This window comes from Pseudomonas sp. SD17-1 (assembly GCF_029201585.1).
GTDB classification, from domain to species: Bacteria; Pseudomonadota; Gammaproteobacteria; order Pseudomonadales; family Pseudomonadaceae; genus Aquipseudomonas; species Aquipseudomonas palmensis.
Map to the genome: position 1 here is coordinate 394,127 of NZ_CP104044.1, position 114,906 is coordinate 509,032.

The window sequence follows — 114,906 nt, forward strand, 5'->3', positions numbered from 1 at the left end:
GGTCACCCGCGTCCAGGACCCGGATGCCCGTGCGCGCCTGGCCGAGATCGCCGAGCTGTTCCAGTTTGTCGCAGGCTCCGTCGACGAGATTCTTGAAACCTCGCCCGAGCTGTTTCGCGTGCGCGAAGCGGCCGGCAGCATCTTCAGCCTGTCGCAGACATTGCTCGACGAAGCCTCGCACCTGGCCAACGGCTTCGAGAACCTGGCCTCCGGCCGCACCCTGGATACCGTCGGCGGCTACGTGCTGGGCCTGCTGGCGCTGGCCTCGATCATCCTGATCGGGCTGGTGATGGTGCGCGAAACCAATCGCCAGCTCAGCGAAACCGCCGAAACCAACGAACGCAACCAGCAGGCGATCATGCGCCTGCTCAACGAGATCCAGGAACTGGCCGACGGCAACCTGACTGTCACCGCTTCGGTCACCGAGGACTTCACCGGGGCCATCGCCGACTCCATCAACTATTCCATCGACCAGTTGCGCGACCTGGTGGCGACCATCAACCTCAGCGCCGAGGAAGTCGCCAGCGCGGTGCAGGAGACCCAGACCACCGCACACCTGCTGGCGAAGGCCTCCGAGCACCAGGCCCAGCAGATCACCGATGCATCGATTGCGGTGGGCGACATGGCCGAGTCCATCGACCGGGTGTCGGGGCACGCCTACGAGTCGGCCAAGGTGGCCGAGCGCTCGGTGGCCATTGCCAACAAGGGCAACGAGGTGGTGCACAACACCATCAACGGCATGGACAACATCCGCGAGCAGATCCAGGACACTGCCAAGCGCATCAAGCGCCTGGGCGAGTCGTCCCAGGAAATCGGCGACATCGTCAGCCTGATCGACGACATTGCCGACCAGACCAACATCCTCGCCCTCAACGCGGCGATCCAGGCGTCGATGGCCGGCGAGGCCGGGCGCGGCTTTGCGGTGGTGGCCGACGAGGTGCAGCGCCTGGCCGAGCGCTCATCCTCGGCCACGCGCCAGATCGAGGCGCTGGTGCGCGCGATCCAGGCCGACACCAACGAGGCGGTCATCTCCATGGAGCAGACCACCGCCGAAGTGGTGCGCGGGGCGCGTCTGGCGCAGGATGCCGGGGTGGCGCTGGCCGAAATCGAGGGTGTATCGCAGACCCTGGCCGAACTGATCCACAGCATTTCCGATGCCGCGCAGTTGCAGACCTCTTCGGCCGGGCAGATCTCCCACACCATGGCGGTGATCCAGCAGATCACCTCGCAGACCTCGTCCGGCTCGACCGCCACCGCCGAGAGCATCGGCAACCTGGCGCGCATGGCCAGCGAGATGCGCCGTTCGGTGTCGGGCTTCACCTTGCCGCCAACCACGGAGCCGCGCTGACCGGCGCGTGGGACTTTATGGCTACTAAAGTGCGTATCGCCGAGCGCCACGACAAGGTGGCCCTGGCCTGGGTCAAGGGCCCCATCGACGACTGCCTGGCCCAGGCCCGCCAGGCGTTGGAGCAGTTTGCCGGCGACGCTGGCGACAGCCAGGTGCTGGAGCGTTTCGACGCGCCGCTGCGCCAGGTGCGCGGCTGCCTGCAGATGCTCGAGCTGGAAGGTGCGGCCTTGCTGACCCGTGAAATGCAGCAGCTGGCCCAGGCCCTGGGCGAAGGCCGCGTGGCCTCTCGCGGTGACGCGCTGGGCGCGTTGTTCAGGGCGCTGGAGCAGTTGCCGCAGTACCTGCAACGCCTGCGCGGCGCCCGGCACGAGCTGCCGTTGCTGGTGCTGCCACTGCTCAACCCGTTGCGTGCCGCGCGTGGCGCGCCGGCGCTGGCCCAGGCCAGCCTGCCGGGCGAGCAGACCGTCGCCGAGCCCGCTGCGGGGCTAGGCCTGAGCCTCGGCGCGCTGCGTGACCCGCTCGAGGCGGTGCCGGGGCGCGATGCGATGCGTTCGGTGGTGCTGGCAGTGCGCGAAGACCTGGTGCGCATCAAGGAGCAACTGGACCTGTTCGTGCGCAGCGACCGCCAGCAGGTCGAGGCGCTGGCCCCGCTGCTGGCGCCGTTGCGCCAGATCGCCGATACCCTGGCGGTGCTCGGCTTCGGCCAGCCGCGCCGGGTGATCATCGACCAGGTGGCGGTGCTTCAGGCCCTGGCCCAGGGCCAGCGGGTGCCCGAGGATGCGCTGCTGATGGATGTTGCCGGGGCGCTGCTGTATGTCGAGGCGACCCTGGGCGGCATGGTGGGCTCGATCGAGTCGGTCAGCCAGGCCAGCGTACCCGGCACCGACCTGGACGACATTCGCCGACTGGTGCTGGACGAGGCCCACGGCGTGCTGCTGCAGGCCAAGGACCTGATCGCCGATTGCCTGGAGGCCGGCTGGGATCGCCTGCGCCTGCAACCGCTACCGGGGCTGTTCACGCAGATCCGCGGGGCGCTGGCGATGCTCATGCTGCCCCGGGCGGCGGCGCTGGTGCGGCGCTGCCATGATTACGTCGAGACCCACCTGCTGTACGCCGAGCGGCTGCCGGACAACGCCGCGCTCGATCACCTGGCCGATGCCCTGTGCAGCCTGGAACTGTACCTGCAATGGCGCGCCATCGACCCCCAGGCCGACCTGGACGAATGGCTCGAGCGCACCCAGCTGGCCCTGACCGCACTGGGGTTCCCGAGCCTGCCGCCGGCCCCGTCGGCACCCGCGCCTGCGCCCGAGATGCACGAGGCACCGCTGGACGACGAGCTGCGCGAGGTGTTCCTGGAGGAAGCCGAGGAGGTGCTGCAGCAGTTGCAACAGCACTGGGCGATATGGCGGGGCAACCCGGCGGCACGTGACGCGCTGGTGGAAATGCGCCGCGCCTTCCACACCCTCAAGGGCAGCGGCCGCATGGTGCGCGCCCAGGTGCTGGCCGAGCTTGCCTGGGCCGCCGAGCACCTGCTCAACCGCATGCTCGAAGGCCGCGTCGAAGCCAGCGGCGATGTGCTGGCCGGGCTCGAGCAGAGCATTGCGCTGCTGACGCCGTTGCTGGATGAATTCGCCCAGGCCCAGGCTCTGCCCCATGCCGAGGTCGAGCGCCTGGCCACGCGCCTGCATGCGCTGGCGATGAACGACCCGCTGGGCGTCACAGCCCCGGAGCCGGCCTTCGACCCGCGCCTGCTGGAGATCTTCCGCAACGAGGCGCAGACCCACCTGGCCAGTGTCGACGAGTTTCTGCAGGCCGCCGAGGCGCAGTTGCCGGTGCCGGTCAGCGACAGCCTGCAACGGGCGCTGCATACCCTCAAGGGCAGCGCCGCGATGGCCGGGGTGGTGCCGATCGCCGAGCTGGCCAGCGCACTGGACCTGCTGGCCCGCGAATTCAAGGCCCACCAGCTGGGCCTGGACCTTGACGAGCTGTACCTGCTGCAGATGGCCGAACCGCTGCTGCGCCGGGGCCTGGCACAGCTCGACAGCACCCCGCTGGCACCCATCGGCGGTGCCCGGACCCTCATCGAACAGATCGACCAGGTGGTTGCTGCGCGCCTGCAGGCACTGCGCGATGCGCCGAGCCAGGGCCTGCGGGTCAAGCGCGACCCGCAACTGATCGCCAGCTTCCTGGCCCAGGGCATGGACATCCTGCTGGACGCCGAAACCCTGTTGCAACGCTGGCAGGAGCACCCCGGCGAGCGCCAGGAGCTGACTGCGCTGCTGGATGAACTGACCACCCTGGGGCAGAGCGCGCACCTGGCCGACCTGTGGCAGGTGGACGAACTGTGCGAGGCGCTGCTGGACCTGTACGGCGCGGTGGAGGAGAGCAGCCTGGCGGTCAGCGAGCGCTTCTTCGGCGAGGCGCAACGGGCCCATGAAGCCCTGATCGACATGCTCGACCAGATTGCCGCCGGCCAGGAAGTGGACCCGCAACCGCAACGCCTGCACGCATTGCGCGAGCTGCTCGAGCAAGGCCTGGCGCCGGATGCCATGGGCCTGGTGCACAGCCAGGGCGAGCAGCCCGGACAGATCGCCGAACTGGGCGATGCCACCCGCGCGCTGCAACGCCAGGCGCACGACAGCGAGGTGGTCGAGCTGTTTCTGGAAGAAGCCCGCGACATCCTCGAAGGGGCCGACCAGGCCCTGGCGCGCTGGGCCGGCGACCCCGACAACGGCTCGGCGCTGTCGTCGCTGCAGCGCGACCTGCAGACCCTCAAGGGTGGCGCACAGCTGGCGCAGGTGGGGGCGGTCGAGGTGCTGGCCCAGGAGCTGGAGTTGCTCTACGAAGGCCTGGTCGATCGCCGTTACCAGCCCGGCAACCTGTTGCCGGGCCTGCTGCGTGAAAGCCATGCGTTGCTCGGGCGTCTGCTCGAGCAGGTGCAGCAGGGACAGGCAACGGAGCTGGTGGTGGAACAGCTGGCAGCCCTGCGCGAGTTCCGTCACACCGCACCGGCACCCGAGCCCCAAGGCAAGCCGGCGGAGCCCCAGCGTCACGAGGGCGACAAGGAACTGCTGGAGATCTTTCTCGAGGAAGGCTTCGACATCGCCGAAAGTGCCGGTGCCGCGCTGCTGCGCTGGCAGGCCGACCCGCGCAACGGGGTGGAGGTGGAGAACCTGCTGCGCGACCTGCACACCCTCAAGGGCGGTGCGCGCATGGTCGAGATCGCGCCCATCGGCGACCTGGCCCATGAACTCGAATTCCTCTATGAACACCTGGCGGCCGGGCAGCTGCAACCCAGCCCGGCGCTGTTCAGCCTGCTGCAGAACTGCCATGACCGCCTGGCGCACATGCTCGATGCGGTGCGCCTGCACCAGCCGCTGCACGCCGCCACGGCGCTGATCGACTATATCCGCAATTTCAGCAGTGCTGCCCTGAGCGACACCGCCGCCGCGACGCCCGGCGCCGAGGTGGCCCCGGTGGAAGTGGCGGCGCCGAGCCCGGAGCGTGCCCCGGCCGACATGGTCAAGGTAACGGCCGAGCTGCTCGACGACCTGGGCAACCTGGCGGGCGAGAACTCGATCATTCGCGGGCGCATCGAACAGCAGGTGAACGATGCACAGGTGGCCCTGGGCGAGATGGAAACCACGCTCGAGCGCATGCGCGACCAGCTGCGCCGGCTCGATACCGAGACCCAGGGGCGCATCCTCAGCCGCCAGCAGAGCGAAGGCGAGGCGCTGGGCTATGACGACTTCGACCCGTTGGAAATGGACCGTCATTCACAGTTGCAGCAGCTGTCGCGGGCCCTGTTCGAGTCGGCCTCCGATCTGCTGGACCTGAAGGAAACCCTGGCCGTGCGTGCCCATGACGCCTACAGCCTGCTGCAACAGCAGGCGCGGGTGAACAGCGAGTTGCAGGAAGGCCTGACGCGCACCCGCATGGTGCCGTTCGAGCGCCTGGTGCCGCGCCTGCAGCGGGTGGTGCGCCAGGTTGCCAGCGAGCTGGGCAAGCAGGTCGAGCTGGTGGTGGGCAATGCCGAGGGCGAGCTGGACCGCAGTGTGCTCGAACGCATGGTGGCGCCGCTGGAACACATGCTGCGCAACGCCGTCGACCACGGCATGGAAAACCGTGCGGCGCGCCTGGCGGCGGGCAAGCCGGAGCAGGGCACCATCGCCCTCAACCTGCTGCACGAAGGCGCCGATATCGTCATCGAAATGACCGACGATGGCGCCGGCGTGCCGCTGGAGGCGGTGCGGCAAAAGGCGATCAAGCGCGGCCTGCTGGACCCGGCCACCGAACTGAGCGACCACGAGGTGATGCAGTTCATCCTGCGGCCCGGGTTCTCCACTGCGGAGAAGATCACCCAGATTTCCGGGCGTGGCCTGGGCATGGACGTGGTGCACGAAGAGGTCAAGCAACTGGGCGGCTCGATGGTGATCAACTCGGTGCCGGGCAAGGGGGCGCGTTTTCTGATTCGCCTGCCGTTCACCGTGTCGGTCAATCGCGCACTGATGGTGAACTACGGCGAAGAACAGTACGCGGTGCCGCTGAACACCATCGAGGGCGTGGTCCGTGTACCGCCGGCCGAGCTCGAGGCCTGCTACCAGCTGGACCCGCCGTGCTACCGCTACGCCGGCCACCGTTATGAGCTGCGCTACCTCGGCGAACTGCTGCAGGGCGAGGTGCAGCCGCGCCTGCTGGGGCAGAGCCTGCCGCTGCCGGTACTGCTGGTGCAGGCCCACGACCAGCAGTTCGCCGTGCAGGTGGACAGCCTGGCGGCCAGCCGTGAAATCGTGGTCAAGAGCCTTGGCCCGCAGTTTGCCGCAGTGCACGGGCTGGCCGGGGCGACCCTGCTGGGCGATGGCCGCGTGGTACTGATTCTCGACCTGCTGGCGCAACTGCGTGCGCTGCACCTGCAGTTGTCCAAGGTGGCCCAGGGCGCCGCACGCCTGCGCCTGGAGCACCCTGGCAATGCCGCCGCACGTCCATTGCTGGTGCTGGTGGTGGACGATTCGGTCACGGTGCGCAAGGTGACCGGGCGCCTGCTGGAGCGCCATGGCATGAACGTGCTGACGGCCAAGGATGGGGTCGATGCCATGAGTGTGCTGGCCGAACACCGTCCCGACATCCTGCTGCTGGACATCGAGATGCCACGCATGGACGGCTTCGAGGTGGCCACCCAGGTGCGCCAGGACCCGCACCTGAAGGACCTGCCTATCATCATGATCACCTCGCGTACCGGCCAGAAGCACCGCGACCGGGCCATGGCCATTGGCGTCAACGACTACCTGGGCAAGCCCTACCAGGAGTCGGTGCTGCTGCAGAGCATTGCCCGCTGGAGTACCCCGCATGCTTGAACAGACCCCTCGCAACAATCGGCGCAACACCCTCACCGGGCTGTTGCTGCCGTTGAGCGACCGCAGCCTGGTGCTGCCCAACGTGGCGGTGGCCGAGCTGATCGGCTACCAGCCGTGCACGCCCTTGCCGCATCAGCCGGCCTGGTTGCTGGGCTGGATCGACTGGCGCAGCCAGCGCCTGCCGCTGCTGAGCTTCGAGGCGGCCTGCGGTGGCCAGACCCAGGTTGGCGAGCGCGCGCGCATCGTGGTGCTCAATGCCCTGGGCGATACGCCGCGGCGTTTCTTCGCCCTGCTGGTGCAGGGCATACCGCGCACGTGCAAGCTCGACAGCCAGCTCAACTACGTCGATGTGCCGCTGGCGCCGCTGGAGCTGGCGGCGGTGCAGGTGGGCGAGCAGGTGGCGCGGGTACCGGACCTGCCCGGGCTGGAACAGCTGTTGCAGACGGCCGGGGCCTAGTACCAACCGCGTAATGCACTTGATGCCGGGCTTGTGTAGGGTAGAGGAGCGAATCATTCTACGGAGGGCATCAATGCATGTACCACGGTGAACGTTTCAATGCCTGGACCCACCTGGTGGGCGCGGTTCTGGCCTGCATCGGCGCGATCTGGCTGCTGGTGGTGGCCGGGATGCAGGGCGACCCCTGGAAGATCGTCAGCCTGGCCATCTACGGCTTCACGCTGATGCTGCTGTACAGCACTTCGACCCTTTATCACAGCGTGCGCGGGCGGGCGAAGGTGATCATGCGCAAGCTCGATCACCTGTCGATCTACCTGCTGATTGCCGGCAGCTATACCCCGTTCTGCCTGGTGAGCCTGCGCGGTCCGTGGGGCTGGAGCCTGTTCGGGGTGGTGTGGGGGCTGGCGGTTATCGGCATGCTGCAGGAGATCAAGCCGCGCTCCGAGGCGCGCGTGCTGTCCATCGTGATCTACGCACTGATGGGCTGGATCGTGCTGGTGGCGGTCAAACCGCTGCTGGCCAGCCTGGGTACGGCGGGGTTCGCCTGGCTGGCGGCGGGGGGCGCGCTGTACACCATCGGCATCATCTTCTTTGCCTATGACAGCCGCTTCCGCCATTGGCATGGCATCTGGCACCTGTTCGTGATTGCCGGCAGCCTGCTGCACTTTATCGCGATATTTTTCTACGTGCTTTAGGGCCCCTTCGCCGGCAAGGCCGGCTCCTGCAGTAGGAGCCGGCCTTGCCGGCGAACGCCGCGACGCGATCTAGAAGTCGCCCCACAGCTGCTGCGCCACCGCCAGCGCCACCACTGGCGCGGTTTCGGTACGCAGCACCCGCGGGCCCAGGCGCGCGGCATGGAACCCCGCCGCCTTGGCCTGCTCCACTTCTACCTCCGACAAGCCGCCTTCCGGCCCGATCAGAAACGCCAGGCTCGCGGGCCTGGCATGGCTGGTCAAGGGTTCGGCCACCGGGTGCAGCACCAGTTTCAGCGCCTCGTCTCGCGCCTTGAGCCAGTCTGCCAGCAGCACCGGCGAATGGATCGTCGGCACTGTCGAGCGCCCGCATTGTTCGCAGGCACTGATCGCCACCTGGCGCCAGTGGGCCAGGCGCTTGTCGGCACGTTCGTCCTTCAGACGCACCTCGCAGCGTTCGCTGACGATCGGGGTGATCACGCTGGCACCCAGTTCGGTGGCCTTCTGGATCGCCCAGTCCATGCGCTCGCCACGGGACAGGCCCTGGCCCAGGTGCACGTGCAGGGGGGATTCGGCCTGGCCGGGGAGGGCCTGGGCGAGCGTGACGCGCACGCTCTTCTTGCCGACCTCGAGCAGTTCGCCCAGGTATTCCTGGCCGCTGCCGTCGAACAGTTGCACCGCATCGCCCGGCGCCATGCGCAGCACGCGGCCGATGTAGTGGGCCTGGGCCTCGGGCAGGTCGTGCTCGCCCAGGCTCAGGGGGGCGTCGATGAAGAAGCGGGACAGTCTCATGGTTCTGCTCTGAATAAGATGGAGGCAGTTCGGGCGCCATCGCGGGTAAAGCCTGCTCCTGCAGGGTTACAGGTGATCCCTGTTGGAGCTGGGACCCGCGATGCTGTTTAGCCCGGATCGCGGAAATCAGGATGGAAATCGGCCGGCACCGCCACGCTCACGCTGCTGCGCGTGGCGATATCGATGCCCTCGCTGGCCACCTCGGCCAGGAAGTCGATCTGTTCGGGGGTGATCACGTACGGCGGCAGAAAGTACACCACGCTGCCCAGCGGGCGCAGCAGCGCACCACGGGTCAGGGCATGCTCGAACACCTTCAGGCCGCGCCGCTCCTGCCACGGGTAGGCGGTCTTGCTGACCTTGTCCTGCACCATCTCGATGGCCAGGGCCATGCCGGTCTGGCGCACTTCGGCCACATGCGGGTGGTCGACCAGGTGCGCGGTGGCCGTGGCCATGCGTGTGGCCAGGGCCTTGTTGGCCTCGATCACGTTGTCCTGCTCGAAGATGTCCAGGGTCGCCAGCGCCGCGGCACAGGCCAGCGGGTTGCCGGTATAGCTGTGCGAGTGCAGGAACGCGCGCAGGGTCGGGTAATCGTCGTAGAACGCGCTGTACACCTCGTCGGTGGTCAGGCACGCGGCCAGCGGCAGGTAGCCGCCGGTGAGGGCCTTGGACAGGCACAGGAAGTCGGGGCGGATGCCGGCCTGCTCGCAGGCGAACATCGTGCCGGTGCGCCCGAAGCCTACGGCGATCTCGTCGTGGATCAGGTGCACGCCGTAGCGGTCGCACGCCTCGCGCAGCAGCCTGAGGTACACCGGGTGGTACATGCGCATGCCGCCGGCGCCCTGGATCAGCGGTTCGACGATCACGGCGGCGATGCTCTGGTGGTGTTCGGCCAGGGTCTGTTCCATGGCGGCGAACATCGTGCGCGAATGGTCTTCCCAGCTCACGCCCTCGGGGCGCAGGTAGCAGTCGGGGCTGGGCACCTTGAGGGTGTCGAGCAGCAGTGCCTTGTAGGTCTCGGTGAACAGCGGAACGTCGCCCACCGACATCGCCGCGATGGTCTCGCCGTGGTAGCTGTTGCTCAGGGTGACGAAGCGCTTCTTGTCCGGCTGGCCCTTGTTGAGCCAGTAATGGAAGCTCATCTTCAGCGCCACTTCGATGCACGAGGAGCCATTGTCGGCGTAGAAGCAGCGGTTCAGGCCCTCGGGGGTGAGCTTGACCAGGCGCTCGGACAGCTCGATCACCGGCTGGTGGCTGAAGCCTGCGAGGATCACGTGTTCGAGCTGGTCGACCTGGTCCTTGATGCGCTGGTTGATCTTCGGGTTGGCGTGGCCGAACACGTTGACCCACCAGGAACTCACCGCGTCGAGGTAGCGCTTGCCTTCGAAGTCTTCGAGCCATACGCCTTCGCCACGCTTGATCGGGATCAGCGGCAGGTGCTCGTGGTCTTTCATCTGGGTGCAGGGATGCCACAGGACCTTGAGGTCACGTTCCATCCACTGTTGATTCAGGCCCATGGGCTCTCTCCTGGCGACGCGGGTTCGGGTAACCGCGCAAGCCTATGCAAAGCGCCGGGGCAGGACAACCCATAAGGCGCAAACGGTGCGGGCATTAGTGGCAGGCCCGGGCGGCCTGACGTATCCTTCACCGACGTTTTTCCCGGGGGGTTCACCCCGCATTTTCCGCCTTTGATCCGGAGTTCGCCGAATGTCTGCTGGTTGGCTGCGCGCCTGCGCGCTGGTAATGATAGGGCTGTTCAGCGCGGGCGCCCTCGCGGCTGCCAAGCAGCCGACGGCCATCGTGGTCGGTGGCGGCCTGGCAGGCCTCACCGCCGCCTACGAACTGCAAAACAAGGGCTGGCAGGTGACCCTGCTGGAAGCCAAGCCGGGCATGGGCGGGCGTTCGGGCCTGGCCACCAGCGAGTGGATCGGCAACAGCAAGGCCCAGCCGACCCTCAACCGCTACCTCGACACCTTCAAGCTGGCCACCCTGCCGGCGCCGGAGTTCGTGCGCGTACCGAGCTACCTGATCGATGGCGAGTACTTCAGCGCCGCAGACCTGGCCACCAAGCAGCCGGCCACCGCCGAGGCACTCAAGCGCTACGAGAAGACCCTCGACGACCTGGCGCGCTCGATCAGCGACCCTGAAAACCCGGCGGCCAACAGCACCCTGTTCGCCCTCGACCAGCTCAACGTTTCCGGCTGGCTGGACAAGCTGCAACTGCCACCGACCGCGCGCCAGTTGGTCAACCAGCAGATCCGTACCCGCTATGACGAGCCTTCGCGCCTGTCATTGCTGTATTTCGCGCAGCAGACCCGCGTGTACCGCGATGTGAGCGATCGCGACCTGCGCGCCGCCCGTCTGCCCGGCGGCAGCCCGGTGCTGGCGCAGGCTTTCGTCAAGCAACTGAAGACCATCAAGACCAGCGCACCGGTCAGCGCGATCATCCAGGACAAGGACGGCGTCACGGTCAAGGTCGGCGCGGTGGGCTACAGCGCCGACTACGTGGTGCTGGCGGTACCGTTGCGCGCCCTGGCCAAGATCCAGATGACCCCGGGCCTGGACAACCAGCACCTGGCGGCGCTCAAGGGCACCAACTACGGCTGGCGCGACCAGCTGCTGCTCAAGTTCAAGACCCCGGTCTGGGAAAGCCGTGCGCGCATGTCGGGCGAAATCTACAGCAACACCGGCCTGGGCATGCTGTGGATCGAACCGGCGCTCAAGGGTGGCGCCAACGTGGTGATCAACCTGTCCGGTGACAACGCGCGCCTGCTGCAGGCGTTCGGCGACAAGCAGATGGTCGACCAGGTGCTGATTCGCCTGCATGCGTTCTACCCGCAGGCGCGTGGCGCGTTCACCGGCTATGAAGTGCGTCGCTACAGCACCGATGCCGGCACGGGCGGTGCGTACCTCGCCTACGGGCCGGGGCAGATCAGCAAGTTCTGGCGCCTGTGGGAGCGTCCGGTGCAGCGCGTGGCGTTTGCCGGCGAACACACCGATGCGCTGTACCCCGGCACCCTGGAAGGCGCTCTGCGCAGCGGCCAGCGCGCGGCGGGCCAGGTGGTGGACATGTCCAATGGCAAGTCGTTCGACCCGGCCAAGCTGGCGCCGGTGGCGGCCGGGGCCGCAGCGGCAGCGGTGGCGGCCAAGGACAGCAAGCCTGGCTTCTTCTCGCGGTTGTTCGGTGGCGGTGACAAGCCGGTAGACAAAGCGCCGGCCAAGCCGGTTGATGCGGCGCCAGCTCCTGCGCTAGCCCCAGCCCCAGCCCCAGCCGCTGCACCTGCGCCGGCGCCAACGCCCGCTGCGGCTGCGCCAGTAGCCAGGCAGGCGCCGGCAAAGCCTGCGCCTGCTGCCAAGAAGGCCCCGGCGAAAGCCGCGCCAGCCAAGAAGCCTGCGGCCAAGGCCCAGCCGGTCAAAAAGCCTGCGGCCAAGCCGGTGGCGAAGAAGCCGGCCACAGCGACCCAGGCCAAGGCGCAGTGATGCGTTGAACCCTTCGCCGGCAAGGCCGGCTCCTACAGGTGCAGCACAAGCCCGTAGGAACCGGCCTTGCCGGCGAAGGGGCCACCTCAATTCCTTCCTGCCGAGTTAATGTTTCCTTAACCTGTTCGTCTCACACTAAAGATCATGTTTCTCGATCGTTCAAAGCAAAATTTTCCGCTTTAATTCGATAGATAACCGGTTAGTCTTGGGCACAGTTCTTACAGGGAAACACGGCAATGCAACTGCGCAATTCTCCTTCTCGCTATGGCGTGGTCAGTATCGTCCTGCACTGGGGCGTGGCCCTGGCGGTCTTCGGCCTGTTCGGCCTGGGGCTGTGGATGGTCGGCCTGGACTACTACAGTGCGTGGCGCAAAACGGCACCCGACCTGCACAAGAGTATCGGCCTGACCCTGCTGGCGATCATGCTCGGTCGCGTGCTGTGGCGCTTCATCAGCCCGCCACCACCGGCCCCGGCCAACCACGGCCCGCTTACCCGCTTCGCCGCCAAGGCCGGCCACGGCCTGCTGTACGTGGGCCTGTTCGGGGTGATGATCACCGGCTACCTGATCTCCACCGCCGACGGCGTGGGCATTCCGGTGTTCGGCCTGTTCGAGGTGCCGGCACTGGTCAGCGACCTGCCCAACCAGGCGGATGTCGCCGGGGAAATCCATTTCTACCTGGCCTGGGGGTTGGTGATCTTCGCCGGCCTGCATGGCCTGGCCGCCCTCAAGCACCACTTTATCGACCGTGACGCGACCCTCACCCGCATGCTGGGCCGCAAAGCTTGATGTTCAACCTCAACTCCAAAGGAATAGAAGTAATGTTGAAAAAGACTTTTGCCGCTCTGGCGCTCGGTACCGCCCTGTTCACCGCTGGCCAGGCCATGGCTGCCGACTACAAGATCGACAAGGAAGGCCAGCACGCCTTCATCGACTGGAAAGTCAGCCACCTGGGCTACAGCTTCATCCACGGCACCTTCAAGGACTGGGACGGTACCTTCAGCTGGGATTCCGCCAAGCCGCAGGACAGCAAGATCTCGGTAGACGTGAAGACCGCCAGCCTGTGGTCCAACCACGCCGAGCGTGACAAGCACATCGCCAGCAAGGACTTCCTGGACGTTTCGAAATTCGCCGACGCCAAGTTCGTCTCCACCGCCGTCAAGCCCACTGGCGACAAGACTGCCGACGTGACCGGCGACCTGACCTTCCACGGCGTGACCAAGCCAGTGACCTTCAAGGCCACCTTCAACGGTGAAGGCAAGGACCCATGGGGCGGCGAGCGCGCCGGTTTCAACGCCACCACCACCCTGGACCTGAAAGACTTCGGCATCAAGCTGCCTGGCGACGTGGCACAGACCGCCCAGCTGGACATCTCGCTGGAAGGCGTCAAGCAGAAGTAATTGCCTGGCCTGTAAACAAGAACGCCGCCCCTAGGGGCGGCGTTTTTGTGTGCGCAGTGGCGGGATCAGCGGTTGCGCGTCAGCAGCGCAGGCTTCTCGCCACGTGGGCGGCTTGGCAGCTGCTCGAGCTGTTCGGCGGTCGGAAACCGGTCGATCTTGGATTCCTTGTGCACGATCTTGGGCTGCGACTGGCCGTCACGCGGGTTGCGCACTGCCGGTTCCTGCGACGACTGGTCGTCACGGGCCGGGCGACGGTTGCGGTTGTTGCTGCCGTCGCGGCGCGCCTGGCCATCGCGACCACCGCCACCGCTGCGTGCACCACCGCGCTTCTCGCCATTGCTGCCGGCGCCACCGCTACGTGCACCACCACCGGTGTTGCTGCGTGGCTGGCCACCGCGGGGTGCGCCGGTGCCGGTACCGGCGGCTGCCGGTGCGCCCGGGCGACGGTTGCGGCCCTGGCCGCCCTTGTTCTGGTACGGGCTGACGTAGTCGGCACGGTTGCCGAAGTTGTCCACTTCGTCGTCCAGGAAGGCTTCAGGGTCACGGTCGGCCGGGATTTTCGGAACTACTGCTGCCTGACCCGAGGGTGCCTGGCGGGTTTTGCTGTTTTCACGGGGCTTGCGCTCTTGGCGCCCGCCGGCGGCCTTCTCAGTGGCTCTGTCGCCTGCGGGCTTATCCTTTTCCTGGCCTTTGTCCTTGCCCTTGTCCTTGCGCCCGCCGGCATTGCTGCCGTCGGCACGCTGGCCACGGCCACCGCGCGGGTTCATCTGCGGACGTTCACGGGCTTCGGGTTTTTCGGCTTCGACCGTCGAGGCATCGAAGCCCATCAGGTCGCCGTCCTGGATTTTCTGGCGGGTGACGCGCTCGATGCTCTTGAGCAGCTTCTCTTCGTCCGGCGCCACCAGCGAGATGGCCTCGCCGGAACGGCCCGCACGGCCGGTACGGCCGATACGGTGCACGTAGTCTTCCTCGACGTTGGGCAGCTCGAAGTTGACCACGTGGGGCAACTGGTCGATGTCCAGGCCGCGGGCGGCGATGTCGGTGGCGACCATGATGCGCACGGTGCCGGCCTTGAAGTCGGCCAGGGCCTTGGTGCGCGCATTCTGGCTCTTGTTGCCGTGAATCGCCGCGGCAGTCAGGCCGTGCTTCTCGAGGTACTCGGCCAGGCGGTTGGCGCCGTGCTTGGTACGTGTGAAGACCAGCACCTGCTCCCAGGCACCCTGGGTGATCAGGTGGGCCAGCAGGGCACGCTTGTGGCTGGCGGGCAGACGGTACACACGCTGCTCGATACGCTCGACCGTGGTATTGGGCGGCGTGACCTCGATGCGCTCGGGGTTGTGCAGCAGCTTGTCGGCCAGGTTGGTGATGTCTTTGGAGAAGGTCGCCGAGAACAGCAGGTTCTGGCGCTTGGCAGGCAAGCGTGCGAGGACCTTCTTCACGTCATGGATGAAGCCCATGTCGAGCATGCGGTCGGCTTCGTCGAGCACCAGGATCTCAACGTGGCTCAGGTCGACGCTGCCCTGGCCGGCGAGGTCCAGCAGACGGCCGGGGCAGGCCACCAGCACGTCGACGCCGCGGGACATGGCCTGCACCTGCGGGTTCATGCCGACACCGCCGAAGATGCAGGCGCTGACGAACTTGAGGTCGCGGGCGTAGATCTTGAAGCTGTCGTGGACCTGGGCGGCGAGTTCGCGGGTGGGGGTCAGCACCAGTACCCGCGGCTGGCGTGGGCCATGGCGCTGGGACTTGTCGGGGTGGCCACCTGGAAACAGGCGTTCGAGAATCGGCAGTGCAAAGCCACCGGTTTTACCAGTACCTGTCTGCGCCGCGACCATCAGGTCGCGACCTTGCAACACGGCGGGAATGGCCCGCTGTTGCACCGGCGTAGGCTGGGTATAGCCCGCTGCCTCGATAGCGCGGACTAGAGCCTCGGAGAGACCGAGGGAAGCAAAGGACATGAGTAATCCTGTTCTAGTGGGGGCTAAGCCCTATGGGAAGTTCGTGCCTGGCGCGACGGGCATCAGGTGATGCTATCGCGTCCGGTCCTGCTGGGCCTTCAATGCGCATCCGGGGTGCGGCGGGCGGGCTCTGGGCGCGCTGTCCTGCCGATCGGGATGCCTTTTGCAAGGCCGAGCGTCCGGGCGTAAGCCTGGCGGGGTTGGCGGAGTATAACAGAGCAATCAGTGCGTGCTGCGTTCCTGCTGCTCAACGGTTTGCGGAATATTCACCTCGGCGCCTGCGTAGCGTGCGTTCAGCTCGGCATAGGCCGGCTCCTGCTTGAAGCGGCGCAGCTCGGCGGCGAAGCGTTGCGCCAGCAGGTCCATGCCGGCATTGCGGCGTACTGCCAGGAACTGGGGCTGGCGGTCGATCACCAGCCCCAGTTCACTGACCTGTTGCTCCAGGCCCAGGCTCTTGATCACATGCCGGCCAACCCGGCGATCGGTGACCAGCAGGTCGATGCGACCCAGTTGCAGCTTGCCCAGGTTGGCTTCCAGGGTAGGTGCCGGCTCGCGCTTGAAGTCGGGTGAATCGGCAAACGCCGGGCCGTAGGTATAGCCGGGCGCGGTGCCCACGGTCAGCCCCTTGAGGTCTTCCAGGTGCCTGATGGCGTGGGGCCGGGCGTTGGCCTGGAACAGCACGAACTCCACGTGCGACAGCGGTTCGCTGGGGTAGAACAGCTGGGCGTCGCGCTGCTCGGTCTTGAAGATGTCGAGCACGCCGTCGGCCAGCCCCTGTTCGACCATCGCCAGGCAGCGCTTCCATGGCAGGAACTGCCATTGCACCTCGATGCCCAGGCGCTTGAACACCTCGGCGGTGACCTCGTAGTCGATGCCCTTGGCCTCTCCGTTTTCCTGGTACACATAGGGCGGCCAGGGGTCGGTGACGATGCGCAGCCTCTCGCCATGAGCCAGGGTACTCAGGCAGGCGAGAAACAGGGCGGCGAACAGTCGGTAAAGATCGGGCATGGCTGGAGAGTACGATGGCTGCTCGAGAATGGCCAGCGCGCCCAGGCTTCAGCCCTCGCGGCGCTGCTCCAGGTGAGCTTTCACGATCGGCAGCTGACGACCCAGGGCCAGGCGCATGCCTGGATGCCTGAACCACTGCCCGAGCTGGTTGGCGCAGGCGGGCTTGCCCTGGCGCCTCTCGACGTTCTCCAGGGCTTTTTCCCACCAGGCCTGGGCGCAGGCGCGATCGAATTCGTTGGCATAGGGATGACAGCCGTAGGCCAGTTCACGCATGAACTGACGTTGCCTTGCCGGCAGCAACAGCCCCAGCAGCTTGCAGTGCAGGCGTTGCAGCAGCGGCGGGCGTGGCAGCTGTGTGTTGACCTGGGCGATATCGGCCATGGCCTGTGTCGAGAGCGGGTCGCTACCGTGCTTGTTCAGCCAGGCCTGGATCTTGGCTCGGAACAGTTGCTTGCGGCTCCAGTAGTGGTGGATCAGGTCGGGGCATTCCTGCACGTTCAAGGTGTCATGGGCGGCGACCGCCAGGCAGAACTCTTCGAGGGTATAGGCGCGCGGGGCCAGCGGATAGAACTCGTCCATCAAGGCGATGGACTGGTCGAGCAGGCCCGCGTCCTGCCGGTACAGGCCGATGACGCCCGAATTGAGCAATGGCATGCCGTCTTTGGCCAGGCCGCGTGCCTGCAGTGGGCCTGCAAGGTTTTGGTACAGTGCGCATTGCTGATTTACGCCGTATTTGCCGCCGACCGCATTGCACAGCAGCGTGCCGGGCTGCATGCGCCGGAACAGCTCGATGGGTGACTGATGGAAAAACGTGTCGGTGTCGATCAGCAGGGCGTGTTCGTGGTCCTGCAGCACCTGGCGCAGCAGCACGTGCTTGGTGCGAAAGTGATAACCGTGCGGCTCGCTCCATGCCTTGCGGGTGTCGGCATCGAGTGCATGCACCGTTACCGGCAAGTGGCGATAGGGGTGCGGGTCGTCGCTGAACACCTGGATATCGAGGGGTTGCCCCGGCGTCTTGTGCAGGTTGGCCAAGGCGCTGGAGATGCTGAACTGCGCTTCCTGATGGTAAGTCTGGGCACCGAAGACAAGATAGATCAGTTGGGGACGTGCGGAAGGGGAAGCGAGGGGCATAGAAACGCGAAGATCCGTATCTGTAAGGGAAAATGGAAAGGGCCTTAGCGTACGCTAAAGCCCTTACCGTTTTCGCAACTATTTATTACCGTGTTTGACAGTAATCAGCGTGGCAGCTTGAGGTTGTTCCACACTGCCAGGCTGGGTTCGGCCTGGTTCAGGGTATAGAAGTGCAGCCCCGGTGCGCCGCCTTGCAGCAGTTTTTCGCACATTTCGGTGATGACCTGTTCGCCGAAGGCCTGGATGCTTTGCACATCGTCGCCATAGGCTTCCAGCTGCTTGCGGACCCAGCGCGGGATCTCGGCGCCGCACGCATCGGAGAAGCGCGCCAGCTTGCTGTAGTTGGTGATCGGCATGATGCCGGGTACCACCGGGATGTCCACGCCCAGCTTCTGCACGCGCTCGACGAAGTGGAAGTAGCAGTCGGCGTTGAAGAAGTACTGGGTGATGGCGCTGTCGGCGCCGGCCTTGGCCTTGCGCACGAAATTGATCAGGTCGTCTTCGAAGTGACGGGCCTGGGGGTGCATTTCCGGGTAGGCGGCCACTTCGATGTGAAAGTGATCACCGCTTTCCTGGCGAATGAACTCGACCAGCTCGTTGGCGTAGCGCAGCTCGCCACTGGCCATGCCCATGCCCGACGGCAGATCGCCGCGCAGGGCCACGATACGCTTGATGCCGGCGGCCTTGTACTGGGCCAGCAGGCTGCGCAGGTCGTCCTTGCTGTCGCCCACGCACGACAGGTGCGGCGCGGCCGGTACCTTCACTTCGCTTTCCAGCTGCAGCACGGTGTTGAGCGTGCGGTCGCGGGTCGAGCCACCGGCACCATAGGTGCAGGAGAAGAAGTCCGGGTTGTAGCTGGCCAGGGTGCGAGCCGTGGCGAGCAGTTTTTCATGTCCAGCGTCGGTCTTGGTCGGGAAGAACTCGAAGCTGTAACGGCGTTCCTGAGACATGGCGAAATCCTGGTAAACCGATCGTGCTGGCCAGCCGTGAGGCTGGCCACAGAAAAAAGCCGGTGACGCTGTGGCAGCGTCACCGGCTTTGGCCCATCAGTAGCGGTAGGCGTCTGGTTTGAACGGGCCTTCAACAGTCACGCCGATGTAGTCGGCCTGCTGTTTGGTCAGTTGGGTTACCACGCCGCCGAAACCGCGGACCATTTCCAGGGCCACTTCTTCGTCGAGTTTTTTCGGCAGTACTTCAACGGTCAGGCGCTCGGCTTTCTGGGCCGGCGACAGGTCGGCGTACTTCTGGCCGAACAGGAAGATCTGTGCCAGTACCTGGTTGGCGAACGAACCGTCCATGATGCGGCTCGGGTGGCCAGTGGCGTTGCCCAGGTTCACCAGGCGGCCTTCGGCCAGCAGGATCAGGTAGTCGTCGTTCTGCGCGTCGAAATCGCCAGGGCCGGTACGGTGGATCTTGTGAACCTGTGGCTTGACCTCTTCCCATGCCCAGTTCTTGCGCATGAAGGCGGTGTCGATTTCGTTGTCGAAGTGACCGATGTTGCATACCACGGCGCGCTTTTTCAGGGCCTTGAGCATGTTGGCATCGCACACGTTGACGTTACCGGTGGTGGTAACGATCAGGTCGATCTTGCCCAGCAGGGCCTTGTCGACGCTGGCTTCGGTGCCGTTGTTGATACCGTCGATGAACGGCGAAACCAGCTCGAAGCCGTCCATGCAGGCTTGCATGGCGCAGATCGGGTCGACTTCCGAGACCTTGACGATCATGCCTTCCTGACGCAGCGACTGGGCCGAACCCTTGCCAACGTCACCGTAGCCGATAACCAGCGCCTGCTTGCCCGACAGCAGGTGGTCGGTGCCGCGCTTGATGGCGTCGTTGAGGCTGTGACGGCAGCCGTACTTGTTGTCGTTCTTGCTCTTGGTGACCGAGTCGTTGACGTTGATCGCCGGGATCTTCAGCTCGCCCTTGGCCAGCATGTCGAGCAGACGGTGCACACCGGTGGTGGTCTCTTCGGTCACGCCGTGAACGCGGTCCAGTACCTGCGGGTACTTCTTGTGCAGCAGCTCGGTGAGGTCGCCGCCGTCGTCGAGGATCATGTTGGCATCCCATGGCGCGCCATCCTTGAGGATGGTCTGCTCCAGGCACCACTCGTATTCCTGCTCGGTCTCGCCCTTCCAGGCGAATACCGGGATGCCGGCGGCGGCAATGGAGGCAGCGGCCTGATCCTGGGTGGAGAAGATGTTGCACGACGACCAGCGCACTTCGGCGCCCAGCGCGACCAGGGTCTCGATCAGCACGGCGGTCTGGATGGTCATGTGGATGCAGCCGAGGATTTTTGCACCCTTGAGCGGCTGTTCAGCGGCGTACTTGCGGCGCAGACCCATCAGGGCCGGCATTTCGGACTCGGCGATGATGGTTTCGCGGCGGCCCCAGGCAGCCAGGGACATGTCGGCGACTTTGTAGTCGGTAAAATCTGCAGGCGTGTTTACAGCGCTCATCAAGAGCCTCCATTCGTAGTGTGCGAATGGGCGCCGTTGTGCGTTTAGTGCCCGTGCGGGGAACCCCGTGCAGGCAACGCCCCATCCGAGCCTGACAGGAGAACCTGCTGCAGCGCCCCTCGGACAGGTGGCGGGAACGGCATCGAGTGGTGATGACCGTCTGTGAAGCGTTGGCGATTATAGCTGCGCCCGCGCATCGGCCCAAGGCTTTCTGTCAATTAATCGAGACGATAGTCGATGTTCAATGGAGGCCGCCGGCAGGCTCTGCCATCATTGTCGGCATCGATTGGCAAGACGGTCAGGAGTACGCATGAACTTTCACACCCGCAAATGGGTAAAACCCGAAGACCTCAACCCCAACGGCACCCTGTTCGGTGGCAGCCTGTTGCGCTGGATCGACGAAGAGGCGGCGATCTACGCGATCGTGCAACTGGGCAACCAGCGTGTGGTGACCAAGTACATCTCGGAGATCAACTTCGTCAGCGCCTCGCGCCAGGGCGACATCATCGAGCTGGGCATCACCGCCACCGAATTCGGCCGCACCTCCATCACCCTCAAATGCGAAGTGCGCAACAAGATCACCCGCAAGAGCATCCTCACCGTCGACAAGATGGTCTTCGTCAACCTGGGTGAGGACGGCTTGCCTGCACCCCATGGGCGTACCGAGATCAAGTTCATCAAGGATCAGTTCGATACCTCGGTGGAATGACGGCGGTAGCTGCACAGTTCAAGCTTCAAGCTTCAAGTCAGGGGCAGCGGGGCTGGCGGGGGCGGTTTGGCCAGGTGCCTTGAGCTGGCCCTCCCAGCGTGCGATCACCAGTGGCGCCAGCGCGTTACCCAGCACGTTGAGTGCAGTGACCGGCATGTCCATCAGCCGATACACCCCGGCGATGATCGCCACGCCCTCGACCGGCAGCCCTGCCGCGGTCAGCGTGGCGGTGAGGATGATGAACATGAAGCCCGGCACCCCCGCCGCACCCTTGGAGGTCAGTACCATGATCAGCACCAGCATCGCCTGGTCAGCCAGGCCCAGGTCGATGCCATAGGCCTGGGCGATGAACAGCGTGCCAAGCGCTGCGAACAGCGACGCGCCATCGAGGTTGAATGAATACCCCAACGGAATGACCATGCTGGTGATCGGGCGTGGCGCGCCGTAGCGCTCCATCTTCTCGATCAGTTGCGGCATCACCGTGGCCGAGGCGGCGCTGCTGTAGGCCAGCAGCAACTCGCTGCGTATCTCGCGCAACAGGTGGAAGAACCGCACCCCCGCCAGCCTGGCCACCGCCCCCAGCACGCACAGCGCAAACAGCAGCACCGCCACGTAGGTAATGCCGATCAGCTTGGCCAGTGGCAGCAGTGCGCTCAGGCCGAAGCTGGCAACGGTGACGCCGATCAGCCCGAAGATGCCGATGGGTGAGTAGTGCATCACCAGGTGGGTGACCTTGAACATGGTGTCCGATACGCCCTGCATCACGCTGATCAACGGTGCCTTCTGCTGCTGGGGCAGCATCGACAGGGCGCAGCCGAACAGGATGGCGAAGAACAGCACCGACAGCAGCTTGCCCTCGGCCATGGCCAGCACGATGTTGTCCGGCACGATGGCCACCAGGGTGCGCCCCAGGTTCTGCGTTTCGGTGCTGGATGCCAGCGTGGTGACCGGTGCCTGCAGCGTGCTGCTGAAGTCCGCGCCGGCGCCGGGCTGGAACACGTTGCCGACCACCAGCCCGAACAGGATCGCGATGCTGGTGATGGTGAAGAAGTACACGAACGTCTTCATCCCGACCCGGCCCAGGGCGCGCGTGCTGCCGGCGCCGGCGATGCCGACGGTCATGCAGGCGAACACCAGCGGTACCACGATCATCTTCATCAGCTTGATGAACAGGTCGCCGGCCGGCTGCAGCAGGTTGTCGATGAACCAGGCCTTATGCTCGGGGAACTGGTTGAGAAGGATGCCGACGATCACGCCGGCGACCAGGCCGATCATGATGCGCGTGACCAGGCTGGAAGGTGTGCGAATGCCCATGGGGTGCCCCTTGTTGTTGTGGTTGTGGGGAGTGCGAAGGGTGCGTTACTGCGCGAACAGGCCGGCGAAATCCTTGAAGCCCTTGACCTCGATCGGATTGCCGCTGGGGTCGAGGAAGAACATCGTGCGTTGTTCGCCCGGCTCGCCCACAAAGCGCACCACCGGCGGGATCTCGAATGCCAGGCCACGCCGGGTGAGGCGCACGGCCAGGGTCATCCACTCGTCCAGAGGCAGTACCACGCCGATATGCGGCATCAGTACCTTGTGCTCGCCAACCTGCCCGGTACGGGTGGTGGCGAACGGCGTGCCCAGGTGCAACGAGAGCTGGTTGCCGAAGAAGTCGAAGTCGACCCAGGTCGCGGTGCTGCGCCCTTCGGTGCAGCCCAGAACATCTCGATAAAAAATACGCGCCTGTTCCAGGTCGCAAACGTGGTATGCAGCGTGAAAGGGTCTGTTCATGGCGTATCCCCCGTGTGGTTGAGCGTTGAGGGTAAGTAGGCCGTGTGACGGGGTAAAACGGCTTTGCCTTGCTCTGAGCGAAAGAAAAACTTATGGATGTGCGCTTTCTGAAAAGCCTGGTGGCAGTGGTGGAAACCGGCTCGATTGCCGCGGCCGCGCGTCGCGAGAACCGCACGGCAGCGGCGATCAGCCAGCGCGTGCAGGCGCTGGAACGCACACTGGGCTGCACCTTGCTGCTGCGTACTGCGCATGCCATCCGCCCCTCGGACCAGTGCCTGCTGCTGTTGCCCAGGATCCAGGCGATCATCGAGCAGGCGCGTGAACTGCAGCACGACCTGAGCCAGGACGGATTGACGGGGGACGTCAGGGTGGGCGCGGTGTCGACGGCGTTGACCGGGGTATTGCCGGGGCTTATCGAGCGTCTGGCGCGATCGGCGCCGGGGCTCAAGCTGCAGATCACCCCGGGTGATTCGCGCAGCCTGTACGAGAAGGTGCTCGGCGGCGAACTGGATGCCGCGATTCTGGTGCGCCCGCCCTTCACGCTGCCCAAGGCACTGGCGCTGCAGGTGCTCAAGGTCGAGCCGCTGATTCTGATAGCGCCGGCTGCACAGGCCGCGCTGACCCCCGATACGCTGCTGCGCGAGCACCCGTTCATTCGCTATGACGCACAGTCGTGGGGCGGGCAGATCGCCCAGCGCTACCTGGATGAGCAGCTGATCACGCCACAGTTGCTGTGCGAGCTGGATGCGCTGGAAACCATCGTGATGCTGGTGGCCCAGGGCATGGGGGTATCGTTGGTGCCGCAATGGGCCGGCATGCCCCATGAGGGCATCTGTGCCTGGCCGCTGGGCGATGACCCGCGCCATGCGCGGGCACTGGTGGTGCTGCACGGCTCGACGCCGCGCCGGCCAGTGGCGATGCGGCATCTGCTGGGGCTGCTGGGCAGCCCCTCGCCGGTCAAGGCTGCTCGGTAACCCCGCGCACCACGCGACCGATGCTCAGGCCCTGCAGCAGGATCGACGACAGCACCACGATGTAGGTGATGCTCAGCAGCAGGTCACGTTCGGGACCCGATGGCAGCGACAGCGCCAGGGCCACGGACACACCGCCGCGCAGGCCGCCCCAGGTGAGCACGCGGATGGTGCCGCGCGGCACCGTTCTCCAGCGGCGCAGCATGACGATCGCCGGCGCCACGGTCAGCAGGCGCGACAGCAGGATCGCCACTGCCAGCACCCCGGCCGCAGCCAGGTGCATCCACGAGAACGGCAGCAGCAACAGCTCCAGGCCGATCAGCGCGAACAGCAGCGCGTTGAGCATGTCGTCGATCAGCTCCCAGAAGCCGTCCATGTAGCGCCGGGTCATGTCGTTCATAGCCAGGTTGCGACCCAGGTTGCCGATGATCAGTCCCGCTACCACCATCGCGATGGGCGCCGAGACGTGCAGTTCGTAGGCTGCGGCCGAGCCGCCGATCACCAGCGCCAGGGTCAGCATGACCTCCACCTGGTACTGCTCGATGCTCTTGATCATGCGGTAGGTGACGTAGCCGATCACCGCGCCGAACAGCGCGCCGCCGATGGCCTCGCGGGCGAACAGGATCGCGGTGTCGCTCACGCTCGGGGTCTCGCCCAGTTGTGCGATGCCCAGCAGCACGGTGAACACCACGACCGCGGTGCCGTCGTTGAACAGCGACTCGCCGACGATGGTGGTCTTCAGCGGCTTGGACGCATTGGCGGTACGCAGGGCGCCGAGCACCGCGATCGGGTCGGTGGGCGAGATCAGTGCGCCGAACAGCAGGCAGTACAGCAGGTTCACGTGCCAGCCGAACAGGGCGAAGATCCAGTGCGCCAGGTAGCCGATCACCACGGTGGCGATCAGCACGCCGACGGTGGCCAGGAGGCCGATCGGCCAGCGGTAGTCGCGCAGGTCGGCCAGGTTCACGTGCAGCGCCCCGGCGAACAGCAGGAACGCCAGCATCCAGTGCATCAGCAGGTCGTTGAAGTCGATCTGGCTCATCAGGCCCTGCACCCGTTCTTCCAGGCCCGGGTAGCCGATGACGCTCAGGCCCTGGAGGATCAGGGAAAACAGCAGTGCAGTGACCATCACGCCAATGGTCGGCGGCAGGCCGATAAAGCGGTAGTTCACATAGGTGAGGAGGGTGGTGAGGCAAATAAACGCGGCAACTAGCTCAAGCATCCTAGGTCCTGTAATGGCTTCCAAGTCAGTGCCCGAATGGCTCGGGCAGGGCTTGGATGCGCCGGCGCGAGGTTCAGGACACACTTTTTCGATCAAAGTTGACCGCAGGCTGGCTGTTTTGTTGCGCCTGGTTGAAACTGCGCAGCCGTGCACTACCCAGGAACTCAACCGTGCTCGCCACTTCGCTGGTGCTGATCGCCGCCCTGCTGCATGCCACCTGGAACACCCTGATCAAGTTCAGCGGCGAGCGTCTGCTGGTGATTGCCAGCATGGACGTGGTGGCGCTGCTGTTCGCCCTGGCGATGGTGGCGTTCGTGCAGGTACCGCCGCCCGAGATCTGGCCGTGGATGCTGGCTTCGGCGGCGTTCGAGCTGTTGTACCGCTACCTGCTGATCAAGGCCTACCGGGTCGGCGACCTGGGCCTGGTCTACCCCCTGATGCGCGGGCTGTCGCCGCTGGTGGTGCTGGCGCTGACCCTGACCTTTGCCGGCGAGACGCTGAGCACCCAGCAGATCTTCGGCATTCTGCTGATCCCGTGCGGCATGGCCTGCCTGCTGTGGCAGGGCGGTGGTGGCGAACGTCTGCCCTGGTCGATGCTGCCGGTGGTGGCGCTGATCGGCCTGTGCATCGGCTGCTACACCTGGCTCGACGGCAGCGCGATCCGGCTGTGGTCGCAGCCGCTGGACTACCTGGTGTGGCTGACGCTGATCAGCGCCTGGCCGTTCCCGTTGCTGGCGACGGTGGCCCGGCGCGCGCCGTTTGCGCAGTTCTGGCGCAGCCAGTGGAGGCTGGGCCTGGCCGTGGGGTTGTGCGTGCTGTCCAGCTACGCGCTGGTACTGTGGGCCATGCAACTGGGCTCGGTGGCCGAGGCTGCGGCGCTGCGCGAGGTGAGCGTGATCCTGGTGGTGCTGATGGGCATGCGCTACCTCAAAGAACCTTTCGGCGGGCCGAGGCTCTTAGCTTGTGCACTGGTACTGATCGGCATGCTGATCATGAAACTCTGACCCCAACAACAAGGACCCCTGCCATGACCGTCGCCTTCTGGTGTGTATTGATCGCGTTGCTGCTGCCGTTCGTGTGCACCAGCATCGCCAAGTTCGGCAGTGGTCGCTTCAGCCTGCGACAGAACCATGACCCGCGCGGTTTTCTGGACAAGCTCGAAGGCCTGCCGCGCCGCGCCCATGCGGCGCAGCTCAACAGTTTCGAGTCGATTCCGGCGTTCGTCGCGGCGGTGGTGATCGCCGACATCGTCGGCAATGCCGAGCAGGTCACCCAGGACGTGCTGGCGGTGCTCTACATCACCAGCCGCCTGCTCTACATCATCTGCTACCTGGCCGACTGGGCAGCGCTGCGCTCGGTGGTGTGGTTCGCGGGCATCGGCCTGATCGTCAGCTTCTTCGTGGTCTCGGCCTGAGCTACTTGCCTTCCACCTGCGGCACCACCGGCAGTGCCGCGCCCTTGGGCCACAGCAGCCAGATCTGACCCTGCTGCTTCATGTCCCCGGCCAGAGCGCCGGCCTCGCTGCCGGTACCCCAGAACAGATCGGCGCGCACTTCGCCGGTGATGGCCCCGCCGGTGTCCTGCGCGGCCACCGGGCGTACCACCGGCGCGCCGTCCGGGCGGGTGGTCGACAGCCACAGCAGGCTGCCCAGCGGGATCACCTTGCGGTCGATGGCCACGCTGTAGCCGGCGGTCAGCGGCACGTTCAGCGAACCGCGCGGGCCTTCGTTGCTGTCCGGGCGAGTACTGAAGAACACGTAGCTGGGGTTGCTGGCCAGCAGCTCGGGCACGCGGCTCGGGTTGGCCTGGGCCCAGGCGTGGATGCTGCCCATGGTCACGTCTTCCTTCTTGAGCTGGCCCTGCTCGACCAGCCAGCGGCCCACCGGGCGATACGGGTGGCCGTTCTGGTCGGCATAGCCCACGCGCAGCTGCTGCCCACTTTCGAGCTGGATGCGCCCGGAGCCCTGGATCTGCAGAAACTGCAGGTCCATCGGGTCGGTCAGCCAGGCCAGCACCGGCGCCTTGACGCCTTGCTGCTGGATCACCCCGGCGGTGTCGTAGGGCTTGAGCACGCGCCCGTCCAGGCGACCGCGCAGGCGCTTGCCCTTGAGTTCGGGGTAGATGCTGTCGAGCGCCACCACCACCAGGTCATCGGGGATGCCATACACCGGCACGTTGGCCGTGGCGGTACGGGTCATGCTGCCGGGGTACACCGGTTCGTAGTAGCCGGTGATCAGGCCGTTGGCGTTGTTTTCGGCCGAGCGCAGGCCGTACACCTCGAGCTGCGTCTGCAAAAAGCCACGCACCTGGGTGGCGTCGTCGGGCACCTGCACCGCAGCAGCGCAGGGGGTGGCCCAGACCGGATCGTTCTTGAGGCGCTCGCACGCGCTGCGCCAGGCATTGAAGCCGGCCAGCAGGTCGCTGTCGGAGACCTTGGGCAGGTCTTTCCAGGTGGCGGGGCTGTAGGTGGCGAGCGGGTGCGGTGCGGACTTATCCGGGGCGCTGCCGTTGCAGCCGACCAGCAGGGCCAGCAACGCGGCGGTCAGGCCAAGGCGGCTCAGGGCGGTTTTCATGCGGGGTAGTCCTCTACGGTGTGCCTGGCGTTCAGGGCGGCCAGGCAACCCTTGTTTTTGGTAGGGGTATTGGTGTTTGCCGGCAAGGCGGGGATACTGGCCGCCTTTTTCCGTGTGCCGAGCCAAGCATGATGTTCAAGCGAATGACTGTGATCCTGGTGGCCTGCCTGGCCCTGAGCGCCTGTGGCGGTGTCGACCCCAACTCGCCGTTGGGCCAGCGCAAGGCGATTTTCAAGCAGATGCTCAAGACCAGCGAAGACCTCGGCGGCATGCTGCGTGGCCGGCTGGCGTTCGACGGGCAGAAATTTGCCGATGGTGCGGTGAAGCTCGACGCGTTGTCGCACCAGCCGTGGCAGCATTTCCCGCAGGTGCGCGAGGAGGACAGCAGCGCCACGCCCGATGTGTGGCAAAAGCAGGCGCGCTTCCAGGAGCTGGCGCGGCAGATGGAGCAGGTGACCGGCGAGCTGGTCGCCCAGACCCGTACCCAGCCATTGGAGCCTGCGGCGGTCGCGGCCCCGATGGGCAAGGTGGAAGCGGCGTGCAAGGCCTGTCATACCGAGTTTCGCAATCATTGATGGGGTGAGCTGGCCGGCCTTTTCGCCGCAGGGCCGGCTCCTACAGGTGGCGCGCTGTACGTAGGAGCCGGCCTTGCCGGCGAAGGGTTCAACGCGGACTACTTCTCCAGCTCATCCAGCGCCTGTTGCAGTTCCTTCTTCGACTCGGCCAGTTTGTCCTTGCGCTTGTTGATCTTGTCGGCGTCGCCTTTCTTCATGGCCTTGTCCAGGTCCTTGGTGCGCTGCGTCACTTCATGACGGGCATCCAGCACCTTCTGTTCACGCTGTTTCTTCAGGCCGGCATCGGTGCAGTGCTCGGTCACTTCGCTCAGGGCCTTCTCGAGGCCGGCCTGCTGGGCGCTGTTGCCGTGGGCGCGGGCCTGTTCGATCTGTTCGCTGATCGCCTGCTTCTTGGCAGCGCAGCCGGTCAGGCCGGGTTGTTCCTCGGCAGCCATCAGCGAAGTGGCGAGCAGCGAGCAGGCGGCGAACAGGGCAAGCGGGGAAAGCAGTTTCATAGTGGCTCCGTGGTCGCGGGCTTGGCAGAAACCCATGATGCTGCCCTGATCCGACAAATTTAGAAACCCTCGATTGTATGTTCACGTAACCGCGCCGCCAGGGCCTGCACCTGCGGGTGAGCGAAAAAGGCCAGCAACTGGCCGGCACGGTGGGCACCCACGCCGGGCTCGGCCTGCCATTGCGCCGCATCGCGGGCAGCCAGCGCGGCCCAGGTGTCCCCCGCTGCCAACGCACGCGGGGCCGGCATACCCAGGGCCCGCGCCCAGGTGGCAAAGGGTCGCTGACGGGTCTGTTCGATGGCGGGGTACAACGGATGTTCGGCGGGCAGTTCCAGCACATCGGCCAGTGTGCGCAACTGGCCGGCGTCGACCAGGCGCTCCCAGCTGGCCGGCCCGGCACCTGGGAGTGCCAGGCCCTGCTTGCCGCCCAGCCACTGCAACCTGGCCAGGAACTGCTGACGACACCCGGCGCTCAGCTCCCAGCAGCTCAACGGATGAAACGCATCGGCTGCCGGTACCTCCATCTCGCGCCGTTCGAGGGCGCGGTGCACCACGCCGTCCAGGCGGGGAATGGTCAGGCCTGCCAGGCTGATCGCCACCTGATCGCCCGGGCGAATGTCCAGTTGCTGCCAGCGTCTTAGCGAGCCCACGCTGACCTGGCGCACCGTGCGGTCATCCAACTGCACCGGTGCCAGTTGCAGCACCGGGGTGATGCGACCGGTGCGCCCCACGTTGAACTGCACGCGTCGCACCTCGGCCAGCACCTGGGCGAAGGGGTATTTCCATGCCGCTATCCAGTACGGCGCCCGGGCCTGCCAGCGCTCGCCGGGCGGACGCCGGCCCTGGCGCAGCACCACGCCGTCGCTGGCGAATGGCAGTGGCGTGCGGTACCAGTGCTGGCGCCAGTGGGCGGCCTGGTCGAAGGTCTGCACCGGCTGGCTGAACGCCTCGCTGTAGGCAAAGCCCAGGGCGCTCAGGCGTGCCAGGCGCTCGCGCTGGTCCAGTGGGCCCTGCGGCCAGGCCCAGGCGAACAGCTCGACCACCGCGCCCTGCGCGGGGGTGAGCTGCTTGCGCGCCAGCAACCCGGCGACGTTGCCGCGGGCATTCCGGCTGCCCGCTGCGGCCTGCACATGCCCGTCCAGGCGCCAGAACAGCTCGCCTTGCAGTATCAGGTCCAGAGGTTCGGGCAACGTGTGGGGGAGGGCGCCCAGTGCCGGCAGGTGGCGGCTCCAGTCATGCCCGTAGGCGCCGTCGCCGCGGCTGATCAGGCGCACCAGCCGGCCCTTTGCATAGACCAGCGTGGCGGCCACGCCATCCACCTTGGGTTGTACCCAGAGGTCCTGCTTGCCGTGCATCCAGGCGCGCACGGCGGCTTCGTCGGGCAACTTGTTCAGGCCGGTGTGGGGGATGGGGTGGCGCAACGGGCCGGTGGCGGTTCCGAGCGGGTCTGCCGGGGGCGCACCGGTGCCGGGGAAGCAGGCTTGCAAGTGTTGCAGGCGCGCCCGGCTCTGGTCGTACAGCTCGTCGCTGATCAACGCGACGCCCAGGCGATGGTAATGATCGTCCCAGTCGGCCAGGCGCTCGCCCAGCTGCTTGAGTTCGCTTTGCGCCACTGCCGGTGGCCAGTCGGGGCAGGGCCGGGCGAGGGCGGTGGTTGGGGTACAGACGAGCGTGCTGGCGAACAGCAGGCCGGACAACAGCTTGAAGGGCATGGCGAGCGTCCTTGCTCGGCGGGTGGAACTTCAAGCCTAGGCAAGAAAAAGCCCCTGCCAGTCGCCTGGCAGGGGCTCTTGTTTACCGGGTGTTGCTTGTACCGGGTGTTGCTTACAGCCCGGCGGCCGCGCGCAGCGCGTCGACACGGTCGGTGCGTTCCCAGGTGAACGTGGTGAAGGTGTCGTCGCCCACGGTCTTGACCTGCGGGGTGCGGCCGAAGTGACCGTAGGCCGCGGTTTCCTGGTACATCGGGTGCAGCAGGTCGAGCATGGTGGTGATCGCATATGGACGCAGGTCGAAACACTCGCGCACGATCTGGATGATCTTCTCGTCGGCAACCTTGCCGGTGCCGAAGGTGTTCAGCGAGATCGAGGTCGGCTGGGCCACGCCGATGGCGTACGACACCTGGATTTCGCAGCGCTCGGCCAGGCCAGCGGCAACGATGTTCTTGGCCACGTAGCGACCGGCGTAGGCGGCCGAACGGTCAACCTTGGACGGGTCCTTGCCGGAGAAAGCGCCCCCCCCGTGACGGGCCATGCCGCCGTAGGTGTCGACGATGATCTTGCGGCCGGTCAGGCCGCAGTCGCCCACCGGACCACCGATGATGAAGTTGCCGGTGGGGTTGATGTGAAACTGGGTGTCCTTGTGCAGCAGCTCGGCCGGCAGCACGTGCTTGACGATCAGCTCCATCACGCCTTCGCGCAGGTCGGCGTAGGACACGTCCGGGTTGTGCTGGGTCGACAGCACGATGGCGTCGATGCCCACCACCTTGCCGCCTTCGTAGCGGCAGGTGACCTGGGACTTGGCGTCCGGGCGCAGCCACGGCAGCAGGCCGGACTTGCGCGCTTCGGCCTGACGCTGCACCAGCTGGTGCGAGAAGCTGATCGGGGCTGGCATCAGCTCCGGGGTTTCGTTGCTGGCGTAGCCGAACATCAGGCCCTGGTCGCCCGCGCCCTGGTCTTCAGGCTTGCTGCGGTCAACGCCCTGGGCGATGTCTACCGACTGCTTGCCGATGATGTTCATCACCGCGCAGGTGGCGCCGTCGAAACCGACGTCGGAGCTGTTGTAGCCGATGTCGACGATCACGTTGCGCACGATGTCTTCGAGGTCGACCCAGGCCGAAGTGGTCACTTCGCCGGCGATGATGGCCACACCGGTTTTCACCAGGGTCTCGCACGCCACGCGGGCGAACTTGTCTTCGGCGATGATGGCGTCGAGCACCGCATCCGAAATCTGGTCGGCGATTTTATCCGGATGCCCTTCAGACACGGACTCGGAGGTGAAAAGGGAGTATTCGCTCATCTCGACGGGTTCCTAAAATTTACCGATGGTGAGTGTCGCCAGGTGGTCGCTGAAAGTGGCGAACCTGAATCTGGAAACCATTACGTAAGCCCACATAGAGGCTGTCCTCGGGAACCAGCCCCGCGGCGCTGGCCCAACGGGCCAAATCATCCTGTTCAAAGCCCAGCCAGAGATCGCCGCACGCCTGGCGCGCCCAGCTCTGGTCGTGGCTGCACAGTTCTGTTACCAACAGGCTTCCGCCTGGTCTGACACGCTTGGCCAGGTGCCCGAGGGCCTGGGCAGGCTCGCTGAAATGGTGCAGCACCATGTTCAGCACCACGCAGTCGGCCTGTACATCCGTTGCATGCAGGGCATCGGCCAACAGCAGGGTTACGTTAGCCAGGCGCTCGCGCTGGCACACCTGGCGCGCCAGCTCGAGCATGGTCGGGCTGTTGTCCAGGGCGGTGACGTGGGTGAAGCGCCGCGCCAGTTCGGGCAGAAACTCGCCATCGCCGGGGCCGACCTCCAGGGCGCTGGCCAGCGGATCGAAGCTGAGCTTGTCGAGCAGCGCCAGCAGGCTTTCGCGGTACTGCGCCAGGCCGGCGATCAGGTCCTGCTGGGCGCGGAACTTCTCTTCCACACGCAGGAAGAAGTCCTGGCTGGTGGCGGCCCGGCGCACCTGCACCTGGCCGATGCGCGCCTGCACCTCGGCCGGCAGCTCAAGCGCGTCGACCTCCTCCAGCAGCGCCCCGTGCAGCTTGCCGCCCAGGCGCTGGCTGTCGGGCAGTGCGCGGCGATAGAAGATCGCGTTGCCTTCGCGCCGGGTGGCCACCAGGTCGGCCTGGGCCAGTACCTTGAGATGGTGGCTCATGCCCGACTGGCCGATGGCGAAGATCTGCGCCAGCTCCAGCACCCCGAACGAATCGCTGGCCAGCGCGCGCAGCACGTTCAGCCGCAGCGGGTCGCCGCCGGCCTTGCACAGGGCAGCCAGCGCGTCGCTTTGCTCGGGGTCGATGGAGGGGGCGTGAAGGTTCATGGGCGGCAGTCTAGTCAGCGTGCAGCGGCCTCGCAAGTTCTATATCAAAAAGTTTTGATATTGCTCGATGGGCGGGCCCGGCCCGGCATGGCAGGCGACAATTTCTGCCGTTTTGTCGGCGCAACACGGGATTAGTCGCTCAATCGCACTAAAAACGTCCCTCATCGACCATCCGTGATTGCCCCCGGGCACGTGCCTGGGCGAAAATGGCCGCCTTTTTCCGTTCGTTAATATTCAAGCCCCCCAGGAGACAAGCGATGCCCAGCCGTCGTGAGCGTGCCAACGCCATTCGTGCCCTCAGCATGGATGCCGTGCAAAAAGCCAACAGCGGCCATCCCGGTGCCCCGATGGGCATGGCGGATATCGCCGAGGTTCTTTGGCGTGACTTCTTGAAGCACAACCCGAGCAACCCGCACTTCGCCGACCGTGACCGCTTCGTGCTGTCCAACGGCCACGGCTCGATGCTGATCTACTCGCTGCTGCACCTGACCGGCTACGACCTGTCGATCGACGACCTCAAGGCGTTCCGTCAACTGCACAGCCGCACCCCGGGCCACCCGGAATTCGGCTACACCCCAGGCGTCGAGACCACCACCGGCCCGCTGGGCCAGGGTCTGGCCAACGCCGTGGGCTTTGCCCTGGCCGAAAAAGTGCTGGGCGCCCAGTTCAACCGTCCAGGCCACGACGTCGTCGACCACCACACCTATGTGTTCCTGGGTGATGGCTGCATGATGGAAGGCATTTCCCACGAAGTCGCTGCACTGGCCGGTACCCTGGGCCTGGGCAAGCTGATCGCCTTCTACGACGACAACGGTATCTCCATCGACGGCGAAGTCGAAGGCTGGTTCACCGACGACACGCCGAAGCGTTTCGAAGCCTACCACTGGCAGGTGATCCGCAATGTCGACGGTCACGACCCAGAAGAGATCAAGACCGCCATCGAGACCGCGCGCAAGAGCGCGCAGCCGACCCTGATCTGCTGCAAGACCACCATCGGCTTCGGTTCGCCGAACAAGGGCGGCAAGGAAGACTGCCACGGCGCGCCACTGGGCGATGCCGAAATCGCCCTGACCCGCCAGGCCCTGAACTGGAACCACGGCCCGTTCGAAATCCCGGCCGACATCTATGCCGAGTGGGATGCCAAGCAGGCCGGCGCCGCCGCCGAAGCCGCCTGGGACCAGCGCTTTGCTGCCTACGCCGCAGCCTTCCCTGAACTGGCCAGCGAACTCAAGCGTCGCCTGAGCGGCGAACTGCCAGCCGACTTCGCCGAGAAGGCTGCCGCCTACATCGCCGAAGTGGACGCCAAGGGCGAAAGCATCGCCAGCCGCAAGGCCAGCCAGAACACCCTGAACGCCTTCGGCCCGCTGCTGCCGGAGTTCCTCGGTGGCTCGGCGGACCTCGCCGGCTCCAACCTGACCCTGTGGAAGGGTTGCAAGGGCGTCAGCGCCGAAGATGCCAGCGGCAACTACATGTACTACGGCGTGCGCGAGTTCGGCATGACCGCCATCATGAACGGCGTTGCCCTGCACGGCGGCCTGGTGCCTTACGGCGCGACCTTCCTGATGTTCATGGAATACGCCCGCAATGCCGTGCGCATGTCGGCCCTGATGAAACAGCGCGTGATCCACGTCTACACCCACGACTCCATCGGCCTGGGCGAAGACGGCCCGACTCACCAGCCGATCGAGCAGCTGACCAGCCTGCGTACCACGCCGAACCTGGACACCTGGCGTCCGGCCGACGCGGTCGAATCGGCCGTGAGCTGGAAGCACGCCCTGGAGCGCAAGGACGGCCCTTCGGCGCTGATCTTCTCGCGTCAGAACCTGCAGCACCAAACCCGCGACGCCGGCCAGATCGCCGACATCAGCCGTGGTGGCTACGTGCTCAAGGACTGCGCAGGCGAGCCTGAGCTGATCCTGATCGCCACCGGTTCCGAAGTGGGCCTGGCAGTGCAGGCGTTCGACAAGCTGACCGAGCAGGGCCGCAAGGTGCGCGTGGTATCGATGCCATGCACCAGCGTGTTCGATGCCCAGGACGCCAGCTACAAGCAGTCGGTTCTGCCACTGCAGGTGGGCGCGCGGATTGCCATCGAAGCTGCCCACGCCGACTTCTGGTACAAGTACGTGGGCCTGGAAGGCCGCGTCATCGGCATGACCACCTACGGTGAGTCGGCGCCGGCTTCGGCACTGTTCGAAGAGTTCGGCTTCACCCTGGAAAACATCCTGGGTACGGCTGAAGAGCTGCTGGAAGACTGATGTAGAACGCCTGTAGGGGCGGCGCTGTCTGCTTCGCCGGCAAGGCCGGCTCCTACGGGTGGTCTGTGTAGGAGCCGGCCTTGCCGGCGAATGCTGCACCGCAGATCCCCAGGCTACAGATGATTTTCTGTTCCGTGAGCATCCCATGCCCCAACCGCGTCCCTACAAAGTTGCACTCAACGGCTACGGCCGCATCGGTCGTTGCGTCCTGCGCGCACTCTTTGAACGGGGGGCCAGCGCGGGCTTCGAGATCGTTGCACTGAATGACCTGGCCGATCAGGCCAGCCTCGAATACCTGACACGCTTCGACTCCACCCACGGGCGCTTTCCCGGTGAGGTCAGGGTCGACGGCGATTGTCTGCATATCAATGGCGACTGCGTCAAAGTACTGCGCAGCGCCACCCCCGAAGGCATCGACTGGGCCGCGCTCGACGTCGACCTGGTGCTCGAATGCTCCGGGGCCTACAACACCCGCGCCGACGGCCAGCGTTTCCTCGACGCCGGCGCACCACGGGTGCTGTTTTCCCAGCCGATGGCCAGCGAGGCGGATGTCGACGCCACCGTTGTCTACGGCATCAACCAGGATTGCCTTGAAGGCGGCGAACGGCTGGTATCCAACGCCTCCTGCACCACCAACTGCGGCGTGCCGCTGCTGCGTGTGCTCGACCAGGCCTTCGGCATCGAGTACGTGCAGATCACCACCATCCACTCGGCAATGAACGACCAGCCGGTGATCGATGCCTACCACCACGAAGACCTGCGCCGCACCCGTTCGGCGTTCCAGTCGGTGATTCCGGTGTCTACCGGGCTCGCGCGGGGTATCGAACGCCTGCTGCCGGAACTTGCCGGGCGAATCCAGGCCAAAGCGGTACGCGTGCCGACGGTGAACGTGTCGTGCCTGGACATCACCCTGCAGACCGCCCGTGATACCACCGCGGCCGAAGTCAACCAGGTGCTGCGTGAAGCGGCCCTGAGTGGCCCGCTCAAGGGGTTGCTGGCCTACACCGAACTGCCCCACGCCAGCTGTGATTTCAACCATGACCCACATTCGGCCATCGTCGATGCCAGCCAGACCCGCGTTTGCGGCCCACGCCTGGTGAACCTGCTGGCCTGGTTCGACAACGAATGGGGGTTCGCCAACCGCATGCTCGACGTCGCCGAACATTTTCTGCGCGTCGTGGACTCAACCAGCACCACTCGCAAACAGCCCTGAAGGACTGCATTCATGACCGTTTTGAAGATGACCGACCTCGATCTGCAAGGTAAGCGCGTACTGATCCGCGAAGACCTCAACGTGCCTGTGAAGGACGGTGTGGTCAGCAGCGACGCGCGCATCCTGGCCTCGCTGCCGACCATCAAGCTGGCCCTGGAGAAGGGCGCGGCCGTGATGGTCTGCTCGCACCTGGGGCGCCCGACCGAAGGCGAGTTCTCGGCCGAGAACAGCCTCAAGCCGGTGGCCGACTACCTGAGCAAGGCGCTGGGCCGTGAGGTGCCGCTGGTGGCCGACTACCTGGGCGGCGTGGACGTGAAGGCCGGCGACATCGTGCTGTTCGAGAACGTGCGCTTCAACAAGGGCGAGAAAAAGAACGCCGACGAACTGGCCCAGCAATACGCCGCCCTGTGCGACGTGTTCGTGATGGACGCCTTCGGTACCGCCCACCGTGCCGAGGGCTCGACCCACGGCGTGGCCAAGTTCGCCAAGGTCGCCGCTGCCGGTCCGCTGCTGGCCGCCGAGCTGGATGCACTGGGCAAGGCGCTGAAGGCCCCGGCCAAGCCGATGGCCGCCATCGTCGCCGGTTCCAAGGTATCGACCAAGCTGGACGTGCTCAACAGCCTGAGCCAGGTGTGCGACCTGCTGATCGTCGGTGGCGGCATTGCCAACACTTTCCTGGCCGCTGCCGGCCACCCGGTGGGCAAGTCGCTGTACGAAGCCGACCTGATCGACACCGCCAAGGCCATCGCGGCCAAGGTCAACGTGCCGCTGCCGGTGGACGTGGTGGTGGCCAAGGAATTTGCCGAAAGCGCCACGGCTACCGTCAAGCTGGTGGGCGAGGTGGCCGAGGACGACATGATCCTGGACATCGGCCCGCAGACCGCCGAACAGTTCGCCGAGCTGCTGAAGTCGTCCAAGACCATCCTGTGGAACGGCCCGGTGGGCGTGTTCGAGTTCGACCAGTTCGGCAACGGCACCAGGACCCTGGCCAAGGCCATCGCCGACAGCGCCGCGTTCTCGATTGCCGGCGGTGGCGACACCCTGGCGGCCATCGACAAATATGGCGTGGCCAGCCAGATCTCCTACATTTCTACCGGTGGCGGTGCATTCCTCGAGTTCGTCGAGGGCAAGGTGCTGCCGGCGGTGGACGTGCTGGAACAACGGGCCAAGGCCTGACTCGCTCAGCCTGGCAAAGGGAGTGTGGCCTGATGGTCAAGCGGTTGCCTGTGTTTATCCTGGCCGGTCTGCTCAGCGCCTGCGCTGGCAGCCCGGAGCCTGCGGCGGATGCCCCCGGCAAGCCGAAGGGCGGTTGCTACCAGTCGCAGTGGCAGGCAGAGACCGTGCCGGTGATCAACAAGAGGCTCGGCCCGGACGGGCTGGAGAAGTATGACGAGGAACACCAGCGCCAGGCCCCGGGTTGCCCTTGATCGGTTCGAGGCAACCTGTTGGCCGGTTCGTGGTCTTCTAGAGGATATTCGATGAAAAGCGTTGTAGCCCTGATGGCCCTGGTTCTGATGGCAGGTTGCGCAAGCCTCAAGCCAACCCCGGCCCCGACCGACAACTGGACCCGCTGGGTCTGTGACAGTCAGGCCGAGGTGCTGTGGCGGTTTGCCGATGCCAGCCAGGAAGAGGTGGATGTACGCCTTGGTGGCGGCGATCAGGTCTACCGGCTCAAGCCGGAGCCCGGTGCGTCGGGTGCGCTGTACAGCGATGGCGTGCTGGCCCTGCACACCAAGGGCGATGAAGGCCTGGTGTACTGGGTAGCGACCAACGATTTGATAGGGCGGGGCTGCAAGGCACCGTGACTGGCCGGGCCGACCGCTGTCGGCCCACACTACTTGAATAGCAACCGCCGCTGCGGCAGGCTTGCACGAAAAACGACGCTTGTCGGGAGAGAGATACACAATGGCACTCATTAGCATGCGCCAGATGCTGGACCACGCCGCCGAATTCGGCTACGGCGTTCCGGCTTTCAACGTCAACAACCTCGAGCAAATGCGCGCCATCATGGAAGCCGCCGACAAGACCGACTCCCCGGTGATTGTCCAGGCCTCGGCCGGTGCCCGCAAATACGCCGGTGCGCCGTTCCTGCGCCACCTGATCCTGGCGGCGATCGAAGAATTCCCGCACATCCCGGTGTGCATGCACCAGGACCACGGCACCAGCCCTGACGTGTGCCAGCGTTCGATCCAGCTGGGCTTCAGCTCGGTGATGATGGACGGCTCGCTGGGCGAAGACGGCAAGACCCCGACCGACTACGACTACAACGTGCGTGTCACCCAGCAGACCGTGGCCATGGCCCACGCCTGCGGCGTTTCGGTAGAGGGCGAGCTGGGCTGCCTGGGTTCGCTGGAAACCGGCATGGCCGGTGAAGAAGACGGCATCGGCGCCGAAGGCGTGCTGGATCACAGCCAGATGCTGACCGACCCTGAAGAAGCTGCCGATTTCGTCAAGCGTACCCAGGTCGATGCCCTGGCCATCGCCATCGGCACCAGCCACGGCGCCTACAAGTTCACCAAGCCGCCTACCGGCGACGTGCTGGCGATCGACCGCATCAAGGAGATCCACAAGCGCATCCCCAACACTCACCTGGTGATGCACGGTTCGTCTTCGGTGCCGCAGGAGTGGCTGGCGATCATCAACCAGTACGGTGGCGACATCAAGGAAACCTACGGCGTACCGGTTGAAGAAATCGTCGAAGGCATCAAGTACGGCGTGCGCAAGGTCAACATCGACACCGACCTGCGTCTGGCGTCCACCGGTGCCATGCGCCGCCTGATGGCCACCAACCCGAGCGAGTTCGACCCGCGCAAGTTCTTCGGTGAAACCGTCAAGGCCATGCGCGACGTGTGCATCGCTCGCTACGAAGCCTTCGGCACCGCCGGCAACGCCTCGAAGATCAAGCCGATCTCCCTCGAAGCGATGTTCCAGCGCTATGCCAAGGGCGAGCTGGCCGCCAAGGTCAACTAAGCCTGGTTGGTTGTACGAAAAACCCGCAGCGATGCGGGTTTTTTTGTGCCCGTGCGGCCTGCTTCACCGGCCGGAACCGGGGGGTTTCGGCTGCGGGGCCGCCACGGACACCGGATCTGGCCCAACGCGACAGACCGTTAGTCGGGCAACACTTTGTTTATACCGATGATGCCAATGTGCTGACTTCAGATTTGTTTCAGCCAGGTCTAGAGTAAAGCCTCAAGTTCCATCCGGAATCTGGCGTCGTTACACAAGAGAAGCAGCATGGATTGCGCGCACCCTCACACTCACGACAGCGGTTCGGTTTTACTGATCGTCGATGACTACCCGGAAAACCTGATCAGCCTGCAAGCCTTGCTTGCACGTGAGGACTGGCGTGTGCTGACCGCAAGCTCCGGTACCGAAGCCCTGAGCACGCTGCTCGAGCATGAGGTGGACCTGGTGCTGCTGGATGTGCAGATGCCCGGTATGGACGGCTTCGAAGTCGCGCGCCTGATGCGCGGCAGCCAGCGCACCTGCCTGACCCCGATCATCTTCCTGACCGCCAACGAACAGTCCCAGGCGGCCGTGCTCAAGGGCTATGCCAGTGGCGCGGTGGACTATCTGTTCAAGCCATTCGACCCGCACATTCTCAAGCCCAAGGTCCAGGCCCTGCTCGACCAGCAGCGCAACCGGCGTGCCTTGCAGCGCCTGAGCCGCGACCTGGAGGCCGAGCGCGCATTCAACGCCTCGGTGCTGGATAACGCCGCCGAAGGCATCCTCGTGGTGGCCGAGGACGGTCGCATCCGCTTTGCCAACCCGGCCATCTCGCGCCTGCTCCAGGCCCCGGTGGAGCAATTGCAGGGCGCAGACCTGCTGGGCTTCGTGCAGTCGCCCGTGCCAACCCGGTGGTGTGACTCGGCGTTCTACCAGGCCTACCAGGAGCGCGATATCTACCGCCTGCACGACGCCGTGCTGCTCACCGCCTCCGGGTTGCCGCTGCCGGTGGCGTTGTCGTGCGCGGCGCTGCCCGGCGAGCAGCGGGCGATGGTGGTGACGGTGCTGGACATGTCGGTGGTGCGCAACCTGCACCAGCAGTTGGAGTTCCAGGCCGTGACCGACCCGCTGACCGGGCTGCTCAACCGCCGCGGGTTCTGCCAGGCCGCCGAAGCTGCGCTGCTGCGCAGCGAGCATTCCGACAAGGCCCAGGCCCTGATGTACATGGACCTTGACGGTTTCAAACGGATCAACGACTCGCTCGGCCATGCAGCCGGCGACCGCGTGCTGCACTGGGTGGGCGAACAGCTCAAGGAATGCCTGGGCGCCTACGCGATCCTCGGGCGTATGGGCGGCGACGAGTTCACGGCCTTGCTCGATACCCTGGAATACCCGGAGCAGGCGGCGCGCTTTGCCGAAAAGCTGATCGAGCGCATGTCCATCTGCCAGCAGATCGATGGCCTGGAGGTGACGCTTGGCGTGAGCATCGGCATCGCCACCTACTCCGACTGCGGGCCGCACCTGGACGGCCTGCTGCGTGCGGCGGACGCGGCCATGTATGCCGCCAAGCAGGCCGGCCGACAGCAGTACCGCTACTACGACCAGGAGCTCAACGGTCGTGCTCGCTCGCGCCTGATGCTCGAAGACAGTGTGCGCGACGCGATCGAGCGGCACGACTTCAGCCTGGTGTATCAGCCGCAGGTGGCGTTTGCCGATGGTCGCCTGCGCGGGTTCGAGGCGTTGTTGCGCTGGCAGCACCCCAGTGTCGGCGATGTGCCGCCGGGGTTGTTCCTGCCGTTGCTGGAGGAGGCCAGGCTGGTCTCGCGGCTGGCCAGCTGGATCTACACCCAGGGTGCGGCGCAGCGGCGCGCCTGGGAGGCTCGGTTCGAGCCGGACCTGGTGCTGAGCATCAGCCTCAGCCGCGTGCAGTTCGCCATGCCCAACCTGGTCGAGGAACTGGGGCGGGTGATCGCCAGCCATGGCCTGCGCCCGGCCCAGCTTGAGGTGGAGGTGGCGGAAACCTCGCTGGCCGCCAACCTCGACATCGCGCTGCGTCAGTTGCGCAGGCTGCGCGAGCTGGGCGTGCGAGTGGCGCTGGACGATTTCGGCGCCGGAGAGTGCTCGCTGCGCCTGCTGCGCGACCTGCCCATCGACACGCTCAAGCTCGACCGGCACCTGGTGGCGCGCCTGCCCGGTTCGGCGGCGGACGCGGCGCTGGTCCGCAGTGTCATCGGCCTGTGCCGCGACTATGGCGTGTGTGTGGTGGCCGAGGGCGTCGAGACGCGGGAGCAGGCGCAGTGGCTGCTGGCAAACGGTTGCGCCTATGCCCAGGGCTTCCTGGTGGCACGGCCCCTGACGGCGCAGCGCGCCGGTGATTTTCCGGCTTTTTTCGACTGGCGCAACGAGGCGGCCGGGGAATTGAGTACACTGACGCCTTTGCCTGCAATGCCCCGTGCCCATGACCGTACTCAAGTACCTGCAAGCCTATCCGCCTGCCCTGCAAGACCAGGTGCGCCAGATGATTGCCCAGAACCGTCTGGGTGACTACCTGCGCCAGCGCTACCCCGAGCGCCATGCGGTACAGAGCGACAAGGCGCTGTATGCCTATGCCCAGGCCCTGAAGCAGGAGCACCTGCGCAATGCGCCGAACCTGGACAAGGTGCTGTTCGACAATCGCCTTGATCTCACCCACCGTGCGCTGGGCCTGCACACCGCGGTATCGCGCGTGCAGGGCGGCAAGCTCAAGGCCAAGAAGGAAATCCGCATCGCCTCGCTGTTCAAGGACGCGGCGCCGCAGTTTCTGAAGATGATCGTGGTGCACGAACTGGCGCACCTCAAGGAGAGCGACCACAACAAGGCGTTCTACCAACTCTGCGAATACATGCAGCCGGGCTACCATCAACTGGAGTTCGACCTGCGCATCTACCTGACCTGGCGCGACCTGTCCGGCGCCCAGTGAGCGAAAGGGAATTGCCAATGGAAGTGAGCAAGACCAAGACCAGTTTCTATCGTCGCCTGTACGTGGCGTGGCTGATCGACAGCCGTACCGCCAGCAGCGTGCCGGCGCTGATGGAGGCCACCGGCATGCCGCGGCGCACGGCGCAGGACACCATCGCGGCGCTGGCCGACCTGGACATCGTGTGCGAGTTCGAGCAGCAGGAAGGCGCGCGCAACCATGCCGGGCATTACCGGATACGTGACTGGGGCGCGATCGACAAGCAGTGGATCACCCAGCATCTGCGCAGTATCCGCCAGGTGCTGGGCTACCCCTGAAGCCCCTCCGCCGGCAAGCCCGGCCCCTGCACCTACCCCTGTAGGAGCCGGCCTTGCCGGCGAAGCGTCTAGCCCCGGCGCATGCCGATGTGCGGGATGCCATCCTCCAGATACGCCTCCCCGGCCACCTCGAACCCGTGCCGCGCATAGTAGGCCTGCAGGTGCGCCTGTGCGGACAGGTACACCGGCACCCCTGGCCAGTGCTTCTCGGCCTGCGCCAGCCCCTGCACCATCAGTGCATGCCCCAGCCCCTCGCCCCGCGCCGACGGCGCAATCACCACCCGCCCGATCACCACGTCGCCGCCCTGTGACTCGGGGTCCAGCAGGCGCAGGTACGCCACCAGCTCGCCATCGCGCCAGGCCATCAGGTGGCAGGTGTCGCCCTCCAGGTCCTGGCCATCGGTTTCCAGGTACGGGCATTTCTGCTCCACCACGAACACCTCGATGCGCAGCGTCAGCAGCGCGTACAGCTGTTGCTTGCCAAGGTCGGTGTGATGCTTGCAGATCCAGTCGATGCTCATCGCGTTTCTCTCCTGTGTAATGCCCCGATCATAACCACGCCGAGCACCTCAGGGCGAAGGTCGCGAATTGCCATGGATCAAGTCGGCGCGGAATCGGCAAAAATAGAGGCAATTAGCTATCACCCGGCACTGCCCGATACCGGAATCTTTGTGTAATCTGGCCGTGCAGCCTAGCTTTGCGCCAACAGAAATCTCATGCCACTCAACAAGAACGCGGACCCGATCCGCTAAGGGATTTGAGCATGCGGCCACTGCTTCGAGCCTTGGGTTTGCTTGGATTGCTGCTCTGTGCCCAGTCGGCCCAGGCCGAAAAACTGCGGCTGGTGGCCGATGCCTGGCCCCCCTTCACCGACGCCCGCCTACCCAGGGGCGGGCTGGCCACCGCCCTTGTCACCACCGCCCTGGAGCGTGCCGGGTTTGCCAGCGAGTTCGAGCAGGCGCCGTGGGCGCGCGCGCTGCTGGGCATCGGCGAGGGCCGCTACGATGTGCTGATCAACGCCTGGCAGAGCGATGCGCGTACCCGCATCGGGGCCTTCTCCCAGGGCTACCTGAGCAACCGCGTGCGGCTGCTCAAGCGCAAGGGCGACGTGCTGCGTTTCGATACCCTGAGCGATCTCTACCCGCACGCCATCGCGGTGGTGCGCGACTATGCCTATGCGGCCGAATTCGACAATGACGGGCGTCTGCAGAAGGTGCCGGTGCGCGACTTTTCGGTGGCGGTGGGCATGCTGGCTGCCGGGCGGGTGCGCCTGACCCTGGAGGACGAATACGTGGCGCGCTACTACCTGCAGCGTGAAAGCGCGGACGTGCGCAACCGCGTGCAGTTCTTCGGCAAGCCGGTGAGCGAGAACAGCCTGCACATCCTGGTCAGCCTCAGGCATCCGCAGCATGCCCAGATCGTGGCCGGCTTCGACAAGGCCATCGCCGCCATGAAGGCCGATGGCAGCTATGCCCGGTTGCTCAAGGACTACGGCCTGTAGTCAGGCCGGGGTGTCCTTGATCAGGTGCGCGGCCAGGGTGCGCAGCGGGCCCAGCTGGCGGCAGATCAGTGCCAGCTGGGTCTGCACCAGGCGCTGGTTCTCGTCCATTTCCTCGGGCATCTGCTCAAGGCTCGCCGCCAGGGCTTCCTCGGCGTCGCTGTGGATCGCCACCGGGGTCTTGCTGGCAAGGCCAGTGGCGATTTCGTCGAGGCTGGCGGCCAGGCTGGCACCCGCGCCGTCGATCAACTGCTCGTGGGCCTCGGGTGCCAGTGCGCTGTCACGGTGTGCACCCAGCCCGGAGAGGTAGCTGAGCAGGGTGTGCGAGAGCACCAGGAAGCGAAAGCCCACGTCGGCCTCTTTGCGAAAATGCCCCGGCTCCATGAGCATGTTGGCCAGCGTGGTCGACAGCGCCGCGTCGGCGTTGTGCGCGTTGCGCCGGGCCAGGCGGTAGGCCAGGTCGTCGCTCTTGCCCTGGGCGTACTGCTGCATGATCTGGCGCAGGTAGGTGCTGTTGCAGCTCAGGGTGTTGGCCAGCACCTTGTTCAACCGACGGCCCTGCCAGTCGGGCAGGAACAGGAACACCGCCAGGATCGCGATCAGGCTGCCCACCAGGGTGTCGAACAGGCGCGGCAGGAACAGGCCGTAGCCGTCGCCGATCTGGTTGAAGCAGAACAGCACCATCAGCGTGATCGCCGCCGTGGCCAGAGTGTAGCGGGTGGTGCGGTTGACGAAGAACACCACCCCGGCGGCCACCGCGAACAGCGACTGGATGATCGCGCTGGGGAACAGGTCGAACAGTGCCCAGCCCACGGTCAGGCCGATGGCGGTGCCGATGATCCGCTGCACCAGCTTGCGCCGGGTGGCGCCATAGCTGGGCTGGCACACGAACAGCGTGGTGAGGATGATCCAGTAGCCCTGGGTGGGGTGGATCAGGTGCACCATGCCGTAGCCGATCGACAGCGCCAGCGGCAGGCGCAGGGCGTGGCGAAAGATCAGCGAGGTCGGCGTGAGGTGCTGGCGCAGCCGGCTCCACACATCCTTGAGGCTGCGCGGCGAGCGGTCGAGCAGGCTCGAGTCGCTGTTGTCGGCCAGGTTGTCGGGGTTGCTGGCATCGCCGAGCAGGCGGTCGAGGGTTGCCAGGTTCGCCGCCAGCGCCCGCAGCGAGCGCAGCAGGCCACGCCAGGCCGGGTTGCTCTGGATGCGCAGGTGCTCGAGCGAGGCGTGCAGGTCTTCCAGTGCGGCGGCAAAGCTGGTGTCGTAGACGAACGGCTGGCGCAGCTGGATCGACTCGGACAATTGCACGCACGCCTTGCCCTGCTGGCGCAGCAGGCGTTGGCAGCGAAACAGCACGTCGCTGTGGAAGAACGCCTCGGTGAGAGCGTTGTAGGGGTAGTGCGAGGAACTGGCGCGCTCGTGGATGTCCTGGGCCAGAAAGTACAGCTTCAGGTAGCGGCTCACCTTGGAGCCGGGGCGGCCATTGCCCACGCGGTGCAGGATGATTTCCTTGGCGGCGTTGAGGGCGGCCACCACCTTGCCGTTCTGCTGGGCCAGTTCCAGGCGGCGGGCCTCCACGTCCAGCTGGCGGATGGGCTCGAACAGGGTGGCCTTGAGCTTGAGGTAGCGGCCCAGTTCGCGAAACAGCCGCGCCAGGCTCTGCTGCACCGGCTGGTTGGAGAACAGCGCCTGCCACAGCACCGACAGCAATCCGTACCAGGCGGCGCCTGCCACCAGCAGCAAGGGCTCGTGCCAGAAGTCGGTGACCTGGCCGCCGCGCTGGTCCACGCCGATCATGGTGTACACCGACAGGATCAGTGTGGCCGAGGCGATGGCGCCGTAGCGCTCGCCCAGCGCGCCGAGCATGGTCAGCGCGAACGCCGCCAGCGCCAGGGCGCAGCCGAAGAGGATCGGGTAGGGGAACAGCAGCTCCACCGACAGCGCAGCGACGGTGAAGCACACCAGGGTCACGGCCAGGGCGTTGAGCCGGCCCTGCCAGCTGTCGTCGGTCTCGGCCAGGGCGCTGGCGATGATGCCCAGGAACAGCGGGATCAGCAGCCCCATCTCGTCCTGGTACCAGCACAGCGCCATGCTGCCGGTCAGCGCGATCAATACCCGGATGCTGTAGCTGAACTTGTCCAGGGCCCACAAACGACGCAGCGAGTGACGCAAGGAAGACGATGACATGATAGGGCGGCAGGCCTGCTTGGCGATGATCGAAATTGAGCCGGTCACGGTGGCAGCGAACTGTCACCGTGGTCACGTACCAGCAAAATTTGTTCCGTGATGCGCGATTCTAACGCGAAGGTTAGACGAACTGCGCGGCCGCGTAGGCCGATGCCCAGGCCCACTGGAAATTGAACCCGCCCAGGTGCCCGCTGACGTCCAGCACTTCGCCCACGAAATACAGGCCGGGGCTTTTCAGCGACTCCAGGGTCTTGGACGACACTTCGCGGGTGTCGACCCCGCCCAGGGTGACTTCGGCGGTGCGGTAGCCCTCGGTGCCGGCCGGCACCACCTGCCAGGCCGCCAGTTTGTCGGCGACCTCGGCCAGTTCGGCCGGGGTGTACTGCTTCATCGGCCGGGACACGAACCAGTGCTCGGCCAGCAGGTTGGCCATCTTCTTGGTGAAGACCTCGCCAAGCAGGGTCTTGAGTTCGCTGTTGGGGCGTTCGGCCTGTTGCTGTTGCAGCCAGGCGAGGGCGTCATGCTCGGGCAGCAGGTTGATCTCGACGCTGTCGCCGCTGTGCCAGAACGACGACACCTGCAGGATCGCCGGGCCGCTGAGGCCACGGTGGGTGAACAGCAGGTTCTCGCGAAAGCTGGTGCCGTTGCAGCTGGCCACGCAGTCCACCGAGGTGCCCGACAGCTCGGTGCACATGGCCTTGAGCTGCGGCTCGGTGATGGTGAAGGGCACCAGCCCGGCGCGGGTCGGCAGCAGGGTGTGGCCGAACTGGCGGGCCACCTGGTAGCCGAAACCGGTGGCACCCAAAGTCGGGATCGACAGGCCGCCGGTGGCGATCACCAGCGACTGGCATTGCAGCGTGCCCATGCTGGTTTCGAGCAGGTAGCCATGCTCGAGCTTTTCGATCTGCTCGATGCGCGTGTCCATGCGCAGCTCGGCGCCAGCGCTCTGGAGCTCGCTGAGCAGCATGTCGAGGATGTCGCTGGACTTGTTGTCGCAGAACAGCTGGCCGAGTTTTTTCTCGTGATAGGGCACGGCGTGCTTGCCGACCATCTCGATGAAGTCCCACTGGGTGTAGCGGGCCAGGGCCGACTTGCAGAAGTGCGGGTTGTGCGAGAGGAAGTTGGCCGGCTCGGTGTACAGGTTGGTGAAGTTGCAGCGCCCGCCACCGGACATCAGGATCTTCTTGCCGGGCTTGTTGGCATGGTCCAGCAGCAGCACCTGGCGGCCGCGGTTGGCGGCGTGGATGGCGCACATCAGGCCGGCGGCGCCAGCGCCGATGATGATCACTTCGGTGGAACGCACTGCAAAATCCTCAAGAATGGTGGTGACGCATTCGCCGGCAAGGCCGGCTCCTACACAACCCCGTAGGAGCCGGCGTTGCCGGCGAAGGGGCCCTGAAGGGCGACGAAGACCTCAGACGATGCGAACCCGCAGCGAGCGCCCCTTGATCTTGCCGCTGTTGAGCCGCTGCAGCGCCTGCTTGGCCACGCCGCGTTCCACCGCCACGAAGGCCTGGAAATCGAAGATCGCGATCTTGCCCACCTGGGTGCCCGGGATGCCGGCATCACCGGTCAGCGCACCCAGGATGTCGCCCGGCCGCAGCTTGTCCTTGCGCCCGGCACCGATGCACAGCGTGCTCATGGTCGGCACCAGCGGGCCGCCGGCCTGGGGTTTGAGGCTGTCGATCTGCTCCCAGCGCAGGGGCGCCTTCTGCAGCTGCTCGATGGCCTGGGCGCGGTGCGCTTCGGACGGGGCCACCAGGCTCGCCGCCAGGCCCTTCTCGCCGGCACGCCCGGTGCGGCCCACGCGGTGCACGTGAATTTCCGAGTCCCGCGCCAGCTCCACGTTGATGACCATGTCCAGCGCGTCGATATCCAGCCCGCGCGCGGCCACGTCGGTGGCCACCAGCACCGAGGTGCTGCGGTTGGCGAACAGGGTCAGCACCTGGTCACGGTCGCGCTGCTCCAGGTCGCCATGCAGCGACTCGGCGGCGATGCCCTTGGCCTTGAGGTGATCGACCACTTCCTGGCACTGCTGCTTGGTGAAGCAGAACGCCACGCACGACTGCGGACGAAAGTGCGCCAGCAGGGTAGTCACCGCGTCCATGCGCTGCTCGGGCGAGATCTCGTAGAAGCGCTGCTCGATCTGCGTGTCGGCATGCAGCGACTCGGCCTTGACCTGCTGCGGGTTGCGCATGAATGCGGCCGACAGCTGCTTGATGCCGGCCGGGTAGGTGGCCGAGAACAGCAGGGTCTGGCGACGCTCCGGGGTTTGCCCGAGGATGTCGGCGATGGCGTCGTAGAAGCCCATGTCGAGCATGCGGTCGGCTTCGTCGAGCACCAGGGTGTTGAGCCCGTCGAGCACCAGGGTGCCCTTGCGCAGGTGCTGCTGCACGCGGCCCGGGGTGCCCACGATGATGTGCGCGCCGTGCTCCAGCGAGGCGATCTGCGGGCCCAGGGACACGCCGCCGCACAGGGTCAGGATCTTGATGTTGTCTTCGGAGCGGGCCAGACGGCGCAGCTCCTTGGCTACCTGGTCGGCCAGCTCGCGGGTGGGGCACAGCACCAGGGCCTGGCAGCCGAAGTAGCGCGGGTTGATCGGGTTGAGCAGGCCGATGCCGAACGCGGCGGTCTTGCCGCTGCCGGTCTTGGCCTGGGCGATCAGGTCCATGCCCTTGAGGATCACCGGCAGGCTCTGGGCCTGGATCGGGGTCATCTGGGCGTAGCCGAGGGCGTCCAGGTTGGCCAGCATGGCGGCGGACAGCGGCAAGGTGGCGAATTCGGTGGCAATGGTGGTCACGAGGCGGGCCTGCAAAACAAAATGTCGCGCAGTGTACCAGCCTCGTGGCCATTAGCCCTAAGCCTCGATCTCCGGTTCCGGACGACGGGCACGCCTTCCGTCCGCCCTGGACAGCTGCATGAAGATCGCCGCCGCCAGCATCGACATCAGGCCGATGGTCAGGAAGGTCAGCTGGAACGCGCCCAGCGTGGTCTCCACCCCATCGCCGCTGCCGGCGCCGGTAAAGCCGCCCAGCAGTGCGCCGGCGCAGGCCACACCCAGGCTCAGCGAGAGCTGCGCCACCACCGACAGCAGGCTGTTGCCGCTGCTGGCGCTGGCGTCGTCCAGGTCGATCAGGGTCACGGTGTTCATCGCCGTGAACTGCAGCGAGTTCACCGCCCCCAGCAGCCCCAGTTGCACCAGCAGCAGGGCATACGGGGTGTGTTCGTTGACCAGCCCCAGGCTGCACAGCAACACGCCCAGCAGCAGGGTGTTGCCGGTGAGGATGGTGCGGTAGCCCAGGCGCTCGATCAGCGGCCGGGCGATGGACTTGGCGACCATCGCCGAGGCGGCCAGCGGGATCATGCTCATGCCGGCCTGGGACGGCGAATAGCCCAGCGCCACCTGCAGCAGCAACGGCACCAGAAACGGCAGTGCGCCGCTGCCCAGGCGGGCGAACAGGTTGCCGAGGATGCCCACCGAGAAGGTACGGGTGCGAAACAGCCGGGGCGAGAACAGCGGGTTGTCGATGCTGCCGGCGCGCAGCCAGTAGGCGGCCAGGCACGCCATGCCGGCGAACAGCAGCAGCATCACGCGCAGGTGCGGCAGGTGCAGCTCGCCCAGGCCCTCCATGGCGATGGTGATCAGCACCATCGCGGCGCCGAACAGCACAAAGCCCACGCCGTCGAAGCGTGTGCGCTCGGAGCCGCGCAGGTCGGGGATGAACTTCCACACCGCGTAGCAGCCCAGCGCGCCGACCGGCAGGTTGAGCAGGAAGATCCAGTGCCAGCTCAGGTACTCCACCAGCCAGCCGCCCATGGTCGGGCCCAGCAGCGGGCCGAGCAGGCCGGGGATGGTGATGAAGCTCATGATGCGCACCAGTTCGGTGCGCGGGTAGGCGCGCAGCACCACCAGGCGCCCCACCGGCAGCATCAGCGCGCCGCCCAGGCCCTGGATCACGCGGGCGCCGACCAGCATGCCGAGGCTGTTGGACAGTGCACACAGCAGCGAGCCGATGCTGAACAGCAGGATCGCGCTGAAGAAGATGCGCTTGGTGCCGAAGCGGTCGGCGATCCAGCCCGAGGCCGGGATCAGCAGGGCCACGGTGAGCATGTAGGCGATGATCACCGACTGCATGCGCAGCGGGTTTTCCGCCAGGTCGCGGGCCATGGCCGGCAGCGCGGTGTTGAGGATGGTGCCGTCCAGCGACTGCATGAAGAAGGCGATGGCCACCACCCAGGGAATCCAGCGGGCGGTGACGGGGTCCAGCGGGGTGCGGTTGGGCATGCTCTATGTCCTTGAGGGCCCCTTCGCGGGCAAGTCGAAGCGTCGAACCGCAGCTCCCACAGGGGCGGTGATCCCTGTGGGAGCGGGCTTGACCCGCGATGGAGGCATCACAATGTCAGCGTCAGGCGTTTGACCAGCGCCCCCGGCAGATGGCTCGAACTGGTCTGGCGCTGTCCGTAGGTGCTGGTCGACAGGATCAGCTCGCGCTCGGCCGTGAGCGCCTCCAGCTGCGAGCCGAGCAGGCTGTACACGCTGTCGTCGAAGCGCATGGTGCTGACCGGCGCCTGGATCTGACCGTCCTCGACCCAGAATGTCGCAAAGCGCGTCAGCCCGGTCATGCGCGCCGCCGGCAGGTCGGAGTAGTTCAGGTACCACAGGTTGCTGATGTACAGCCCCGTACCCAGCCTGGCGAGCACCTCATCCAGCGCCAGCTCGCCGGCGGCCAGGCTCAAGGCGCTCGGCCACTCGTGGGCCTCGGCGCCATTGGCGACCTGCTCGAACTCGGCGGCGCTGCGCGCGTTGGTCAGCTGTTCGCGCGCCTGCCCTGCGTCCACCAGCTGCACGTCGCTGCGTGGGTAGCCTTCGCCGGAGAACGCCGGGCTCAGCGAGCCGCTGACCTGTTCGGTGATGTTCACCAGCGGGCTCAATGCCGCATCGCCGGCATACAGGCGTTGCAGCGGGCTGTCCTTGCTGGCGATGGCCTGCGCCGAAAAACCGCCCCAGCACAGCATGCCCATGATCTCGTCCATCGCTGCCGGTGCCAGGTAGGCGCGGTACTGGCCGGGGGCGAGGGTCTTGAGTGGACGACCCAGGTACTCCAGCTGCTCGCGGGCCTGGGCCAGGCGCCGGGCGAACGCGGCATTGTCCCACACCTGCCCGGCGTAGTTGGCCTTCACCGCCTGGCCGTTGGCGTGGAACAGGCTGAAGTCGAAATTGAAGCTGTTGGCCTGATGCCAGCCAGAGGCGCCGAACGAACTGGCAAAGCCGCGACTGATCGGCCCGGCGGCATAGATGCCCACCAGGTCCAGCGCGCCGGCGCCGTGTTCGATCTGCTCGAGCACCCGTGCGGTATCCGGCAGCGGGCCGTCCTGTACCTGATGGCTGTGCCAGGCACTGTCGTTGAGCAACAGGTACGGGTCGGCAGGGATCAGCGGCAGGATCTGGCGCAGCTCGGTCAGTGCCTGGTGCAGGCGCTCGCGGTCCAGCGCCGGCTCGCCGCTGAGGGTCAGGTGCAGGTCGGCCTGGCGACCGTCGGCAATCAGCTTCAGGCTCGCACCGGCCTGTTGCACGTCGCCGGCCTGGCGCACCCTGGCATGGTTGAATCGGATGAATTGCGACTGCTCGGCGCTGTAGCTCAGGGTGAACTGTTCGGGGGCGCGCACGTTGTCGCGCAGCCATGCGACCAGGTCCTGGAAGTTGTGCAAAGGGCTGGCGGCCATCAGGCGTCTCCTCCGAATACGTCGATCTGGCTGAACACGCAGGCCGGCGAGGCATGGCCCACGCGCACCACCTGGTTGGGTTCGCCCTTGCCGCAGTTGGGCGTGCCGAGCACCTGGAAGGTACTGGCGTCGCCTACGGCGCTGAGGTTGCGCCAGAAACCGGCGGAAATACCGCGGTAGTTGGGGTTCTTGACCACGCCCTTGAGTTCGCCGTGCTCGATCAACTGGCCCCATTCGCAGCCGAACTGGAACTTGTTGCGCGCATCGTCGATGGACCACGAGCGGTTGGTGCGCATCAGGATGCCGTGCTCGATGCCGCCGATCAGTTGCGCCAGGGACTTGTCGCCCGGCTCGATGTTGAGGTTGGCCATGCGGTCGATCGGTGCGCGGTTCCAGCCGCAGGCGCGGCTGTTGGCCACGCCATCCAGGCCCGAGCGGAACTGCGACAGCGCACCGCCCAGCGGGCGCACCAGTACACCCTCGCGAATCAGGAACTGCTTGTGGGCCGGGGTGCCGTCGTCATCGTGCGCGTAGCTGGCCAGCTCTTCGGGGATGGCCGGGTCGAAGGTCACGTTGAGCAGTGCCGAGCCGTACTGCAGGTGGCCGAAGTCCTGGGCCTTGATGAAGCTGGTGCCGGCGTAGTTGCGCTCGTCGCCCAGGATGCGGTCCATCTCCAGCGGGTGGCCGATGGACTCGTGGATCTGCAGCATCATCTGGTCGGGCATCAGCAGCAGGTCGCGTACCCCGCTCGGGGTGTTGGGCGCCAGCAGCAGTTGCAGGGCCTGGTCGGCCACCTGGGCACCGGCACCGAGCAGGCCGCAGCGCTCGATCACATCCACGCCGCCCTGCTGGCCGAAGTTCTCGCGGCCCAGGCTGCGGCTCTGGCTGTCGCTGCCGTCGAAGGCGGTGACGCTCATGCCGGGGAACACGAAGCGTTGCGCCTGGCGCAGTTCGGCGCCGGCACTGTTGAGGTAGATCTGCTCGACCGTGCTCAGGCCCAGGCTGGCCTGCCAGTTCACCAGGCGCGAATCGCCCGGCACGCTGGCCGATTCGCGGGCCAGCAGTTCATAGCAGTCGGCCAGGGCCGGGAAGGTGCTGTTGAGGTTGGGCGAGCAGTAGTCGGCGCGGGCGCTGGACACCGGTTGCTCGCGCAGGTCGAGCAGGGCGTGGCGCGCGATCTGGCGGGCCAGCGCCTCGGCCTGGTCGAGGGCGCGTTGCAGGCCGGCCTGGGACAGGTCGGCGGTGGCCGCGTAGGCCTCCACGCCGTTGACGCGCACGGTGAGCATCGCGCCCTGGTCGCGGGTCAGGCTGGGTGGTTCGGCGATGTTCTTGCGCACCGACAGGTGCTGGTGGGCTTCCTGCACATAGCGCAGGGAGAAAAACTCGGCGCCGCTGTTCAGGCCAGCGAAACGCTGGCGCAGCGGCGCGGTGAAATCGAACATGCGCGAACCTCCGGGTGACGGTGGTTCCCCCTCAGAACCACTCCTCGTGCATGCCCGGGCAGGTGTCGTCGCGGGCCTCGAGCAATGCGAGGTCATTATGGCAGGCCGGTACTTCCCAGGTGAGGAAAAACCGTGCGGCCTGCAACTTGCCCCGATAGAACCCGGTATCGGCCGGGTTGCCGCGGGCCAGGCCCTGTTCGGCGCGAAGCGCCTGCTCCAGCCAGCGCCAGCCGATCACGCAGTGACCGAAGGCCTTGAGGTACAGCGCCGAGTTGGCCAGGGCGCTGTTGACCTGGCCTGTGGACAACTCGCCAAGCAGGCCCAGGGTCACGTGCTGCAGGCGGCTGAGCAGTTGTTCCAGCGGTTCGCGCAACGGGTCCAGGCGGGTGTAGGCCTGGGCCTGGGCGCAAGTGCCGGCGATCAGGCGTACCAGTTGCTTGAGGCCGGCGCCACCGTGCTGGGCCAGCTTGCGCCCGAGCAGGTCGAGTGACTGGATGCCGTGGGTGCCTTCGTGGATCGGGTTCAGGCGGTTGTCGCGGTAGTACTGCTCTACCGGGTAATCGCGGGTGTAGCCGTGGCCACCGAGGATCTGGATCGCCAGCTCATTGGCCTTGAGGCAGAATTCGGACGGCCACGACTTGACGATCGGGGTCAGCAGGTCGAGCAGTTGCTGGGCCTGCTGGCGCTCGTCTTCGGTGGCGGCGGTATGGCTGTCGTCGAACAGCCGGGCGGCGTACAGGCCCAGGTCGAAGGCACCTTCGACGTAGGCCTTCTGGGTCAGCAGCATGCGTTTCACATCGCTGTGCTGGATGATCGGCACGGCGGCGGTGGAGGGGTTCTTGTTGTCGGGCAGGCGGCCTTGCGGGCGCTGGCGGGCGTAGTCCAGCGAGTACAGGTAGCCGGCGTAGCCGAGCATCACCGCGCCCATGCCCACGCCGATGCGCGCCTCGTTCATCATCTGGAACATGCAGGCCAGGCCCTGGTGCGGCTGGCCGATCAGGTAGCCGACGCACTGGCCGTTGTCGCCGAAGTTGAGTGCGGTGGAGGTGGTGCCGCGCCAGCCCATCTTGTGGAACAGGCCGGCCAGCACCACATCGTTGCGCTGGCCCAGGCTGGCGTCCGGGTTGACCAGGAACTTGGGCACGATGAACAGCGAAATGCCCTTTACCCCGGGTGGTGCGTCGGGGAGTTTGGCCAGCACCAGGTGCACGATGTTCTCGGACAGCGTGTGATCGCCCCCGGAGATGAAGATCTTGTTGCCCTTGAGGCGGAAGCTGCCGTCGGCTGCGGGTTCGGCGCGGGTGCGGATATCGGCCAGCGAGCTGCCGGCGTGGGGTTCGGTGAGGGCCATGGTGCCGAAGAAGCGGCCCTCGATCATCGGTTGCAGGAACAGGCGCTTTTGCTCGTCGGTGCCGAAGTTCTCGATCAGGTTGGCGGCGCCCATGGTCAGGAACGGGTAGGCGGTGGTGCCGGCGTTGGCGGCCTGAAAGTGGGCGAAGCAGGCTTGCGAGAGCAGGGTGGGCAACTGCATGCCGCCGGCCTCGAAGTCGCGGTTGGCGTTGAGAAATCCGGCGTCGAGGAAGGCGTCGACGGCAGGTTTGACCTCGGGGATCAGGATGGCCTGGCCGTTCTCGAAGCGTGGCTCGTGCTCGTCGCCCTTGCGGTTGTGCGGGGCGAAGTATTTTTCGGCCAGGGTGCGAGCGGTGTGCAGCGCGGCGTCGAAGGTTTCGCGGCTGTGCTCGGCGAAGCGTGGGCGTTGGGTGAGGGCCTCGGCGTCGAGCACTTCGTAGAGTTCGAAAGCCAGGTTGCGGGCGCTGAGCAGGGTGTCGGACATGGCGGCCATACCTTGGTGGGGATGGGGCCGAGTCTAGGCATGCGGGCGGGAGGTGGACAGGTTAATAGGTGGGGGTGATGAGGGGTCAGAACCGTTGTCAGGTGTGTGCCCGCAAAAAAAATCGCGGGCCAGGCCGGCCCCCACAAGAATCTGCATCGATCCTGTGGGGGCGGGCCTGACCCGCGATTGGCAACGCCTCGGTGGTTAGCCGATGGTCATCAGGCTGGCATTGCCGCCCGCCGCGGCGGTGTTCACGCTCAACGCACGCTCGATCACCAGGCGCTCCAGCGCAATCGCGGTTTCACCCGACGACAAGCCTTGCACACCCACGATCGCACCGGCACGCTTGGCCACCTGCTCGCATACTGCGCGCAGCTGGTCCGAATGGCCGTGATGCAGCACCGCGTCGAACACCACCTCGTCCTTGGCCCAGTCGCTCACCAGCTTGATGCGCGCCTGCACATCCTTCGGCAAGCGCCCACGCAAGGCCTTGCCCGGCTCGCCGTCGACGAACACTGCCGAGCTGCCCACCGCCAGTACCGCTGCCAGTTGAGTCAGCAGATCAGCCTCCGACTCGGCCAGGCACAACACGTGCTCGCGCGGCAGGATAGTGTAGCTGTTGCGCTCGCCGGTCGGGCCGTTGAGCAGGCGGGTGACGCCGCTCTGCGACTGTTGCGCGAACTGCTCGCACAGCTGCGCCAGTTCGGCCTGCTGGTTGCTGCCGGCCCACGCCTTGAGCGATTGCAGCGGCTTGAGCAACTGCTCGCGCAGACGCACGTCCGGGGCAGTACCGGCGTCGCTGCGCTGGAACGACTGCTCGATGGCATCGGCCGGGCGCGTGGACAGCAAACGGTACAGGTACAGCGGGCCACCGGCCTTTGGGCCGGTACCCGACAGGCCTTCACCACCGAACGGCTGCACGCCAACCACGGCGCCGACGATGTTGCGGTTGACGTAGACGTTGCCGGCATGGACGTTGTCGATCACCTTGGCGATGGTCTCGTCGATGCGGGTGTGAACGCCCAGGGTCAGGCCGTAGCCGGATGCATTGATCTGCTCGATCAACTGGTCGAGGTGCTTGCGGTTGTAGCGCACCACGTGCAGGACGGGGCCGAAGATCTCACGCTGCAGTTCGTCGAAGCTTTCCAGCTCGATCAGGGTCGGCATCACGAAGGTGCCGCGCTTGATCTCTTCACCGTCGGCAATGGCCACCTGATACACGTTGCGACCCTTGTCGCGCATGCCCTGGATGTGTTTTTCGATGCCAGCCTTGGCCTCGGCGTCGATCACCGGGCCGATGTCCACGCTCAGGCGCTCCGGGTTGCCCAGGCGGCTTTCGGCCATGGCGCCCTTGAGCATCTCGATCACGCGGTCGGCCGAGTCTTCCTGCAGGCACAGCACGCGCAGGGCCGAGCAACGCTGACCGGCGCTGTCAAAGGCCGAGGAGACCACGTCGATGACCACCTGCTCGGTCAGCGCCGAGGAGTCGACGATCATCGCGTTCTGGCCACCGGTTTCGGCGATCAGCGGGATCGGACGGCCCTGGCTGTCCAGGCGGCCGGCAATGTTGCGTTGCAGCAGGCGCGCCACTTCGGTGGAACCGGTGAACATCACGCCCTTGACCCGGTCATCGCCTACCAGGCGCGCACCGACGGTCTCGCCACGGCCCGGCAGCAGTTGCACCACGCCTTGCGGGATGCCGGCCTCGAGCAGCAGGCGCACGGCCTGGGCGGCCACCAGCGGGGTCTGCTCGGCAGGCTTGGCCAGTACCGGGTTGCCGGCAGCGAGCGCTGCAGCCACCTGGCCACTGAAGATCGCCAGCGGGAAGTTCCACGGGCTGATGCACACCACCGGGCCCAGCGGGCGGTGGGCGTCGTTGCTGAAGTCGTTGCGTGCCTGCACCGCGTAGTAGCGCAGGAAGTCGACCGCTTCGCGCACCTCGGCGATGGCGTTGGCGTAGGTCTTGCCGGCTTCGCGGGCCAGCAGGCCCATCAGCGGCTGGATCTCGCCTTCCATCAGGTCGGCGGCACGTTCCAGGATCGCGGCACGCTCGGCCGGCGGGGTGGCCTGCCAGATCGGTGCGGCGTTGAGTGCGCACTGGATGGCGTTGTCGGCGTCCTCGACGGTGGCTTCCTGCACGTGGCCGACCACGTCACGGTGGTCGGACGGGTTCAGCACCGGTGCGGCAGCTTCGTCGCTGGACGCGCAACCGAGCATCGGCTCGGCCTTCCAGTCGTTGTGCGCGGTGGCCAGCAGGGCGCACGACAGCGAGGCCAGGCGGTGTTCGTTGGCCATGTCGATGCCGCTGGAGTTGGCGCGCTCGGCACCGTACAGGTCACGCGGCAACGGGATGCGCGGGTGCGGCAGGCCGAAGCCGCCTTCCTGGGTGGCCATGCGCTCGATGGTCGCGACCGGGTCGGCCACCAGTTCCTGGATCGAGATCGACTGGTCGGCGATACGGTTGACGAACGAGGTGTTGGCGCCGTTTTCCAGCAGGCGACGCACCAGGTAGGCCAGCAGCGTTTCGTGGGTACCGACCGGGGCGTACACGCGGCACGGACGGTTCAGCTTGCCGTCGGCCACCTTGCCCACCACCTGTTCGTACAGCGGCTCGCCCATGCCGTGCAGGCACTGGAACTCGTACTGGCCCGGGTAGTAGTTCTGCCCGGCGATATGGTAGATGGCCGACAGGGTGTGGGCGTTGTGGGTGGCGAACTGCGGGTAGATGGCTTCGGGCACCGACAGCAGCTTGCGGGCGCAGGCGATGTAGGAGACGTCGGTGTACACCTTGCGGGTGTACACCGGGTAGCCTTCCAGGCCTTCGACCTGGGCGCGCTTGATCTCGCTGTCCCAGTACGCGCCCTTTACCAGGCGGATCATCAGGCGGTGACGGCTGCGGCGTGCCAGGTCGATGACGTAGTCGATCACGTAAGGGCAGCGCTTCTGGTAGGCCTGGATCACGAAGCCGATGCCGTTCCAGCCGCTCAACTGCGGCTCGAAGCACAGGCGCTCGAGCAGGTCCAGCGACAGCTCCAGGCGGTCGGCCTCTTCGGCGTCGATGTTCAGGCCGATGTCGTACTGCTTGGCCAGCAGGGTCAGCGACAGCAGGCGCGGGTACAGCTCGTCCATCACGCGCTCGTACTGGGCGCGGCTGTAGCGCGGGTGTAGGGCCGAGAGCTTGATCGAGATGCCAGGGCCTTCATAGATGCCGCGGCCATGGGAGGCCTTGCCGATGGCGTGGATGGCCTGCTCGTAGGAGGCCAGGTATTTCTGCGCGTCGTGCTCGGTGAGCGCGGCTTCACCGAGCATGTCGTAGGAGTAGCGGAAACCCTTGGCTTCGAACTTGCTGGCATTGGCCAGGGCTTCGGCAATGGTCTCGCCGGTGACGAACTGCTCGCCCATCAGGCGCATGGCCATGTCGACGCCCTTGCGGATCATCGGCTCGCCGCTCTTGCCGATGATGCGGCTGAGCGAGGAGGTGAGGCCGGATTCGTTGTGCGTGGACACCAGTTTGCCGGTCAGCAGCAGGCCCCAGGTGGCGGCGTTGACGAACAGCGACGGGCTGTTGCCCAGGTGCGGCTGCCAGTTGCCGGTGCTGATCTTGTCGCGGATCAGCGCATCGCGGGTGCCCTTGTCGGGGATGCGCAGCAGGGCTTCGGCCAGGCACATCAGCGCCACGCCTTCCTGGGACGACAGCGAGAACTCCTGCAGCAGGCCCTGGACGATGCCGGCGCGGCCGCTGGCGCTCTTCTGGTTGCGCAGCTTTTCGGCAATGCCGGCGGCCAGCTTGTGGGTGGCCTCGGCCATGGGCGCGGGCAGGCGTGCCTGCTCCAGCAGCATCGGCACCACTTCCGGTTCCGGACGACGGTAGGCGGCGGTGATCGAGGCGCGCAGCACCGACTGCGGCAGGATGCTTTCGGCGAACTCGAGGAAGCACTGGTGCGAGTGGTCGGCCTGCACATCGCCGGCGTCGTCGCCCTGATTGCCGGGCTGACCGCTGAGTTCGGTCAGGGTGGCGCCACCCTCGAGCTTCTCCAGGTAGTTGAAGATCGCCTGCTTGATCAACCAGTGCGGGGTGCGGTCGATGGACTGCGCAGCCGTTTTCAGTCGCTCGCGGGTAGGGTCGTCGAGTTTGACCCCAAGGGTGGTCGTCGCCATTTCTTATCCTCATTATTGCCACTGGGCCGTGGCTAAGCTGGCGCCAAGATTAGCCGGGCGCCTTTGTGGGTGCAACCTAGTGCAACCCAAATAATCGCGTTGAGGAGTGCAACTCGTCCGGTGGCTAAAACCCCACAGCATAAATGGCTGTTCAAGGTGCATTTGCTTATGTAAACGGCGGTTTTTGCTCCCAAATGGAGCAAAAACACGTTGTTATGCGAAATATCCGACCAGGTGCAACTTGACTGAAGAAACTGGTTGCACCTTGTTTGCGTTGTTGCATAGGATTCGCCGCCTGGGTGCAACCGTTAGCGGCTGTCACTACATAAAAACAAACGCCAGGGCGCAACAATGAGTTTTAGCAATCCAATCACGATCACGTTCGTGATCTATATCGCGGCAATGGTGCTGATCGGCTTCATGGCCTATCGCTCCACCAACAACCTTTCCGACTACATCCTCGGTGGCCGCAGCCTCGGCAGCGTGGTGACCGCGCTCTCGGCCGGTGCCTCGGACATGAGCGGCTGGTTGCTGATGGGCCTGCCGGGCGCCATCTACATGTCGGGCCTTTCCGAAGCCTGGATCGCCATCGGCCTGACCGTCGGTGCCTACCTGAACTGGCTGTTCGTGGCCGGCCGCCTGCGCGTGCAGACCGAGCACAACGGCGACGCGCTGACCCTGCCGGACTATTTCGCCAGCCGTTTCGAAGACCACAGCGGCCTGCTGCGCATCATTTCGGCAATCGTGATCCTGGTGTTCTTCACCATCTATTGCGCCTCCGGCATCGTGGCCGGTGCCCGCCTGTTCGAAAGCACCTTCGGCATGTCGTATGAGACGGCGCTGTGGGCCGGTGCTGCTGCCACCATCGCCTACACCTTCGTCGGTGGCTTCCTGGCGGTGAGCTGGACCGACACCGTGCAGGCCACGCTGATGATCTTCGCGCTGATCCTGACCCCGGTGATCGTGCTGATCGCCACCGGTGGCTTCGACACCACCTTCCTGGCCATCGAAGCCCAGGGCGCGGGCAACTTCGACATGTTCAAGGGCGCCACCTTCATCGGCATCATCTCGCTGATGGGCTGGGGCCTGGGCTACTTCGGCCAGCCGCACATCCTGGCGCGCTTCATGGCGGCAGACTCGGTGAAATCGATCGCCAATGCCCGTCGCATCTCCATGACCTGGATGATCCTGTGCCTGGCCGGTACCGTGGCCGTGGGCTTCTTCGGCATCGCCTACTTCTCGGCACACCCTGAAGTGGCCGGCCCGGTCACCGAGAACCACGAGCGCGTGTTCATCGAACTGGCCAAGATCCTGTTCAACCCGTGGATTGCCGGTGTGCTGCTGTCGGCCATCCTGGCAGCAGTGATGAGTACCCTGAGCTGCCAGCTGCTGGTGTGCTCCAGCGCCCTGACCGAAGACTTCTACAAGACCTTCCTGCGCAAGAACGCCTCGCAGGTCGAGCTGGTATGGGTCGGTCGCCTGATGGTGCTGGCGGTTGCGCTGATCGCCATCGCGCTGGCCGCCAACCCGGACAACCGCGTGCTGGGCCTGGTGGCCTACGCCTGGGCCGGCTTCGGTGCCGCCTTCGGCCCGGTGGTGCTGATTTCGGTACTGTGGAAGGGGATGACCCGCGACGGCGCACTGGCCGGTATCGTGGTGGGCGCGGTGACCGTGATCCTGTGGAAGCAGTTCGACACCATGGGCCTGTACGAAATCATCCCGGGCTTCCTGTTCGCATCGCTGGCGATCTACTTCGTGAGCAAGGCGGGCAGCCCGTCGGCTGCGATGGTCAAGCGTTTCGAAACCGCTGAAGCGGCGTTCCACGCCGACAAGTAACACGGCTGCATCATGCTGCCCGGCAACGGCCCGGCCTCTTCTGGAGGTCGGGCCGTTGTCATTCTGGCGGCTGTCACCTGACGGCGCGGGCCTGACAGGGTAAACTTCCGGGCCTTGCAGGAGTTGCCATGAACTATCGTCACGCCTTTCACGCCGGCAACCACGCCGACGTGTTCAAACACCTCGTATTGACCCGGCTGATTGCGCTGATGTCGCGCAAGGAGCAGCCGTTCGCCTACCTCGACACCCACGCCGGCCTTGGGCTGTATGACCTGCAGGGCGACCAGGCGACCCGCACCGGTGAGTGGCTGGAAGGCATCGGCCGGCTCTGGGGGCGCGACGACCTGCCCGAGGTGACGGCCGATTACCTGCGCATCCTGCGAAAGATGAACCCCGACGGCGAGCTGCGCTACTACCCGGGGTCGCCCGAGCTGGCACGGCGCCTGGCGCGCCAGCAGGACCGCGTGCTGCTCAACGAGAAGCACCCCGAAGACGGGCGCCTGCTCAAGGAAAACATGAAGAAGGACCCACGCGTGGCGGTGCACCTGGGCGAGGGCTGGCACGTGCCGAGGGCCTTGCTGCCGGTGCAGGAGAAGCGCGCGGTGATGCTGATCGACCCGCCCTTCGAGCAGGCCGACGAGCTCAAGCGCTGCACGGTGGCGATGAAGGAGACGATTGGCCGCATGCGCCAGACGGTCGCGGCCATCTGGTACCCGATCAAGGACCAGCGCCAGCTGGTGCGTTTCTATCAGGACCTGACCAGCACCGGTGCGCCGAAGCTGCTGCGGGTGGAGCTGTACGTGCACCCGCAGGACAGCCCGCAGGGCTTGAACGGCTCTGGCCTGGCGATCGCCAACCCGCCATGGGGCCTGGAAGAAGAGCTGCGCGCACTGCTGCCGTGGCTGGCCCAGGTGCTGGGGCAGACCCAGGGCAGCTGGCGCATGGACTGGCTGATTGCCGAGTAGGGTGCCCGGGCCTCTTCGCCGGCAAGGCCGGCTCCTACAGGTGCGCGCGACCCCGTAGGAGCCGGCCTTGCCGGCGAAGAGGGCGCAACTGCCAACACAACGCTGCGCCTCCTACATGCACCCCCACGCTTTACGCTATAATCCCGCCCTTTCGCTGCCACCCGCCCATGAGGCCGGGGCGCACATCTACAGATTTGAAGAGGCTAGACCCTTGGCATTGACGATTCTTGGCCTGTCCGGCGCCCTTAGCCATGATCCTTCCGCGGCCCTGTACATCGACGGCAAGCTGATTGCCGCCGCTGAAGAAGAGCGCTTCGTGCGCGACAAACATGCAAAGAACCGCATGCCCTACGAATCGGCGAAGTTCTGCCTCGAACAGGCCGGCATCAAGCCGTCCGATGTCGATGTGGTAGCGATTCCGTTCGCCCCCATCAGCCTGTTCGGCAAGGCCCGCTGGCACTACGCCAAGCGTTACTGGTACGCCCCGGATCGCGCCCTCGACGCGCTGCTGATGGGCAACCGTCGCTACAAGCGCTACCGCAACAAGATCGTCTGGTGCCTGGAGCAACTGGGCTTCGATCCGAAAAAGATCAAGATCGAACCGGTCGAGCACCACCTGGCCCACGCCTCCAGCGCCTACCACTGCTCGGGTTTCAAGGAAAAGACCGCGATCCTGGGCATCGACGGCAAGGGTGAGTACGCCACCACGTTCTTCGGCTACGGCGAAAACGGCAAGATCCACAAGATCAAGGAATTCTTCGACCCGGACTCCCTCGGCGGCCTGTATGGCGCGATCACCGAGTTCCTGGGCTTCGAAATGCTCGACGGCGAGTTCAAGGTCATGGGCATGGCGCCGTACGGCGACGCCAGCAAGTATGACTTCTCGCGCCTGGCCAGCTTCGAAAACGGCGAGCTGGAGATCAACACCGACTACGCCAACGTCATCGGCCTGCGCCGCTATAAAGAGAAGGGCAAGGGTTTCTACTTCTCGCCCAAGCTGATCGAGTGGCTGGGCCCCAAGCGCGAAGGCGACATCGCCGACGAGCCGTACATCCACTATGCGGCCAGCATGCAGGCGCTGTTCGAGAAGCTCGCGCTGCAGATGATCGACTACTACCTGGGTGACGTGCTCAAGGAAACCGGCAAGCTGGCCTTTGCCGGCGGCTGCGCGCTGAACGTCAAGCTGAACCAGAAGATCATCGCCCGTCCCGACGTGAAGGAGCTGTTCGTGCAGCCCGCCTCGGGCGACGCCGGCACCGCAGTCGGTGCTGCCGCCTATGTGTCCCACGCCCGTGGCGTACCGGTCGAGAAGATGGAACACGTCTACCTCGGCCCGGCGTACAGCAACGAGGACGTGATCGCCGCCTGCGCCCGTCACGAGCACAAGCCGACCTGGCGCAAGCTGGACAACATGCCCGAGCAGATCGCCCGGATCATGGTCGACGGCAACCCGGTGGCCTGGTTCCAGGGCCGCATGGAGTTCGGCCCGCGGGCCTTGGGCGGACGTTCGATCATCGGCTGCCCGAGCGTGCCGGGCGTGGCCGACCGCATCAACCACCAGATCAAGTTCCGCGAGCGCTGGAGGCCTTTCTGCCCGTCGATGCTCGACACCGTGGCGCCGCAGATGATCAAGATCGATCACCCGGCCCCGTTCATGACCTTCACCTTCGAAGTGGCTGAAGAGTGGAAGACCCGCGTGCCGGAAGTGGTCCACGAAGATGGCACCTCGCGGGCCCAGGTGCTCAAGCGTGAGTACAACCCGCGCTACTACGACATGATGAAGGCGCTGGAGACCCTGACCGGCAACGGCGTGTCGCTCAATACCTCGCTCAACCGTCGTGGCGAACCGATGATCTGCTCGCCGACCGATGCCCTGAACATGTTCTTCGGCTCGGACCTGCAGTACCTGATCATGGAAGACATCCTGGTGGTCAAGGACGGCGCGAAAGCTTATGACAGCGTTGGCTGAACGGCACGTCCTGCAGTTTTGCCATGGCTATGACGGGCCGTTTCTCGACTGCGCCCGTCAGTACGCCAGCCTGTTCGCGGGCAAGGGCTACCGCGTCACCACGGTGTTTCTCACCGGCGCCGCCGATCCGCAGGTGGCGGCGGGCTGTGCGAGCGATGAAGTGCTGTTTCTCGAGTTCAGCTCCAAGGCCATTCGTGGCTTGAAGCTGGGCGCGATTCGCGAACTGCGCCGCATTGCCGCGTCGCGCCGATTCAGCTTCTGCATCGCCCACCGCTTCAAGCCGATCTACATCGCCCTGCTGGCCACCCGCCTGCCGGTGATCGGCGTGCACCACGCCTTTGGCGACTACCAGCGGCGTACCCGCCAGCTGTTCGCCAACCTGTTCAGCAAACGCCTGAGCCTGCTCGGGGTGTCGGACGCGGTGCGCGACGACATGCGCCAGTGCCTGCCCAAGTGGCCGGCCGAGCGTATCCAGACGCTGTACAACCGCATCGACATCGACGCCCTGCAGGCCAGCCTGGTGCCCGCCGCGCAGGCGCGCCAGGCCCTGGGCCTGGATGCGAAGGCGTGGATCGTCGGCAATGTCGGCCGCCTGCATCCGGACAAGGACCAGGCCACCTTGCTGCGCGGGTTTGCCCAGGCGCTGCCGGCACTGCCGGCAGGCGCCCGCCTGGCGGTGCTGGGCACCGGCCGCCTGGAGCACGCGCTCAAGGCGCAGGCCGAGGCGCTGGGTATTGCCGCACAGGTGGACTTTCTCGGCCAGGTACCGGATGCACGGCGCTATTTCAGTGCCTTCGACGTGTTTGCCCTGAGCTCGGACCACGAGCCTTTCGGCATGGTGCTGCTCGAAGCGATGGTGGCCGGCGTGCCATTGCTGGCCACCGCTTGCGGTGGCGCCAAGGAAGTGGTCGAAGGTGTCGGCATCCTGTTCCCGCTCGGGGATGCCGAGCGTCTGGCGCAAGGCCTGCAACACCTGGCCGAGCTGGACCAGGCGCAACGCCAGGCCTGTGCCGAGCGCATGCTCGAGCGCCTGCGCGAACGCTTCTCCGACACGGCCGTGCGCGAGACTTTCTGGCACCTTCCCCAGGTTGTCGAACTGACGGGGCAGGCCTGATGCTCAATTATGTACAAGGCTGGCGTGAGCGCGGCTGGCGCGTGATCGATGCGCCGGCCTACGCCGACGCCTGGCAGCGCTTTGGCGGCAGTGTGGCGACCCACCCGCTGGTGCTCGCGCAACTGGCCGAGATGGCCGATATTCCGGTGCGTTACCTGGGCTGGTACCAGGGTGACGAACTGAAGGCGGCCATCCCCACCTGGGACCGCTACCTGGCACTGTCCAAGGACGTGCTCAAGCGCCGGGGCAAGAAGGGCCTGTTCGACCTGGGCAATGCCGAGCTGATTCTGCCGGCCGCTGCCGATGCACAGGCGCCGCTGCGCCATGCCGGGCGCTACCTGTCCGAGCTCAACCAGGGCCGTTTCAGCGGCCTCAAGGCGCAGCCCGAAGCCCTGGCCATGGCACGCCAGCCCGAAGAACTGTCGAAGAAGTTTCGCTACAACCAGCGCCGCGAACTGCGTTTGCTGGAAGAGGCGGGTGGGCAGGTGCGGGCCATCACCGAGTTCACCAGTGCCGAGATCGCGTCGATGTATTGCGACCTGTTCCAGCGCCGCTGGGGCTTTGCGGCCACCGGTGCCGAGCGCATGGCCGAGATGGTCGAACGCCTGCGCGCGTTGCTGATCGGCTCGGTGCTGTTTCTGGAAGACAAGCCGATCGCGATCCAGCTGGTGTACCGCGTCGAGGCTCCCGAGTGGGTCAGCGTCGAGTACGTCAACGGCGGCGTCGACCCCGAGACGCGTGCGTTCAGCCCGGGCAGCGTGCTGAGCTTTCTCAACACCCAGAGCGCCTGGGAAGCCGCGCGTGCGCTGAACAAGCCGCTGCGGTTCTCCTTCGGCCGCGCCGATCGCGAGTACAAGGACCGATGGTGCAACCCCGTGCCGGTGTTTCAGGTGTGAGCCGCAAGCAGCAGTTGCTCAGGCGCCATCGGCGCAACAAGCGCGTGGGCCTGCTGGTCGCTCTGGTGGTGCTGATCGCCCTGGGCGTGCTGGTGAAATGGTGGCTGGCGCTGATGCTGTTGCCGCTGTTGTGGGTGGCTCACGAGGCATGGTTTGCCGATCACCTGTTCTATTCGCCAGGTGATGATTATCTGTACGAGTTCCCTGAACCCTGCGAGCGCGTGCCGGTGTCGCTGGATGGCCTGGTGCTGCGTGCGCCGGCATCATTGAGCCTGTCGGGCGATGAGACGCTGGTGCTGCAGGTGCGTGTCAAAAGCTCGCTGCTGGGGCGTTTTCGCGACCCTGGCGTCGAGGTGTCGGGCGAGGGGGAGGCGGACCTGCAGGGCTTGGAGCGCGGGGTCGACGGACTGCGCTACCTCAATCTGACCGGGCAGGCGCCGGCGCTGCTGGCCGGCACTCTGCGCATCCGCGGGCGTTGCTGCCGGGTGGTCGAGGCTGCGTCGCTGATCGTGGTGCGCGCCAGCGACCTGCGCCAGCGCCGGGTGATGGTGATTGCGCCCCACGCCGACGATGCGGAACTGGCCGCCTACGGGCTGTACAGCCAGGCCGAAGAGGCGTGGGTCGTGACGCTTACGGCCGGCGAGATCGAGGCCGAGCATTACCAGCAGATGGGCCTGGAGCCTGCGCAGGCCGCACGCCTGAAGGGCCGCTTGCGCGCGTGGGACAGTATCGCCGTACCGCGCTGGGCCGGTGTGCCAGAAGCGCAGTGCGTGCAACTGGGCTATTTCTGCCTGCAGTTGCCCGCCATGCAGGCCGCACCGGATCAGCCCGTCGCCTCACGCGAAGCCGACCTGAGCGATACGCGGCTGTTCCGCCAGCTCAACGCCCTGTCGCTGCCGGGCGACCAGGACGGCGCGCCCACCTGGAACAACCTGCTGGCCGACCTGCGTGCACTGATCATGCAGGCGCGCCCACAGGTGCTGGTGATGCCGCACCCGACCCTGGACCCGCATCCGGACCACCTGTGTGCCCAGGCCGCCGTGCTCGAAGCGTTGCACGGCCTGCAATGGCAGCCCGAGAGCGTGCTGTACTACGCCAACCACCTGCATGACAACGATCGCTGGCCGATGGGTGACAGCGGTTCCGGCATTGCCTTGCCGCCGCAGGTCGAGCCTGGCCAGGCCTGGGCGCCCTACAGCCTGAGCCTGACGCTGGACACCCAGCGCGACAAGGCCATGGCCCTGGGCATGATGCATGACCTGCAGCCGCGTGCACCCTTCAAGCGTCGCCTGCGTCGCCTGCTGCAACGTTGGCTGGCCGGGCGTCAGCCTTCGCCTTACGGTGAGAACGAGTTCTTCCGCAAGGCGGTACGTCGACACGAATTGTTCTGGCGCCGGGACCTCTGAACCCGGTGCATGAATGCATAGCTGTGGCCCGAGCGCCGCAAGGAAGACAATGAAAGTTCTATTTCTGGTGCAGAAGGAACAGCGGGCCATTCTTGACCGGCTGTACGAAGGGGTTGCGGCCCATTGCGAATGCGACCTGCGCTGGTTGAGCAGTGTCGAACAGCGCGACCTGCGCGGGTATTTTCGCCGCGAGGTGGACGTCACCCGGTACGACCGCATCATCTTCTTCCTGCGCTTCAAGCAGGAGATCCGTCAGGTCGGTTTCATCCGTACCGTGCCCAATCTGGTCATTCTGGAGCACGATGCCTACCAGAACTACATTCCGTGCAAGTACACCGGCAAGTTCAGCGCGCATTACCGCAAGCTGCCCTGGGCCCGGGTGATCAGCTCGGGTTACATGGTCAGCGAGCGTCTGCGCCAGGAAGGCTTCGACGCGGTGTTCGTGCCCAAGGGCTACGACCAGCAGTTGCTGGCCGACCAGGGGCGCGAGCGGGACATGGAACTTGCCTTCGTCGGCAGCACCAACAGTGTGGCCTACAGCGGCCGCAAGGCGTTGCTCGACGAGCTGGGGCAAGTCGAGAACCTGGTGGTGACCCGTACCAATTCGGGTGCCGAGTATTGCGACACGCTCAACCGCATTCGTTTCTTCGTCAGCGCCGACGTCGGCATGGGTGAGTACATGATCAAGAACTTCGAGGCCATGGCCTGCGGTTGCGTGCTGCTGGCGTTCGACCAGGGCGAGGCGGAGAATCGTGCGCTGGGTTTGCAGGACATGCACAACGTCGTACTGTATGGCAGCATTGCCCAGTTGCAGGCCAAGTTGAAGGTCCTGCGTGCCGACGAGGCCCTGGTGCAGCGTATCGCCACCAACGGCCGTGATCTGGCGGTTTCACGTTTCAGTTTCGCCCAGGTCGGGCGCAGTATTGTCGAGCAGTTGCAGCCGGTACTCCGTCCTCACCCACCACTGAGCGCTTGGCAGCGTCTGCGTCTGAAACTGGGGGTCTGACTCCACTGGGCGTGCAGCCTGAACGGACTGGAGAGGTTGCAACTGCATGGACGCATTTACCGGGGGTTGCTGTGCAATTTAGTGAAAAGAGTGATGTGACGCTGGTAGTGACCAGCTGTGGGCGGTTCGATCTGCTCAAGCTGACGCTGGACAGTTTCGATCAGTTCAACACAGCGCCTATCCGTGAGGTTTTCATCACCGAAGACAGCGGTGACGAGGCCGTGCACGACGCCATTCCGGAGCACTGGAAGCCTTACTGCACGGTGTTCGTGAACAAGCCCAAGCTTGGGCAGCTGGCGTCGATCGATCTGGCTTACGGTCATGTCAAAACCCCGTACATCTTTCATTGCGAAGATGACTGGCGGTTCTATCGCCCGGCCTTCGTCGAAGATTCGCAGGTGATTCTCGAGGCGCGGCCGAAACTGCTGCAGGTATGGCTGCGCAATTTCGTCTACGACCTCAATGTCAACAGCCCCTACATTCACCTGGGCGAGCGCGAGATCATCGCTGGGGTCCCTTGCTACCCGCTGCTCTCGGACAAGCCCGAGTGGCAGTCTTTCTCGCTGAACCCTGGGCTGCGACGCCTGAGTGACTATCATCTATGTGCACCTTTCGCTGCGCATAGCGGCGAGAAGTCGCTTTCAAAGCGGTATGCCGAACTTGAGCTGACCGCTGTGACCCTTGAAGGCGATGCGGTGCTGCACACCGGATTCGGCAATCATGTCACGGTGCCTGAGGAGCGGCTGCGCAAGGTACGTCGCAAGCAGCGCGAGCGTGTGCGGTTGACGTTGGCGGTAATAGTGGGGTTGGTGGTGGGAGTGGGCCTTGCTCTTCTTTTTTTGTGAGTTGTTTTCTGTCTTTTCAGTAATATGTGAATCAAGGTGGGCTGGCCAGTGAACGTCATCAATATCATGTGGGCTGGTGGCTCGCCGTTCGTCTCGGTGCACAAGGTCCATCAGCAGATCCTTTCATTGGTGCCTCCTGAGATTTCCGTGAACAGCTGGCTGTTGCAAGGTCAGGGGGCGGCGTGTGTTCCTGGGCCGTCTCGAGAATGGAACTTGCCGCAACGCCTGATAAAGGGCCGTCATGTATGGGGGCTGCTGCAGCCTTGGTTACGCGCTCGTCTACGCAAGGCGTTGATCGAAGCCCAAGCCGACGCATTGCTGCTCGATGGGCTGGGGGTATCGCGCCTGATACTGCCTGTTCTCAGGGGGTTGCCTGAGGTGAAGGCTACTGTGGTGTTTCACGGCAAGACCCGTTTGCACCCCAGGGATGTGGCGCTGTTGCGCGGGTTCAAGCCGGCGCAGCTGTCACTGGTGGCGGTGTCGGCCACGCTGGCGGCGTCATTGCAGGCCGAGCTGGGCCTGAAGGTGACGGCCTTGCGTACCGCGTTGGAACCTACCCGTTTTTGTGACGAGCAACTGACAGCACAGCAAGCGCGCGAGGTCATGGGGTTGAGGGAGCCCGGTGTGCGGATCATGGGGGCTGTCGGTCGCCTGGTCATGGACAAGGGGTTCGACTACCTGATCGATGCATTTGCCGCCGCTAGCCGGACGCAACCCGATCTGCGCCTGGTCATTCTCGGCGAAGGCCCCGAGCGGCCATTGCTGCAGCAAAAGATCCAGGCGCTGGGTCTGCAGGGCAAGGTATCGCTGACAGGGCATTGTGACATTCTGGGCCGCCTGTACCAGGCGTTCGACTGGTTGCTCGTGCCTTCCCGGGCCGAGGGCCTGGGCCTGGTACTGCAGGAGGCAGTCATTGCCGGCGTGCCGGTACTGTGCAGTGACCTGCCGGTGTTCCATGAACAGTTGGGTGATAGCGGTCTTTACGCACGGGTCGGTGACGTGCAGGAGTGGGCCGCTGCCATCGAGCGTTGCGCCAGCCTGCCGGCAACCGCCGTTGCCCAGGCGCAGCACCGCTCGCTGGCCCCGGAGCAAGCCTGGGAGTGCTTCAGTCGAACCCTGCGGGAAATGTGGGCGGTCAAGCCTGACTCAGGGAGTCAGTAGAGCCTGCTCCAGCTCGGCGAGGGGGAAGCTCCCGTCGAGTTTTTCACGTGACAGGTAGCGGCCAAAGTGCTGTATGTTGCGCTTGATCATGCGCCGGCTCAGCGGCCCGCGCAGAAAACGCATGTCCGCCACATCGATCAGCCCCCACTGCTGGTCGGGCGTCACCACGATGTTGCCCAGGTGCAGCGAGCGAAAATACACCCCCGATCGATGCAGGGTCCGTACCAGGCGGACCATGTCCGGCAGTGCCTGCTGCCAGCTGAAACCTTCCTTGCGGCTGAGCTGGCTCAGCGTCTGGCCGGGCAGGGGGTGGTACAGCACCGCCGTCATGCCGGGCTTTTCCAGGCGGTAATGCGCCAATACACGCAGAGTCGGAATGCCCAACTGCTCCAGCCTGGCGGCGTTGTCGATGAAGCGGCGGGAGTAGGGCCGCAGCAACGCCGACGACAGCAGGCGCTTGCGCCGGAAAAGTTTAAGGATATTGCCGTTCTCTAGCAGGTAGACTTTCGCACCGTAGCTGTCAGCTTCCAGTATCTGGGCACCGACGATCAGTTGGTTGAGGTCGGCCTGAGGGAGCCGGGAGCATTGCATGTAGATGGCCTTGTCGAAGTAGCGAGCAGGAAAGACAGGGCATAATGCCGAAAACTTCACCAATGCACCACGCCAGCATGCCGGACCGGGCGCGTGCCCAATCGGCAGGCTGTGATAAAATCGATCGTTCAACCTGAACAGTGAGCTCGAAGATGGCTGAAACACCGCGCACGGCGCAGCAGAGCTCCAGTCTGAAGATCTATTTCCGACTGTTGACCTACGTAAAGCCCTACATTGGCATTTTCCTGCTGAGTATCCTCGGCTTCGTGATATTCGCCTCGACCCAGCCCATGCTGGCGGGCATCCTCAAGTATTTCGTCGATGGGCTGAGCAATCCCGAAGCGGTGTTGTTCCCCAACGTGCCTTACCTGCGTGACCTCCAACTGTTGCAGGCCGTGCCGCTGCTGATCGTGCTGATCGCCGCCTGGCAGGGCCTGGGCTCGTTTCTGGGCAACTTCTTTCTGGCCAAGGTTTCCCTGGGCCTGGTGCACGACCTGCGGGTGGAGTTGTTCAACAAGCTGCTGGTACTGCCCAACCGCTATTTCGACAGCCACAACTCCGGACACCTGATTTCGCGTATCACCTTCAACGTGACCATGGTCACCGGCGCCGCCACCGATGCAATCAAGGTGGTGATCCGCGAAGGCCTGACCGTGGTGTTCCTGTTCGGCTATCTGCTGTGGATGAACTGGAAGCTGACCATCGTGATGCTGGCGATCCTGCCGCTGATCGCGCTGATGGTCAGCAGTTCGAGCAAGAAATTCCGCAAGCAGAGCAAGAAGATCCAGGTGGCCATGGGCGATGTGACGCATGTCGCGTCCGAGACCATCCAGGGCTATCGCGTGGTGCGCAGTTTCGGGGGCGAGAACTACGAGCAGCAGCGCTTCGCCGATGCCAGCCAGAGCAACACCGAGAAGCAGCTGCGCATGACCAAGACCAGCGCGGTGTATACACCGATGCTGCAACTGGTGATCTACTCGGCCATGGCCGTGCTGATGTTCCTGGTGCTGTACCTGCGCGGCGACTCCACCGCCGGCGACCTGGTGGCCTACATTACCGCGGCCGGTCTGCTGCCCAAGCCGATCCGCCAGCTGTCGGAAGTCAGCTCGACCATCCAGAAGGGTGTGTCGGGGGCCGAGAGCATCTTCGAGCAGCTGGATGTGGAGCCGGAAGTCGACCACGGCACCGTCGAGCGCGACCGGGTTACCGGGCGTCTGGATGTACGCCACCTGAGCTTCACCTACCCGGGTAGCGAGCGCCGCGTGCTCGATGACATCAGCTTCACCGCCGAGCCGGGTCAGATGGTGGCGCTGGTTGGGCGTTCGGGCAGCGGCAAGTCGACCCTGGCCAGCCTGATACCGCGTTTCTACCCGCATGCCGAGGGCGAGATCCTGCTCGATGGCGTGGAGGTGGAGCAGTACCGCCTGCGTAACCTGCGTCGGCACATTGCCCAGGTGACCCAGCATGTGACCCTGTTCAACGACACCGTGGCCAACAACATCGCCTACGGTGACCTGGCCGGTGCGCCGCGCGAGCAGATCGAGGCTGCGGCAGCCGATGCCTATGCCAAGGAGTTCATCGATCAGTTGCCCCAAGGGCTGGACACCGAGGTCGGCGAGAACGGCGTGCTGCTGTCCGGCGGCCAGCGCCAGCGTCTGGCGATCGCCAGGGCCCTGCTCAAGAATGCACCGCTGCTGATTCTGGACGAGGCCACCTCGGCCCTCGATACCGAGTCGGAGCGGCACATCCAGGCCGCCCTGGACCAGGTGATGAAAGGCCGTACCACCCTGGTGATCGCGCACCGCCTGTCGACCATCGAGAAGGCCGACCTGATCCTGGTGATGGATCAGGGGCGCATCGTCGAGCGTGGCACGCATGGCCAGTTGCTGGCCGAAAACGGCTATTACGCGCGCCTGCACGCCATGGGCCTGGATGAGCCGGCCAAGGCCGACATCACCTGAGTCACCCTGCCAGGGCGCGTTCTGCGCCCTGGTTGTCACAGCAGGTTACCGGCGCCGAACAGGCCGGTGCCAGGGCTGTGCTAATATCCCGCCCCTGTTCATTTTGTCTATATGGGTTGCCCATGAAGTTGTCCATGCCGCGTTTCGATCAAGCTCCGGTACTGGTGGTCGGGGATGTCATGCTCGACCGCTACTGGCATGGCGGTACCTCTCGCATTTCACCTGAAGCCCCGGTACCGGTGGTCAAGGTCGAGCAGATCGAGGACCGTCCGGGTGGTGCGGCCAACGTTGCGCTGAACATTGCCGCGCTGGGTGCGCCGGCCTCGCTGGTGGGCGTCACCGGCCAGGACGAGGCCGCCGACAGCCTGGCCAACAGCCTGCAGGCAGCGGGGGTTCGTTCGATCTTCCAGCGCATCGCCCATCAGCCGACCATCGTCAAGCTGCGGGTCATGAGCCGTCACCAGCAACTGCTGCGCATCGATTTCGAAGAACCCTTTGCCACCGACCCGCTGTCGCTGGGCGCCGAAGTCGACGCCCTGCTCGAAGGGGTGAAGGTGCTGGTGCTGTCCGACTACGGCAAAGGCGCATTGAAGAACCATCAGAGCCTGATTCAGGCCGCGCGGGCCAAGGGCATTCCGGTGCTGGCCGACCCCAAGGGCAAGGATTTCTCGATCTACCGCGGCGCCAGCGTCATCACGCCGAATCTGGGCGAGTTCGAGGCCATCGTCGGGCATTGCGCCGACGAGACCGAACTGGTCAGCAAGGGCGGCGAGCTGATGCGCGAGCTGGAACTGGGCGCCTTGCTGGTGACCCGAGGCGAGCACGGCATGACCTTGCTGCGCCCGGGCCATCCGGCCATGCACCTGCCGGCACGGGCGCGTGAAGTGTTCGATGTGACCGGTGCCGGCGATACCGTGATCTCCACCCTGGCGGCGGCGATCGCCGCCGGTGAGGAGCTGCCCCATGCGGTCGGTCTGGCCAACCTGGCTGCCGGCATCGTGGTCGGCAAGCTGGGTACGGCGGCCATCAGCGCGCCGGAACTGCGCCGCGCCATCCAGCGCGAAGAAGGCTCCGAGCGCGGGGTGCTGAGCCTTGAGCAGTTGCTGCTGGCCATCGACGATGCGCGGGCGCACAACGAGAAGATCGTGTTCACCAATGGCTGCTTCGACATTCTGCATGCCGGGCACGTGACCTACCTGGAGCAGGCGCGTGCGCAGGGCGACCGGTTGATCGTGGCGGTCAATGACGATGCTTCGGTCAGTCGCCTGAAGGGGCCGGGTCGGCCGATCAACAGTGTCGACCGGCGCATGGCGGTGCTGGCGGGGCTGGGGGCAGTGGACTGGGTCATCAGCTTCTCCGAAGGCACCCCGGAAAACCTGCTTGCCGAGGTCAAGCCCGACGTGCTGGTCAAGGGTGGCGACTACGGCATCGATCAGGTGGTGGGCGCCGATATCGTCAAGGCCTATGGCGGTACGGTGAAGGTGCTGGGGCTGGTGGAAAACAGCTCGACCACGGCGATCGTGGAGAAGATCCGCAAGAACTGAGTGGTTTGACCCGCGATTAGGGCCTGCAAAAACGTCCTACTTCTGCAAAGCCAGCCCCAACAGCTGGCGGGCCTTGCCCGTCAGCCTTTTAAGTTTCGAGTCCGGCCTGGGCGCCACCAGCCCCTGCTGCCTCAGCCAGTCCTTCCAGCGAATCCGCTCTTCACGTACCAGCCAGCCATCCTGCCGGGCAAAGCTTTCGGCCAGGTAGATACCACGGGTACTCGCCGGCACCAATCGGTCCTTCTTCAGGGTGTACAGCTCGGCCTGCGGCTGACCGTCTTCCAGCGGCATCAGGTACAAGTCTGGCCGGCTGCGGTTGAGGCGTGCCACCAGTTGGTCGCCCTCAAGGCGCTCGTCCACATGGAACAGGCTCAATGATTTGGCTTCCCTGGGCACTTGCAGGCGCAGGTCATAAATCAGTTGCAGTGACGCCGTGGGCAGGTGGACATAGGCTCGCGGTCGCTCGATCAACGGCTGGTTGCCACAGCGCACCGGTCGCGCGGCCCCCGAGTGAGGGGTCAGCACGAAGGGCATCGCTTCACGGTAATGCAGCGCGTCGGCGTACGGCGCCGGCAACCAGGTGTCGTTGAAACGCCCGCCAAGCCAGCCTTCCGGGGTCTCCAGCAGGCATTCCTCGGCCACTTCCTGCACGGCCGTGTGCAAGGGCAGGTTCAGCTCCTGAGCGGGGACGTAACCGGAGATCAGCTTGAGCACCACATCACCGCGGTCCTGGCGGCGCTGGCGCACCAGCACCCAGTAGTCGCGGTTCTGCCACTGCAGGGTGAGGCGCACCGAAACGCCCAGGTTGGCCAGCTCCACGGCGAAACGCTCGGGGTCGGCCACCTGGATCGCTTTGCGCCGCTGCAGGGTCTGGGCAAAGTTCAGCGGCATGCCGATGCTCTGGTAGCTCAGGCCCTCGGGGCCGGCTTCCACATGCAGGGGCAGGGTCTTGAAGTTGCTGGGGTTCTTGCGGATCAGCGTGCGCGGCATCTCGGCTCCTTCTTGCGTTGGGGTCGGCCGCGACGGCGGCTCAGCGCTGGCTCAGGATCTTGGCAACCACGCCCACGTTGTGGGCCAGGTGCACGGGATTGATGGTGCCGACAATAGCACTGCTCACCCCGGGGTGGGCAAACAGCAGCTCGAAGCTGGCCCGCACCGGGTCGACGCCCGGGGCCAGACAGGCATGACCACTGGCCAGGGCCTTTTTCACCAGGATGGCCTTGCCGTGTTCGGCAGCATAGTCCAGCACCGGGCGTTCGCCCTGCTCGTCGAGGTTGTAGGTAACCATCGCGCAATCGCCTGATTGCAGGGCCTGCAGCCCACCTTCGACGGTTTTGCCGGACAGCCCGAAGCCGCGGATCTTGCCTTCCTGCTTGAGCCGGGCCAGGGTTTCGTACACCGCTTCCTGCTGCAGAATGCGCAGATCGTTGCCGTCGGAATGCACCAGTACAAGATCGATACAATCTGTTTCAAGGCGTTGGAGGCTGCGTTCCACCGAGCGGCGCGTGTGGGCGGCGCTGAAGTCGAAGTGCGAGTGGCCGTCGTCGAACTCTTCGCCGACCTTGCTGACGATCACCCAGTCGTGGCGCTGGCCGCGCAGCAATGGGCCCAGCCGCTCTTCGCTGCGGCCATAGGCCGGTGCGGTGTCGATCAGGTTGATGCCCAGCTCACGGGCCTGGCGCAGCAGCAGGCGGGCCTCGTCGTCGTCGGGGATGGTGAAGCCGTTGGGGTATTTGACGCCCTGGTCGCGGCCCAGCTTGACCGTGCCCAGCCCCAGCGGGGAAACGCTCAGGCCGGTGCTGCCCAGCGGGCGGTGATAGGGGTGCAGGGTCGGCAGGCTCATGGCAGCAGTTGCTCCCATACCGGTTGTGCCAGGGGCGGTTTTGGCAGGGGCGGCAGGGCAGGCAGGTTGCCTGGCTTGATACCGTCACGTTCCAGGCTGTTCAGCACGCGGTCAGCGAAGTCCGGTGCCAGGGCCAGCTTGGTCGGCCAGCCCACCAGCAGGCGCTGCTGATCGGCGAGGAAGGCGTTGTCGGGGCGCACCAGGCCCGATTGCGCGGGTTCGGCGCGGTCGACACGCACGGTGGCCCACTGCACCTGGCTGAGGTCGACCCAGGGCAGCAGCCCCGCGACCTCCTTGCGGGCGGCAGCGATCTGCGCTTCGGGTTCGCGGGCAACGCCCTCGGCTTCGGCCAGGTCGCCGCCCAGGTACCACACCCACTGGCCGTCGGCGGCCGGGTGGGTGGTCACGGTGATGCGCGGCTTGGGCCCACCGCCCAGGCAGTGGGCGTACAGCGGCTTGAGGCTCGGGCCCTTGGCCATGACCATGTGCAGCGGTCGGCGCTGCATGGCCGGCTGGCTCAGGCCCAGGCTTTGCAGCAGCGCGGCATTGCCGGCACCGGCGCTGAGCACCACGCGCTGGGCGCGGATATCGCGGCCATCGACACGCAAGCCGACCAGTTCGTCACCTTCATGCAGCGGTTCGATATGTTCACCGGCCAGCAGGCTGTCGCCGGCCAGCTCTGCCAGGCGCGCGAGCAGGCTCGGCACGTCCACCACCAGTTCGGCCAGGCGGTACACCTTGCCCTTGAAGGCACGGTCCTGCAGGGCAGGGGGCAACTGGTCGCCCTTGACCTGGTCGACCCGGCCGCGTACCGCCTTGCTGGCGAAGAAGCTGGTGAGGTTGCCGGCCAGGGTGCCGGGCGACCACAGGTAGTGCGCCTCGGACAGCAGGCGCACGCCGCTCAGGTCCAGTTCGCCGTTGCCGGCCAGGGCCTCGCGCCAGCGCCGCGGCATGTCGGCAATGGCCTCGGAGGCGCCGGTGAGCGCACCGTGCAGGGCGTACTTGGCACCACCGTGGATGATCCCCTGGGACTTGAGGGTCTGCTCGCCACCGAGGCTGGCGCGTTCCACCAGCACCGTCGAGTAGCCCAGGCGGCGCAGGCGGGCATTGAGCCAGAGGCCTGCGACCCCTGCGCCGACGATCAGCACGTCGGTGGAAATAACGGATGACATGCACGCACCTCACAAGCAAAGACAGGAGCGCAGTATACAGCCTGTGAGGTTTCGTACCCTGTCGCTCATCAATGCCCGGTGGTTTTGGAGAACACCTGGATCACCACCACGCCGCCGACGATCATGGCCATGCCGAGCATGGCCGGCACATCCAGTTTCTGCCCGTAGATCACCAGCGCCGCGATGCTGATCAGCACGATGCCCAGGCCCGACCAGATGGCGTAGGCAATGCCTACCGGAATGCTGCGCACCACCAGGGTCAGCATCCAGAACGCCACGATGTAGCCGCACACCATCAGAAGCAGGGGCAGCGGCGTACTCAGGCCCTTGACCGCCTTCATCGAGGCGGTGGCAATGACTTCGGCGCAGATGGCGATGGCCAGGTAGGTATAGGCGTTCATGGTAGTCCTCTGTTCTGGTCGCGCATTCTAGAGGATGGCGCAATGGGGTAAAGTCATTACCTATCTATTCTGGAGATAGGCTGGCATGCACGGTCAATGGAACCTCGAACAGCTGCGCACCTTCGTGCGGGTCGCCGAACTGCGCTCGTTCTCGGCGGTGGCGCGTGAGCAGCGCAAGGCCCAGTCGGCGGTCAGCAACGCCATCGCGTTGTTCGAGGCCGACCTTGGGGTCACGCTGTTCGAGCGTAGCAGCGGGCGTCAGCCGCGCCTGACCGATGCCGGCCAGGCGTTGCTCGAGGAGGCACGCGAGCTGCTGCGCCAGTGCGAGCGCCTGGACGGCCGGGCGCAGGCGCTGATGCGCGGGCAGGAGGCGCAACTGCGCCTGGCGCAGGACGAGGCCATGCCCTTCCAGCCGGTGCTCGACAGCCTCGACGAGCTGGCCGTGCAGTACCCGCTGCTGGAAATCCAGGTGGCCAGCGGGGCCCAGGGCGATGTGGCGCGCAAGCTGCTGGAGCGCCGTGCCGACCTGGGCCTGATGTTTCACCACGAGCACATGCCTGCAGCGCTGGAGCGCCAGGCGCTGGGCAGCGTGGAGATGGTCACCGTGTGCGCGGTGCATCACCCGCTGGCGCAACTGCCCAGCGTCAATCGCCAGCAGCTGGCGCAGCACCGTCAGTTGCTGATCACGCCCCAGCAGAGCGGCTACCCTGGCGGCGAACCGATCAGCCCGCAGATCTGGCGCGCCGACAGCTTCTACGTGATGGCCGAGATGCTCATGCGCGGGCTGGGCTGGGCGTGGCTGCCGCGCCATGTGGTGCAGTACCCGGCCTACCAGCAGCAGATGGTGGAGCTTGCCAGCGAGTGGCGCCCGCCGGCGCTGGTGGTGGAGTTGGCGTGGCGCCGCGACGAGCCGCTGGGGCCGGCCGCGCGCTGGCTGGCCGAGCGCTTCGCAGTGCATTTGTGCGCCATTGGCTAGTACACTTCGGCGCCATGAACAGAACCCTTTATACCCTGCTGTTTCACCTGGGCCTGCCGCTGGTCGCGCTGCGCCTGTACCTGCGCTCGCGCAAGGCGCCGGCCTATGCCCGGCGCATCGCCGAGCGCTTCGGCCTGAAGCTGCCGCCCCTGCAGCCGGGGGGCATCTGGGTGCATGCGGTGTCGGTGGGCGAGAGCATCGCCGCCGCGCCGATGGTGCGTGCCCTGCTGCAACGTTATCCACAGTTGCCGATCACCATCACCTGCATGACGCCCACCGGTTCCGAGCGCATCCAGGCGCTGTTCGCAAACGAGCCACGCATCCAGCACTGCTACCTGCCGTACGACCTGCCGTGGGCGGCGGCGCGGTTTCTGGAGCGTGCTCGCCCGCAACTGGCGGTGATCATGGAGACCGAGCTGTGGCCCAACCATATCCATCAGTGCGCCCGACGTGGCATACCGGTGGCGCTGGCCAATGCGCGGTTGTCGGCGCGTTCGGCCAAGGGCTATGCGCGTTTTGCCGGGTTGACCCGGCCGATGCTGGCCGAGATGAGCCTGATCGCGGTGCAGACCGAAACCGAGGCCGAGCGTTTTCGCCAGCTCGGTGCGCGGCCCGAGTGCGTGCAGGTGACCGGCTCGATCAAGTTCGACCTGACCATCGATGCGCAGCTGCCGGTGCGCGCCAGGGCACTGCGTGAAGAGTGGCAGGCGCTGCAACGGCCGGTGTGGATTGCCGCAAGCACCCATGAGGGCGAGGACGAGGTGATCCTGGCAGCGCATCGGCAGTTGCTGGCGCACCATTCGGACGCGCTGCTGATGCTGGTACCGCGCCATCCGGAGCGCTTCAACGCGGTGCATGGGCTGTGCGCAGCGCAGTTTTCCACGGTGCGCCGCTCTGGCGGGGCGCCGGTGACGGCGGATTGCCAGGTATTGCTGGGCGATACCATGGGCGAGCTGCTGTTTCTGTATGCGCTGGCGGACATCGCGTTCGTCGGCGGCAGCCTGGTGCCCAACGGCGGGCACAATCTGCTGGAGCCGGCTGCACTGGCCAGGCCAGTGCTGAGTGGGCCGCATCTGTTCAACTTTCTCGAGATCGCGGCAATGCTGCGCGAGGCGGGGGCGTTGTGCGAAGTGGATGATGCCCAGGGGCTGGCGGCCGAGGTGCGGCGCCTGATCGAGCTGCCCAGCGATGCACTGAAGATGGGCGAGGCGGGGGTCGGGGTGATGCGGGCCAATCAGGGGGCGTTGAAGCGCCTGCTGGATGGGCTGGGGAATCTGCTCAAGGCGTGAGGCCTGTTCGCCGGCAAGGTCGGCTCCTACACGGGGTGCGCAACACCTGTAGGAGCCGGCCTTGCCGGCGAAGCTGTTTCAGGGCCTTTCGAAATTGGCTTGCGCCGCCTTGGCCAGGTCCGGCGGCAGGAAGTCCTTGTCCGGGTTGTAGTCGGGCTTGAGGTAGCGACCCAGGTCATTCAGGTCTTGCGGGCTCAAGGTCCCGGCGGCCTGCTTCAGGCGCAGGTTGTCGAGGATGTAGTCATACCGGGTGTTGTTGTAGTCGCGCACCGAGGTGTACAGCTGGCGCTGTGCATCCAGCACGTCGACGATGTTGCGCGTACCCACCTGGTAACCGATTTCGGTCGCTTCCAGCGCACTCTGGTTGGAAATGATCGACTGCTTGCGCGCCTGCACCTGCTCCACGTCGGTGTTCACCGCGCGGTGCAGGTTGCGGGTGTTTTCCACCACCTGGCGACGCAGGCTCTCGCGCTGCTGTTCGCTCTGGCTCAGGCGCTGGTACGCCTCGCGCACCTGCGAGCTGGTCAGCCCGCCACTGTAGATCGGGATGTTCAGCTGCAGGCCGATGCTGGTCTGCTCCACGTCGCCGCGGTAGTTCTGGCCCGTCAGGTTGGGGTTGCTGAAGCCCAGGCTGTCGTTGTCACCCTTCTGGTAGCGCGCCACCGCGTCCACCGTCGGCGCGTGCCCGGCCTTGCGCTGGCGCAGGGTTTCCTCGGCCGCGTTGACCGCGTAGTTGGTGGCCTGCAGGTTCAGGTTCTGCTTTGCGGCGGTTTCTACCCAGGCCTTGGCGTCATTGGGCGTGGGTACCTGCACCGGCAGGGTGTGCACGATGCCCTGCACCGAGTTGTAGTCGCGGTTGGTCAGGGTCACCAGTGCCTCGAAGGCGTCGTCCACCTGGCGCTGCGCGACGATGCGGTTGGCGCGTGCGGTGTCGTAGCTGGCCTGGGACTGCAGCACGTCGGTCTTGTCCGACAGGCCTACATCGAAGCGCTCGTTGCTCTGGTCGAGCTGGCGCTTGAACGCGGCTTCTTCGGCCTTGGTCGAAGCCAGGGTGTCCTGGGCGCGCAGCACGGCGAAGTAGTTCTCGGCACTTTGCAGAATCAGGTTCTGTTCGGTGGCCGACAGCTCCAGCGCCGCCTGTTCGTTCACCGCTTCGGCTGCCTGCAACTGGAACCAGCGGTCGGCGCGGAAGATCGGCTGGGCCAGGGTGGCCTGCCAGGAGTTGCCGCTGCGGTTGGCGGTGATCGAGGGGTGATCGATCTTCGTACGGCTGTTCATCATCTCGGCGCCGGCCGAGAGGTTGGGCAGCAGGCCGGCACGGGCCTGGGGCACCACTTCCTTGCGGGCGCCGTAGTCGGCGCGGGCAGCGGCCAGGTCGGCGTTGTTGTTCACCGCTTCCTGATACACGCTGACCAGATCGGTGCGTACCGACAGGGGCGGTTCTGCTGCCCAGGCCATTCCGTTGGTAGCACACGACACGGCGAGGGCCAGTGAAAGTTTGCGCAGCATAGGGCAGTCCTTGAACGGTTGAGTATTTCTGAACCGATGAGTGTAGTTGCGCAGGCATTTTGCAACAATCCGCTATTTGCGCCTTTTATCATGCTTGTGCTTGGACTGTTGGCGTTTCGCGTCGCACCGGTCTATGCTGGGCGCGTTCTTGTCGGGGTGCCTTGCGTTGAGGCTGAGATCGGATAATTCCGGATCCCGTTGAACCTGATCAGGTTAGCGCCTGCGTAGGGAACAAGATTGCTCGTCTCCCGCGAGCCCTCTTGTGTCGGCTGCGGGATTGTCATTTCAGCTTTTTGGCTGGTGTGGCATCTTCCGTTTTCGGCACAGCACCAGCCCTGGTGCGCCCGTGCCTTTCAGGTTCACTCCGACTGCCAACCCGTCTGGAGAGCCTGTGATGAGCCAAAAACAAAAATACCCCGCGCACCTGAGTGAATCGGCCAAGGTCGACGAGCAGTCCGTGCAGCCGTTCACCCGTTCGCGCAAGATCTACGTGCAGGGCTCGCGCCCCGATATCCAGGTGCCGATGCGCGAAATCAGCCTGGACGACACCCCCACCGATTTCGGCGGCGAAGCCAACGCGCCGGTGCTGGTGTACGACACCTCCGGCCCCTACACCGACCCCACCGTGCAGATCGACGTGCGCAAGGGCCTGGGCGATGTGCGCTCGGCCTGGATCGACGCGCGCGGCGACACCGAGCGCCTGGCCGGGCTGTCCTCCAGTTTCGGCCAGATGCGCCTGAACGACGTGGAACTGACCAAGCTGCGCTTTGCCCACGTGCGCAACCCGCGCCGGGCCAAGGCCGGCGCCAACGTCAGCCAGATGCACTACGCGCGCCAGGGCATCATCACCGCCGAGATGGAGTACGTGGCCATCCGCGAGAACATGAAGCTGCAGGAGGCCCGCGCCGCCGGCCTGCTCGACCAGCAGCACGCCGGGCACAGCTTCGGCGCAAGCATCCCCAAGGAGATCACCGCCGAATTCGTGCGCGAGGAAGTCGCTCGCGGCCGCGCGATCATTCCGGCCAACATCAACCATGTGGAGCTGGAGCCGATGATCATCGGCCGCAATTTCCTGGTGAAGGTCAACGGCAACATCGGCAACAGCGCGCTGGGCTCCTCCATCGAGGAAGAAGTGGCCAAGCTGACCTGGGGCATCCGCTGGGGCTCGGACACGGTAATGGACCTGTCCACCGGCAAGCACATCCATGAAACCCGCGAGTGGATCATCCGCAACTCGCCGGTGCCGATCGGTACGGTGCCGATCTACCAGGCACTGGAGAAGGTCAACGGCGTGGCCGAGGACCTGACCTGGGAGCTGTTTCGCGACACCCTGATCGAACAGGCGGAGCAGGGCGTGGACTACTTCACCATCCATGCCGGCGTGCTGCTGCGCTACGTGCCGCTGACCGCCAAGCGCGTGACCGGCATCGTCAGCCGCGGCGGCTCGATCATGGCCAAGTGGTGCCTGGCGCATCACAAGGAAAACTTCCTCTACACCCATTTCGACGAAATCTGCGAAATCATGAAGGCCTACGACGTCAGCTTTTCGCTGGGCGACGGCCTGCGCCCGGGCTCGATCGCCGACGCCAACGACGCGGCGCAGTTCGGCGAGCTGGAGACCCTGGGCGAGCTGACCAAGATCGCCTGGAAGCATGACGTGCAGTGCATGATCGAAGGCCCCGGCCACGTGCCGATGCAGTTGATCAAGGAGAACATGGACAAGCAGCTCGAGTGCTGCGACGAGGCGCCGTTCTACACCCTGGGCCCGCTGACCACCGACATCGCGCCGGGGTACGACCACATCACCTCGGGCATCGGTGCGGCGATGATCGGCTGGTTCGGTTGCGCGATGCTCTGCTACGTGACGCCCAAGGAGCACCTGGGGCTGCCGAACAAGGACGACGTCAAGACCGGCATCATCACCTACAAGATCGCCGCGCACGCGGCGGACCTGGCCAAGGGGCACCCGGGCGCGCAGATCCGCGACAACGCCTTGAGCAAGGCGCGGTTCGAGTTCCGCTGGGAAGACCAGTTCAACCTGGGCCTGGACCCGGACACCGCACGCTCGTTCCACGACGAGACCCTGCCCAAGGATTCGGCCAAGGTCGCGCACTTCTGCTCGATGTGCGGGCCGAAGTTCTGCTCGATGAAGATCACCCAGGAAGTGCGTGAATACGCCGCCAACCAGCCGGTCGAGGTGGCGGTAGAAGAGGGCATGCGCGAGCAGGCCGAGCGGTTCCGCCAGGAAGGCAGCCAGTTGTACCAGAAGGTCTGAGGCGATCCCTTCGCCGGCAAGGCCGGCTCCTACAGGCGAGACGAATCCCTGTAGGAGCCGGCCTTGCCGGCGAAAGCGTCCTGCAATCCAACCCCCACTCTCCTGCCGAGCCCTGATCGTGAGCACACCCAGCCACTACTCCCCCGATTCCCCCATTCCCGACAGCCAGCGCGTCTTCGGCGCGCGGGACCTGTTCTCCCTGTGGTTCTCCCTCGGCATCGGCCTGATGGTGCTGCAGACCGGCGCCTTGCTCGGCCCCGGCCTGGGCCTGTCCGGCGCGTTGCTGGCCATCACCCTCGGCACGCTGGTCGGCGTTCTGCTGCTGGCCGCCGCCGGCGTCATCGGCAGCGACACCGGCCTGTCGGCCATGGGCACCCTGCGCCTGAGCCTGGGCCGCCACGGCGTGGCGCTGCCGGCCATTCTCAACCTGCTGCAACTGGTTGGCTGGGGCGCGTTCGAAATCATCGTGATGCGCGACGCCGCCAGCCTGCTGGGTGCGCGGGCCTTCGGCGCCGACAGCCTGTGGGTCAGCCCGCTGCTGTGGGCACTGTGCTTCGGCGCCCTGGCCACCGCGCTGGCGGTGGCTGGCCCGCTGACCTTCGTGCGCCGCATTTTGCGCAAATGGGGCATCTGGCTGTTGCTGGGCGCCTGCCTGTGGCTGACCTGGAACCTGTTCGCCAAGGCCGACCTGGCTGCCCTGTGGGCGCGCGCCGGGGACGGCTCGATGTCGCTGGGGGTGGGCTTTGACATCGCCATCGCCATGCCGCTGTCGTGGCTGCCGCTGATTGCCGACTACTCGCGCTTCGGCAGGCATTCGGGGCAGGTGTTCGTGGGTACCGCACTGGGCTACTTCATCGGCAACCTGTGGATGATGAGCCTGGGGGTGGCCTACATCCTGGCCTTCGCCACCGATGGCGAAGCCAGCACCCTGCTGCTGGCGCTGGCCGGCGCAGGCTTTGGCATCCCGCTGTTGCTGGTGCTGCTCGACGAGTCGGAAAAGGCCTTTGCCGACATCCACTCGGCGGCGGTGTCCAGCAGCCTGCTGTCAGGCGTGAAGGTCGAGCACCTGGCACTGGTGATCGGCGTGGTGTGCACCCTGATCGCCTGCTTCGCGCCGCTGGGCCAGTACGAGAACTTCCTGCTGCTGATCGGCTCGGTGTTCGCGCCGCTGTTCGGTGTGGTGCTGAGCGACCACTACGTGCTGCGCCGGCGTCGCCTGCCGGGTGTGGTCGACGGCCTGCACTACGGGGCGCTGGTGGCGTGGGCCTGTGGCGTGGCGACCTACCATGTGCTGGCGCATTACGCCGCAGACGTTGGCGCCACCCTGCCAGCCTTGCTGCTGGCAGGGGCGCTGCATCTGTTGCTGGGCTTCAACCGCGGCCGGGAAACAGCTCGGGCCTGATCACGCCGTTCAGGCGCGGGTAGGGGATCTTGAGCTCGATGTGGCCCATGGAGTACGGGGCGATGGCATACACCTCGTACTTCACCACCACCGCGCCGTAGGTCAGGGCGACGTGCGGTGACTTCTGGAATGGCCAGTTCTTCACGAACTCGGCGTCCTTGTCCATGCCGGTGCTGATCAGCCAGCCCTTGTGGGCCTCTTCGACGGTCTTCCAGAAGGTTGCCTCCTGGCCCGGCACCAGCATGTCCTGCAGGGTCAGCACCTTGTCCTGCTGGCGCGAATAGTTGATGAAGCCGCGCCCCGGCATGCCGTGCGCGCCGCCGGTGTCCAGGTAGCTGGACAACTCGATGATCACCAAGCCGTCATGCTGCTCGCGTACCTTGGCCTGCAGGTAGCTGCTGTTGCGGCTCTGGGCCGATTGCAGGTAGCTGTCCTCGTAGGACTTGAGCGAGGCCGGCAACGGTGCGCCCTCGCCATCGCTGGTGAGCTTGAGCAGGCTGCGCTCGACGATCGCATCGAGCTTGGTGTTGGTGGGGAAGTGCACCGTGTCGATGTTCACCAGCGGGCAGTCGGCTGCGGTGCAGCCCGGCTTGATGTGCTCCCACCTGTCGCGCTTGACCTCGAGCGGCACGCGCATGTTGGGCTGGAACAGGCTCTGGCAGGCGCCCAGGGTCAAGGCCAGGGCGGTCACGCAGGCTAATTTCGCAAGTGACATGATGATCCTTGTAGTGCAACGGTAATCGGGCTTGGACCGTCGGCAATGCCGTCGGTTCGCCACTAAGCTGACAAGAAAGGCTGCGCCTATCCTCGCAGCCCGCACGATTGTTTTAAAGGGGTGAAACCGCGCAGTGTGCAGGTTAGGATGGCGCGACGTGGTAATGGGGTAACGAGGTATCCATGACAGACAAGCCAAAGGCCATGCCGACCGACGTACAGATCGTGCGGCGCGAAAACTGCTTCAAGGGCTTTTACCGGCTCGACCGGCTGCACCTGCGCCACGAGCTGTTTGCCGGCGGCATGGGCCGCGAGATCAGCCGTGAGCTGTTCGTGCGCCACGACGCAGTGTGCGTGCTGCCCTACGATCCGCAGCGTGACGAAGTGGTGCTGATCGAGCAGTTTCGTGTCGGCGCCATGGGCAAGGTCGACAACCCCTGGCTGGTGGAACTGGTCGCCGGTCTGATCGACAAGGACGAACAGCCCGAGGAGGTTGCGCACCGCGAGGCGCAGGAGGAAGCTGGGCTGACATTCAGTGCGCTGTGGCCGATGACCAAGTACTTTCCGTCGCCCGGCGGCAGCGATGAATTCGTGCACCTGTACCTGGGGCGTTGCCACAGCGACGGCGCGGGCGGCCTGCACGGGCTGGAAGAAGAGGGCGAAGACATTCGTGTGAAGGCCTGGGCGTTCGAGGATGCGTTGCAGGCCGTGCGCGATGGGCGCATTGCCAATGCCGCGAGCATCATTGCCCTGCAATGGCTGGCGTTGAACCGTGATGAAGTCAGGGGGCTGTGGTCGTGAATCTGTTGCGCGAGCGCTACCGGGTCGATCTGGTCGGCTTGCAGGCTGCCTGCGAGGCCAACTATGCGCGCCTGATGCGACTGTTGCCCGACATGCGCACCACCCAGAGCTCGCGCCGCATCGGCATGACCCAGGGTGACCAGATGCTCGGCGTGCTGGTGCTCGACGTGGTGCTGGCCTGCCCTTACACCACCACCCTGCGCGTGCGCCAGGAGCACAGCCTGCCGTGGCTGCCGGTGCCGCAGCTGGAGGTGCAGGTGTACCACGACGCGCGCATGGCCGAGGTGGTCAGTGCCGAGCATGCGCGGCGCTTTCGCAGTGTCTACCCATACCCCAATGCGGCCATGCACCAGCCGGACGAAAAGGCCCAGCTCAACCTGTTCCTGGGCGAGTGGCTGAGCCATTGCCTGGCCTGCGGCCACGAACTGGAAGCGGTTCGCTGAAAATGTGACCGGTGTCGTGGGCGCGGGGTTTGCCGTTGCCTGCATTCCCACCATAATCGTGCAGAATCCGCCCAAGGAGACGGCCTTGCCGCACTCGATCATCCCTTCCCGTGACGCTTCGGTGCTGCTGGTGCAGCTCTCCGACAGTCATCTGTTCGCCGAAGCCGAAGGCACGCTGCTGGGCATGAATACCCGCGACAGCCTGCGCCGTGTGGTCGAGCGGGTACTCGACGAACAGCCGGTGGTCGACCTGGTGCTGGCCACCGGCGACCTGTCGCAGGATGGCAGCGTCGAATCCTATCTGCAGTTTCTGGCCCTCAGCGGAAGGATTCCGGCCCCGGCCCGCTGGCTGGCCGGCAATCACGACGAACCGTTCCCCATGGCGCAGGTGGCACGCGGCAGCGCGCTGCTCGAGCCGGTGGTGGATGCCGGCGCCTGGCGGGTGATCATGCTCAACTCGGCCGTGTGCGGCTCGGTGCCGGGGCTGCTGGCAGACGATCAGCTGCAACTGCTCAGGCAGGCCCTGGAGGCCGCACCGCAGCGCCATTGCCTGATCTGCTTCCATCACCAGCCGGTTTCCATCGATTGCGCCTGGATGGCGCCCATCGGGCTGCGCAACGCCGATGTGCTGTTCGACCTGCTCAAGGGTTATCCACAGGTGCGCGCGCTGCTCTGGGGGCATATCCACCAGGAGTGGGACCAGCTGCGTGACGGTGTGCGTCTGCTCGCCTCGCCGTCCACCTGCATTCAGTTCGAGCCGGGCAGTGAAGACTTCAAGGTGGGCGACCAGGCCCCGGGGTATCGCTGGCTGCGCCTGCATGACGACGGCAGGCTCGAGACCGGGGTCTCGCGCGTGACCGACTTTGCCTTCACCGTCGATTACGGCAGCAGTGGGTACTGAGCGCTGCAAGCTGCAAGTGAACGCGAATATCACCGCCCGGTTGTAACCTGATGTTTGAAAGTTGCCGCTCAAGGCTTCTCGAACAGGCTAAACTGCGCGTCTTTTGTGCTCGTTGCGACGGGCGTTGCATGGGCATCGGGGGCGATCATGTCGGGTTCGATTCTTTATATCCACGGGTTCAACAGTGCGCCCAGTTCGACCAAGGCCAGCCAGCTGAGCAGTGTGATGCAGCAGCTGGGGCTGGCCGGGCAGCTGCGCGTGCCCCTGCTGGACAACCATCCGCGCCAGGCCGTGGCGCAGCTTGAACGTGCCATCGCCGAGCTGGGTTCGCCATTGCTGGTCGGCAGCTCGCTCGGGGGCTACTATGCCACCCACCTGGCCCAGCGCCACGGGCTCAAGGCCCTGCTGATCAACCCGGCCGTCAATCCGCACCAGCTGTTCGACGGCTACCTGGGCCCGCAGCAGAATTTCTACACCGGGGAAACCTGGGAGCTGACACTGGACCACGTGCAGGCCCTGGCCGAGCTGGAAGTGCCCGCACCGAGCGACCCCGAGCGCTTTCAGGTATGGCTGCAGACGGGCGATGAAACCCTGGACTACCGCCGTGCCCAGGCCTTCTATCGGGCCTGTGCGCTACGCATCGAGGCCGGTGGCGACCACAGCTTCCAGGGCTTCGCGCAGCACCTGCCGGCCATGCTGAGCTTTGCCGGCATTGCACCGCAGGTGTACCAGGCATTCGATTTTTCTGTACTTTGACTGATTATTTTCACCTACGACTGACGACGAGAACCCATGGCCAATCCCAGCGCTAGCGCCTATAACGCAGACGCCATCGAAGTCCTCTCCGGCCTTGACCCGGTGCGCAAGCGCCCGGGCATGTACACCGACACCAGCCGGCCCAATCACCTGGCCCAGGAAGTCATCGACAACAGCGTCGACGAAGCGCTGGCCGGCCACGCTCGCACCGTGCAGGTCATCCTGCATGCAGACCATTCGCTGGAAGTGTCCGACGACGGTCGCGGCATGCCCGTGGACATCCACCCCGAAGAGGGCGTGTCGGGCGTCGAGCTGATCCTCACCAAGCTGCACGCCGGCGGCAAGTTTTCCAACAAGAACTACCAGTTCTCCGGCGGCCTGCACGGGGTGGGCATCTCGGTGGTCAACGCCCTGTCCAACCAGGTACGGGTACGGGTCAAGCGCGACGGCAACGAGTACCAGATGACCTTCGCCGACGGCTTCAAGGCCACCGAGCTCGAAGTGATCGGTACCGTCGGCAAGCGCAACACCGGTACCAGCGTGCACTTCGCGCCCGATCCCAAGTATTTCGACTCGCCCAAGTTTTCCATCAGCCGCCTCAAGCATGTGCTCAAGGCCAAGGCCGTACTGTGCCCGGGGCTGCTGGTCAGCTTCGAGGACAAAGGCACCGGCGAGAAGGTCGAGTGGCATTACGAGGACGGCCTGCGCTCGTACCTCGAAGACTCGGTAAGCGAGTTCCTGCGCCTGCCCGACGCGCCGTTCTGCGGCAGCCTGGCGGGCAACAAGGAGGCCGTGGACTGGGCCTTGCTGTGGCTGCCCGAAGGCGGCGACAGCGTGCAGGAAAGCTACGTCAACCTGATCCCCACCGCCCAGGGCGGCACCCACGTCAACGGCCTGCGCCAGGGCTTGCTCGATGCCATGCGCGAGTTCTGCGAGTTCCGCAACCTGCTGCCGCGCGGGGTCAAGCTGGCCCCCGAGGACGTGTGGGAGCGCATCAGCTTCGTGCTCTCGATGAAGATGCAGGAGCCGCAGTTCTCCGGCCAGACCAAGGAGCGCCTGTCGTCCCGCGAGGCCGCCGCATTCGTTTCCGGCGTGGTCAAGGATGCCTTCAGCCTGTGGCTCAACGCCCACCCCGAAGTGGGCATGCAACTGGCGGAACTGGCGATCAACAACGCCGGGCGCCGGCTCAAGGCGAGCAAGAAGGTCGAGCGCAAGCGCGTGACCCAGGGCCCGGCACTGCCGGGCAAGCTGGCCGACTGCGCCGGGCAGGACCCGATGCGCGCCGAGCTGTTCCTGGTCGAGGGTGACTCGGCCGGTGGTTCGGCCAAGCAGGCGCGCGACAAGGAGTTCCAGGCCATCCTGCCGCTGCGCGGCAAGATCCTCAACACCTGGGAAGTCGACGGCGGCGAAGTGCTGGCCAGTCAGGAAGTGCACAACATCGCGGTGGCCATCGGCGTCGACCCCGGTGCCACCGACATGAGCCAGCTGCGCTACGGCAAGATCTGCATTCTGGCCGACGCCGACTCCGACGGCCTGCACATCGCCACCTTGCTCTGCGCCCTGTTCGTGCAGCACTTCCGCCCGCTGGTGGAGGCCGGCCACGTGTACGTGGCGATGCCGCCGCTGTACCGCATCGACTTGGGCAAGGAGATCTACTACGCCCTGGACGAGGCCGAACGCGACGGCATCCTCGACCGCCTGGTGGCCGAGAAGAAGCGCGGCAAGCCGCAGGTCACCCGATTCAAGGGCCTGGGCGAGATGAACCCGCCGCAGCTGCGTGAAACCACCATGGACCCGAACACCCGGCGCCTGGTGCAGTTGACCCTGGAAGACCTCGAAGGCACCCGCGAGATCATGGACATGCTGCTGGCCAAGAAACGTGCGGGCGACCGCAAGAGCTGGCTGGAGACCAAAGGCAACCTGGCCGAGGTACTGGCTTGATCGCTCGGTGCCTGGCAGCGCTGTTGTCACTGCTGGGTGTGCCGGCGCTGGCCGAAACCTGGCCGGAGCTGGCGATGCAGAGCGAGCATCCGGTAGAGGGCATGCGTGGCGGCAACCTGTCGGGGCTGGCCCTGTGCAACGGCGAGCTCTGGACCGTCTCGGACCGCGACGACGACCTGCTGTACCGCCTGGACACCACCCAGACGGTGTGGCAGGCCGAAGGTATTCGCCTGGAGGTGCCGCCGGTGCCGGACAGCGGCCTGCCCTGGGGCCTGCGCTCGAGCAACTGGGCAATGTCCTACGTTCGCGGCGGCGAGCTGGATTTCGAAGGCATCAGTTGCGATGCCGCAGGCAATCACTACCTGGTCAGCGAAACCCATGTGGCGGTGCTCAAGGTACCGGTCGCAGGCGACCCCAGCTGGCTGAAGATCGACCCGAGCATGGTCCGCCAGGCGCGCGCCAGCGGCATGCTGCTGCACTTCAATGCATTGTTCGAAGGCATCGCCGTGAACCCGGCCGGCGATCGCCTGTGGCTGGCCGCCGAGCGCGAGCGCCGCGGGTTGATTTCGATCAATCGCCAGCAGACCACCTGGCACTGCGGTGATGGCTGCGTGCTGCTCAGCGAGGCCGGCACCGAGATGCAGCCTGCGCAGATGCCCAACGCCCGCGAGCGGCCCCGGGATTTTGCCGACCTGGCGCTGTTCGAAGGCAAGCTGTTCACCCTGGAGCGCAATGCCTACCGTATCTGCCGGCGTGATGCCGACACTGGAAGCGTGGAGCGCTGCTGGTCGTTCGCTGCCGATGCCCTGATCGAATCGCGGCAGTATTCGCAGCCGTTCGGCCTGGCCGAGGCCCTGGTGATCGATGCCAAGGGTGCCTGGATAGGCCTGGACAACAACGGCGGTCGCCGCGCCGATGGCGAAAACCGCCCGATCGTGTGGCGCTTTGCAGCGCCCCAGGGCGGCTGGAGCGCCAAACCGTGAGCCAGGCACCGGGCAAGCGTGCCGGCCGGGTGATGCTGGTGCTGGCGTGGGCGGCCGGCCTGTTCCTGGCCACGCGCTTTTTCGGCGACTGGGAACAGCGCCAGGCCAACCCCAACAGCCAGATCAGCTCGCAGCACGGCGATGGCTATGTCGAGGTGCGGCTGCTGGGCAATGGCCAGGGGCATTTTGTGGCCGACGGTCTGATCAACGGCCAGGCCGTGCATTTTCTGCTGGATACTGGCGCCACCGACGTGGCGATCCCCGAGAGCCTGGCCCGGCAGTTCAGCCTGGAGCGTGGTGCGCCCGTGACCCTGAGTACCGCCAATGGTCGTACCGAGGGCTATCGCACCCGCCTCGACAGCCTGCAACTGGGCGATATTCTGCTGCGCGACGTACGCGCCCTGGTGGTGCCGGGGCTGGACGGCGAGCAGGTACTGCTGGGCATGAGTGCCCTGAAACAACTCGAATTTACCCAGCGCGGCGGCACCTTGCTGCTGCGCCAGACCTTGAAATGATGAGGCCCGCATGAGCGACTCCCTTGATCTCAGCCTCGATGGCGTAGAGCGCCGGTCACTGGCTGACTTCACCGAACAGGCCTACCTCAACTATTCCATGTACGTGATCATGGACCGTGCGCTGCCGCATATCGGCGACGGTTTGAAGCCGGTGCAGCGACGCATCGTCTACGCCATGAGCGAACTGGGCCTGGACGCCGATTCCAAGCACAAGAAATCGGCGCGTACCGTCGGTGACGTGCTCGGCAAGTTCCACCCGCATGGCGATTTGGCCTGCTATGAAGCCATGGTGCTGATGGCGCAGCCCTTCAGCTATCGCTACACCCTGGTCGACGGCCAGGGCAACTGGGGTGCGCCGGACGATCCCAAATCCTTCGCGGCCATGCGCTACACCGAAGCGCGCCTGTCGCGCTATTCCGAGGTGCTGCTCAGCGAGCTGGGCCAGGGCACTGCGGACTGGGGCCCGAACTTCGACGGTACCCTCGACGAGCCCCTGGTGTTGCCGGCACGTTTGCCGAACATCCTGCTCAATGGCACCACCGGTATCGCCGTGGGCATGGCCACCGACGTGCCGCCGCACAACCTGCGCGAAGTGGCCACCGCCTGCGTGCGCCTGCTCGACGAGCCCAAGGCCACGGTCGAACAGCTGTGCGAGCACATCCAGGGCCCGGACTACCCGACCGAAGCAGAGATCATCACCCCGCGCGCCGACCTGCTGAAAATCTACGAAACCGGCCGTGGCTCGGTGCGCATGCGCGCCGTGTACCACATCGAGGACGGCGACATCGTGGTCACCGCGCTGCCGCACCAGGTGTCGGGCGCCAAGGTGCTGGAACAGATCGCCGCGATGATGCAGGCCAAGCCGTCCAAGGCGCCGCAGGTGGCCGACCTGCGTGACGAATCGGACCACGAGAACCCGTGCCGCATCGTGATCATCCCGGTGCACAGCCGCGTCGACCACGAAGCGCTGATGCAGCACCTGTTCGCCAGTACCGACCTTGAGTCCAGCTACCGGGTCAACATCAACATCATCGGCCTGGACGGCAAGCCGCAGTTGAAGAACCTGCGCACGCTGCTGGTCGAGTGGCTGCAGTTCCGCGTGCAGACCGTGCGCCGTCGCCTGCAGTTCCGCCTGGACAAGGTGGAGCGTCGCCTGCACCTGTTGGACGGCTTGCTGATCGCCTACCTCAACCTGGATGAAGTGATCCACATCATCCGTACCGAGGAGCACCCACGGGCCAGGTTGATCGAGCGCTTTGCATTGAGCGAGATCCAGGCCGACTACATCCTCGACACGCGCCTGCGCCAGTTGGCCCGTCTGGAAGAGATGAAGCTGCGCAACGAGCAGGACGAACTGCTCAAGGAACAGGCCAGGCTGCTGGCGCTGCTGGGCAGCGAAGCCAAGCTCAAGAAACTGGTGCGCACCGAACTGCTGCAGGACGCCGAAACCTATGGCGACGACCGTCGTTCGCCGATCGTCGAGCGCGCCGAAGCCCGTGCGATGACCGAGCACGACCTGCTGCCCAACGAAAAGGTCACGGTGGTGCTGTCCGAGAAGGGCTGGGTACGTTCGGCCAAGGGCCACGACATCGATGCCACCGGGCTCTCGTACAAGGCCGGCGACGGCTTCAAGACCGCAGCCGCGGGGCGCTCGAACCAGTACGCGGTGTTCATCGACTCCACCGGCCGCAGCTACTCGGTGCCGGCGCACACCCTGCCGTCGGCACGGGGCCAGGGTGAACCGCTGACCGGTCGCCTGACCCCGCCGCCCGGTGCTTCGTTCGAGTGCGTGCTGATGCCCGAGGATGACGGCCTGTACGTGATTGCCTCCGATGCCGGCTACGGCTTCGTGGTCAAGGGCGAAGACCTGCAGGCCAAGAACAAGGCCGGCAAGGCCCTGTTGAGCCTGCCGAACAACGCCAAGGTGATCCTGCCGCGCCCGGTGGGCAACCGCGAGCAGGACTGGCTGGCGGCGGTGACCACCGAAGGGCGCCTGCTGGTGTTCAAGATCAGCGACCTGCCACAGCTGGGCAAGGGCAAGGGCAACAAGATCATCGGCATTCCGGGCGATCGCGTGGCCAGTCGTGAAGAATTTGTCACCGACCTGGCAGTGATTCCCGAGGGTTCGACCCTTGTATTGCAGGCCGGCAAGCGTACCCTGTCGCTCAAGGGCGATGACCTGGAGCACTACAAGGGTGAGCGTGGGCGGCGTGGCAACAAGCTGCCGCGCGGCTTCCAGCGGGTCGATGCGCTGCTGGTGGAAAACGTCGAATAAGCGACCTGGTGGCCGCAAACGGGTATTTTAGTGACCGTTTGCGGCTTAAACACTGGAGTCGCACGGAACTTTCGCGGATGATAGGCCCCTTGTGGTGCCAGCGTAGCTGTGTGCCCGACGTATTCATGAGTATCACTGCGGCAAGCCGTGTGGCGGCCGCCTGGATGGGATGATGAATTTTCTGCGCCTTCCATTTGTTCTACTGCTCAGTGGCGTGCTGGGCTTGGCCGGGTGCAGCATGCACCAGCCGGTAGCGCTGTATCAGCTCGACAGTGGCGAGCCGGGGCAACCTGGCCAGAGCAACGGCATGGCCGTGGTGCTGGGGCCGGTCTCGGTGGCCGACTACCTGCAACGCGAAACCCTGCTGCAACGCCAGCGTGACGGCAGCCTGACGGCGGCGACCGATGGTCGCTGGGCGGGCAGCCTGTCGGCCGACATCGACCAGTTGCTGGTGCGCCAGCTGGCCTGGCGCCTGGACAGCCAGCGTGTGGTGCTGGCACCGGCCAGCACCGGGTTCAACCCGGATGTGCAGGTGCTGCTGTCGATCACGCGCCTGGACTCGGGCGTCGGCCAGCCGGCGATCCTCGATGCCCAGTGGCGCTTGCTTGATCGTCGTGGCCAGGTGCGTGACAACCGCATCGTGCATTTCGAGCAGCCCCATGAAGGCAGCTCGGCGGCGCAGGTACAGGCGCAGGGGCAACTGCTGCAGCGTCTGGCCGAGCAGCTGAGCGTGGCGTTGAAGCCGTTGGCCAATCAGCCGCCGATCGTGCAGGAACAGCCGAAGAAGGCCACGCCGGTACAGCAGGTGCGCAAGGAGCCGGAGAAGCCGAAGATTCCGATGGCGACACCGATTCGTACCGAGATGGAAGTGTTCCGGTTTTAACCGGCCACAAAAAAGCCCGCAGCGATGCGGGCTTTTTTGTGGCCGGTTGAAACCGGCTCCTACGGGGCCTCAGGTCTTGATCTGGCGCTCGTGCATCCGTGCCAGCTGGCGCTCCAGCATCGACGGATACGGCTCCATCAGGCGCTCCACACAGCACGCCCCTTCAGGGCTGGCAATCGGGCGGATGCGGGCACGCTGGCGAATCAGCGCATCATCACTGACCTTGCGCTCCACCAGCAGCAGGTTGCGGCTGTGTTGCGACAACGCCAGGGCATCCTGGGCCTTGTCGGTCAGCAGCAGGTCGATCTGGCTCAGGCCGTGCAGGTCTTCACCCAGCGCCAGGCCCAGCTGCAATTGCAGGGTAATCCCGCTGTCGGCCACTTCCACCTGCAACGCATGCCCCAGGGCACGCAGCAGTTCGCCACAGCAGATGGCGTTGGTCAGGTAGTCCTCGCCGCTTTCCGAGCTGTGGAACAACAGCAGCGTGCTGCCATCGTTCAGTGTGTGCACTTCGCTTTCATACAGCGACGCGGCCTGGTCGAGGCAGTCGCGGTAGCGGTCCAGCAGTTCGGTCAGACGTGCCCGAGGCAGGCGGCGCAGTTGCTCCTGGGAGCCCAGTTGCACCGCCAGCACCGCACTGGCCTGCGGCTCGCGTGGCGCAGTGGGTACTACAGCCTGCGGTGCGGCATCGCTGTCGTCGCGCAGGTCGGCAAACGCCTCGTCGTCGTCTTCATCATGCGCTACTGGCCTGGGCAGCGCCGGCTTGGGCTCCAGCGCCGGCTCGCGCAGGTTGCGCACCTGCAAGGCCGGCTGCGCTTCGTGTTCGTCGTAGTCGTCTTCTTCCTCGGGCTCTGCTTCAGGCTCCGGCGGTGGCGGGGCAAAGCGCGAATGCAGCTGGCGCGCCAGATCGCCGATCTCGTCCTGGCGGTCGGTGGCCGGGGTGTAGGCATCCAGGTCGCGCAGCCACACCCGCAGTTGCAGCAGCGGCGTCGAAATGAAGCGCCCCAGGCGCAGGCTCAAGGCCAGGGCCAGGGCCAGCAGGATCGCCGCCAGAATGCCCATGCTCTGCAGGCTGATGGTCAGCGGCTGCTGGAACTGGCTCATGTCCAGGCTGATGCGCAGTTGCCCGGCCGTCACGTCCTGGAAGGTGATCTTGGTCTGGTACAGGCCCTCGACCTCGCCCAGCAGGCCGTTTTTCGGGCGCTGGCCGGCTTCGGCGAGGATCCGGTTGTCGACGCTGTAGATGGCGGCATGGGCCACCAGCGGGTTCTTCACCAGGTTGCCGAGCAGCACGTTGAGGCTGAGGATGTCGTTGGACACCAGCAGTTCGGTGGCAGACGTGGCGGTCTGCGTGGTCAGGCTCTGACCCAGGGCGTCGGCCTGCTCGTGCATGGCCTGCTTGAACTGCAGGCCCATGACCCCGGCGTAGATGACCAGCGCCAGCGCTACCAGAAACACGTTGTGGCAGGCGATCCGCAAGGCCAACGGCACACGGCGCTGGCGCAGGGCACGGAAGATCAGCAGGAAGAAATTGTCGGTTTTAACTGGCGTGGGCCGGTTCACAGAGCGCGGCTCTTTATGTCGGAGAAGGTGCTGCGCAGTATAGCGACAGGGCATGGGCCGGCAAAGTATCGACTGCGCCCGATGGTCTGCGAAAGTGGGTAGAATGCGCGTTTTGTCACTGTGTCGGAGCCCGTTTTGCGCGAAATCGTTCTGATTAACATCACCGGCGAGGACCGTCCGGGTCTCACCGCGGCCATTACCGGCGTGCTCGCCCAGGGCGGGGTGAACATCCTCGACATCGGCCAGGCGGTCATCCACGACACGCTGTCGTTCGGCATCCTGGTGGAAATCCCCAGCACCGAGCAGGCCAGCGCCGTGCTCAAGGACATCCTCTTCACCGGGTACAAGCTGGACCAGCAGGTGCGCTTCACCCCGGTTTCCGAGCAGGACTACCAGCAGTGGGTCGACGGCCAGGGCAAGGCCCGCCACATCGTGACCCTGCTGACGCGCAAGGTCACTGCCGAGCAGTTGCAGCGGGTGAGCTCCATCACCGCCCAGTACGGGTTGAACATCGACCATATCGACCGTCTGTCGGGTCGTATCGCGTTGGACACCCCGGCCGACCAGGGCAAGGGCTGCATCGAGTTCTCCGTGCGTGGCGAGCCGGCCGACCCGCAGGCCCTGCGTGCCGAGTTCCTCAGCGTGGCGCAGGAGCTGAACGTCGACATCGCCTTCCAGCAGGACTCGCTGTTCCGCCGCAACCGTCGCCTGGCGGTGTTCGACATGGACTCCACCCTGATCGAGGCCGAGGTCATCGACGAGCTGGCCAAGGCGGCAGGCGTGGGCGAGCAGGTGTCGGAAATCACCGAGCGTGCCATGCGTGGCGAGCTGGATTTTCGTGCCAGCTTCAAGGAACGCCTTGCGCTGCTCAAGGGCCTGGACGTCAACGTGCTGGACGAGATCGGTGCTTCGCTGCGCCTGACCGAGGGCGCCGAGGTGCTGTTCGCCGAGCTCAAGCGCCTGGGCTACAAGACCGCGATCCTGTCGGGTGGCTTCACCTACTTTGCCAAGCAGCTGCAGGCCAAGCTGGGCATCGACTATGTGTTCGCCAACGAGCTGGAAGTGGTGGACGGCAAGGTGACCGGCGTAGCCGTGGAGCCGATTGTCGACGCGCAGCGCAAGGCTGACCTGTTGACCGAGCTGGCACGCAAGGAAGGCTTGCAGATGGAGCAGACGATTGCCGTGGGCGACGGTGCGAACGACCTGCCGATGCTGGCGATTGCCGGCCTGGGCGTGGCGTTCCGGGCCAAGCCGCTGGTCAAGCAGTCGGCCAAGCAGGCGATCTCGACGCTGGGGCTGGATGGGGTGCTGTATCTGCTGGGCTTCAGGGATCGCGACGGTCGCGACTGAGAAAGCGCGGCCGCTGCGCGGGTCAAGCCCGCTCCCACAGGTTTGCCATCGCTCCAGAAGGCCGTGCAGCCCCTGTGGGAGCGGGCTTGACCCGCGATGAGGCCCGACAGCCAGGCACAAAAAAGCCCGCATCGCTGCGGGCTTTTTGTTGGGTCAGGCGTGCTGCGCCGGCAACCCCAGGCATTCGCCCATGTTCACCACCGACCCCGCACCCAGCGATTCGGCCCACTTCACCTGCTCTGGCCCGAACAGCACCACAGCCGTCGAACCCAGCTTGAAGCGGCCCAGCTCGGCGCCTTTTTCCAGGTGGATCGGTGCACGCGCTGCCTCGTCGTAGCGGAAGGTCTTCAGCTCGCGCTTGGGCGGCGTGACCAGCCCGGCCCATACCGTCTCGACCGACGCCACGATCATCGCGCCCACCAGCACCACGGCCATCGGCCCGCGCTCGGTATCGAACAGGCACACCACGCGCTCGTTGCGCGCAAACAGTTCCGGCACGTTTTCGGCGGTGGTCTGGTTGACCGAGAACAGCCGGCCCGGCACGTAGATCATCTCGCGCAGGGTACCGGCCAGCGGCATGTGCACGCGGTGGTAGTCCTTGGGCGACAGGTAGATGGTGGCGAATTCGCCGCCCATGAACGGCGCAGCATTGGCCGGGTCGCCGCCCAGCAGCTCAAGGGCGCTGAAGCTGTGGCCCTTGGCCTGGAAGATGCGGCCATGCTCGATCGGGCCCAGCTGGCTGACAGCGCCGTCGGCCGGGCACAGGATCGCCCCCGGAGTCTGGTCCAGCGGGCGTGCATCCGGCTTGAGCGCGCGGGTGAAGAATGCGTTGAAGTGCTCGTAGGCGGTCAGGTCTTCGACCTGGGCCTGGGACATGTCGACCTGGTAGCGCTTGGCGAACCACGCGGTGAAGGCATTCTTGAACCATTTCACGCGGCATTCGGCCACGCAGCCGGCCAGGCGCGACAGCAGGTGGTGGGGCAGCAGGTACTGGCTGATGATGAACAAGCGGGATTTCATTGAATTTCCTTAAACTTCTACAGGCGTGTCGGGGTGGTTGCCCCATTCGCCCCATGAGCCGGCATAGGCCTTGACCCGTGGGTAGCCCAGGTGTTTGGCCACAAGATAGGTGAAGCCGGAGCGGTGGTGGGTCTGGCAGTGGGTGATCACTTCCTTGTCGCGGGTGATGCCCAGCTGCTCGAGGATCTGGGGCATGTCCTTGCGGATGCGCAGGTGATCGTTCTGGTCCATGCCGGCCGTCCACTCGAAGTTGACCGCGCCCGGGACGTGTCCGCCCTTGGCGGCCAGCACTTTCTCACCCCGGTATTCCTGCGGGCTGCGGGCATCCCAGACCGCCAGGTCGGCAGCGCCCAGGCGGCTTTGCAGGTATTCGCGGGTGGCGGTGGGGGCTTCGTGCAGGGTCAGGCTGACGCTGCCGGCAGCGGGCGCGGGCACATCGGTCGAGAGCTCGCCCGTCCAGCCCAGCGCGCCACCGTCGAGGTAGTGGTAGCGGGTATGGCCGATCACATCCAGCAACCAGATGAAGCGCCCGGCCCAGCCGCCGCCTTCGTCGTCATACACCACATACACGGCGTCCGGGTTGTGCCCCAGCTCGCCGAACAGCTTTTCCAGGTCGCCTTGGCTCGGCAGCAGCCCGGGCGCCGGTGGCTGGCCCAGCTGGGTGCGCTTGGGGTCGACGAAGCGCGCACCGGGAATGTGCCCGCTGCCATAGCGTTTCGTGCTGGTCAGGTCGACCAGGATCAGCCCCGGCGCATCCAGGCGGGCTTGCAGGTCGGCGGGTTCAATCACCAGGGGCAAGCCGGAAAAGTCAGTCATCCAGAGTCTCCAGATCGGAACAGAGTGGGCGATTGTAGCGCATGGGTCAGGTGCTGCGGTTGCTGAAGGCGGTGAGGGCGCGCTCGATGCACTGGGCGGTCTTGCCGAACGCCTGCACGCTGATCTCCGAGAACGGGCCGCCGCCCTGGTCGGCCAGCACCACCATCACCACCTTGCCGTTGCTCGACAGCGAGCGCAGCAGCAGGTGCTGGCCACGGAACAGCACGCGCAGGGTGCCGGGCAGCAGGGCACCGAACTGGGCATAGTTGTCCGGGGTCAGGCGCAGTTGTGCCGACTGGGTCAGCAGGCGTTGCAGCAGCTTGCTCTGGGCGAGCGGCACCACCAGGCCGCCGGCCTCGGCGGGCAGCCCGGCGATCTGGTGCACGCGCAGGTGGGTCATGCCCTTGTCGGCCATCAGCATCATCACCCGCTGCATGCCGCAGGCCACCAGGGCATCGCGGGCGTAGGTGGTCAGGTGCATGGCGTTGGTGAACGCACTGGGCTCCACCAGCAGGTCGGCGCAGTACTTGCGCCAGGCCCCCAGCGATTCGGTCGAGGGCACGTCGGCAGGCCGCAGGCGGCGGTGTAAGTAGTGCGAGCCGGTCGGCCAGATCAGCGATTCGGCGGGGTGGTAGAGGTCGTCGTCGGCGTGCAGGCGCGCACTGTTGGCGGCCTGCTGGTGCACCTGTTGCTGCACCTCGCTCAGCGGCACCTGCAGGTACAGGCTGGTCAGGCGTTGCCAGCGCTGGCTGTGCGGGCAGTCCCAGGCGTGCTGCGCCGCCAGGGCCAGGCCGTTGGCCAGCAGTACGGTGTTGGCCGGCTGGTTGAGCCAGCGGCGCAGGGCCGGGTCGGCGTCCAGCAGCTGTTGCTGGCGCAGCGGGTTGTCGTGCAGGCGGGCGATGTGCATGACCTTGACCAGCAGGCGGCGTTCTTCGCTGAGCACGTGGTAGCCCTGGGTGACCCAGTTGGGCAGGCGCCAGTAGTCGGCCAGGGCGCGGCACAGCGCCAGCAGGGGTACACCGAACAGTTCGCGCTCCACGCGCAGGGCCGGCTCGCCGCGGTGCACCACGCGCACTTCCCATTCCTCGATCAGCTTGGGGTGCGCCAGGGCCAGGGTCCACAACGGCGAGAGGAACAGCAGGCTGCCCCAGTGGATCTCCTGCCACAGCCGTGCCAGTTGGCTGGCGAACAGGCCGCTGGCCTGCTGGCTGGCATGCAGGCTGATCATCTGCAGGTGGCGCAGGGCCTTGGGGATCTGCGCCGGCGGCGCGGTGGGCAGGCGCAGCAGCAGTTCTTCGGCGCGCTTGAGGCCAAGCCGGTTGAGGGCGATTTCCAGGCTTTCGGCCGGCTCGGCCATGCTGGCGTGGGTATGCCGGTTGGCTTCGCGCATCACGCTGAGCACCAGCGCGGGGCTGTCCTGCATCAGATCGGCGATGTCACGCAGCGAGCGGCGGCTGTCGCCGATGGCGGCTTTTACCCGCTCGTGACTGTCCAGCGGCACCGGCAGTTGCACGCTGTCGAGCAGTTTGATCCAGGCGTCTAGGGTCTTTGGAATTTGAGTTGGCACGTGAGTTCACTAGGCATGCTGGGAGGTGGCCGAACTGGCTTTTCGCCTTGACTGGCTATAGTCTGGCGCAGAACTGCCGATAAGTAGAAGAAGAGTTTTACGAACTTCCGCCCCCGACCCTGACCACGACAGTAAGTGCTTCCAATCTATGGCTAAAATTATCGGCATCATTGTCGTATTCGCGAGCGTGCTTGGCGGATACGTTCTTTCTCACGGCAAGATCGCGGCCCTGATTCAGCCTTTCGAGGTGCTGATCATCGGCGGTGCCGCCTTTGGTGCGTTCCTGCAGGCCAACCCCGGCTACATGACCATGCACGTGATCAAGAAGTCGCTGAGCATGTTCGGCTCGCGCTTCTCGCACACCTTCTATATAGAAGTGCTGGGCCTGATCTACGAGATCCTCAACAAGAGCCGGCGCGAAGGCATGATGGCGATCGAGGGCGATATCGAAGACGCCGCGGCCAGCCCGATCTTCGCCAAGTACCCGGCGGTACTCAAGGATGAGCGCATGACCGCGTACATCTGCGACTACCTGCGCATCATGTCCACCGGCAACATGGCCCCGCACGAGCTCGAAGGCCTGTTCGACATGGAACTGCTGAGCATGAAGGAAGAGCTCGACCACCCGTCCCATGCCGTGACCGGCATCGCCGACGGCATGCCCGGCTTCGGTATCGTGGCGGCGGTACTGGGTATCGTGGTGACCATGGCCTCGCTGGGCGAGGGCGACCAGAAGTCCATCGGCCTGCACGTGGGTGCGGCGCTGGTGGGTACCTTCTTCGGTATTCTGGCGGCCTACGGCTTCTTCGGCCCGCTGGCCACCTCCCTGGCCCACGACGCGAAGGAAGAGGTCAACGTGTACGAGGCGATCAAGGCCGCACTGGTGGCGTCGGCCTCCGGCATGCCGCCATCGCTGGCGGTGGAGTTCGGTCGCAAGGTGCTGTTCCCCAAGCACCGTCCAAGCTTTGCCGAGCTGGAACAAGCAGTTCGCGGTCGCTGATCCATGGAAAACAATCAGCCGATCATCATCAAGCGCGTAAAGCGCTTCGGCGGCGGCCATCACGGCGGCGCCTGGAAAATCGCGTTCGCCGACTTCGCCACGGCGATGATGGCGTTCTTCCTTGTGCTGTGGCTGCTGTCCACCGCCACGCCCGAGCAGAAGATCGCGATTGCCGGCTACTTCAAGGACCCCATCGGGTTCTCCGAGAGTGGCACCCCGTATATCATCGACCTGGGCGGCTCGCCGGAGCTGGCCCCGGAAAAGACCATCAACCCTGAAGTGCAGTCCGAGCCGACGCCTGACACCAGCATCCAGCTGGACAAGGACGCGGTCGAGAGCATGGCCGAGCAGGTCGAGAAAGACCGCTTGAACCTGGTGCTGCAGGAGCTGCAGAACAAGGTCGAAGAGAACCCGCAACTGCAGAAGTTCAAGGACCAGATCCTGTTCGAGATCACCCAGGACGGCCTGCGCATCCAGATCATGGACGCCGAGAACCGGCCTATGTTCGACCTGGGCAGTGCGCGCCTGCAGCCGTACTTCGAGGACATCCTGCTGGCGATGGCCGACACCATCAAGGCGGTGCCGAACAAGATCAGCATCAGCGGCCACACCGATGCCAAGCCCTACGCCGGCACCGGTGATTACGGCAACTGGGAGCTGTCGGCCAACCGTGCCAACGCGGCGCGTCGGGCGCTGGTGGCCGGTGGCTATCCGGATGCCCAGGTGGCGCGGGTGGTGGGGTATGCATCGTCGTCGCTGTTCGACCGCGAGAACCCGCTCAACCCGGTGAACCGTCGTATCGACATCATCGTGCTGACCAAGAAGGCCCAGCGCACCATCGAAGGCGAACAGACCTCGCCGACGCCGCCGGACGCAGCCCAGCCGGGCGCGGCACCTGCGCCGGGCGCTGCGGCACCGACGCCCGAGCCCGAGCCGATGCAGCCGCGTGAACTGCGCGAGAAGCTGAACATCTTCGAGGATGGCGTGTTGAAGATGGACGAGCCCAACAAGCCGCAGTGAGCCGGCAGCCGACAACGCCCGCATGGAGTGATCCGTGCGGGCGTTGTGCTGTGTGGGGTTCGGCATTTCAGTAGCCGCGACCGATGCTGGCCTTGAGCTCGGCCTGGAAGTGCTGGGCATTGCAGCGATTGTCGCCGGGTGCGGCCTGCGTGGGCAGGTTGAGGGCACGGCCAAGGGTGTGTTCCAGGCGGTACGCGCTGACGAACAGGTCCAGGTCGGTGGCTTGCGCCATGGTCGGCAGTTCGCCCAGGTAGGTGGGGCTGGCCGGCTCGCCCAGCTGGAACGTGGCGACCCGTCGGTCGGCCAGCGCTGCGGCGCCCAGGGCGAAGGGCACCCACCAGGCGCCGCAGGTGTTGCCCGACACCAGCACGATCAGGTGGGTGCAGCCGTGCAGGCTGCGGCTGATGAGGGTGGTGAGGGTGCAGGCATCGTCGGCCTGGGGGTCGATGGCCTCCAGGCAGGTGGCGAGGCCCTCGAGGCGCAGGTGCTCGCCGATGGCCATGGCGGCGGCCAGGTCGTTGCGGCAGTAGAGGAGTGAGACTGGCATCCGGAGGTCCGTGGTGGGCGCAAATCTGGTGCGGGATACCTTTGATGATTACGACGCGTGGTGCAAGGCGTGGGATTGAATCAGGAGGTGGACTACATGCCTGGGTGAAAAGGCCTACAAATGTGTTGCAACAACTGACGCCTTCGCCGGCAAGGCCGGCTCCTACAGGTGTCCGCGTAAGGCGAATCTTCGGAATTTCCCTATTCCCTGTAGGCCCCTTCCCAATCATACTTTTGCCGCTTTCCCGCCATTGCGGTGGTCACGGTAGCGATCTAGTCTGCGTTGCGTCGTTGGTGTTCAACGACCGGTTTTGACAGGCCGTTACTGATTTCGGACCACATGTGCATCGCTTTATGGCGGCTGTGCGTGGGGCACTTCGTGTGCGCCGAGTTCCGGTATCCTCGGTCTGTCAACCCGCGTACAGCTGCCACCTATTTGTTTGACAGCAAAGCGTGGTAGCTCCACTGATACTGGAGTTGGTCATGTTGAAAATCGTCCCCGATCCACCCCAATACGCCAATCTGCCCCTCGAAGACATCCTCTCGTGCACTGATCGCGAGCGCTGCGCGCTCGTTCGGCGGCAAGTCCGGCTCCTACAAAGGCTCGCAGTACCTGTAGGAGCCGGCCTTGCCGGCGAAGACGCCCGTAGAGCCAATTAAGAAAGTCGTCGGGAGATAACAGATGGAAAACAGCTCAGTCTTCAAGACACTAGGCGTCGGCACTTTCGGCGAAGGCGAGGGCGGCCCCACCGCCGAGCGCCTGTTTCGCGTGCAAGCCGGCCACAACGCCGACTTCGCCCTGGAACAATCGGCCCTGCTGCTCAGTTGCGCCTACAAGCTCACCTTGCAAGCCGGCATCGAGCCGGATGGCACGCTTGTCTGGGCGGCACATTACCTGAGCGGCATGTCCAAGGCCCTGGTCGAGGATGTGGCGCACGCGATGTTCATCGAACAAACGCCTGCGCCATGACCGTCAGTAGCTGTCCTGCGGCAGGCTGGCAATGATCGAGCGATAGCTGTTCATGCGCTGCTGCTGCACGCGCCCGTCTTCCAGCGCCTTGAGCAGCGCACAGCCCGGCTCGCGGTCGTGCTTGCAGTCGCGGAAGCGGCAGGTGCCGATCAGGTCGTTGAACTCGATGAAGCCGGCCTCCACGTCCGCCCGGCTCACGTGCCCCAGGCCGAACTCGCGAATGCCCGGCGAGTCGATCAGCTCACCGCCACCCGGGAAGTGGTACAGCCGCGCGGTGGTGGTGGTGTGCTGGCCCTGGCCCGACCACTCCGACAGCTCGCCTACGCGGGTGTCGACATCGGGCAGCAGGCTGTTGACCAGCGACGACTTGCCCACCCCGGACTGGCCGACGAACACGCTGATGTGCCCATCGAGCAAGGTCTGCAACTGCTGCATGCCGTCGCCATGGTGCGCCGACACTTCCAGCAGCGGGTAACCCAGCTGACGGTACACCGCCAGCAGCGCATTCAGCGCCGGGGCGTTCTGCTCGTCGATCAGGTCGGCCTTGTTCAGCAGCAGCAGCGGGCGGATACCGGCATGCTCGGCGGCCACCAGGTAACGGTCGATCAGGTTGGCATGCGGCTCGGGGGCCGGGGCGAACACGATCACGATCAGGTCGACGTTGGCCGCCACCGGCTTGAGCTGGCCACGGCTGTCGGGGCGGCACAGCTCGGTGCTGCGCGGCATCTGCGCCACGATCACGCCGATACCCTGGTTGCCGGCGCGCCATACCACCTTGTCACCAGTGACCAGCGCCGGCAGGTTGGCGCGCAGATGGCAACGGAACACCTGGCCGGCCACGTCGCCGTCCTGTGCTTCGACTTCTACCTGCACGCCGAAGTGTGCAATCACCAGGCCCAGTTGTTCAGGCCCCAGGTCGCCGCCTTCGAGGGTGTCCAGCGTGTGCTGTTCGCGTTTGGCAGCGCGGGCGGCGCGCTCACCCTGGATTTTTTCGATGCGCCAGTTCTGGCGGCGATTGAGCTGGCGTTTGGCCATGTAGGTCTCGTTTCGTCAAGCAAAGCATGTGAGGGTGCAACGGCGTCGAGTCTAGCACGCTCCACTAGGCTAAACTGCGCGCCTACCGAGGAGCAGAATCATGCAGAACCCACAGAACCTGATCTGGATCGATCTGGAAATGACCGGCCTGGATCCGGACAGCGACGTCATCATCGAGATGGCCACCATCGTCACCGACAGTGACCTGAACACCCTGGCCGAAGGCCCGGTGATCGCCATCCACCACAGTGACGAGGTGCTGGCGCGCATGGACGAGTGGAACACCCGTACCCACGGCAACTCCGGCCTGACCCAGCGCGTGCGCGAGAGCAAGGTGAGCATGGCCGAGGCCGAGGCCGAGACGATCCGCTTCCTGGAGCAGTGGGTGCCCAAGGGCAAGTCGCCGATCTGCGGCAACAGCATCTGCCAGGACCGTCGCTTCCTGTACCGCCACATGCGCGAGCTGGAGAATTTCTTCCACTACCGCAACCTGGACGTGTCCACCCTCAAGGAGCTGGCCGCACGCTGGGCTCCCGAGGTGCGCGACAGCTTCAAGAAGGGTGGCACGCACCTGGCGCTGGACGATATTCGCGAATCCATCGCCGAGCTGCGCCACTACCGCGAGCACTTCATCAAGTTCTGACCCGCACTGCGCCAACAATCGTTGGCGCGCCCCCTTTTGGTGCCTGGGGCAACTGGGTAGACTGCGCGCCTCTTTGCACGGACCTGCGCCATCATGCTGTTGATGCTCTATTTGATCGCCATTACCGCCGAAGCCATGACCGGGGCGCTGTCGGCCGGGCGGCGCGGCATGGACTGGTTCGGCGTGGTGCTGATCGCCTGCGTCACGGCCCTGGGCGGAGGCTCGGTGCGCGACGTGCTGCTGGGCCACTACCCGCTGACCTGGGTGAAGCACCCGGAGTACCTGGTGCTGACCAGCGTGGCGGCCTTGATCACCATCTTCATCGCGCCGCTGATGCGCCACCTGCGTTCGCTGTTTCTGGTGCTCGATGCGCTGGGGCTGGTGGCGTTCACCCTGATTGGCTGCATGACCGCGCTGGAAATGGGCCAGGGCATGCTGGTGGCGTCGATCAGCGGGGTGATCACCGGCGTGTTTGGCGGCATCCTGCGGGATATCTTCTGCAACGACATTCCGCTGATCTTCCGGCGTGAGCTGTATGCCAGCGTGTCGTTTCTGGCGGCGTGGTTCTACCTGGGGTGCGTGTACTTCAAGGTGCCGGGGGAGCAGGCGATTCTGCTGACGTTGTTTGGCGGGTTGCTGCTCAGGCTGCTGGCGATACGGTTTCGCTGGGAAATGCCGAAGTTCCAGTACAACGACGAGCATTGAGGGCCTGTTCGCCAGCAAGGCTGGCTCCTACAGACGGTACCGGCCTGTGTAGGAGCCGGCCTTGCCGGCGAAGGCCGCACCGCCTGCCTAGAGGCGTGCCTGATGCTGACGCAGCGCCCACTCCACATGCTCCCTCACCAGCTCCGACGGATACTCCCGCCGCGCCTGGAGCGCCTCCAGCACCGGTATGGTCGAGGGCGCATTGCCCAGCCCCACCGCCAGGTTGCGCAACCAGCGCTCATACCCCGCCCGGCGCAGCGGCGAGCCTTCGGTGCTGGCCAGAAACGTCTCTTCATCCCACATGAACAGCTCCGCCAGCCCGGCATTGTCCAGCCCGTGGCGCGGCTTGAAATCCGCTTCGCCGGTGGGCCGGGCAAAGCGGTTCCACGGGCACACGATCTGGCAATCGTCACAGCCGAACACCCGGTTGCCGATCAGCGGCCGCAGCTCTTCGGGGATCGCGCTCTTCAGTTCGATGGTCAGGTACGAAATGCAGCGCCGCGCATCCAGCACATACGGCCCCACGAAGGCCTGGGTGGGGCAGATGTCCAGGCATGCACTGCACCGCCCGCAATGCTCGGTGGCCTGCGCCTCGTCCACCGGTAGCGGCAGGTCGACGAACAGTTCGCTGAGGAAGAAGTAGCTGCCCGCCTTGCGGTTGAGCAACAAGGTGTTCTTGCCGATCCAGCCCAGCCCGGCCTGTTCGGCAATGGCCTTTTCCAGCACCGGCGCGCTGTCGACGAAGGCGCGGAAGCCGAACGGCCCGATGTCTTTCTGGATGCGCTCGGCCAGGTGCTGCACGCGCTTGCGGACCAGCTTGTGGTAGTCGCGCCCCAGCGCATAGCGCGAGATGTAGGCCTTTTCGGGCTGGGCGAGCATCTGCGCCATCTGCGTGTCGCCCGGCAGGTAGTCCATGCGCAGCGACACCACGCGCAAGGTGCCCGGCACCAGCTCGTCGGGGTGCGAGCGTTTGCTGCCATGGGCGCCCATGTACTCCATCTCGCCGTGATAGCCCTCGGCCAGCCAGCGTTCCAGGTGTTTTTCGTGTTCGCCCAGCTCCACACCGGCAATGCCGACGTGCGCAAAGCCCAGTTCACGGCCCCAATCCTTGATCGATTGGGCGAGGGCGGGTAGATCGAGGGGGGAAGCAGACATGCGAAATAGGGCAACGATGACTCAGGTGCGTATAATTCTGCCAGACATCGGAGCCGAACGACGCATGCCTCAGACCAAACACCCTGCAAATCAGCCATTGGTGCTCACCAGCGTCACCCTGGCGAGCCTCGCGCCGCGCTCGAATGCCGCACACAAGGGCGACTTCGGCCATGTGCTGGTGGTCGGTGGCGACCGTGGCACGGGCGGTGCGGTGCTGCTCAGTGCCGAGGCGGCGCTGCGCTGCGGCGCCGGCCTGGTGTCACTGGCCACCCGCAGCGAGCAACTGCCCGCCGCGCTGGCCCGCCTGCCCGAGGTGATGAGCCTGGGCGTGCATTCGGCCAACCAGTTGATGGCGCCGATTGAACGCGCCACCGTACTGGTGGTCGGACCCGGACTGGGGCAGGCCGCCTGGGGGCGCAGCCTGCTCTCGGCGGTGGTGCCGGCCAGGCACGCTCAGGTGTGGGATGCCGATGCGCTGAACCTGCTGGCGCAAGCACCCTTGCCGCTGGCGGCGGGCAGCATCATTACCCCGCATCCGGGGGAGGCGGCGCGCCTGCTGGGGATTTCCACCGAAGCGGTGCAGGCCGATCGCTCCTGGGCGGCGCTCAAGCTGGCGCGCAAGTACGCGGCGGTGTGTGTGCTTAAAGGCGCCGGCACGCTGGTGGCCGACCCGGCCGGGCAATTGGCACTGTGCCAGCGCGGTCACCCGGCCATGGCCGGTGCCGGCCTGGGCGATGTGCTCAGCGGCGTGCTGGGTGCGCTGCTGGCCCAGGGCATGCCGGCCTGGGACGCCGCCTGCCTGGGGGTGTGGCTGCACGCCTGTGCCGGCGAGCGCCTGGGCGTACAAGGTCGCGGGCTGGCGGCCAGCGACCTGATACCGGTCATTCGTCAAGTTCTGGAGGAGCATTCAGCGTGTCAGGTGTAACCCTGTTTATGGCCGACGAAGCGGCCATGTGTGAGTTCGGTGCCCGTATCGCCCAGGTGACCAAGGGTCACGGCGTGATTTTCCTCGAGGGTGACCTGGGGGCCGGCAAGACCACCCTGTCACGGGGCATCATCCGTGGTCTGGGACACACCGGCGCGGTGAAAAGTCCTACCTTCACCGTGGTTGAGCCCTACGAGATTGGCGACATTCGTGCCTTCCATTTCGACCTGTATCGCCTGGTCGATCCGGAGGAGCTGGAGTTCATGGGCATTCGCGACTACTTCGAAGACGACGCCCTGTGCCTGTTCGAGTGGCCCCAGAAGGGGGCGGGCATTTTGCCAAAGCCCGACCTGACCATTACCATAAGCCCCCAGGCGGACGGGCGTTCGCTGAACCTGTTGCCGCAGGGCTCTCGCGGTGAAGCCTGGTGTGCCGCTCTGGCCTTGGATATCAATTAGAAAATGGGGATAGGTATGCGCTTTCGCGCACTGTTTGGCGTTGTAGGACTGCTGCTGGCGGCAGTAACCGTCGATGCCTTCGCGATCACGCAAGTCAAGAGTGTCCGTTTATGGCGTGCGCCGGACAACACACGCCTGGTGTTCGACCTGTCCGGCCCGGTGCAGCACAGTGTGTTCACCCTGACGGCCCCGGATCGCCTGGTGATCGACATCAATGGCGCAACCCTGGGTGCGCCTTTGAACGTGTCCACCTCCAATACCCCGATCACCAGCGTGCGCTCGGCGCAGCGCACCCCTACCGACCTTCGCGTGGTCATCGACCTGAAAAAGTCGGTGACGCCCAAGAGCTTCACCCTGGCGCCCAACGCCCAGTACGGCAACCGTCTGGTGGTCGACCTGTTCGATCAGGAATCCGACGCCACGCCACCCACCCCGACCCCGTCGGTGGCCACCACGCCGGCCGTGCCGGTGACTCCGACGCAGCCGGCGATCAAGCTGACCCCGGTGCCCAGCGGCAAGCGTGACATCGTGATCGCCATCGACGCCGGTCACGGCGGCGAAGACCCGGGTGCGTCCGGCTCGCGCGGCCAGCATGAGAAAGACATCGTGCTGGCCATCGCCAAGGAACTGCAGCGCCAGATCAACAGCGAGAAAGGCTTTCGCGCCGAGCTGACGCGTACCGGCGACTACTTCATCCCGCTGCGCAAGCGTACCGAGATTGCGCGCAAGAAGGGCGCTGACCTGTTCATCTCGATCCACGCCGACGCCGCGCCGTCCAAGGCGGCCTTCGGTGCCTCGGTGTTCGCCCTGTCCGACCGTGGCGCCACGTCCGAGACGGCGCGCTGGCTGGCCGACAGCGAAAACCGCTCCGACCTGATCGGTGGTGCCGGCAACGTCAGCCTCGACGACAAGGACCGCATGCTTGCTGGCGTGCTGCTCGACCTGTCGATGACCGCCTCGCTCAGCTCCAGCCTCAACGTGGGGCAGAAGGTGCTGGGCAATATCGGCCGGGTCACCCCGCTGCACAAGCGCCGCGTGGAACAGGCCGGGTTCATGGTGCTCAAGTCGCCGGACATCCCGTCGATCCTGGTGGAAACCGGGTTCATCTCCAACGCCAACGAGGCCTCCAAGCTGGCCACTGCCAGCCATCAGCAGGCCCTGGCACGCTCGATCCACAGTGGCGTGCGCCAGTTCTTCCAGCAGAACCCGCCGCCGGGCACCTACATCGCCTTCCTGCGTGACAGCGGCAAGATCGCCCAGGGCCCGCGCGAGCACACCGTGCGTCCGGGCGAGACCCTGGCCATGATCGCCGTGCGCTACCAGGTCAGCGTGGCCAGCCTGCGCAGCACCAACGGCCTGAAAACCGATGAGCTGAAGGTTGGCCAGAACCTCGACGTACCGGCCACCACGCTGGCTGGCCAGCCATGAGCAGCGGCGCTCGCATCGAGCTGCTCAGCCCGCGGCTTGCCAACCAGATCGCCGCAGGCGAGGTGGTCGAACGCCCGGCCTCGGTGATCAAGGAGCTGCTGGAAAACAGCCTCGACTCCGGCGCCCGGCGCATCGACGTCGAGGTGGAGCAGGGCGGGGTCAAGCTGCTGCGGGTGCGCGATGATGGCAGCGGTATCGCTGCCGACGACCTGCCGTTGTCCCTGGCGCGGCACGCCACCAGCAAGATCCGCGACCTGGAAGACCTCGAGCGGGTAATGAGCCTGGGCTTTCGCGGCGAGGCACTGGCGTCGATCAGCTCGGTCGCGCGCCTGACCCTGACCTCGCGCACCCGCGACGCCGACCAGGCCTGGCAGGTTGAAACCGAAGGCCGCGACATGTCCCCGCGGGTGCAGCCGGCAGCGCATCCGGTGGGTACCTCGGTCGAGGTGCGCGACCTGTTCTTCAATACCCCGGCCCGGCGCAAGTTCCTCAAGACCGAAAAAACCGAATTCGACCATCTGCAGGAAGTCATCCGGCGCCTGGCGCTGGCGCGCTTCGACGTGGCCTTCCATTTGCGCCACAACGGCAAGAGCGTCCTCAGCCTGCATGAAGCCCATGACGACACGGCCCGCGCACGGCGCGTGGCCTCGATCTGCGGCCCGGGCTTTCTGGAGCAGGCGCTGCCGATCGAGGTGGAGCGCAACGGCCTGCATCTGTGGGGTTGGGTCGGCCTGCCGACCTTCTCGCGCAGCCAAGCCGACCTGCAGTATTTCTTCGTCAACGGCCGTGCCGTGCGCGACAAGCTGGTCGCCCACGCGGTGCGCCAGGCCTACCGCGACGTGCTGTTCAATGGCCGGCACCCGACCTTCGTGCTGTTTCTGGAGGTCGACCCCACCGGCGTGGACGTGAACGTGCACCCCACCAAGCACGAGGTGCGCTTTCGTGACGGGCGCATGGTGCACGACTTCCTGTACGGCACCCTGCACCGGGCGCTGGCCGATGTGCGCCCGCAGGATCACCAGCCGGGCGCAGCCGCTGCCCCCGAGGTGGAGCGCCCCAGTGGCCTGCAGGCCGGCGAGTTCGGCCCCCAGGGCGAGATGCGCCTGGCCGCCAACCTGCTCGAACAGCCCCCGGCGCAGCCGATGCTGAACACGGCAGGTAGCGCCGCGGGCAGTGGCTCGGGCGCCGGCTACCAGTACCAGTACACCCCGCGTCCGGCCCAGGCATTGCCCGCGGCCGAGGCCCAGGGGGTGTATCGCGAATTCTTCGCCCCGCTGCCCGGCAGCGAGCCGGCCAACCTGCCTCAGGGCCAGGGCGATATTCCGCCGCTGGGCTATGCGCTGGCGCAGCTCAAGGGCATCTATATTCTTGCCGAGAACGCCCAGGGCCTGGTGCTGGTGGACATGCATGCGGCCCACGAGCGGATCATGTACGAGCGGCTCAAGGTGGCCATGGCCAGCGAGGGCCTGAGCGGCCAGCCGCTGCTGGTGCCCGAGTCTCTGGCCCTGAGCCAGCGCGAGGCCGATTGCGCCGAAGAACACGCGGCGTGGTTCCAGCGCCTGGGCTTCGAACTGCAGCGCCTGGGCCCGGAAAGCCTGGCGATCCGGCAGATCCCTGCGTTGCTCAAGCAGGCCGAGGCCAATCGCCTGGTGCAGGACGTGTTGGCCGACCTGATGGAATACGGCACCAGCGACCGTATCCAGGCACACCTGAACGAGCTGCTCGGTACCATGGCCTGTCATGGCGCGATTCGCGCCAACCGGCGCCTGGCCCTGCCGGAAATGAACGGCCTGCTGCGCGACATGGAAAACACCGAGCGCAGCGGTCAATGCAACCATGGCCGACCGACCTGGACCCAGATGGGCCTGGACGATCTGGACAAACTGTTCCTGCGCGGTCGCTGATATGGCAGTTCGCAATCCCCCGGCCATCTTCCTGATGGGCCCCACCGCCGCCGGCAAGACCGACCTTGCCATCGAGCTGACCAAGGTGCTGCCGTGCGAGCTGATCAGCGTCGATTCGGCGCTGGTCTACCGCGGCATGGACATCGGCACCGCCAAGCCGTCCAAGGCGCTGCTGGCCGAGCACCCGCACCGGCTGATCGACATCCTCGACCCGGCCCAGAGCTATTCGGCAGCCGATTTTCGCCGCGATGCGCTGCAGGCCATGGCCGAGATCACCGCGCGCGGCAATATCCCGCTGCTGGTGGGCGGCACCATGCTGTATTTCAAGGCGCTGCTCGAAGGCCTGGCCGATATGCCTGCGGCCGATGCGCAGGTGCGTGCCGAGCTTGAAGCCGAGGCTGCACAGCTGGGCTGGCAGGCCTTGCACGCCCAGCTGGCGGCGGTCGACCCCGAATCAGCGGCGCGCATCCACCCCAACGATCCGCAGCGGTTGGTACGGGCGCTGGAGGTGTACCGGGTCAGCGGCATGACGATGACGTCACATCGCGAGCGTCAATCGGCGCAAAGTAGCGTCGCAGGCGCTTCGGGCCAGGAACAATTGCCCTATACTGTCGCCAGCCTGGCAATCGCCCCGCAGGATCGAAAGGTGCTGCACGAGCGAATTGCGCTACGATTTGGGCAAATGCTGGAACAGGGCTTCGTCGACGAGGTCCGATCACTGCGTGCCAGAAGTGACTTGCATGCAGGGCTGCCGTCTATACGGGCAGTCGGTTATCGCCAGGTCTGGGATCACCTTGATGGCAAGTTGAGTGCAGCTGAAATGCAGGAGCGCGGCATCATTGCCACTCGCCAATTGGCGAAGCGGCAGTTTACCTGGTTGCGCAGTTGGGCCGATCTGCACTGGTTGGACAGCCTGGCTTGCGACAATCTGCCACGCACCTTGAAATACCTGGGATCGGTCTCCATATTGGGCTGAGTCCCTGCAATTGCCGTCTACTCTTGGGGTGGGGCGGCCTGAGCCATCATATTTCTTTGATTTTTTACTATTGATCCTTACAGGAGTGCGGCATATGTCAAAAGGGCATTCGCTACAAGACCCTTACTTGAATACTTTGAGAAAAGAGAAGGTCGGCGTTTCGATCTATCTGGTCAACGGCATCAAGCTGCAGGGCACGATCGAGTCGTTCGACCAGTTCGTGATTCTGCTGAAGAACACCGTCAGCCAGATGGTCTACAAGCACGCGATCTCGACAGTGGTGCCGGTTCGTCCGATTCGTCTGCCAAGCGCAGCCGACGCCGAACAGGGCGACGCTGAGCCAGGTAACGCCTGATAGGAGTCTGCTTTGTTCTTTGAGCGCCACGGTGGTGGTGAACGGGCAATCCTCGTTCACTTGGAAGGTCAGAGCCCTGAGGCGCGCGAAGACCCGCAGGAGTTCCGCGAGCTGGCCCTGTCGGCCGGTGCCGATATTGTCGCGTTCGCCA

At 65.5% G+C, this 114,906-nt stretch carries 97 protein-coding genes and 2 riboswitches (2 of these 99 only partly in view); of the genes, 59 read left to right on the forward strand and 38 right to left on the reverse strand.

Features of this window, described 5'->3' with window-relative positions; translation table 11 throughout:
* The 4 genes from N0B28_RS01850 to N0B28_RS01865 all read left to right on the forward strand — a co-directional run.
* Positions 1–1,348 carry the 3' portion of a methyl-accepting chemotaxis protein gene (locus N0B28_RS01850; RefSeq protein WP_043862138.1) on the forward strand. Its footprint begins 701 nt before the window's first position, so only the last 1,348 of its 2,049 coding nucleotides appear in the window; its start codon lies off the left edge, out of view; it ends in the stop codon at positions 1,346–1,348.
* Between the two features lie 35 nt (positions 1,349–1,383).
* Positions 1,384–6,702, forward strand: a complete 5,319-nt coding sequence (locus tag N0B28_RS01855) for an Hpt domain-containing protein (RefSeq protein ID WP_275732026.1) — start codon at positions 1,384–1,386, stop codon at positions 6,700–6,702.
* Positions 6,695–7,159, forward strand: a complete 465-nt coding sequence (locus N0B28_RS01860; RefSeq protein ID WP_043862137.1) for a chemotaxis protein CheW — start codon at positions 6,695–6,697, stop codon at positions 7,157–7,159. Before N0B28_RS01855 ends, N0B28_RS01860 begins: the two co-directional genes overlap by 8 nt.
* 77 nt (positions 7,160–7,236) lie before the next feature.
* Positions 7,237–7,854 (forward strand): hemolysin III family protein, encoded by a 618-nt coding sequence (locus N0B28_RS01865; protein ID WP_043862136.1) that lies wholly within the window; start codon positions 7,237–7,239, stop codon positions 7,852–7,854.
* Between the two features lie 69 nt (positions 7,855–7,923).
* Here the strand turns inward: N0B28_RS01865 and N0B28_RS01870 are convergent, their stop codons facing one another.
* Both N0B28_RS01870 and N0B28_RS01875 read right to left on the reverse strand, forming a co-directional pair.
* On the reverse strand, positions 7,924–8,643 hold the full coding sequence (locus tag N0B28_RS01870; RefSeq protein WP_043859631.1) for a 16S rRNA (uracil(1498)-N(3))-methyltransferase: 720 nt from the start codon (positions 8,641–8,643) through the stop codon (positions 7,924–7,926).
* A gap of 107 nt (positions 8,644–8,750) precedes the next feature.
* Positions 8,751–10,157 (reverse strand): adenosylmethionine--8-amino-7-oxononanoate transaminase, encoded by a 1,407-nt coding sequence (locus N0B28_RS01875; protein ID WP_078479848.1) that lies wholly within the window; start codon positions 10,155–10,157, stop codon positions 8,751–8,753.
* A gap of 190 nt (positions 10,158–10,347) precedes the next feature.
* On the opposite strand from N0B28_RS01875, the gene N0B28_RS01880 reads away from it, so the two are divergent.
* From N0B28_RS01880 to N0B28_RS01890, 3 genes are all read left to right on the forward strand, one after another.
* Positions 10,348–12,120: a flavin monoamine oxidase family protein gene (locus N0B28_RS01880; RefSeq protein ID WP_275730064.1), complete on the forward strand. Its 1,773-nt coding sequence runs from the start codon at positions 10,348–10,350 to the stop codon at positions 12,118–12,120.
* Positions 12,121–12,356: 236 nt separating this feature from the next.
* A complete protein-coding gene (locus N0B28_RS01885) occupies positions 12,357–12,908 on the forward strand; it encodes a cytochrome b (RefSeq protein WP_043863618.1) in 552 nt (183 codons plus the stop codon).
* Positions 12,909–12,940: 32 nt separating this feature from the next.
* Positions 12,941–13,519, forward strand: coding sequence for a YceI family protein (locus tag N0B28_RS01890; protein ID WP_043863617.1), 579 nt, complete (start codon positions 12,941–12,943; stop codon positions 13,517–13,519).
* Positions 13,520–13,584: 65 nt separating this feature from the next.
* Here the strand turns inward: N0B28_RS01890 and N0B28_RS01895 are convergent, their stop codons facing one another.
* The 5 genes from N0B28_RS01895 to ahcY all read right to left on the reverse strand — a co-directional run bounded on the left by N0B28_RS01895 (position 13,585) and on the right by ahcY (position 20,072).
* A complete protein-coding gene (locus N0B28_RS01895; protein ID WP_275730067.1) occupies positions 13,585–15,477 on the reverse strand; it encodes a DEAD/DEAH box helicase in 1,893 nt (630 codons plus the stop codon).
* A 222-nt stretch (positions 15,478–15,699) separates the two neighbouring features.
* Entirely contained in the window at positions 15,700–16,485 is a 786-nt protein-coding gene (locus tag N0B28_RS01900; RefSeq protein WP_043863615.1) for a transporter substrate-binding domain-containing protein, read from the reverse strand.
* Positions 16,486–16,533: 48 nt separating this feature from the next.
* Positions 16,534–17,616: a hypothetical protein gene (locus N0B28_RS01905; RefSeq protein ID WP_253086485.1), complete on the reverse strand. Its 1,083-nt coding sequence runs from the start codon at positions 17,614–17,616 to the stop codon at positions 16,534–16,536.
* A 104-nt stretch (positions 17,617–17,720) separates the two neighbouring features.
* Entirely contained in the window at positions 17,721–18,566 is an 846-nt protein-coding gene (metF, locus tag N0B28_RS01910; protein WP_043863614.1) for a methylenetetrahydrofolate reductase [NAD(P)H], read from the reverse strand.
* A gap of 96 nt (positions 18,567–18,662) precedes the next feature.
* Positions 18,663–20,072, reverse strand: a complete 1,410-nt coding sequence (gene ahcY / locus N0B28_RS01915) for an adenosylhomocysteinase (RefSeq protein ID WP_054915763.1) — start codon at positions 20,070–20,072, stop codon at positions 18,663–18,665.
* A 21-nt stretch (positions 20,073–20,093) separates the two neighbouring features.
* Positions 20,094–20,199, reverse strand: a riboswitch (S-adenosyl-L-homocysteine riboswitch).
* 183 nt (positions 20,200–20,382) lie between these two features.
* Here ahcY and N0B28_RS01920 point away from each other — a divergent pair.
* Entirely contained in the window at positions 20,383–20,781 is a 399-nt protein-coding gene (locus tag N0B28_RS01920) for a hotdog domain-containing protein (protein ID WP_043863612.1), read from the forward strand.
* Positions 20,782–20,799: 18 nt separating this feature from the next.
* On the opposite strand, the gene N0B28_RS01925 is transcribed toward N0B28_RS01920, so the two are convergent.
* Both N0B28_RS01925 and N0B28_RS01930 read right to left on the reverse strand, forming a co-directional pair.
* Positions 20,800–22,095, reverse strand: coding sequence for a cation:dicarboxylase symporter family transporter (locus tag N0B28_RS01925; protein ID WP_235593722.1), 1,296 nt, complete (start codon positions 22,093–22,095; stop codon positions 20,800–20,802).
* A 45-nt stretch (positions 22,096–22,140) separates the two neighbouring features.
* Entirely contained in the window at positions 22,141–22,554 is a 414-nt protein-coding gene (locus tag N0B28_RS01930; RefSeq protein WP_043863611.1) for a VOC family protein, read from the reverse strand.
* A 92-nt stretch (positions 22,555–22,646) separates the two neighbouring features.
* On the opposite strand from N0B28_RS01930, the gene N0B28_RS01935 reads away from it, so the two are divergent.
* On the forward strand, positions 22,647–23,528 hold the full coding sequence (locus N0B28_RS01935) for a LysR family transcriptional regulator (RefSeq protein WP_043863610.1): 882 nt from the start codon (positions 22,647–22,649) through the stop codon (positions 23,526–23,528).
* Here N0B28_RS01935 and N0B28_RS01940 read toward each other — a convergent pair.
* Positions 23,512–24,747, reverse strand: coding sequence for a sodium:proton antiporter (locus N0B28_RS01940; protein ID WP_043863609.1), 1,236 nt, complete (start codon positions 24,745–24,747; stop codon positions 23,512–23,514). The genes N0B28_RS01935 and N0B28_RS01940 overlap by 17 nt on opposite strands.
* A 170-nt stretch (positions 24,748–24,917) precedes the next feature.
* On the opposite strand from N0B28_RS01940, the gene N0B28_RS01945 reads away from it, so the two are divergent.
* On the forward strand, positions 24,918–25,751 hold the full coding sequence (locus tag N0B28_RS01945; protein WP_275730071.1) for a DMT family transporter: 834 nt from the start codon (positions 24,918–24,920) through the stop codon (positions 25,749–25,751).
* 23 nt (positions 25,752–25,774) lie between these two features.
* Entirely contained in the window at positions 25,775–26,161 is a 387-nt protein-coding gene (locus N0B28_RS01950; protein ID WP_054915760.1) for an MAPEG family protein, read from the forward strand.
* Position 26,162: 1 nt separating this feature from the next.
* Here N0B28_RS01950 and N0B28_RS01955 read toward each other — a convergent pair whose 3' ends face one another.
* Positions 26,163–27,320, reverse strand: a complete 1,158-nt coding sequence (locus N0B28_RS01955) for an MltA domain-containing protein (RefSeq protein WP_054915759.1) — start codon at positions 27,318–27,320, stop codon at positions 26,163–26,165.
* A 131-nt stretch (positions 27,321–27,451) separates the two neighbouring features.
* Between N0B28_RS01955 and N0B28_RS01960 the strand changes: the two genes are divergently transcribed.
* Complete coding sequence (locus N0B28_RS01960; protein ID WP_173925103.1) at positions 27,452–27,895, forward strand: cytochrome c; 444 nt, start codon at positions 27,452–27,454, stop codon at positions 27,893–27,895.
* Positions 27,896–27,993: 98 nt separating this feature from the next.
* On the opposite strand, the gene N0B28_RS01965 is transcribed toward N0B28_RS01960, so the two are convergent.
* The 4 genes from N0B28_RS01965 to N0B28_RS01980 all read right to left on the reverse strand — a co-directional run bounded on the left by N0B28_RS01965 (position 27,994) and on the right by N0B28_RS01980 (position 32,419).
* Positions 27,994–28,389 (reverse strand): DUF1090 domain-containing protein, encoded by a 396-nt coding sequence (locus N0B28_RS01965; RefSeq protein ID WP_043863604.1) that lies wholly within the window; start codon positions 28,387–28,389, stop codon positions 27,994–27,996.
* Between the two features lie 59 nt (positions 28,390–28,448).
* Complete coding sequence (gene ligB, locus N0B28_RS01970; RefSeq protein ID WP_275730073.1) at positions 28,449–30,101, reverse strand: NAD-dependent DNA ligase LigB; 1,653 nt, start codon at positions 30,099–30,101, stop codon at positions 28,449–28,451.
* Positions 30,102–30,213: 112 nt separating this feature from the next.
* The gene (gene metK / locus N0B28_RS01975; protein ID WP_043863602.1) at positions 30,214–31,404 is read right to left on the reverse strand and encodes a methionine adenosyltransferase; all 1,191 of its coding nucleotides are present in this window, start codon (positions 31,402–31,404) and stop codon (positions 30,214–30,216) included.
* Between the two features lie 19 nt (positions 31,405–31,423).
* Positions 31,424–32,419 carry a metalloregulator ArsR/SmtB family transcription factor gene (locus N0B28_RS01980; RefSeq protein ID WP_043863601.1) on the reverse strand — a complete coding sequence of 332 codons (996 nt, stop codon included), beginning with the start codon at positions 32,417–32,419 and terminating at the stop codon, positions 31,424–31,426.
* Between the two features lie 257 nt (positions 32,420–32,676).
* Between N0B28_RS01980 and tkt the strand changes: the two genes are divergently transcribed.
* The 9 genes from tkt (at position 32,677) to N0B28_RS02025 (ending at position 42,106) form a co-directional block, all read left to right on the forward strand.
* The gene (gene tkt, locus N0B28_RS01985) at positions 32,677–34,674 is read left to right on the forward strand and encodes a transketolase (RefSeq protein ID WP_043863600.1); all 1,998 of its coding nucleotides are present in this window, start codon (positions 32,677–32,679) and stop codon (positions 34,672–34,674) included.
* A 145-nt stretch (positions 34,675–34,819) separates the two neighbouring features.
* Complete coding sequence (gene epd, locus N0B28_RS01990) at positions 34,820–35,887, forward strand: erythrose-4-phosphate dehydrogenase (protein WP_043863599.1); 1,068 nt, start codon at positions 34,820–34,822, stop codon at positions 35,885–35,887.
* Between the two features lie 12 nt (positions 35,888–35,899).
* Positions 35,900–37,063, forward strand: a complete 1,164-nt coding sequence (locus N0B28_RS01995) for a phosphoglycerate kinase (protein WP_043863598.1) — start codon at positions 35,900–35,902, stop codon at positions 37,061–37,063.
* Positions 37,064–37,095: 32 nt separating this feature from the next.
* A complete protein-coding gene (locus N0B28_RS02000) occupies positions 37,096–37,314 on the forward strand; it encodes a hypothetical protein (RefSeq protein WP_043863597.1) in 219 nt (72 codons plus the stop codon).
* 51 nt (positions 37,315–37,365) lie between these two features.
* Positions 37,366–37,692: an MliC family protein gene (locus tag N0B28_RS02005; protein ID WP_043863596.1), complete on the forward strand. Its 327-nt coding sequence runs from the start codon at positions 37,366–37,368 to the stop codon at positions 37,690–37,692.
* A 100-nt stretch (positions 37,693–37,792) separates the two neighbouring features.
* Complete coding sequence (gene fba / locus N0B28_RS02010; RefSeq protein ID WP_043863595.1) at positions 37,793–38,857, forward strand: class II fructose-bisphosphate aldolase; 1,065 nt, start codon at positions 37,793–37,795, stop codon at positions 38,855–38,857.
* 264 nt (positions 38,858–39,121) lie between these two features.
* Positions 39,122–41,377: an EAL domain-containing response regulator gene (locus N0B28_RS02015; protein WP_080922918.1), complete on the forward strand. Its 2,256-nt coding sequence runs from the start codon at positions 39,122–39,124 to the stop codon at positions 41,375–41,377.
* Positions 41,292–41,792: a M48 family metallopeptidase gene (locus tag N0B28_RS02020; protein WP_043863594.1), complete on the forward strand. Its 501-nt coding sequence runs from the start codon at positions 41,292–41,294 to the stop codon at positions 41,790–41,792. The genes N0B28_RS02015 and N0B28_RS02020 overlap by 86 nt, the downstream gene beginning before the upstream one ends.
* Positions 41,793–41,809: 17 nt before the next feature.
* Entirely contained in the window at positions 41,810–42,106 is a 297-nt protein-coding gene (locus N0B28_RS02025) for a winged helix-turn-helix domain-containing protein (RefSeq protein ID WP_043863593.1), read from the forward strand.
* Between the two features lie 68 nt (positions 42,107–42,174).
* Here the strand turns inward: N0B28_RS02025 and N0B28_RS02030 are convergent, their stop codons facing one another.
* Positions 42,175–42,627 (reverse strand): GNAT family N-acetyltransferase, encoded by a 453-nt coding sequence (locus N0B28_RS02030; protein WP_054915757.1) that lies wholly within the window; start codon positions 42,625–42,627, stop codon positions 42,175–42,177.
* A gap of 242 nt (positions 42,628–42,869) precedes the next feature.
* Here N0B28_RS02030 and N0B28_RS02035 point away from each other — a divergent pair, with 242 nt between their 5' ends.
* Positions 42,870–43,607, forward strand: a complete 738-nt coding sequence (locus N0B28_RS02035; RefSeq protein ID WP_058541622.1) for a transporter substrate-binding domain-containing protein — start codon at positions 42,870–42,872, stop codon at positions 43,605–43,607.
* Here N0B28_RS02035 and yccS read toward each other — a convergent pair whose 3' ends face one another.
* The 8 genes from yccS to putA all read right to left on the reverse strand — a co-directional run bounded on the left by yccS (position 43,608) and on the right by putA (position 58,946).
* Positions 43,608–45,788 (reverse strand): YccS family putative transporter, encoded by a 2,181-nt coding sequence (yccS, locus tag N0B28_RS02040; RefSeq protein WP_043863622.1) that lies wholly within the window; start codon positions 45,786–45,788, stop codon positions 43,608–43,610.
* 121 nt (positions 45,789–45,909) lie between these two features.
* Positions 45,910–47,091 carry an NAD(P)/FAD-dependent oxidoreductase gene (locus tag N0B28_RS02045; RefSeq protein ID WP_043863590.1) on the reverse strand — a complete coding sequence of 394 codons (1,182 nt, stop codon included), beginning with the start codon at positions 47,089–47,091 and terminating at the stop codon, positions 45,910–45,912.
* A gap of 111 nt (positions 47,092–47,202) precedes the next feature.
* On the reverse strand, positions 47,203–48,540 hold the full coding sequence (dbpA, locus tag N0B28_RS02050) for an ATP-dependent RNA helicase DbpA (RefSeq protein ID WP_229589801.1): 1,338 nt from the start codon (positions 48,538–48,540) through the stop codon (positions 47,203–47,205).
* A 105-nt stretch (positions 48,541–48,645) separates the two neighbouring features.
* Positions 48,646–50,073: a multidrug transporter subunit MdtD gene (gene mdtD, locus N0B28_RS02055; protein ID WP_043863589.1), complete on the reverse strand. Its 1,428-nt coding sequence runs from the start codon at positions 50,071–50,073 to the stop codon at positions 48,646–48,648.
* 107 nt (positions 50,074–50,180) lie between these two features.
* Positions 50,181–51,512, reverse strand: coding sequence for a TldD/PmbA family protein (locus tag N0B28_RS02060; RefSeq protein ID WP_275730076.1), 1,332 nt, complete (start codon positions 51,510–51,512; stop codon positions 50,181–50,183).
* A complete protein-coding gene (locus N0B28_RS02065; RefSeq protein ID WP_196933008.1) occupies positions 51,512–52,954 on the reverse strand; it encodes a TldD/PmbA family protein in 1,443 nt (480 codons plus the stop codon). Before N0B28_RS02065 ends, N0B28_RS02060 begins: the two co-directional genes overlap by 1 nt.
* Before the next feature lie 31 nt (positions 52,955–52,985).
* A complete protein-coding gene (locus N0B28_RS02070) occupies positions 52,986–54,788 on the reverse strand; it encodes an acyl-CoA dehydrogenase (RefSeq protein ID WP_229589727.1) in 1,803 nt (600 codons plus the stop codon).
* 204 nt (positions 54,789–54,992) lie between these two features.
* On the reverse strand, positions 54,993–58,946 hold the full coding sequence (gene putA, locus N0B28_RS02075) for a trifunctional transcriptional regulator/proline dehydrogenase/L-glutamate gamma-semialdehyde dehydrogenase (protein WP_054915752.1): 3,954 nt from the start codon (positions 58,944–58,946) through the stop codon (positions 54,993–54,995).
* Between the two features lie 351 nt (positions 58,947–59,297).
* Between putA and putP the strand changes: the two genes are divergently transcribed.
* The 9 genes from putP to N0B28_RS02120 all read left to right on the forward strand — a co-directional run bounded on the left by putP (position 59,298) and on the right by N0B28_RS02120 (position 70,144).
* Positions 59,298–60,782: a sodium/proline symporter PutP gene (gene putP, locus N0B28_RS02080; RefSeq protein ID WP_210013885.1), complete on the forward strand. Its 1,485-nt coding sequence runs from the start codon at positions 59,298–59,300 to the stop codon at positions 60,780–60,782.
* 128 nt (positions 60,783–60,910) lie between these two features.
* The gene (gene rlmJ, locus N0B28_RS02085; protein ID WP_043863583.1) at positions 60,911–61,747 is read left to right on the forward strand and encodes a 23S rRNA (adenine(2030)-N(6))-methyltransferase RlmJ; all 837 of its coding nucleotides are present in this window, start codon (positions 60,911–60,913) and stop codon (positions 61,745–61,747) included.
* A gap of 211 nt (positions 61,748–61,958) precedes the next feature.
* Positions 61,959–63,716: a carbamoyltransferase gene (locus N0B28_RS02090; RefSeq protein WP_043863582.1), complete on the forward strand. Its 1,758-nt coding sequence runs from the start codon at positions 61,959–61,961 to the stop codon at positions 63,714–63,716.
* Positions 63,700–64,830 carry a glycosyltransferase gene (locus tag N0B28_RS02095; protein WP_054915750.1) on the forward strand — a complete coding sequence of 377 codons (1,131 nt, stop codon included), beginning with the start codon at positions 63,700–63,702 and terminating at the stop codon, positions 64,828–64,830. Before N0B28_RS02090 ends, N0B28_RS02095 begins: the two co-directional genes overlap by 17 nt.
* Positions 64,830–65,726: an antimicrobial resistance protein Mig-14 gene (locus tag N0B28_RS02100; RefSeq protein WP_043863580.1), complete on the forward strand. Its 897-nt coding sequence runs from the start codon at positions 64,830–64,832 to the stop codon at positions 65,724–65,726. The genes N0B28_RS02095 and N0B28_RS02100 overlap by 1 nt, the downstream gene beginning before the upstream one ends.
* Positions 65,723–67,132: a PIG-L family deacetylase gene (locus N0B28_RS02105; protein ID WP_078479859.1), complete on the forward strand. Its 1,410-nt coding sequence runs from the start codon at positions 65,723–65,725 to the stop codon at positions 67,130–67,132. The genes N0B28_RS02100 and N0B28_RS02105 overlap by 4 nt, the downstream gene beginning before the upstream one ends.
* Positions 67,133–67,181: 49 nt before the next feature.
* Positions 67,182–68,138, forward strand: a complete 957-nt coding sequence (locus N0B28_RS02110; RefSeq protein WP_275730079.1) for a glycosyltransferase — start codon at positions 67,182–67,184, stop codon at positions 68,136–68,138.
* A 71-nt stretch (positions 68,139–68,209) separates the two neighbouring features.
* Positions 68,210–68,983 (forward strand): hypothetical protein, encoded by a 774-nt coding sequence (locus tag N0B28_RS02115; RefSeq protein WP_058541614.1) that lies wholly within the window; start codon positions 68,210–68,212, stop codon positions 68,981–68,983.
* Between the two features lie 48 nt (positions 68,984–69,031).
* Positions 69,032–70,144, forward strand: a complete 1,113-nt coding sequence (locus N0B28_RS02120) for a glycosyltransferase (RefSeq protein ID WP_123753305.1) — start codon at positions 69,032–69,034, stop codon at positions 70,142–70,144.
* Here the strand turns inward: N0B28_RS02120 and N0B28_RS02125 are convergent.
* Positions 70,130–70,735, reverse strand: a complete 606-nt coding sequence (locus tag N0B28_RS02125; protein ID WP_058541612.1) for a hypothetical protein — start codon at positions 70,733–70,735, stop codon at positions 70,130–70,132. The two genes, N0B28_RS02120 and N0B28_RS02125, sit on opposite strands and share 15 nt — an antisense overlap.
* Before the next feature lie 152 nt (positions 70,736–70,887).
* Here N0B28_RS02125 and msbA point away from each other — a divergent pair, with 152 nt between their 5' ends.
* Both msbA and hldE read left to right on the forward strand, forming a co-directional pair.
* Positions 70,888–72,696, forward strand: coding sequence for a lipid A export permease/ATP-binding protein MsbA (gene msbA, locus N0B28_RS02130; RefSeq protein WP_058541611.1), 1,809 nt, complete (start codon positions 70,888–70,890; stop codon positions 72,694–72,696).
* Between the two features lie 122 nt (positions 72,697–72,818).
* Positions 72,819–74,240, forward strand: a complete 1,422-nt coding sequence (gene hldE, locus N0B28_RS02135; RefSeq protein ID WP_043863573.1) for a bifunctional D-glycero-beta-D-manno-heptose-7-phosphate kinase/D-glycero-beta-D-manno-heptose 1-phosphate adenylyltransferase HldE — start codon at positions 72,819–72,821, stop codon at positions 74,238–74,240.
* A 36-nt stretch (positions 74,241–74,276) separates the two neighbouring features.
* Here hldE and N0B28_RS02140 read toward each other — a convergent pair whose 3' ends face one another.
* The 4 genes from N0B28_RS02140 to N0B28_RS02155 all read right to left on the reverse strand — a co-directional run bounded on the left by N0B28_RS02140 (position 74,277) and on the right by N0B28_RS02155 (position 77,656).
* Positions 74,277–75,230, reverse strand: a complete 954-nt coding sequence (locus N0B28_RS02140) for a hypothetical protein (RefSeq protein ID WP_043863572.1) — start codon at positions 75,228–75,230, stop codon at positions 74,277–74,279.
* Between the two features lie 40 nt (positions 75,231–75,270).
* The gene (locus N0B28_RS02145) at positions 75,271–76,083 is read right to left on the reverse strand and encodes an aldo/keto reductase (protein WP_058541609.1); all 813 of its coding nucleotides are present in this window, start codon (positions 76,081–76,083) and stop codon (positions 75,271–75,273) included.
* Positions 76,080–77,255, reverse strand: a complete 1,176-nt coding sequence (locus N0B28_RS02150; RefSeq protein ID WP_058541608.1) for an FAD-dependent oxidoreductase — start codon at positions 77,253–77,255, stop codon at positions 76,080–76,082. Before N0B28_RS02150 ends, N0B28_RS02145 begins: the two co-directional genes overlap by 4 nt.
* 68 nt (positions 77,256–77,323) lie before the next feature.
* Positions 77,324–77,656 carry a multidrug efflux SMR transporter gene (locus N0B28_RS02155; RefSeq protein ID WP_043863569.1) on the reverse strand — a complete coding sequence of 111 codons (333 nt, stop codon included), beginning with the start codon at positions 77,654–77,656 and terminating at the stop codon, positions 77,324–77,326.
* Positions 77,657–77,741: 85 nt separating this feature from the next.
* On the opposite strand from N0B28_RS02155, the gene N0B28_RS02160 reads away from it, so the two are divergent.
* Both N0B28_RS02160 and waaA read left to right on the forward strand, forming a co-directional pair.
* Positions 77,742–78,632, forward strand: coding sequence for a LysR family transcriptional regulator (locus N0B28_RS02160; protein ID WP_275730084.1), 891 nt, complete (start codon positions 77,742–77,744; stop codon positions 78,630–78,632).
* Positions 78,633–78,646: 14 nt separating this feature from the next.
* Positions 78,647–79,921, forward strand: a complete 1,275-nt coding sequence (waaA, locus tag N0B28_RS02165; RefSeq protein ID WP_100632907.1) for a lipid IV(A) 3-deoxy-D-manno-octulosonic acid transferase — start codon at positions 78,647–78,649, stop codon at positions 79,919–79,921.
* Positions 79,922–79,999: 78 nt separating this feature from the next.
* Here waaA and N0B28_RS02170 read toward each other — a convergent pair whose 3' ends face one another.
* Complete coding sequence (locus N0B28_RS02170) at positions 80,000–81,430, reverse strand: TolC family outer membrane protein (protein WP_043863566.1); 1,431 nt, start codon at positions 81,428–81,430, stop codon at positions 80,000–80,002.
* Positions 81,431–81,572: 142 nt separating this feature from the next.
* Positions 81,573–81,678: riboswitch (TPP riboswitch) on the forward strand.
* A gap of 146 nt (positions 81,679–81,824) precedes the next feature.
* On the opposite strand from N0B28_RS02170, the gene thiC reads away from it, so the two are divergent.
* Both thiC and cytX read left to right on the forward strand, forming a co-directional pair.
* A complete protein-coding gene (gene thiC / locus N0B28_RS02175) occupies positions 81,825–83,705 on the forward strand; it encodes a phosphomethylpyrimidine synthase ThiC (RefSeq protein ID WP_054915742.1) in 1,881 nt (626 codons plus the stop codon).
* Positions 83,706–83,823: 118 nt separating this feature from the next.
* Positions 83,824–85,107, forward strand: coding sequence for a putative hydroxymethylpyrimidine transporter CytX (gene cytX / locus N0B28_RS02180; RefSeq protein ID WP_054915741.1), 1,284 nt, complete (start codon positions 83,824–83,826; stop codon positions 85,105–85,107).
* Here cytX and N0B28_RS02185 read toward each other — a convergent pair.
* Positions 85,076–85,822 carry an RsiV family protein gene (locus N0B28_RS02185; RefSeq protein WP_275730091.1) on the reverse strand — a complete coding sequence of 249 codons (747 nt, stop codon included), beginning with the start codon at positions 85,820–85,822 and terminating at the stop codon, positions 85,076–85,078. The genes cytX and N0B28_RS02185 overlap by 32 nt on opposite strands.
* Before the next feature lie 182 nt (positions 85,823–86,004).
* Between N0B28_RS02185 and N0B28_RS02190 the strand changes: the two genes are divergently transcribed.
* The 9 genes from N0B28_RS02190 to N0B28_RS02230 all read left to right on the forward strand — a co-directional run bounded on the left by N0B28_RS02190 (position 86,005) and on the right by N0B28_RS02230 (position 95,319).
* On the forward strand, positions 86,005–86,622 hold the full coding sequence (locus tag N0B28_RS02190; protein ID WP_043863562.1) for an NUDIX domain-containing protein: 618 nt from the start codon (positions 86,005–86,007) through the stop codon (positions 86,620–86,622).
* Positions 86,613–87,065 (forward strand): DUF1249 domain-containing protein, encoded by a 453-nt coding sequence (locus N0B28_RS02195; protein WP_043863561.1) that lies wholly within the window; start codon positions 86,613–86,615, stop codon positions 87,063–87,065. The genes N0B28_RS02190 and N0B28_RS02195 overlap by 10 nt, the downstream gene beginning before the upstream one ends.
* Before the next feature lie 85 nt (positions 87,066–87,150).
* Positions 87,151–87,966 (forward strand): 3',5'-cyclic-AMP phosphodiesterase, encoded by an 816-nt coding sequence (gene cpdA, locus N0B28_RS02200; RefSeq protein WP_255000650.1) that lies wholly within the window; start codon positions 87,151–87,153, stop codon positions 87,964–87,966.
* 147 nt (positions 87,967–88,113) lie between these two features.
* Entirely contained in the window at positions 88,114–88,722 is a 609-nt protein-coding gene (locus tag N0B28_RS02205; protein ID WP_043863559.1) for a YqiA/YcfP family alpha/beta fold hydrolase, read from the forward strand.
* A gap of 36 nt (positions 88,723–88,758) precedes the next feature.
* A complete protein-coding gene (gene parE, locus N0B28_RS02210) occupies positions 88,759–90,663 on the forward strand; it encodes a DNA topoisomerase IV subunit B (protein ID WP_275730101.1) in 1,905 nt (634 codons plus the stop codon).
* Entirely contained in the window at positions 90,660–91,646 is a 987-nt protein-coding gene (locus N0B28_RS02215; RefSeq protein WP_058541604.1) for an esterase-like activity of phytase family protein, read from the forward strand. The genes parE and N0B28_RS02215 overlap by 4 nt, the downstream gene beginning before the upstream one ends.
* Positions 91,643–92,161 (forward strand): TIGR02281 family clan AA aspartic protease, encoded by a 519-nt coding sequence (locus tag N0B28_RS02220; RefSeq protein ID WP_078479871.1) that lies wholly within the window; start codon positions 91,643–91,645, stop codon positions 92,159–92,161. Before N0B28_RS02215 ends, N0B28_RS02220 begins: the two co-directional genes overlap by 4 nt.
* Before the next feature lie 10 nt (positions 92,162–92,171).
* The gene (gene parC / locus N0B28_RS02225; protein WP_275730107.1) at positions 92,172–94,436 is read left to right on the forward strand and encodes a DNA topoisomerase IV subunit A; all 2,265 of its coding nucleotides are present in this window, start codon (positions 92,172–92,174) and stop codon (positions 94,434–94,436) included.
* A gap of 172 nt (positions 94,437–94,608) precedes the next feature.
* A complete protein-coding gene (locus tag N0B28_RS02230; protein ID WP_275730110.1) occupies positions 94,609–95,319 on the forward strand; it encodes a PqiC family protein in 711 nt (236 codons plus the stop codon).
* 69 nt (positions 95,320–95,388) lie between these two features.
* Here the strand turns inward: N0B28_RS02230 and N0B28_RS02235 are convergent, their stop codons facing one another.
* Positions 95,389–96,882 (reverse strand): histidine kinase, encoded by a 1,494-nt coding sequence (locus tag N0B28_RS02235; RefSeq protein ID WP_253087437.1) that lies wholly within the window; start codon positions 96,880–96,882, stop codon positions 95,389–95,391.
* A 135-nt stretch (positions 96,883–97,017) separates the two neighbouring features.
* Here N0B28_RS02235 and serB point away from each other — a divergent pair, with 135 nt between their 5' ends.
* The gene (gene serB / locus N0B28_RS02240) at positions 97,018–98,232 is read left to right on the forward strand and encodes a phosphoserine phosphatase SerB (RefSeq protein WP_043863552.1); all 1,215 of its coding nucleotides are present in this window, start codon (positions 97,018–97,020) and stop codon (positions 98,230–98,232) included.
* A gap of 153 nt (positions 98,233–98,385) precedes the next feature.
* Here the strand turns inward: serB and asd are convergent, their stop codons facing one another.
* The 3 genes from asd to N0B28_RS02255 are packed head-to-tail and all read right to left on the reverse strand — an operon-like array spanning position 98,386 to position 101,635.
* Positions 98,386–99,252, reverse strand: a complete 867-nt coding sequence (gene asd / locus N0B28_RS02245) for an archaetidylserine decarboxylase (RefSeq protein ID WP_043863551.1) — start codon at positions 99,250–99,252, stop codon at positions 98,386–98,388.
* 9 nt (positions 99,253–99,261) lie between these two features.
* Positions 99,262–100,068 (reverse strand): rhodanese-like domain-containing protein, encoded by an 807-nt coding sequence (locus tag N0B28_RS02250; RefSeq protein ID WP_043863550.1) that lies wholly within the window; start codon positions 100,066–100,068, stop codon positions 99,262–99,264.
* Between the two features lie 46 nt (positions 100,069–100,114).
* On the reverse strand, positions 100,115–101,635 hold the full coding sequence (locus tag N0B28_RS02255) for an HDOD domain-containing protein (RefSeq protein ID WP_275730118.1): 1,521 nt from the start codon (positions 101,633–101,635) through the stop codon (positions 100,115–100,117).
* 148 nt (positions 101,636–101,783) lie between these two features.
* Between N0B28_RS02255 and motA the strand changes: the two genes are divergently transcribed.
* Together motA and motB are read left to right on the forward strand one after the other, a co-directional pair.
* Entirely contained in the window at positions 101,784–102,635 is an 852-nt protein-coding gene (motA, locus tag N0B28_RS02260) for a flagellar motor stator protein MotA (RefSeq protein WP_043863548.1), read from the forward strand.
* A gap of 3 nt (positions 102,636–102,638) precedes the next feature.
* The gene (gene motB, locus N0B28_RS02265) at positions 102,639–103,655 is read left to right on the forward strand and encodes a flagellar motor protein MotB (RefSeq protein WP_043863547.1); all 1,017 of its coding nucleotides are present in this window, start codon (positions 102,639–102,641) and stop codon (positions 103,653–103,655) included.
* Positions 103,656–103,722: 67 nt separating this feature from the next.
* Here the strand turns inward: motB and N0B28_RS02270 are convergent, their stop codons facing one another.
* Positions 103,723–104,202: a toll/interleukin-1 receptor domain-containing protein gene (locus N0B28_RS02270; protein WP_043863546.1), complete on the reverse strand. Its 480-nt coding sequence runs from the start codon at positions 104,200–104,202 to the stop codon at positions 103,723–103,725.
* A gap of 681 nt (positions 104,203–104,883) precedes the next feature.
* Here N0B28_RS02270 and N0B28_RS02275 point away from each other — a divergent pair.
* Entirely contained in the window at positions 104,884–105,171 is a 288-nt protein-coding gene (locus N0B28_RS02275; RefSeq protein WP_043863545.1) for a DUF3077 domain-containing protein, read from the forward strand.
* A gap of 3 nt (positions 105,172–105,174) precedes the next feature.
* Here the strand turns inward: N0B28_RS02275 and rsgA are convergent, their stop codons facing one another.
* The gene (gene rsgA / locus N0B28_RS02280) at positions 105,175–106,206 is read right to left on the reverse strand and encodes a small ribosomal subunit biogenesis GTPase RsgA (protein WP_043863544.1); all 1,032 of its coding nucleotides are present in this window, start codon (positions 106,204–106,206) and stop codon (positions 105,175–105,177) included.
* Between the two features lie 100 nt (positions 106,207–106,306).
* Here rsgA and orn point away from each other — a divergent pair, with 100 nt between their 5' ends.
* Together orn and N0B28_RS02290 are read left to right on the forward strand one after the other, a co-directional pair.
* Positions 106,307–106,849, forward strand: a complete 543-nt coding sequence (gene orn / locus N0B28_RS02285) for an oligoribonuclease (RefSeq protein ID WP_043863543.1) — start codon at positions 106,307–106,309, stop codon at positions 106,847–106,849.
* A 90-nt stretch (positions 106,850–106,939) separates the two neighbouring features.
* Positions 106,940–107,554 (forward strand): trimeric intracellular cation channel family protein, encoded by a 615-nt coding sequence (locus N0B28_RS02290; RefSeq protein WP_173925102.1) that lies wholly within the window; start codon positions 106,940–106,942, stop codon positions 107,552–107,554.
* A gap of 87 nt (positions 107,555–107,641) precedes the next feature.
* On the opposite strand, the gene queG is transcribed toward N0B28_RS02290, so the two are convergent.
* Complete coding sequence (gene queG / locus N0B28_RS02295) at positions 107,642–108,709, reverse strand: tRNA epoxyqueuosine(34) reductase QueG (protein ID WP_043863541.1); 1,068 nt, start codon at positions 108,707–108,709, stop codon at positions 107,642–107,644.
* Between the two features lie 64 nt (positions 108,710–108,773).
* On the opposite strand from queG, the gene N0B28_RS02300 reads away from it, so the two are divergent.
* From N0B28_RS02300 to hflX, 7 genes are all read left to right on the forward strand, one after another.
* Positions 108,774–109,634 (forward strand): NAD(P)H-hydrate dehydratase, encoded by an 861-nt coding sequence (locus N0B28_RS02300; RefSeq protein ID WP_058541594.1) that lies wholly within the window; start codon positions 108,774–108,776, stop codon positions 109,632–109,634.
* Complete coding sequence (gene tsaE, locus N0B28_RS02305; protein ID WP_058541593.1) at positions 109,622–110,092, forward strand: tRNA (adenosine(37)-N6)-threonylcarbamoyltransferase complex ATPase subunit type 1 TsaE; 471 nt, start codon at positions 109,622–109,624, stop codon at positions 110,090–110,092. Before N0B28_RS02300 ends, tsaE begins: the two co-directional genes overlap by 13 nt.
* Before the next feature lie 3 nt (positions 110,093–110,095).
* Complete coding sequence (locus N0B28_RS02310) at positions 110,096–111,520, forward strand: N-acetylmuramoyl-L-alanine amidase (RefSeq protein ID WP_196932996.1); 1,425 nt, start codon at positions 110,096–110,098, stop codon at positions 111,518–111,520.
* Entirely contained in the window at positions 111,517–113,424 is a 1,908-nt protein-coding gene (mutL, locus tag N0B28_RS02315; RefSeq protein ID WP_043863537.1) for a DNA mismatch repair endonuclease MutL, read from the forward strand. Before N0B28_RS02310 ends, mutL begins: the two co-directional genes overlap by 4 nt.
* 1 nt (position 113,425) lies before the next feature.
* Entirely contained in the window at positions 113,426–114,400 is a 975-nt protein-coding gene (miaA, locus tag N0B28_RS02320; RefSeq protein WP_043863536.1) for a tRNA (adenosine(37)-N6)-dimethylallyltransferase MiaA, read from the forward strand.
* Between the two features lie 94 nt (positions 114,401–114,494).
* On the forward strand, positions 114,495–114,755 hold the full coding sequence (hfq, locus tag N0B28_RS02325; protein WP_043863535.1) for an RNA chaperone Hfq: 261 nt from the start codon (positions 114,495–114,497) through the stop codon (positions 114,753–114,755).
* A 12-nt stretch (positions 114,756–114,767) separates the two neighbouring features.
* On the forward strand, positions 114,768–114,906 hold the 5' end (the start) of the coding sequence (gene hflX / locus N0B28_RS02330) for a ribosome rescue GTPase HflX (RefSeq protein WP_058541590.1). 1,193 nt of this gene lie beyond the right edge of the window; 139 of the gene's 1,332 nt are visible here — the first part of the coding sequence; its start codon is at positions 114,768–114,770; its stop codon lies beyond the right edge, outside the window.

What these genes read in the sequence shown, in the direction of transcription:
- ligB (WP_275730073.1), bottom strand. Translation starts at nt 30,101, where the DNA reads ATGCCCTTCAAGCTGTTGTCCGGCCTGCTGTTCGCCAGCACGCTCGTC.
- tkt (WP_043863600.1), top strand. Translation starts at nt 32,677, where the DNA reads ATGCCCAGCCGTCGTGAGCGTGCCAACGCCATTCGTGCCCTCAGCATG.
- N0B28_RS01875 (WP_078479848.1), bottom strand. Translation starts at nt 10,157, where the DNA reads ATGGGCCTGAATCAACAGTGGATGGAACGTGACCTCAAGGTCCTGTGG.
- N0B28_RS01870 (WP_043859631.1), bottom strand. Translation starts at nt 8,643, where the DNA reads ATGAGACTGTCCCGCTTCTTCATCGACGCCCCCCTGAGCCTGGGCGAG.
- N0B28_RS01960 (WP_173925103.1), top strand. Translation starts at nt 27,452, where the DNA reads ATGTTCAAGCGAATGACTGTGATCCTGGTGGCCTGCCTGGCCCTGAGC.
- N0B28_RS01860 (WP_043862137.1), top strand. Translation starts at nt 6,695, where the DNA reads ATGCTTGAACAGACCCCTCGCAACAATCGGCGCAACACCCTCACCGGG.
- N0B28_RS02065 (WP_196933008.1), bottom strand. Translation starts at nt 52,954, where the DNA reads ATGTTCGATTTCACCGCGCCGCTGCGCCAGCGTTTCGCTGGCCTGAAC.
- N0B28_RS02070 (WP_229589727.1), bottom strand. Translation starts at nt 54,788, where the DNA reads ATGTCCGACACCCTGCTCAGCGCCCGCAACCTGGCTTTCGAACTCTAC.
- N0B28_RS02110 (WP_275730079.1), top strand. Translation starts at nt 67,182, where the DNA reads ATGAAAGTTCTATTTCTGGTGCAGAAGGAACAGCGGGCCATTCTTGAC.
- N0B28_RS02185 (WP_275730091.1), bottom strand. Translation starts at nt 85,822, where the DNA reads ATGTCACTTGCGAAATTAGCCTGCGTGACCGCCCTGGCCTTGACCCTG.
- N0B28_RS02275 (WP_043863545.1), top strand. Translation starts at nt 104,884, where the DNA reads ATGGAAAACAGCTCAGTCTTCAAGACACTAGGCGTCGGCACTTTCGGC.
- N0B28_RS02300 (WP_058541594.1), top strand. Translation starts at nt 108,774, where the DNA reads ATGCCTCAGACCAAACACCCTGCAAATCAGCCATTGGTGCTCACCAGC.
- N0B28_RS02170 (WP_043863566.1), bottom strand. Translation starts at nt 81,430, where the DNA reads ATGCTGCGCAAACTTTCACTGGCCCTCGCCGTGTCGTGTGCTACCAAC.
- N0B28_RS02000 (WP_043863597.1), top strand. Translation starts at nt 37,096, where the DNA reads ATGGTCAAGCGGTTGCCTGTGTTTATCCTGGCCGGTCTGCTCAGCGCC.
- dbpA (WP_229589801.1), bottom strand. Translation starts at nt 48,540, where the DNA reads ATGCTGGCCAACCTGGACGCCCTCGGCTACGCCCAGATGACCCCGATC.
- orn (WP_043863543.1), top strand. Translation starts at nt 106,307, where the DNA reads ATGCAGAACCCACAGAACCTGATCTGGATCGATCTGGAAATGACCGGC.
- N0B28_RS01925 (WP_235593722.1), bottom strand. Translation starts at nt 22,095, where the DNA reads ATGGGCATTCGCACACCTTCCAGCCTGGTCACGCGCATCATGATCGGC.
- mdtD (WP_043863589.1), bottom strand. Translation starts at nt 50,073, where the DNA reads ATGCCCAACCGCACCCCGCTGGACCCCGTCACCGCCCGCTGGATTCCC.
- N0B28_RS01900 (WP_043863615.1), bottom strand. Translation starts at nt 16,485, where the DNA reads ATGCCCGATCTTTACCGACTGTTCGCCGCCCTGTTTCTCGCCTGCCTG.
- N0B28_RS02205 (WP_043863559.1), top strand. Translation starts at nt 88,114, where the DNA reads ATGTCGGGTTCGATTCTTTATATCCACGGGTTCAACAGTGCGCCCAGT.
- N0B28_RS02125 (WP_058541612.1), bottom strand. Translation starts at nt 70,735, where the DNA reads ATGCAATGCTCCCGGCTCCCTCAGGCCGACCTCAACCAACTGATCGTC.
- hfq (WP_043863535.1), top strand. Translation starts at nt 114,495, where the DNA reads ATGTCAAAAGGGCATTCGCTACAAGACCCTTACTTGAATACTTTGAGA.
- hldE (WP_043863573.1), top strand. Translation starts at nt 72,819, where the DNA reads ATGAAGTTGTCCATGCCGCGTTTCGATCAAGCTCCGGTACTGGTGGTC.
- N0B28_RS01890 (WP_043863617.1), top strand. Translation starts at nt 12,941, where the DNA reads ATGTTGAAAAAGACTTTTGCCGCTCTGGCGCTCGGTACCGCCCTGTTC.
- msbA (WP_058541611.1), top strand. Translation starts at nt 70,888, where the DNA reads ATGGCTGAAACACCGCGCACGGCGCAGCAGAGCTCCAGTCTGAAGATC.
- N0B28_RS01880 (WP_275730064.1), top strand. Translation starts at nt 10,348, where the DNA reads ATGTCTGCTGGTTGGCTGCGCGCCTGCGCGCTGGTAATGATAGGGCTG.
- N0B28_RS02145 (WP_058541609.1), bottom strand. Translation starts at nt 76,083, where the DNA reads ATGAGCCTGCCGACCCTGCACCCCTATCACCGCCCGCTGGGCAGCACC.
- N0B28_RS02310 (WP_196932996.1), top strand. Translation starts at nt 110,096, where the DNA reads ATGGGGATAGGTATGCGCTTTCGCGCACTGTTTGGCGTTGTAGGACTG.
- N0B28_RS01885 (WP_043863618.1), top strand. Translation starts at nt 12,357, where the DNA reads ATGCAACTGCGCAATTCTCCTTCTCGCTATGGCGTGGTCAGTATCGTC.
- N0B28_RS01995 (WP_043863598.1), top strand. Translation starts at nt 35,900, where the DNA reads ATGACCGTTTTGAAGATGACCGACCTCGATCTGCAAGGTAAGCGCGTA.
- N0B28_RS02160 (WP_275730084.1), top strand. Translation starts at nt 77,742, where the DNA reads ATGCACGGTCAATGGAACCTCGAACAGCTGCGCACCTTCGTGCGGGTC.
- N0B28_RS01935 (WP_043863610.1), top strand. Translation starts at nt 22,647, where the DNA reads ATGGATGTGCGCTTTCTGAAAAGCCTGGTGGCAGTGGTGGAAACCGGC.
- epd (WP_043863599.1), top strand. Translation starts at nt 34,820, where the DNA reads ATGCCCCAACCGCGTCCCTACAAAGTTGCACTCAACGGCTACGGCCGC.
- fba (WP_043863595.1), top strand. Translation starts at nt 37,793, where the DNA reads ATGGCACTCATTAGCATGCGCCAGATGCTGGACCACGCCGCCGAATTC.
- motB (WP_043863547.1), top strand. Translation starts at nt 102,639, where the DNA reads ATGGAAAACAATCAGCCGATCATCATCAAGCGCGTAAAGCGCTTCGGC.
- N0B28_RS02060 (WP_275730076.1), bottom strand. Translation starts at nt 51,512, where the DNA reads ATGGCCGCCAGCCCTTTGCACAACTTCCAGGACCTGGTCGCATGGCTG.
- yccS (WP_043863622.1), bottom strand. Translation starts at nt 45,788, where the DNA reads ATGTCATCGTCTTCCTTGCGTCACTCGCTGCGTCGTTTGTGGGCCCTG.
- putA (WP_054915752.1), bottom strand. Translation starts at nt 58,946, where the DNA reads ATGGCGACGACCACCCTTGGGGTCAAACTCGACGACCCTACCCGCGAG.
- N0B28_RS02270 (WP_043863546.1), bottom strand. Translation starts at nt 104,202, where the DNA reads ATGCCAGTCTCACTCCTCTACTGCCGCAACGACCTGGCCGCCGCCATG.
- N0B28_RS01950 (WP_054915760.1), top strand. Translation starts at nt 25,775, where the DNA reads ATGACCGTCGCCTTCTGGTGTGTATTGATCGCGTTGCTGCTGCCGTTC.
- N0B28_RS01905 (WP_253086485.1), bottom strand. Translation starts at nt 17,616, where the DNA reads ATGCCCCTCGCTTCCCCTTCCGCACGTCCCCAACTGATCTATCTTGTC.
- putP (WP_210013885.1), top strand. Translation starts at nt 59,298, where the DNA reads ATGAGTTTTAGCAATCCAATCACGATCACGTTCGTGATCTATATCGCG.
- N0B28_RS01965 (WP_043863604.1), bottom strand. Translation starts at nt 28,389, where the DNA reads ATGAAACTGCTTTCCCCGCTTGCCCTGTTCGCCGCCTGCTCGCTGCTC.
- N0B28_RS02140 (WP_043863572.1), bottom strand. Translation starts at nt 75,230, where the DNA reads ATGCCGCGCACGCTGATCCGCAAGAACCCCAGCAACTTCAAGACCCTG.
- asd (WP_043863551.1), bottom strand. Translation starts at nt 99,252, where the DNA reads ATGAAATCCCGCTTGTTCATCATCAGCCAGTACCTGCTGCCCCACCAC.
- N0B28_RS01865 (WP_043862136.1), top strand. Translation starts at nt 7,237, where the DNA reads ATGTACCACGGTGAACGTTTCAATGCCTGGACCCACCTGGTGGGCGCG.
- queG (WP_043863541.1), bottom strand. Translation starts at nt 108,709, where the DNA reads ATGTCTGCTTCCCCCCTCGATCTACCCGCCCTCGCCCAATCGATCAAG.
- N0B28_RS02190 (WP_043863562.1), top strand. Translation starts at nt 86,005, where the DNA reads ATGACAGACAAGCCAAAGGCCATGCCGACCGACGTACAGATCGTGCGG.
- N0B28_RS02025 (WP_043863593.1), top strand. Translation starts at nt 41,810, where the DNA reads ATGGAAGTGAGCAAGACCAAGACCAGTTTCTATCGTCGCCTGTACGTG.
- N0B28_RS01920 (WP_043863612.1), top strand. Translation starts at nt 20,383, where the DNA reads ATGAACTTTCACACCCGCAAATGGGTAAAACCCGAAGACCTCAACCCC.
- N0B28_RS02030 (WP_054915757.1), bottom strand. Translation starts at nt 42,627, where the DNA reads ATGAGCATCGACTGGATCTGCAAGCATCACACCGACCTTGGCAAGCAA.
- N0B28_RS02015 (WP_080922918.1), top strand. Translation starts at nt 39,122, where the DNA reads ATGGATTGCGCGCACCCTCACACTCACGACAGCGGTTCGGTTTTACTG.
- N0B28_RS01940 (WP_043863609.1), bottom strand. Translation starts at nt 24,747, where the DNA reads ATGCTTGAGCTAGTTGCCGCGTTTATTTGCCTCACCACCCTCCTCACC.
- thiC (WP_054915742.1), top strand. Translation starts at nt 81,825, where the DNA reads ATGAGCCAAAAACAAAAATACCCCGCGCACCTGAGTGAATCGGCCAAG.
- miaA (WP_043863536.1), top strand. Translation starts at nt 113,426, where the DNA reads ATGGCAGTTCGCAATCCCCCGGCCATCTTCCTGATGGGCCCCACCGCC.
- rlmJ (WP_043863583.1), top strand. Translation starts at nt 60,911, where the DNA reads ATGAACTATCGTCACGCCTTTCACGCCGGCAACCACGCCGACGTGTTC.
- mutL (WP_043863537.1), top strand. Translation starts at nt 111,517, where the DNA reads ATGAGCAGCGGCGCTCGCATCGAGCTGCTCAGCCCGCGGCTTGCCAAC.
- metK (WP_043863602.1), bottom strand. Translation starts at nt 31,404, where the DNA reads ATGAGCGAATACTCCCTTTTCACCTCCGAGTCCGTGTCTGAAGGGCAT.
- N0B28_RS02100 (WP_043863580.1), top strand. Translation starts at nt 64,830, where the DNA reads ATGCTCAATTATGTACAAGGCTGGCGTGAGCGCGGCTGGCGCGTGATC.
- N0B28_RS01930 (WP_043863611.1), bottom strand. Translation starts at nt 22,554, where the DNA reads ATGAACAGACCCTTTCACGCTGCATACCACGTTTGCGACCTGGAACAG.
- ahcY (WP_054915763.1), bottom strand. Translation starts at nt 20,072, where the DNA reads ATGAGCGCTGTAAACACGCCTGCAGATTTTACCGACTACAAAGTCGCC.
- N0B28_RS02230 (WP_275730110.1), top strand. Translation starts at nt 94,609, where the DNA reads ATGAATTTTCTGCGCCTTCCATTTGTTCTACTGCTCAGTGGCGTGCTG.
- N0B28_RS01955 (WP_054915759.1), bottom strand. Translation starts at nt 27,320, where the DNA reads ATGAAAACCGCCCTGAGCCGCCTTGGCCTGACCGCCGCGTTGCTGGCC.
- metF (WP_043863614.1), bottom strand. Translation starts at nt 18,566, where the DNA reads ATGTCTCAGGAACGCCGTTACAGCTTCGAGTTCTTCCCGACCAAGACC.
- motA (WP_043863548.1), top strand. Translation starts at nt 101,784, where the DNA reads ATGGCTAAAATTATCGGCATCATTGTCGTATTCGCGAGCGTGCTTGGC.
- N0B28_RS02035 (WP_058541622.1), top strand. Translation starts at nt 42,870, where the DNA reads ATGCGGCCACTGCTTCGAGCCTTGGGTTTGCTTGGATTGCTGCTCTGT.
- N0B28_RS02020 (WP_043863594.1), top strand. Translation starts at nt 41,292, where the DNA reads ATGACCGTACTCAAGTACCTGCAAGCCTATCCGCCTGCCCTGCAAGAC.
- N0B28_RS02150 (WP_058541608.1), bottom strand. Translation starts at nt 77,255, where the DNA reads ATGTCATCCGTTATTTCCACCGACGTGCTGATCGTCGGCGCAGGGGTC.
- N0B28_RS02005 (WP_043863596.1), top strand. Translation starts at nt 37,366, where the DNA reads ATGAAAAGCGTTGTAGCCCTGATGGCCCTGGTTCTGATGGCAGGTTGC.
- N0B28_RS02250 (WP_043863550.1), bottom strand. Translation starts at nt 100,068, where the DNA reads ATGACTGACTTTTCCGGCTTGCCCCTGGTGATTGAACCCGCCGACCTG.
- rsgA (WP_043863544.1), bottom strand. Translation starts at nt 106,206, where the DNA reads ATGGCCAAACGCCAGCTCAATCGCCGCCAGAACTGGCGCATCGAAAAA.
- parE (WP_275730101.1), top strand. Translation starts at nt 88,759, where the DNA reads ATGGCCAATCCCAGCGCTAGCGCCTATAACGCAGACGCCATCGAAGTC.
- N0B28_RS01895 (WP_275730067.1), bottom strand. Translation starts at nt 15,477, where the DNA reads ATGTCCTTTGCTTCCCTCGGTCTCTCCGAGGCTCTAGTCCGCGCTATC.
- parC (WP_275730107.1), top strand. Translation starts at nt 92,172, where the DNA reads ATGAGCGACTCCCTTGATCTCAGCCTCGATGGCGTAGAGCGCCGGTCA.
- N0B28_RS01980 (WP_043863601.1), bottom strand. Translation starts at nt 32,419, where the DNA reads ATGAACCTTCACGCCCCCTCCATCGACCCCGAGCAAAGCGACGCGCTG.
- waaA (WP_100632907.1), top strand. Translation starts at nt 78,647, where the DNA reads ATGAACAGAACCCTTTATACCCTGCTGTTTCACCTGGGCCTGCCGCTG.
- N0B28_RS02155 (WP_043863569.1), bottom strand. Translation starts at nt 77,656, where the DNA reads ATGAACGCCTATACCTACCTGGCCATCGCCATCTGCGCCGAAGTCATT.
- N0B28_RS02095 (WP_054915750.1), top strand. Translation starts at nt 63,700, where the DNA reads ATGACAGCGTTGGCTGAACGGCACGTCCTGCAGTTTTGCCATGGCTAT.